This window comes from Pseudomonas sp. CGJS7, assembly GCF_036961695.1.
This window is the reverse complement of record NZ_JBAMDI010000029.1, coordinates 1-95074: the sequence shown is the minus strand read 5'-3', so window position 1 is coordinate 95074 and position 95074 is coordinate 1. Positions and strand designations below refer to the sequence as shown.

At 68.3% G+C, this 95074-nt stretch carries 78 protein-coding genes and 1 pseudogene; 27 read left to right on the top strand and 52 right to left on the bottom strand.

What is annotated here, in order from left to right; all coding sequences use genetic code 11:
• Positions 1-109 precede the first annotated feature (109 nt).
• From V7787_RS19000 to V7787_RS18990, 3 genes are read left to right on the top strand one after another with little or no spacing between them, the layout of a single operon-like run.
• A complete protein-coding gene (locus tag V7787_RS19000) occupies positions 110-886 on the top strand; it encodes a fimbrial biogenesis chaperone (RefSeq protein WP_336089077.1) in 777 nt (258 codons plus the stop codon).
• Between the two features lie 3 nt (positions 887-889).
• Positions 890-3412 carry a fimbria/pilus outer membrane usher protein gene (locus V7787_RS18995; RefSeq protein ID WP_336089076.1) on the top strand — a complete coding sequence of 841 codons (2523 nt, stop codon included), beginning with the start codon at positions 890-892 and terminating at the stop codon, positions 3410-3412.
• A complete protein-coding gene (locus tag V7787_RS18990; protein ID WP_336089075.1) occupies positions 3363-4355 on the top strand; it encodes a fimbrial protein in 993 nt (330 codons plus the stop codon). Before V7787_RS18995 ends, V7787_RS18990 begins: the two co-directional genes overlap by 50 nt.
• Positions 4356-4369: 14 nt before the next feature.
• Here the strand turns inward: V7787_RS18990 and V7787_RS18985 are convergent, their stop codons facing one another.
• Positions 4370-5305 carry a LysR family transcriptional regulator gene (locus V7787_RS18985; RefSeq protein ID WP_336089074.1) on the bottom strand — a complete coding sequence of 312 codons (936 nt, stop codon included), beginning with the start codon at positions 5303-5305 and terminating at the stop codon, positions 4370-4372.
• 112 nt (positions 5306-5417) lie between these two features.
• Between V7787_RS18985 and V7787_RS18980 the strand changes: the two genes are divergently transcribed.
• Positions 5418-6398 carry an alpha/beta fold hydrolase gene (locus tag V7787_RS18980; protein WP_336089073.1) on the top strand — a complete coding sequence of 327 codons (981 nt, stop codon included), beginning with the start codon at positions 5418-5420 and terminating at the stop codon, positions 6396-6398.
• Between the two features lie 68 nt (positions 6399-6466).
• Entirely contained in the window at positions 6467-6847 is a 381-nt protein-coding gene (locus V7787_RS18975) for a hypothetical protein (RefSeq protein WP_336089072.1), read from the top strand.
• Positions 6848-6984: 137 nt separating this feature from the next.
• Here the strand turns inward: V7787_RS18975 and V7787_RS18970 are convergent, their stop codons facing one another.
• Both V7787_RS18970 and V7787_RS18965 read right to left on the bottom strand, forming a co-directional pair.
• A complete protein-coding gene (locus V7787_RS18970; RefSeq protein ID WP_336089071.1) occupies positions 6985-8202 on the bottom strand; it encodes a S1 family peptidase in 1218 nt (405 codons plus the stop codon).
• A gap of 425 nt (positions 8203-8627) precedes the next feature.
• A complete protein-coding gene (locus V7787_RS18965) occupies positions 8628-9485 on the bottom strand; it encodes a PA4780 family RIO1-like protein kinase (protein ID WP_336089070.1) in 858 nt (285 codons plus the stop codon).
• Between the two features lie 91 nt (positions 9486-9576).
• Between V7787_RS18965 and V7787_RS18960 the strand changes: the two genes are divergently transcribed.
• The gene (locus V7787_RS18960; protein ID WP_336089069.1) at positions 9577-10287 is read left to right on the top strand and encodes an rRNA pseudouridine synthase; all 711 of its coding nucleotides are present in this window, start codon (positions 9577-9579) and stop codon (positions 10285-10287) included.
• A 27-nt stretch (positions 10288-10314) separates the two neighbouring features.
• Here the strand turns inward: V7787_RS18960 and V7787_RS18955 are convergent, their stop codons facing one another.
• Complete coding sequence (locus V7787_RS18955) at positions 10315-12306, bottom strand: TonB-dependent receptor domain-containing protein (protein WP_336089068.1); 1992 nt, start codon at positions 12304-12306, stop codon at positions 10315-10317.
• Between the two features lie 88 nt (positions 12307-12394).
• On the opposite strand from V7787_RS18955, the gene V7787_RS18950 reads away from it, so the two are divergent.
• A complete protein-coding gene (locus V7787_RS18950) occupies positions 12395-13291 on the top strand; it encodes a LysR substrate-binding domain-containing protein (RefSeq protein ID WP_336089067.1) in 897 nt (298 codons plus the stop codon).
• Positions 13292-13481: 190 nt separating this feature from the next.
• Here the strand turns inward: V7787_RS18950 and V7787_RS18945 are convergent, their stop codons facing one another.
• The 4 genes from V7787_RS18945 to V7787_RS18930 all read right to left on the bottom strand — a co-directional run bounded on the left by V7787_RS18945 (position 13482) and on the right by V7787_RS18930 (position 21343).
• Positions 13482-13862 carry a MerC domain-containing protein gene (locus V7787_RS18945; protein ID WP_336089066.1) on the bottom strand — a complete coding sequence of 127 codons (381 nt, stop codon included), beginning with the start codon at positions 13860-13862 and terminating at the stop codon, positions 13482-13484.
• A 94-nt stretch (positions 13863-13956) separates the two neighbouring features.
• Positions 13957-17055 (bottom strand): efflux RND transporter permease subunit, encoded by a 3099-nt coding sequence (locus V7787_RS18940; RefSeq protein WP_336089065.1) that lies wholly within the window; start codon positions 17053-17055, stop codon positions 13957-13959.
• The gene (locus tag V7787_RS18935) at positions 17052-20147 is read right to left on the bottom strand and encodes a multidrug efflux RND transporter permease subunit (RefSeq protein WP_336089064.1); all 3096 of its coding nucleotides are present in this window, start codon (positions 20145-20147) and stop codon (positions 17052-17054) included. The genes V7787_RS18940 and V7787_RS18935 overlap by 4 nt, the downstream gene beginning before the upstream one ends.
• A complete protein-coding gene (locus tag V7787_RS18930) occupies positions 20144-21343 on the bottom strand; it encodes an efflux RND transporter periplasmic adaptor subunit (protein WP_336089063.1) in 1200 nt (399 codons plus the stop codon). The genes V7787_RS18935 and V7787_RS18930 overlap by 4 nt, the downstream gene beginning before the upstream one ends.
• A 471-nt stretch (positions 21344-21814) precedes the next feature.
• Between V7787_RS18930 and V7787_RS18925 the strand changes: the two genes are divergently transcribed.
• Positions 21815-24031, top strand: a complete 2217-nt coding sequence (locus V7787_RS18925) for a TonB-dependent siderophore receptor (protein ID WP_336089062.1) — start codon at positions 21815-21817, stop codon at positions 24029-24031.
• A gap of 48 nt (positions 24032-24079) precedes the next feature.
• Here V7787_RS18925 and V7787_RS18920 read toward each other — a convergent pair whose 3' ends face one another.
• From V7787_RS18920 to V7787_RS18895, 6 genes are all read right to left on the bottom strand, one after another.
• Positions 24080-24937 (bottom strand): energy transducer TonB family protein, encoded by an 858-nt coding sequence (locus V7787_RS18920; protein ID WP_336089061.1) that lies wholly within the window; start codon positions 24935-24937, stop codon positions 24080-24082.
• Positions 24938-24989: 52 nt separating this feature from the next.
• Entirely contained in the window at positions 24990-26489 is a 1500-nt protein-coding gene (locus V7787_RS18915) for a surface lipoprotein assembly modifier (protein ID WP_336089060.1), read from the bottom strand.
• Positions 26490-26574: 85 nt separating this feature from the next.
• Positions 26575-27315, bottom strand: a complete 741-nt coding sequence (locus V7787_RS18910; protein WP_336089059.1) for a Slam-dependent surface lipoprotein — start codon at positions 27313-27315, stop codon at positions 26575-26577.
• Between the two features lie 132 nt (positions 27316-27447).
• Positions 27448-30501, bottom strand: a complete 3054-nt coding sequence (locus V7787_RS18905) for a TonB-dependent receptor (RefSeq protein WP_336089058.1) — start codon at positions 30499-30501, stop codon at positions 27448-27450.
• Positions 30502-30658: 157 nt separating this feature from the next.
• Positions 30659-31666: a FecR family protein gene (locus V7787_RS18900; protein WP_336089057.1), complete on the bottom strand. Its 1008-nt coding sequence runs from the start codon at positions 31664-31666 to the stop codon at positions 30659-30661.
• Positions 31667-31747: 81 nt separating this feature from the next.
• Positions 31748-32251: an RNA polymerase sigma factor gene (locus V7787_RS18895; protein ID WP_336089056.1), complete on the bottom strand. Its 504-nt coding sequence runs from the start codon at positions 32249-32251 to the stop codon at positions 31748-31750.
• Positions 32252-32444: 193 nt separating this feature from the next.
• Between V7787_RS18895 and V7787_RS18890 the strand changes: the two genes are divergently transcribed.
• Complete coding sequence (locus tag V7787_RS18890; protein ID WP_336089055.1) at positions 32445-33092, top strand: LysE family translocator; 648 nt, start codon at positions 32445-32447, stop codon at positions 33090-33092.
• Between the two features lie 9 nt (positions 33093-33101).
• Here the strand turns inward: V7787_RS18890 and V7787_RS18885 are convergent, their stop codons facing one another.
• Complete coding sequence (locus V7787_RS18885; RefSeq protein ID WP_336089054.1) at positions 33102-34022, bottom strand: alpha/beta fold hydrolase; 921 nt, start codon at positions 34020-34022, stop codon at positions 33102-33104.
• A 234-nt stretch (positions 34023-34256) separates the two neighbouring features.
• Positions 34257-35114: an AraC family transcriptional regulator gene (locus V7787_RS18880; protein WP_336089053.1), complete on the bottom strand. Its 858-nt coding sequence runs from the start codon at positions 35112-35114 to the stop codon at positions 34257-34259.
• Positions 35115-35225: 111 nt separating this feature from the next.
• Here V7787_RS18880 and V7787_RS18875 point away from each other — a divergent pair, with 111 nt between their 5' ends.
• Complete coding sequence (locus tag V7787_RS18875) at positions 35226-36191, top strand: alpha/beta fold hydrolase (RefSeq protein ID WP_336089052.1); 966 nt, start codon at positions 35226-35228, stop codon at positions 36189-36191.
• A 177-nt stretch (positions 36192-36368) separates the two neighbouring features.
• Here the strand turns inward: V7787_RS18875 and V7787_RS18870 are convergent, their stop codons facing one another.
• The 3 genes from V7787_RS18870 to V7787_RS18860 all read right to left on the bottom strand — a co-directional run bounded on the left by V7787_RS18870 (position 36369) and on the right by V7787_RS18860 (position 38553).
• Positions 36369-37463, bottom strand: coding sequence for a DUF6973 domain-containing protein (locus V7787_RS18870; RefSeq protein WP_336089051.1), 1095 nt, complete (start codon positions 37461-37463; stop codon positions 36369-36371).
• A 71-nt stretch (positions 37464-37534) separates the two neighbouring features.
• The gene (locus V7787_RS18865; RefSeq protein WP_336089050.1) at positions 37535-37822 is read right to left on the bottom strand and encodes a hypothetical protein; all 288 of its coding nucleotides are present in this window, start codon (positions 37820-37822) and stop codon (positions 37535-37537) included.
• 287 nt (positions 37823-38109) lie between these two features.
• Complete coding sequence (locus V7787_RS18860; protein WP_336089049.1) at positions 38110-38553, bottom strand: DUF6196 family protein; 444 nt, start codon at positions 38551-38553, stop codon at positions 38110-38112.
• 307 nt (positions 38554-38860) lie between these two features.
• Here V7787_RS18860 and V7787_RS18855 point away from each other — a divergent pair, with 307 nt between their 5' ends.
• Positions 38861-39640 (top strand): hypothetical protein, encoded by a 780-nt coding sequence (locus V7787_RS18855; protein WP_336089048.1) that lies wholly within the window; start codon positions 38861-38863, stop codon positions 39638-39640.
• On the opposite strand, the gene V7787_RS18850 is transcribed toward V7787_RS18855, so the two are convergent.
• On the bottom strand, positions 39637-42315 hold the full coding sequence (locus V7787_RS18850; protein ID WP_336089047.1) for a protein kinase domain-containing protein: 2679 nt from the start codon (positions 42313-42315) through the stop codon (positions 39637-39639). The genes V7787_RS18855 and V7787_RS18850 overlap by 4 nt on opposite strands.
• A gap of 30 nt (positions 42316-42345) precedes the next feature.
• Positions 42346-42924: an ECF-type sigma factor gene (locus V7787_RS18845; RefSeq protein WP_336089046.1), complete on the bottom strand. Its 579-nt coding sequence runs from the start codon at positions 42922-42924 to the stop codon at positions 42346-42348.
• A 379-nt stretch (positions 42925-43303) separates the two neighbouring features.
• Between V7787_RS18845 and glmS the strand changes: the two genes are divergently transcribed.
• Positions 43304-45136 (top strand): glutamine--fructose-6-phosphate transaminase (isomerizing), encoded by a 1833-nt coding sequence (glmS, locus tag V7787_RS18840; protein ID WP_336089045.1) that lies wholly within the window; start codon positions 43304-43306, stop codon positions 45134-45136.
• 233 nt (positions 45137-45369) lie between these two features.
• On the opposite strand, the gene V7787_RS18835 is transcribed toward glmS, so the two are convergent.
• From V7787_RS18835 to V7787_RS18770, 14 genes and pseudogenes are all read right to left on the bottom strand, one after another.
• Positions 45370-46131, bottom strand: coding sequence for a YdcF family protein (locus tag V7787_RS18835; protein ID WP_336089044.1), 762 nt, complete (start codon positions 46129-46131; stop codon positions 45370-45372).
• Positions 46132-46141: 10 nt separating this feature from the next.
• The gene (locus V7787_RS18830; RefSeq protein WP_336089043.1) at positions 46142-47395 is read right to left on the bottom strand and encodes a glycosyltransferase family 4 protein; all 1254 of its coding nucleotides are present in this window, start codon (positions 47393-47395) and stop codon (positions 46142-46144) included.
• 4 nt (positions 47396-47399) lie between these two features.
• Complete coding sequence (locus tag V7787_RS18825; RefSeq protein ID WP_336089042.1) at positions 47400-49046, bottom strand: heparinase II/III family protein; 1647 nt, start codon at positions 49044-49046, stop codon at positions 47400-47402.
• Positions 49047-49051: 5 nt separating this feature from the next.
• Positions 49052-51199: a bi-domain-containing oxidoreductase gene (locus V7787_RS18820; RefSeq protein WP_336089041.1), complete on the bottom strand. Its 2148-nt coding sequence runs from the start codon at positions 51197-51199 to the stop codon at positions 49052-49054.
• 82 nt (positions 51200-51281) lie between these two features.
• Positions 51282-52376 carry a hypothetical protein gene (locus tag V7787_RS18815; RefSeq protein ID WP_336089040.1) on the bottom strand — a complete coding sequence of 365 codons (1095 nt, stop codon included), beginning with the start codon at positions 52374-52376 and terminating at the stop codon, positions 51282-51284.
• A complete protein-coding gene (locus V7787_RS18810; RefSeq protein ID WP_336089039.1) occupies positions 52373-53701 on the bottom strand; it encodes an oligosaccharide repeat unit polymerase in 1329 nt (442 codons plus the stop codon). The genes V7787_RS18815 and V7787_RS18810 overlap by 4 nt, the downstream gene beginning before the upstream one ends.
• 14 nt (positions 53702-53715) lie before the next feature.
• Positions 53716-54249, bottom strand: a complete 534-nt coding sequence (locus tag V7787_RS18805) for an acyltransferase (RefSeq protein ID WP_336089038.1) — start codon at positions 54247-54249, stop codon at positions 53716-53718.
• A gap of 9 nt (positions 54250-54258) precedes the next feature.
• Positions 54259-54780: an acyltransferase gene (locus V7787_RS18800; RefSeq protein ID WP_336089037.1), complete on the bottom strand. Its 522-nt coding sequence runs from the start codon at positions 54778-54780 to the stop codon at positions 54259-54261.
• Complete coding sequence (locus V7787_RS18795; RefSeq protein WP_336089036.1) at positions 54777-56069, bottom strand: oligosaccharide flippase family protein; 1293 nt, start codon at positions 56067-56069, stop codon at positions 54777-54779. Before V7787_RS18795 ends, V7787_RS18800 begins: the two co-directional genes overlap by 4 nt.
• A gap of 31 nt (positions 56070-56100) precedes the next feature.
• Positions 56101-57357: a UDP-N-acetyl-D-mannosamine dehydrogenase gene (gene wecC / locus V7787_RS18790; protein WP_336089035.1), complete on the bottom strand. Its 1257-nt coding sequence runs from the start codon at positions 57355-57357 to the stop codon at positions 56101-56103.
• Positions 57358-57470: 113 nt separating this feature from the next.
• Positions 57471-58571 carry a non-hydrolyzing UDP-N-acetylglucosamine 2-epimerase gene (gene wecB, locus V7787_RS18785; RefSeq protein WP_442965320.1) on the bottom strand — a complete coding sequence of 367 codons (1101 nt, stop codon included), beginning with the start codon at positions 58569-58571 and terminating at the stop codon, positions 57471-57473.
• A 588-nt stretch (positions 58572-59159) separates the two neighbouring features.
• Positions 59160-59789, bottom strand: a pseudogene (locus V7787_RS18780) (MraY family glycosyltransferase); the annotation flags it as partial.
• Positions 59790-60389: 600 nt separating this feature from the next.
• Positions 60390-62612 (bottom strand): polysaccharide biosynthesis tyrosine autokinase, encoded by a 2223-nt coding sequence (locus V7787_RS18775; RefSeq protein WP_336089034.1) that lies wholly within the window; start codon positions 62610-62612, stop codon positions 60390-60392.
• 36 nt (positions 62613-62648) lie between these two features.
• Positions 62649-63083 carry a low molecular weight protein-tyrosine-phosphatase gene (locus tag V7787_RS18770; RefSeq protein WP_336089079.1) on the bottom strand — a complete coding sequence of 145 codons (435 nt, stop codon included), beginning with the start codon at positions 63081-63083 and terminating at the stop codon, positions 62649-62651.
• Positions 63084-63681: 598 nt separating this feature from the next.
• On the opposite strand from V7787_RS18770, the gene V7787_RS18765 reads away from it, so the two are divergent.
• Complete coding sequence (locus V7787_RS18765) at positions 63682-64779, top strand: polysaccharide biosynthesis/export family protein (protein ID WP_336089033.1); 1098 nt, start codon at positions 63682-63684, stop codon at positions 64777-64779.
• Between the two features lie 44 nt (positions 64780-64823).
• On the opposite strand, the gene V7787_RS18760 is transcribed toward V7787_RS18765, so the two are convergent.
• From V7787_RS18760 to V7787_RS18750, 3 genes are all read right to left on the bottom strand, one after another.
• On the bottom strand, positions 64824-65294 hold the full coding sequence (locus tag V7787_RS18760) for an SRPBCC family protein (protein WP_336089032.1): 471 nt from the start codon (positions 65292-65294) through the stop codon (positions 64824-64826).
• A 29-nt stretch (positions 65295-65323) separates the two neighbouring features.
• Entirely contained in the window at positions 65324-65806 is a 483-nt protein-coding gene (locus V7787_RS18755) for an anthrone oxygenase family protein (protein WP_336089031.1), read from the bottom strand.
• Positions 65807-65952: 146 nt separating this feature from the next.
• Positions 65953-66900, bottom strand: a complete 948-nt coding sequence (locus tag V7787_RS18750) for a LysR family transcriptional regulator (protein WP_336089030.1) — start codon at positions 66898-66900, stop codon at positions 65953-65955.
• A gap of 163 nt (positions 66901-67063) precedes the next feature.
• Between V7787_RS18750 and pcaD the strand changes: the two genes are divergently transcribed.
• The 4 genes from pcaD (at position 67064) to V7787_RS18730 (ending at position 70185) form a co-directional block, all read left to right on the top strand.
• Positions 67064-67861, top strand: coding sequence for a 3-oxoadipate enol-lactonase (gene pcaD, locus V7787_RS18745; protein WP_336089029.1), 798 nt, complete (start codon positions 67064-67066; stop codon positions 67859-67861).
• A 133-nt stretch (positions 67862-67994) separates the two neighbouring features.
• Complete coding sequence (locus tag V7787_RS18740) at positions 67995-68243, top strand: hypothetical protein (RefSeq protein ID WP_336089028.1); 249 nt, start codon at positions 67995-67997, stop codon at positions 68241-68243.
• A 154-nt stretch (positions 68244-68397) separates the two neighbouring features.
• Positions 68398-69654: a D-amino acid dehydrogenase gene (locus V7787_RS18735; RefSeq protein WP_336089078.1), complete on the top strand. Its 1257-nt coding sequence runs from the start codon at positions 68398-68400 to the stop codon at positions 69652-69654.
• Between the two features lie 117 nt (positions 69655-69771).
• Positions 69772-70185: a VOC family protein gene (locus V7787_RS18730; RefSeq protein ID WP_336089027.1), complete on the top strand. Its 414-nt coding sequence runs from the start codon at positions 69772-69774 to the stop codon at positions 70183-70185.
• An 84-nt stretch (positions 70186-70269) separates the two neighbouring features.
• Here the strand turns inward: V7787_RS18730 and V7787_RS18725 are convergent, their stop codons facing one another.
• Positions 70270-71142, bottom strand: a complete 873-nt coding sequence (locus V7787_RS18725; protein WP_336089026.1) for an endo alpha-1,4 polygalactosaminidase — start codon at positions 71140-71142, stop codon at positions 70270-70272.
• Between the two features lie 635 nt (positions 71143-71777).
• Here V7787_RS18725 and V7787_RS18720 point away from each other — a divergent pair.
• On the top strand, positions 71778-73454 hold the full coding sequence (locus V7787_RS18720; protein ID WP_336089025.1) for a sensor domain-containing diguanylate cyclase: 1677 nt from the start codon (positions 71778-71780) through the stop codon (positions 73452-73454).
• A gap of 63 nt (positions 73455-73517) precedes the next feature.
• Here V7787_RS18720 and pdxR read toward each other — a convergent pair whose 3' ends face one another.
• The 3 genes from pdxR to V7787_RS18705 all read right to left on the bottom strand — a co-directional run bounded on the left by pdxR (position 73518) and on the right by V7787_RS18705 (position 75993).
• The gene (gene pdxR / locus V7787_RS18715) at positions 73518-75032 is read right to left on the bottom strand and encodes a MocR-like pyridoxine biosynthesis transcription factor PdxR (RefSeq protein WP_336089024.1); all 1515 of its coding nucleotides are present in this window, start codon (positions 75030-75032) and stop codon (positions 73518-73520) included.
• 12 nt (positions 75033-75044) lie between these two features.
• Positions 75045-75650, bottom strand: a complete 606-nt coding sequence (locus tag V7787_RS18710) for a hypothetical protein (protein WP_336089023.1) — start codon at positions 75648-75650, stop codon at positions 75045-75047.
• Between the two features lie 103 nt (positions 75651-75753).
• Positions 75754-75993, bottom strand: coding sequence for a hypothetical protein (locus V7787_RS18705; protein ID WP_336089022.1), 240 nt, complete (start codon positions 75991-75993; stop codon positions 75754-75756).
• A 226-nt stretch (positions 75994-76219) separates the two neighbouring features.
• Here V7787_RS18705 and V7787_RS18700 point away from each other — a divergent pair, with 226 nt between their 5' ends.
• A complete protein-coding gene (locus V7787_RS18700) occupies positions 76220-76528 on the top strand; it encodes a hypothetical protein (protein WP_336089021.1) in 309 nt (102 codons plus the stop codon).
• Positions 76529-76787: 259 nt separating this feature from the next.
• Here V7787_RS18700 and V7787_RS18695 read toward each other — a convergent pair whose 3' ends face one another.
• The 8 genes from V7787_RS18695 to V7787_RS18660 form a co-directional block, all read right to left on the bottom strand.
• Entirely contained in the window at positions 76788-78677 is a 1890-nt protein-coding gene (locus V7787_RS18695) for a glycoside hydrolase family 35 protein (RefSeq protein ID WP_336089020.1), read from the bottom strand.
• A complete protein-coding gene (locus tag V7787_RS18690) occupies positions 78674-79315 on the bottom strand; it encodes a 2-dehydro-3-deoxy-6-phosphogalactonate aldolase (protein ID WP_336089019.1) in 642 nt (213 codons plus the stop codon). Before V7787_RS18690 ends, V7787_RS18695 begins: the two co-directional genes overlap by 4 nt.
• Complete coding sequence (locus tag V7787_RS18685; protein ID WP_336089018.1) at positions 79312-80241, bottom strand: 2-dehydro-3-deoxygalactonokinase; 930 nt, start codon at positions 80239-80241, stop codon at positions 79312-79314. The genes V7787_RS18690 and V7787_RS18685 overlap by 4 nt, the downstream gene beginning before the upstream one ends.
• On the bottom strand, positions 80231-81700 hold the full coding sequence (locus V7787_RS18680; protein WP_336089017.1) for an N-acyl-D-amino-acid deacylase family protein: 1470 nt from the start codon (positions 81698-81700) through the stop codon (positions 80231-80233). The genes V7787_RS18685 and V7787_RS18680 overlap by 11 nt, the downstream gene beginning before the upstream one ends.
• Positions 81697-82554 (bottom strand): MurR/RpiR family transcriptional regulator, encoded by an 858-nt coding sequence (locus V7787_RS18675; protein WP_336089016.1) that lies wholly within the window; start codon positions 82552-82554, stop codon positions 81697-81699. The genes V7787_RS18680 and V7787_RS18675 overlap by 4 nt, the downstream gene beginning before the upstream one ends.
• Before the next feature lie 13 nt (positions 82555-82567).
• Entirely contained in the window at positions 82568-83857 is a 1290-nt protein-coding gene (locus V7787_RS18670; protein ID WP_336089015.1) for an amino acid deaminase, read from the bottom strand.
• A complete protein-coding gene (locus V7787_RS18665) occupies positions 83857-84636 on the bottom strand; it encodes an SDR family oxidoreductase (RefSeq protein WP_336089014.1) in 780 nt (259 codons plus the stop codon). The genes V7787_RS18670 and V7787_RS18665 overlap by 1 nt, the downstream gene beginning before the upstream one ends.
• 127 nt (positions 84637-84763) lie before the next feature.
• Positions 84764-85957: a hypothetical protein gene (locus tag V7787_RS18660; protein ID WP_336089013.1), complete on the bottom strand. Its 1194-nt coding sequence runs from the start codon at positions 85955-85957 to the stop codon at positions 84764-84766.
• A 182-nt stretch (positions 85958-86139) separates the two neighbouring features.
• Between V7787_RS18660 and V7787_RS18655 the strand changes: the two genes are divergently transcribed.
• Together V7787_RS18655 and V7787_RS18650 are read left to right on the top strand one after the other, a co-directional pair.
• On the top strand, positions 86140-86547 hold the full coding sequence (locus V7787_RS18655; protein ID WP_336089012.1) for a RidA family protein: 408 nt from the start codon (positions 86140-86142) through the stop codon (positions 86545-86547).
• A 55-nt stretch (positions 86548-86602) separates the two neighbouring features.
• Complete coding sequence (locus V7787_RS18650; RefSeq protein ID WP_336089011.1) at positions 86603-87961, top strand: Gfo/Idh/MocA family protein; 1359 nt, start codon at positions 86603-86605, stop codon at positions 87959-87961.
• Positions 87962-87965: 4 nt separating this feature from the next.
• Here V7787_RS18650 and V7787_RS18645 read toward each other — a convergent pair whose 3' ends face one another.
• Positions 87966-89204, bottom strand: coding sequence for a M23 family metallopeptidase (locus V7787_RS18645; RefSeq protein WP_336089010.1), 1239 nt, complete (start codon positions 89202-89204; stop codon positions 87966-87968).
• A gap of 286 nt (positions 89205-89490) precedes the next feature.
• On the opposite strand from V7787_RS18645, the gene V7787_RS18640 reads away from it, so the two are divergent.
• Both V7787_RS18640 and V7787_RS18635 read left to right on the top strand, forming a co-directional pair.
• Positions 89491-90471, top strand: coding sequence for an arginase family protein (locus V7787_RS18640; RefSeq protein ID WP_336089009.1), 981 nt, complete (start codon positions 89491-89493; stop codon positions 90469-90471).
• Positions 90472-90478: 7 nt separating this feature from the next.
• A complete protein-coding gene (locus V7787_RS18635) occupies positions 90479-90931 on the top strand; it encodes a RidA family protein (RefSeq protein WP_336089008.1) in 453 nt (150 codons plus the stop codon).
• A gap of 105 nt (positions 90932-91036) precedes the next feature.
• Here V7787_RS18635 and V7787_RS18630 read toward each other — a convergent pair whose 3' ends face one another.
• Positions 91037-91786 carry an AraC family transcriptional regulator gene (locus V7787_RS18630; RefSeq protein WP_336089007.1) on the bottom strand — a complete coding sequence of 250 codons (750 nt, stop codon included), beginning with the start codon at positions 91784-91786 and terminating at the stop codon, positions 91037-91039.
• Between the two features lie 115 nt (positions 91787-91901).
• Here V7787_RS18630 and V7787_RS18625 point away from each other — a divergent pair, with 115 nt between their 5' ends.
• From V7787_RS18625 to V7787_RS18610, 4 genes are all read left to right on the top strand, one after another.
• Positions 91902-92840 carry a 4-hydroxyproline epimerase gene (locus tag V7787_RS18625; protein WP_336089006.1) on the top strand — a complete coding sequence of 313 codons (939 nt, stop codon included), beginning with the start codon at positions 91902-91904 and terminating at the stop codon, positions 92838-92840.
• Positions 92841-92855: 15 nt separating this feature from the next.
• The gene (locus V7787_RS18620; RefSeq protein ID WP_336089005.1) at positions 92856-93956 is read left to right on the top strand and encodes an NAD(P)/FAD-dependent oxidoreductase; all 1101 of its coding nucleotides are present in this window, start codon (positions 92856-92858) and stop codon (positions 93954-93956) included.
• Complete coding sequence (locus V7787_RS18615) at positions 93953-94201, top strand: 2Fe-2S iron-sulfur cluster-binding protein (RefSeq protein ID WP_336089004.1); 249 nt, start codon at positions 93953-93955, stop codon at positions 94199-94201. The genes V7787_RS18620 and V7787_RS18615 overlap by 4 nt, the downstream gene beginning before the upstream one ends.
• Positions 94194-95074, top strand: an 881-nt coding sequence (locus tag V7787_RS18610) for an NAD(P)/FAD-dependent oxidoreductase (protein ID WP_336089003.1), incomplete at its 3' end; no start/stop codon positions are given. The genes V7787_RS18615 and V7787_RS18610, both read left to right, overlap by 8 nt.

Below are 95074 nucleotides of genomic sequence, written 5' to 3'. Positions count from 1 at the left end.
ACAGTCGGGTTGCGTCGCCGGGGCAGGGCTTCGCCCGCCGGCGCCGGCCGCGTCGGCGTAGTTTTCAGTGTTATCGCGGCCAGGGGCCGCTTTGCGACGGGGCATGAGCATGGGGTTTACAAGCGTTGGTTTTCGCTGCGCCGCGCGCGCGTTGTTGTTGGCGGCCTTGGGCTGGGGCGCGATCGGCGCCGCCAGCGCCGAGGTGACCATCGCCGGCACCCGGGTGATTTATCCGGCCCAGCAGCGCGAGGTCGCGGTCAAGCTCAACAACGCCGGCGCGCGGCCGGCGCTGGTGCAGGTGTGGGTCGACGACGGCGATCCCAAACAATCGCCCGACACCAGCAAAGCGCCGTTCCTGGTGTCGCCGCCGGTGGTGCGGATCGAGCCGGGCAAGGGCCAGGCGCTGCGCCTGATCTATGGCGGCAAGGACGCGGCGGCCGCCGCGGCGCCGGTGCGCGAGTCGGTGTACTGGTTGAACGTGCTGGAAATCCCGCCGGGCGCGAATCCGGCCGAGACCGATCAGAATCATTTGCAGGTCGCCTTCCGCACCCGGATCAAGGTGTTCCTGCGCCCGCCGGGTTTGCCCGGCGATGCCGAAGCCGCGGCGCGCGATCTGCGCTGGCGGGTGGTGCGCGGCGACGGCGGCGGCTGGGCGCTGGAATGCGCCAATGCCAGCGCCTTCCATGTTTCGTTCAACCGGGTGAGCTTGAACGTCGGCGGCCGCGAGTTCCGTTTCGACAACGCCGGCATGCTGGCGCCGGGCGCGCAACTGCGCCTGGCCTTGGACGGTTTGAACGCGGCGCCGCCGGCCGGCACGCGGGTGGATTACGCGGTCATCAACGATTACGGCGGCCGCGCCGAACACAGCGGGCAAACCGCGGACTAAGCGGTGACAACGAACCGATCCGCGCCGGGCCGCTCGCGCGCCGCATCGCCGCCGTGGGCGTGGGTGCCGGCCGGCCTGTGTCTGTGCGCGGGTTCGGTGCGCGCCGCCGAAACGCCGCCGCCGGCGCAGAGCGCGGCGCCGGCCGCGCAAGAAGTTCAATTCGATCTGCGCTACTTGTCCGGCAGCGCGCGCGAAGCCGATCTGTCGCGTTACGCGCGCGCCGGCGAGGCGCCGCCCGGGCGCTACCGCATCGACGTGCGCGTCAACGGCGCGTTCGCGGTGCGCGAAGAAATCGAATTCCGTCGCATCGCCGAGGACGCGCCGACTCAGCCGTGCCTGAGTGCGACGTTGTTGCAGCGTCTGGGCGTGGCGCTGCCGGCGAGCGAAGACGCCAGCGAATGCGTGGATTTGCCGCGCCGGATCGATCAGGCCGCGGTCGAGGTCGACTTCGCCGAGTTGAGTCTGGACATCAGCGTGCCGCAGGCGGCGTTGCGCCGCAGCGCGCGCGGTGCGGTCGCGCCGGAACTGTGGCAGCGCGGCAACGACGCGCTGGTGTTGGGCTACAGCTACAGCCAGAACCGCATGCGCACCGACGCCGGCGATTTCGATTCGGCCTATCTGGGACTGGAGCTGGGCGCCAACCTCGGCGCCTGGCAATACCGCCAGCGCAGTTCGATGACCTGGGCCGACGGCGATTCGCGCCGTTGGAACACCCAGGCCGCGTATGTGCAGCGCGCATTGCCGCGCTGGTCGGGCAACCTGCAAGTGGGCCGGGCCACGGCCGGCGATCCGAGCCTGGGCGTGTACGGCTTTCTCGGCGCGCGTCTGGTCAAGGACGAACGCATGGTCCCCGATTCGCTGCGCGGTTACGCGCCGGTGGTGCGCGGCACCGCCTACAGCAACGCGGTGGTCGAGATCCATCAGCGCGGCAGTCTGCTCTATCGCAGCAACGTCGCGCCTGGGCCGTTCGAGATCGACGACTTGTACGCAGCCGGCAACGGCGGCGATCTGGACGTGTCGGTGATCGAGGCCGACGGCCGCGTCGCGCGGTTCCGCGTCGCCAATGCTTCCAATCCGCAACTGCGCCGCGCCGGCAGCCTGGGTTATGAGTTCGTGCTCGGGCGGGTCGAGGAAAGCTCGCTGCAGCGCAATCCCGGCGTCGCTCAAGCCAGCGCGCAATACGGTTTCTCCAATGTCTTCACCGGTTATGCCGGCACGCTGCTGAGCAGCGGCTACACCTCGGCGGTGCTCGGCGCGGCGTGGAATACGCCGTGGGGTGCGTTCTCGCTCGACGCCAATCCGGTGCGCGCCGATGGTTTCGGCTCGGCGGTGCGCTGGCGCGGCGGCTACAACCGGCGTTTCGACGCCAGCGGCGCGGTGTTGGCGGCGACGGTCTCGGCCTACGGCGAGGACCGCCACGTCGATCTGTACACCGCCTTGCGCGCGCGCGAAGCGCCGCCGGGCCCTGCGGCGCCGGGCGAAACGTCGGTGCGTACGCTGCGCGACAGCGGCCAGGTGTCGCTGAGCTGGCCGTTGAGCGAGCGCACGTCGGTGTATCTGAGCGGTTCGCGCCTGAACTACTCCGACGGCTCGAACAGCGGCAATTACCAGGCCGGGCTGCGCGGGCAATGGCGCAACCTGAGCATCGTGCTGACCGCCGCGCGGGTGGACGATCTGGCCGGGCGCCGCGACGATCAATACTTCCTCGGCCTGTCGCTGCCGCTCGGGCGCGTGGCCTCGCTGACCGCGTCGCTGGAACACACCCAGCGCGGCGGCGCGGAGCGTCTGGGCGTCAGCGGCAACCTCGGCGCCGAGGACGTGTTCGGTTACGGACTCAGTCTCGCCCACGGACCGGGCGGCGGCGACAGCGGTAGCGCCAATGCCCAGTACCGCGCGCCGGCGAGCACGCTCAACGCGTCCTACGGTTGGGGCCCGGGCTATCGCCAGAACGGCTGGGGCGCCGATGGCGTGGCGGTGCTGCACGGCAACGGCCTGACCTTCGGCCCGCAGTACGGCGAAACCCTGGCCCTGGTCCAAGCGCAGGGCGCGCACGGCGCGCGTCTGATCAATCAAGGCGGCGCGCGGGTCGACCGGCGCGGTTACGCGTTGGCGCCGTATCTGATCGCGTACTCGCGCAACATCGTCGAGATCGATCCGCTCAGCGCGCGCGGTTCGGTCGCCATCGAAGGCACCAGCCAGACCGTGGTGCCGTATGCGGGCGCGCTGGTCCGCCTGGATTTCCCCACCCAAAGCGGCCGCGGCGCGATCTTGAACGTGCGCGACGCCGACGGCGGCGCGTTGCCGTTCGCCGCCGAAGTGCTCGACGACAGCGGCCGGGTGGTCGGCGCGGTCGCCCAGGCCAGCCGCATTTACGCCACCGGTTTGAGCGAACGCGGGCGCTTGCGCGTGCGTTGGCGCGCCGATCGCGAATGCGCGATCGATTACGTTCTTCCTCCGCCTACCCAGGAGTCGGCCCATGCGTATGTCACCGTCGAAGCGGTCTGTCATGGCGATGCGCCGCGCTGACGCAGCGCGTTATCGCACGGCGCTGGCGTTGGCCGGCGCTTGCCTGGCGTTGTGCGCAGGCGCCGCGCAGGGGCAATGCGCCGCGCCGGTGGAGCGCTCGATCGCGCTGGACGCATCGATCGTGGTGCCGCGCGACCGCGCCGTCGGCAGCGTGCTTTACGCCGCCGACTACCCGCTGCCGATGCCCACGCCCGGCTGCATCGATCCCGCGCGCGGCGCCGGTTGGGGCTACGCGCAGACGCCGCACCCAAGTCAGGCGCAGGACATTTACCGCACCGGCGTGGACGCGCTCGGCCTGCGCATTTCCATCGACGGCCGGCCGTTGCCGGCGGCCGAGTACGCCGCGGTGACGCCGTCGGACGCGAGCGGGCGCGGCAGCCTGCGTCTGGAACTGATCAAGATCGACGAAGCCGGCAGCGGCGGCGCGGTGCGCGGCGCCGAATTGCCGACCCTGGTGTATCGCAACGACGGCGACACCGGCATCGCCGCGCGGGTGGTGTTCGCCGGCGCCATCGCGGTGCGCACGGCGACCTGCAACACGCCCAACCTGCGCATCGCCCTGGACCCGGTCTCGCCGGCGGCGCTGGCCGCGGTCGGCGCCAGCGCCGGCGCCAAGGATTTCGAATTGCGCTTGAATGCCTGTCCGCCCGGCATCGCCCGCATCAGCTATCGGCTCGATCCGCTGGGCGGCGTCGCCGACACCGCCGCGTCGGTGGTTGCGCTCGATGCCGATTCCAGTGCGCGCGGTTTGGGCGTGCAGATCCGCGACCGCGACCGGCGGCCGTTGGCGTTCGGCGTCAATCACCAGTTGCAGGCCGAAGGCATCGCCGACGGCGGCGACTTCCGCATCCCGTTGCAGGCCGCGTACTACCGCAACGGCGCGCAGACGCCGACGCCGGGGCGGGTGTCGGCGTCGTTGACGTTCACCATCAGCTACGAGTGAATGGCGGCGCGCGACTATAGCCGCCCGGTCGCCGCGGCGATCGCATCGAGCTGCCCACGCAAACGCGGCGTCGCGTAGTCGATGAACGCGCGCAGCAAACGGTTGCGGCGCGGGACGCGGTGGAACAACAGGCTCACCGGCACCGGTTCGGGTTCGAACGCGGACAACACCCGCACCAGCCGGCCGGCGGCGAGGTGTTCGATCACTTGATACGAACGCGCGCGGCACAGGCCGTGTCCGCGAATCGCCGAGTCGATAGCCGAAGCGGCGGCGTTGAGGGCGATGCGCGGTTGCACGCTCACCGACAGCGTGCGCGGCCGCGCGGCGCCGCGGTCGAGGAAGCGCCAGGTTTCGCGTTCGTGCGCTTCGTCTTCGCCCAGGCAGGTGTGCCGGGCGATGTCCGCGGGCGTGTGCGGTTCGCCGTGGCGGGCGAGGTAGGCCGGGGCGGCGCAGACCAGGCTGCGCACTTCGCCCAGTCCGATCGCGACCGCGCCCGAATCGGGCAGCGGCGCCAGGCGCACCGCCACGTCGATGCCTTCCTCGATCAGGTTCACCACCCGATTGAGCAGCAACACCCGCGCCCGCGCCAGCGGATGCTCGGCGAGAAAATCTTCCACCACCGGCAACACCTTGAGCCGTCCGAACAGTTCCGGCGCGGTGATGGCGAAGCTGCCGTCCAGGCCGGCGGCGTTGTCGTGCGTGACGGCGTCCTCGATGTCGGCCAGTTCGGCCAGCACCGAGCGGTACACCGCGACATGGCGTTCGCCGCCGTCGGTCAGGCGCATGCGCCGCGCGCTGCGATGCAGCAGCCGCTCGCCGCTGCGCTGTTCGAGCAGGCTCACCGCGCGGGTCACCGTGGCCGGTGAGCGGCCCAGGGCGCGGGCGGCGGCGGCCAGCGAGCCCTTGTCGACCACGCAGACGAAAATGGCCATGGCGTCGAGTCGGTCCATGATTTCAGATTCTGCAATTTGGTATTTCGACAATACCCGCTTATTGCCGATACGGTAACTGCCTAGACTCCCGTCCATCGCGTCCTGGACGCAATCACGACGGAGGCAGGCAATGAACGGGTTCGATGCGGATCGGCGCGCGGTGATGGCCGCGATCGGTGTGGGCGCGGTCGCGGTGGCGACGCAGGGCCATGCGGCGGAGAGCGCTTCGCCTGCGGGCGAGGCGGCCGCCGATACGGCGGTGCGCTACGCGACCCAGCAGGTGGGCGAGGTCGGCGTGTTCTATCGCGAAGCCGGGCCGCGCGATGCGCCGGTGTTGCTGCTGTTGCACGGGTTCCCCAGCGCCAGCCACATGTTCCGCGATCTGATTCCCGCGCTCGCCGATCGCTATCGGGTGATCGCGCCGGATCTGCCGGGCTTCGGCAAGACCGTGGCGCCCAAGCGCGGCGCGTTCGAATACAGCTTCGACGGCCTGGCCGAGGTGCTCGCCGGTTTCGTCGATGCGCTGGGGCTCAAGCGCTATGCGATGTACGTGTTCGATTACGGCGCGCCGACCGGTTTCCGCCTGGCGATGAAGTATCCCGAGCGGGTCAGCGCCATCGTCAGCCAGAACGGCAACGCCTATATCGAAGGGCTCAGCGACGCGTGGGAGCCGTGGCAGGCGTACTGGCGCGAGCCCACGCCGGCGCATCGCGAAGCGTGCAGGGCCTCGCTGACCGATGAGGCGATCGACTTCCAGTACCGGCACGGCGCGCCGGCGCAGCTGCTCTCGCCGGACGGCCCCGGCCTGGACGGTTTCTACATGCGCCGTCCCCAAGCGCAGGAAATCCAGCTCGACCTGATTCTGAGCTATCGCAGCAACGTCGAGCTGTACCCCGAGTTCCAGCGCTATTTCCGCGAACACCGCCCGCCGCTGCTGGCGGTGTGGGGCGAGCACGATGCGTTCTTCATACCGCCGGGCGCGCGCGCTTACCGGCGCGATCTGCCCGAGGCGGAGATCCATTTTCTCGACACCGGCCACTTCGCCCTGGAGACCCATCACGCCCAGATCGCCAGCCTGATGCGGCGGTTCCTGCGCAGGCACGGGATCTGACGGCGGCGCCGCGCGCGCTACCATCGTGGCCTTGCTCGTCCCTGGCCTTTGATGCGACCGCTGCCGCTATGTTGAGTTTCGCGCGAACGATCCTGCACTCGCTGTCGGCGATGATCGCGGCCGCGGTCGTAGTGGTACTGACCAATGAGGCCGGTGGCCGATTGGCTGCCGGCCTGGGCATGCCGCCCGGCGGCGACCTGCGTTTGGCGTGGGATTTGGCCTGGGCTGTGGCTGGCGGTTTGTTGGCGATCGCAGTGGCCACGCGTTGCGCACCGGTTGCGCCGCGTGCGCATGGCGCGGTGTGCGGCGGCTTGATCGCGGCGTTGGCGGTGTATGCGGTGGTCGAACTGGGCGGGGACTTCCCGCTCTGGTTCCGCGCCATGGCATTGCTGAGCTTGCCGTTGCAGGTGTGGCTGGGGCTGCGCATCGGCAAGCGCCGGAAAACGTAAACCGGCGCGATTCGACCGGCCGCGCGCGGCGGCGTTGCGATATCGAATGCGCCGCTTGCGCGTGGGCGCCCCGGAAAACCGGGGCGCCCTGACACGCATCAAAACCGCGGCGATGCCGCGTCAGAACCAAGCTGGGATCACGAACCGGTGCGCAGCGTCAGCGAATAGGTGCTGAGGATCGACTTGATCGGGGTGAAGTAGCTGTTGCCGCCGCCGTTGTTGCCCTGGCTGCCCTGGCAGCTGCCGCTGCCGCCCGACAACACGCCTTGCGCCTGGCCGGCGCCGGTGATGAACGAGCCGCCGGAATCGCCGCCTTCGGCGCAAGCGGTGGTGCGGGTCAGGCCGGTGACGGTGCCGTCGGGATTGCCGTCGTCGTCGACGTAGGACACGGTCATGTTCTTGCTGCGGATGGTGCCGCAGTGCCAGCCGGTGGTCCGGCCGGAACGGCACAGCGCCGCGCCGACCGCGCCTTCGGTGCTGCCGCGCACGGTGACATCGCCGTTGCCGTAGCCGTACACGCTGGCCGACAGGGTGTGGGTGCTGTCGACCTTGACCCAGCCGCGGTCGGGACCGCTGGCGGTGCCGTTGGGCATGGCCGAGGCGGCGAAGGTGCCGACCCGCACGCCCATCTCCCACTGGCGCAGTTCCTGATAGACGATGTCGCCGGCGTTGCCGCAGTGGCCCGCGGTCGCGTAGCCGGCGGTGCTGCCCTGGGTCACCGAGAAACCGATCGAGCAGGCCGACACGTAACCGCCGCCGACATCGCGCAACACGCCGCGGCCGCCCTGGATGGCGATGCGCCGCTGCGGCTTGTCCTGCATGGTTTCGAAACGCACCACGCTCGGGTCGAGCCCGCTGCGGGCGACGAAGTCCACGCCGGCTTCTTCCGCGCCCGGCGCGACGCCGACCACGACGCTGTTGCTGGGCAGATCCACCGACCAGCTGTACACGCCCTTGGGCACCGCCGCGCTCTTGCGGTTGAGCAAGCCGTCGAGCTGGCCCTTGGCCGCGTTGAGCGAAGCCAGGCTGTTGCGGGCGCTGCGCGTTTGCACGCCGGCCACGGTCTTGACGCTCTTGATCGCGGTGCTGGCCGCGACCAGTTCGAAGGAGCCATCGTCCTTGCGTTCCAGCCAAGTGCCGGCGTAGTTGCGGCCCAGCTGCGTCGCCAGGGCCTTCTCCTGCTGCGCGGCGAGGCGTTCGACCTTGAGGTATTGAGTGAGCTGGGTGCTGGACAATCCCAGATCGCGCTGCATGGCCGTCTTCAACGCGGGGGCGAGGTCGTCGGCGGCGAGGGCCGCGCCGGATACGGTCATGGCCGCGGCGACTGCGAGAACCGACATACTGAACTTGCGCATATCCAAAAGCTCCTAAGCGATAGTTAGAGAGGGATGCGAACGAAAGTCGCGGCACGTCCGGGGCAGGCGCTCGGTGGTTGGGGGCGTCCGCCAAGCGCTCGTCCGTGCCGCATTGACTGGAACGCGGGCTTCGCGCCGCCACCCCACTGCCGGAAAACGAAACTGCTACCGCGCGTCGTAATTAAACTGCGACGCGCGCGGAGATTCGGATCGTGCAGGGGCGATTGCGATGCGAGTCGACAGTTTCGATGCTGCGCTGCGGCGATCGCGCATGTCGTTCATCGGCCTGAATTTAAGCGGTTTTTTGCTTATCGAGCGATTTCGCCGATGCGGTGATGGCGATCACGCGAACGCCGCGCGCATTCGCGCATGCGCGACTCAGTTCCGTTGTGTTCGGCGCGAACCGGCGCGCGCGGATTGCCGGATCAGTCGTCCGCCGCCGCGGCTTCGCGCCCTTGCTGGCGGATCAACGCTTCCTCGCGCGCGTTGTTGATCGCGTGACGCACGCTGTCCAGATCGACCTTGGACTGATCGGGTACGAACACGCCGGTGAGTTCGCTGTCCGGCCGCAGATCGCCGGCCTCGTACAAGGCCCACATCTCCTCGGCGTACCAGGTGTCGAGCAACTCCGGCGCCCACGCGCCGAGACTGGCGGTGAGGTTGTTGACGTCGCGCAGCAGCATCGCGCGCGCGGCGTTGTTGCCGCCGGCGCTGACCACTTGCGGGAAATCGATGATGACCGGGCCGTCGGGCGCGACCAGCACGTTGTATTCGGACAAGTCGCCGTGGATCAGGCCCACGCACAGCATCTTCACCACTTGCCGGACCAGGAAGCGGTGAAAGCCGCGCGCCTGTTCCGGCGCCAGCTCCACCTCGCCCAGGCGCGGCGCCGAATGGCCGTCGGCGTCGGTGACCAGTTCCATCACCAACACGCCGTGGAAGTAACCGTAGGGTTCGGGCACGCGCACGCCGGCTTCGCGCAGCTGGTACAGCGCGTCGACCTCGGTGTTCTTCCAGGCCGCTTCCTGTTGCTTGCGCCCGTACTTGGTCGCCTTGCCGATCGCGCGCGCCTCGCGGCTGCCGCGCACCTTGCGCCCCTCCTGGTACTGCACGCGCTGCTGGAAGCTGCGCTGGGCCATGTCCTTGTAGACCTTGGCGCAACGCACCTCATCGCCGCAGCGGACCACGTACACCGAGGCTTCCTTGCCGCTCTTGAGCGGGCGCATCACTTCATCGATCACGCCGTCGTCGATCAGCGCCTGCAAACCGGGGGGAGTCTTCATCTAATCCTGGAAAAGTCGGGCCGGCGGTCGGGGGCTGCCGCCGGCGAGCGGCATATCTTTACACTTAGCGCCTTTCCCGCCGACTTTGCTCATGTCCGAACCTGTCCGTCTAGATAAACGCGTCGCAGAACTGGCCGGCTGTTCGCGCGCGCAAGCCCAGCAATACATCGAGGGCGGCTGGGTCCGGGTCGACGGCGCGGTGGTGGAAGAACCGCAGGCGCCGGTCGCGGCCGAGCGGGTCGAGCTGGACCCGGACGCGCGGCTGGAGCCGGCCGAACCGGCGACGATGGTGCTGAACAAGCCGGCCGGGGTCGACTTCAAGAATGCGGCCGCGCTGGTGCTGGCGGCTGCCCATGCCGAGGGCGACGCGTCCGGGGTGCGGATGCTCAAGCGCCATTTTCAGCGGCTGACCCCGCTGATGCCGATCGACGCGGAGGCCTCCGGGATCGTGGTGCTGAGCCAGGACGGCCGGGTCTGGCGCCGGCTGACCGAGGATTACGCGCTGATCGAGCAGGAGTTCGTGGTCGAAGTCAGCGGCGAGTTGGGGCCCTACGGCCTCAAGCGGCTGGAGCACGGCCTGGACTACCGCGGCCGCCCGCTGGCGCCGTGCAAGGTCAGCTGGCAGAACGAAACCCGGCTGCGTTTCGCGATCAAGAACCTGCAGGGCGGGCAACTGCGGCATATGTGCGAGCAGGTCGGGCTGAGCGTGGTGTCGATCAAGCGCCTGCGCATCGGCCGGATATCGCTGAGCAAGATGCCGGTGGGCGAGTGGCGTTATGTGCCGGCGAGCGAGCGGTTCTGAGCGCGGGCCCGGGCCGCGCCGGCGCGCTCAGCGGCCCAGACTCAGGCTCAGCATCACCCGTCGCTCGGGTTCGTAGGTCTGGATGCCGCTGCTGCCGGCCGACCAGCCGTAGCGGTTGCCGGCGTTGTACACGCGCAGCCGCAACGCCGCTGGCACTCCGGCGCGTTCGAAGCGGTAGCGCGCGCCGAGGTTGAGCAGGGCGTAGCCGGGCGTGTCGAAGCGATTCAGGGCGTCGGCCGGACGCGGGCCGTAGTAGTTGAGGTCCGCGTCGAGCGACAGCCCGGGCAAGCGCGCCACGCGATAGTCGACGCTCAGCAAGGCTTGCCGCGGCGAGCGTCCGAGCGGACGCGCGCCGATCGCGCCGCGCTCGACCAGTTCGCCGCGTTGCCGCAGCCGCAGTTGGGTGAGGCCGGCGACGATGCTCAAGCGTTCGCTCAACTGCCCGGCCAGCGACACTTCCACGCCGCGATGGGAGACTTCGGTGAGGTAGCGATACAGCGCGGCGTCGTCGAAACCGGGCGAGGGCTTTTCGATCTCGAACGCCATGGCCAGCAGCGCCAGATCTTTACGCGTCTGCCACTTGATCCCGAGTTCGTTCTGCCGCGCCAGCACCGGTTCCAGCACCTGATAGCGGTTGGACGCGTTCTCCGGCGCGGTCACGCCTTCTTCGATGCCGCGGGTGGTCGCGGCGAACGCGGTGGCGCGCTCGCTCAGCGGCACGACCAGCGAGGCGTTGTACAACCACGCCGTCGACGCGCGCGATTGCGCCGGGCCTTGCAGCGGCCGCGCGCTTTGATCGATGGCCGCGCGGCGCGCACCCAGATTCAGCGTGACGCCGTCGCGCCGCTGCCATTGCCAGCCCAGGCCGAGCTCGCGCTGATCGACCCGCGCGCTGGAGTGGGGCCCCGGCGTCGCCGCGCCGGGGTCGCCGAGTGGCGGCGCGCCCTTGAGGATCGAGGCCGGCCCTAGATCGAGATACTGCACGCGCGGATTGCGGTAGTCGGATCGGCGCAGCCGCGCCATCAAGGTCAGTTCGCTGCGTTGCCCGTCGCCGCTCCAATCGCGCCGGGCGATGGCCTCGTGGCCCCAGGCATCGATCTTGCGGCCGCGCGCGATCACGATGGCGGCGTGGGCTTGGCCGTCGGCGGCGACTTGTTCGAACAGATTCAGATCCGAGCGCGGCCGGTCGACGCCGGAGTACAGACTCGACCAGCGATAGTCCCAGGCGTTGTCGCGTTCCTCGCTGGCGAGGATCGCGCCGTAGGTGGTGTTGCGAGTGTCGTAACGCGACCACGGCTGGCCGAGGTAGCGCAGCCGGTCCGGCCGCGGCAGTGCGTGCATGCCGGACGGCGTGAAGCCGACATCAGCCTGGTAGTGATGATCGTAGCGAGTGAGCAAGCCGGTGAGTTGCCAGCGCTCGCCCACGCGCAAACGCGGCACCAGGCCAAGACCGTAGTACTCGGCCTGATTGCCGAAGATGTAGCGCGCGCTGTGGGTGCCGATGAAGCCGGCGGCGAGCGAGGCGCGGCCGTCCTGGCTGCGCTTGGCGGCGTAGGCGCGCAAGTACGGGCGCGGGTTGCCGTCGGTCAGATGCTGAAAGCCCAGTTCCAGCTTGGCCCGATCGCGGTCGCCGGGAATCAGGCGGTAATGCACCGAACCCGACGGTGCCGGGAAGCTGAGATTCAACGCGCTCGGCCCGACCCGCACCTGCACCGCTTCGATCACCGCATCGGAAGGATTGGCCGCGCGCACGAAGTAGGCGTCGTTGAGCCGGTAGTTGCCGGCTTCCTGCAGATTGAAGCCGCGCACCAGCGACTCGGAATACAGGCCGATGCTTTCCTGGCCGATGCGCTGGCCGAACGCGTCGCCGGCCGATTGGGTCGGATCTTCCTGCGCTTGCGCCGGCGCGCCGCAGGCCAGGCCGAGCGACATCAACAATTGCGCCGGCGCGCCCCAGGCCAGGCCCAACGAAGTGGGCGTGATCGCTGTCGCGGGCCGCGGCGAGGGAGTCGGATGCATGGGGCGATGCCTGAAGGGACCGGGCTTCATTGAAGCCGCGCCCGCGTCGTTGACATAGCGCGCCGTTCGGTGATGAGGTGTGCGGCGTATGCACAGCTCGAAATCGCTGCCGCCGCTGGAAGGGTTGAACGCGGTCATCGCCGCGCGCGATACCGGCTCGTTCACCGCCGCCGCCGAACGCCTGGGACTGACCCACGGCGCGATCAGCCGACGCGTCCACGCGGTCGAGCATTGGCTGGGCACGCAGGTGTTCGAACGCCACGGCCGCGGGGTCCGGGTCACCCCGGCCGGGCAGCGCTTCATCGCCCAGGTCGAGCAGGCGCTGGGCGCGATCAGCGATTCGGCCGATCGCTGGCGCCCGCGTCGCGAGGTGCCGGTGGTGCGGCTGAGCGTGGTGCCGTCGTTCGCGCGCTTGTGGCTGCTGCCGCGCATGCGCGAGTTGCAGGGCTATCCGGCCCAGCGCCGGGTCGAGTTGTCGATCGAGCATCGGCTGGCCGACTTCGCCGGCGGCGAGGTCGATCTGGCGGTGCGTTACGGCAAGGGCCAGTGGCGTGAGGTTTCCTCACGGCTGTTGTTCAAGGAACAACTGATTCCGATCGCCGCGCCGGAACTGGCCGCCGAGTTGGGCCGGCAGCCGAGCGCGACGCGTCTGGCCGAGGCGCCGCTGCTGCACGATTCCGACACCAGCCAATGGCGCGCCTGGCTCAAGGCGCAGGGCGCGGCGTATCGCGGCAAGGCCGCGGACCGGCGGTTCGAGGATTACGACTTGGTGATCGCCGCGGCCAAGGCTGGTCTGGGCGTGGCCTTGCTGCGTTCGCCGCTGGCCGACGAAGCGATGGCGGGCGGACAGTTGCTGCGGCTGAGCAAGGCCGCGCTGACCAATCCTTGGTCGCATCATCTGGTCATGCGTGCCGGCGAAGACCGGCCGATGGTGCTGGAAGCGGCGATGGCGCTGTTGAGTCTGTCGGCGCCGTTGCGGCGTTAGCCGCGACATCGCACATACGACGCAACTGCGATCCCGCGGTCGCGGCTCGCGCCGCTCCTACAGGTAGCCCTTGGCGTTACGACGCGATCTTCCGGCCCGCAGCCCCTGTAGGAGCTGCGCAAGCTGCGACCGCGTACCCGCAACGATTGCGCAACTCACGCCAGCGAGGCGACACCGCGCACGACCGCGCTCAATGCGCGGCGTGGCGCGAGCGCCAGTTGCCGACATGCGCGCTGGCCAGCAGCACGCTGCCGATCACGGTCAGCGGCAACTCGGCCGCGTCGCCGATGGCATGGGTCGCGCCGGCGATCAGGCAGGCCAGCCCGATCGCCGCCAACGCCACGATGCCCCTGCGCAGCGAACCCGAACGACGCGCGCTGTACAACGCCAGCGCGGTGACCGGCGCGGCGAACGCGACGAAGGCGATGTGCAGCCATTCGATCTGGGTCCAGGCGGTGAGGCTGGGCAGAAACGCCGCCAACAGCGGCAGCGCCAGGCAGTGCAGAAAGCACAGCCCCGACAGGCCGATGGCGGAAAGGTCGAGCAACGGAACCCGGAAGCTGCGGCGCATGCTGGCTCGTGCGTTTAACATTGATGTTATAAAGTAACAAAATACGAAGACCAGGTCTGTGCCGAGTCTTGCCGCAGCAGGCGTCTGACCGGTTTTACGACGCAGATCCGCTCGCCAGCGGGCGCCCGTCGGCGACGGCCGCGGCGCGGGTTCCGCGCCGGGCCAGCAGCAGGTAGATGCACGGGGTGGTGTAGAGCGTCAGCCACTGGCTCACGATCAGGCCGCCGACGATCGCCAGCCCCAGCGGCCGCCGCATCTCCCAGCCTTCGCCGGAGGACAGCAGCAGCGGCAAGGTGCCGAGCAGAGCGGCCACGCTGGTCATCAGGATCGGACGCAGGCGCAGCGTCGCCGCTTCGATCACCGCCTCGCGCGGGCGCAACCCGCGTTCGCGTTCGCCGGCCAGGGCGAAGTCGACCATCAGGATGGTGTTCTTCATCACCACCCCGATCAGCAGGAACAAACCCAGCAGCGACATCAGATTGAGTTCGCCGCCGAACGCGTACAGCGCCGCCAGCGCGCCCAGCCCGGCTGCGGGCAAGGTCGACAGGATGGTCAGCGGCTGGGTCCAGCTCTCGTACAACATCCCCAGCAGCAGATACACCGCGAGCATCGCGCCGAGAATCAACCAGGCGAAACGCTGCGCGCGTTGATCGAGATCGCCGGCTTGTCCGCCCAGCCGCCCGCGCACGTCGCTGGGCAACATCACCGCGGTGAGCGCGCGGTCGATCGCGCTGCTGGCGTCCTGCAGGCTCGCGCCCGGGGCCAGGGCGAACGACACCGTCGCCGCGGCGAACTGATCGGTGTGATTGATCCGGTCCGGCGCGATCCGGTAACGCATCGACGCGAACGCCGACAACGGCACCCGGCGGCCGTCGGCGGCGAGCGCATACACGCGCTGCAAGGTGTCCGGGCTGCGGGTCAGGCGCGGGTCGAGTTCCAGCACCACCCGGTACTGGTTCAGGCGCTCGTAGCGGGTGGCGATCTGGCGCTGGCTGAAGGAGTTGTCGAGCACGGTGGCGATCGTGCGCATGTCGATGCCCAGCCGCGCCGCGGCGGTGCGGTCGATGTCCAGCACCACTTGCCGCGCGCCTTCGTCGCCGCTGGATTCCACATCGGCCAGCTGCGGCAACTTGGCCAGCGCATCGCGCACCCGCGGCGTCCATTCGCGCAGGCGGGCGATGCTGTCGGACATCAGAATCAACTCGTGCCCGCCCTCATCGCCGTCGCCGGGCAGGTTGATGTCCTGGTCCACCCACAACCACAGCACCCCGCCGGGCACCTTGGGCATCTTCTCGCGCAGCCGCGCCATGATCTGCTCGCTGGAGACCTTGCGCTCGCTCAGCGGCTTGAGGTTGACCAGGATGAAGGCGTTGTTGATGCCGTTGTCGCCGCCGATGAATCCGCCGATGTGCGAGATCGCCGGATCTTCGGTCAGCAGCTTGCGGTACTCGGCGATCTTGGGTTGCATGACTTCGAACGACAGGCCGTCGTCGCCGCGGGCGAAACCGCGCAACTGGCCGGTGTCCTGGCTGGGCACCGTGCCCTTGGGCACCGCGTTGAACAACCACAGGTTGACCCCGAGCAGGAGCACGAACAACACCGCCAGCCACGGCCAATGCCGCAGCGCCGCCGTCAGCGAGCGCGCATACGCGCCGCGCAAGCGTTCGAACAGCGCCGCGCCGCCGCGCTGCATGCGCCCGCCCGGCGTGGACGCAGCGCGCCCGGACAGGCGCGCGCACAAGCTCGGGGTCAGGCTCAACGACACCGCCACCGACACCGCCATCGCCGCGACCAAGGTGATCGAGAACTCGCGGAACAGCAGTTGAGCGAAATCGTCGACGAACAGAATCGAAACGAACACCGCCGCCAGGGCCAGATTCATCGACAGCAAGGTCGAACCGACCTCGCCGGCGCCGCGCAGCGCGGCCTGCATCGGCGACGCCCCGGCTTCGCGATGGCGGGCGATGTTTTCCAGCACCACGATGGCGTCGTCCACCACCAGCACGCTGGCCACGATCAGCGCCATCAGCGACAAGGTGTTGAGCGAGAACCCGCACAGCCAGATCACCGCCAGCGCGCCGAACAAGGCCACCGGAATCGACAGCGTCGGCAGCAACGCCGCGCGCGCGTCGCCGAGAAACGCGAACACCACCAGCGCCACCAGCGCGATGGCGATGGCCAGGGTCACCCGCGCTTCGGCCAAGGTCGCGCGGATGCTCGGCGAGCGCTCGGCGGTGACGGTCATGCTGACGTCCGGCGGCAGCAGCGCCTGCAGTTGCGGCAGGCGCTCGCGGATCGCGTCGATGGTCTGGACGATGTTGGCGTCGGGTTGGCGGGTCACCACCATCAGCACCGCGTCGCGCTGGTTGTGGAAGCCGGCGGCGTAACGGTTCTCCACGCCTTCGCCGATGCGCGCGACATCGCCCAGTCGGACCGGACGGCCGTCGCGCCAGGCGACGATCATCGGCGCGAACTCATCGGCGCGGGCGAGCTGCTGGCGCGCTTCGATCTGCCAGCGCCTGTTGTCGTCGCCGACCTCGCCCAACGGCCGCAGTGCATTGGCCTCGCGGATCGCGGCAGCGACTTCGTCCAGGGCGATGCGGTGGTGATTGAGCGCGTCCGGGTCCAGCGCCACCCGCACCGCCGGCAGCGAACCGCCGCCGATATTGACCTCGGCCACCCCGGGAATCTGGGCGATGCGCTGGCTCAACAAACTCGCGGCCATGTCGTAGAGCTGGCCCGGCGTGTGCCGCGGCGAACTCAGCGCCAGCGCCATGATCGGCGCCTGCGACGGCGTCGACTTGCGATACTGGGGCATGCTCGGCATGCCCGCGGGCAATTGCGAGCGCGCGGCGTTGATCGCCGCCTGCACATCGCGCGCGGCGTCGTTGACGTCGCGGCCGAGGGCGAACTGCAGTTCGATTTCGGTCGCGCCCTGCGAACTGCTCGACTCCATTTCGACGATGCCGGGAATGCTGCCGAGCGCGCGTTCCAACGGCGTGGCCACGGTCGCGGCCATCGATTCGGGGCTGGCGCCCGGCATTTCCGCCGAGACCTCGATGCTGGGGTAATCGACCTGCGGCAACGGCGCCACCGGCAGGCGCGCATAGGCCAGCGCGCCGGCCAGCACCACCGCCACCGCCAGCAGCACGGTCGCGACCGGGCGCTGGATAAACAAGCGCGACGGGTTCACGTCGCCGGCGCCAGATCGGCGGAGGCGACCGCGCGCCGGCGCGCGATGCGGTCGAAGAACAGATAGATCACCGGCGTGGTGAACACCGTCAGCAACTGGCTCAGCAGCAAGCCGCCGACCATCACCAGCCCGAGCGGTTGCCGCAGCTCCGCGCCCGAGCCGCCGGCGAACATCAGCGGCACCGCGCCGAACAGCGCCGCCAGCGTGGTCATCAGGATCGGGCGGAAGCGCAGCAGCGCGGCCTGGTGGATCGCATCGCGCGGGCTCAGGCCCTGGTTGCGTTCGGCTTCCAGGGCGAAGTCGATCATCATGATCGCGTTCTTCTTGACCAGCCCGATCAGCAACACGATGCCGATGATCGCGATCAGGTCCAGACTGCGCCCGCTCACCAGCAACGCCAGCAGCGCGCCGACCGTGGCCGAGGGTAGGGTGGACAGGATCGTGATCGGGTGGATGTAGCTCTCATAGAGCACGCCCAGCACGATGTACATCACCAGCACCGCGGCCAGGATCAGCCACAAGGTGCTCGCCAGCGAATCGCGGAACGCGCCGGCCGCGCCCTGGAAATCCAGTTGCAGCCCGGCCGGCGGTTGCAGCGCGGCCCAGGCGTTCTCGATCTGGCCGACCGCACGGTCCAGCGAAGCGCCTTCGGCCAGATTGAACGAGACCGTGGTCGCCGGGAACTGGCCGATGTGCTGGATCAACAATGCCGCCGGCCGCTGCTCGATCCGCGCCAGCCCCGACAACGGCACCGGGGTGCCGTCGGCGGCGGCGACGTGGATGCGGCCGATGTCGTCGGGTGTGCGCTGGAAATGCGGACGGACTTCCAGCACCACCCGGTATTGATTGGCCTGAGTGAACAAGGTCGATACCTGGCGCTGGCCGAACGCGTCGTACAAGGCGTCGGTGATGTCCGACACGCTGATGCCCAGGCGCGCGGCGGCGGCGCGATCGATCTCGACATACGCTTGCAAGCCGTCTTGTTGCAGATCGCTGGTGACGTCGGCCAGCGCGCTGGCGCCTTGCAGCTTTTGCAGCAGACGCGGCGTCCATTGCGCCAATGCCTGCTGGCTCGGCGCGGTCACGGTGAGCTGGTATTGGGTGCGGCTGATCCGGTCTTCCAGGCTCAGCTCCTGGGTCGGCTGCAAGTACAAGGCCATGCCCGTCACTTGCGCCGCACGTTGGTTCAAGCGGCGCAGAATTTCGCTGGCGCGCGCGCCGCGCTCGCCGTGCGGCTTGAGGTAGATCAGCATGCGTCCGCTGTTGAGCGTGGCGTTCTGGCCGTCGATGCCGATGAACGAGGACAGCCCGGCGACGTCGGGATCTTCCAGCAAGCTCGCGGCGAGCGCTTGCTGGCGCTGCGCCATCGCCTCGAACGAGATCGATTGCGGCGCCTGGGTCACGCCCTGGATCAGGCCGGTGTCCTGCACCGGGAAGAACCCCTTGGGCACGACCAGATACAGCAGCGCGGTCAGCAGCAGGGTCGCCAGCGTCGCCAGCAAGGTCAGACCCTGATGGCGCAGCACCCAGCCCAGGCCGCGATCGTAATAGGCGATGCAGCGGTCGAACGGATCGGGTTTGGCGGCAGCGTCCGGATCGCGCCGGCCGGCGTGGCCGTGGCGCAGGAACAGCGCGCACATCATCGGCGTCAGGGTCAGCGAGACCACCAGCGAAATCGCGATCGCCACCGCCAGGGTGATGGCGAATTCGTGGAACAGCTTGCCGACCACATCGCCCATGAACAGCAGCGGGATCAACACCGCGATCAGCGAGAAGGTCAGCGAGATCAGGGTGAAGCCGATCTGGCGCGCGCCCTTGAGCGCGGCGTCGAGCGGTTTCTCGCCGCGCTCCAGATGGCGGGCGATGTTTTCCAGCATCACGATCGCATCGTCGACCACGAAGCCGGTGGCGATGGTCAAGGCCATCAGGCTGAGGTTGTTGAGCGAGAACCCGGCCAGATACATCGCACCGAAGCTGCCGACCAAGGAAAGAGGTACGGCCACGCTCGGAATCAAGGTGGCCGGCACGTTGCGCAAGAACAGCAGGGTGACCATCACCACCAGCGCGATCGCCAGCACCAGCTCCTTCTGCACCCCGCGGATCGAGGCGCGGATCGATTCGGTGCGGTCGCCGAGCACGCTGACTTCCGCGCCGGCGGGCAGACTGGCGCGCAGTTGCGGCAGCAGCGCGCGGATGCGGTCGACCACTTCGATCACGTTGGCGCCGGGCTGGCGCTGGATGTTGAGCAGGATCGCCGGCCGTTCGCCCGACCACGCCGCCAGCATCCGGTTCTCGGCGCCGTCCTCGACGCTGGCGACATCGCTCAGGCGCAGCGGCGCGCCGTCGCGCCAGCGCAGCACCAGATCGCGATACTCCTGCGGCGAGCGCAACTGGTCGTTGGCGTCGAGCATGATCGCGCGGGTCGGGCCGTCGAAGCTGCCCTTGGGCGCGTTGACGTTGGCCGCGCCGATGGCCTTGCGGATATCGGCCACGCTCAGGCCGTTGGCGGCGAGCGCGCTCGGATTGACCTGCACGCGCACCGCCGGCCGTTGTCCTCCGGCCAGCGAGACCATGCCCACGCCGGGCACCTGGGCGATGCGTTGGGCCACGCGGGTGTCGATCAGGTCGTACAGCTTGGGCAGGGCCAGGGTGTCCGAACTCACCGCCAGGGTCAGCACCGGCGCGTCGGCCGGATTGACCTTGCGGTACACCGGCGGCATCGGCAGGTCGTCGGGCAGCAGACTGCCGGCGGCGTTGATTGCGGCCTGCACTTCCTGTTCGGCCACGCCCAGGTCGACTTCCAGCGAGAACTGCAGGGTGATGGTGGACGCGCCGGCCGAACTGGTCGAGGACATCTGCGCCACGCCCGGGATCTGGCCGAGCCGGCGTTCCAGCGGCGAGGTCACCGCCGCGGTCATCACTGTCGGGCTGGCGCCGGGATAGAAGGTGGACACCTGGATGATCGGGTAATCCACTTGCGGCAGCGCCGCGGCGGGCAGCAGGCGATAGGCCAGCACGCCCGACAGCAACAGCGCGACCATCGCCAGCGTGGTCGCGACCGGCCGCAGGATGAAGATGCGCGACAGATTCATCGGCTGCCGGCGGCCTGCGCGGTGGCGGTGGCCTCGCTGGCGATCTTGTCGGCGATCACCTCGACCGCGCTGCCGTCGCGCAGGCGGTCCAGCCCTTCCAGCACCACGCGCTCGTTGGGCTTCAAGCCTTCCAGCACCGCGATGCGGCCGTCCTGGGCCGGGCCGAGTTTGAGCGGACGGATCGCGACCTTGCTGTCGGCGCCGACCACGAACACGTAATTGCCCTTGGCGCCGAACTGCACCGCCGCATCGGGAATCACCACCGTGTCGCTGCGGCCGACGCTCAGGCGCACGTTGACGAACTGCTGCGGAAACAGCGCGGCATCGGCGTTGTCGAACACCGCGCGGATGCGCAGGGTGCCGGTGGCGCTGTCGATGCGGTTGTCCAGGCTGGCCAGGCGGCCGTGGCCCAGCCGCTTGCGTTCTTCGCGGTCCCAGGCTTCCACGCCGAGCTCGGGTTGGCGTTGCACCGCGTCGAGCAAGCCCGGCAGTTCGTTTTCGGCGACGGTGAACAGCACGCTGATCGGCGAGGTCTGGGCGATGCTGGCGATCGCCGCGCCTTCGCCGTTGCCGGCGCTGACCAGGTTGCCGGCGTCGATGCCGCGCAGACCCATGCGCCCGGACACCGGCGCAACGATGCGGGTATGGCCGAGCAACACCCGCGCTTCGTCGACCGCGGCCTGATCGCTTTGGCGGCGGCCTTCGAGCTGGCGCACCTGCGCTTCGCGATTGCTCACGTCCTGCGCCGACACGTAGTGGCCGGCCTTGAGTTCGCGATAGCGCGCCAGCTCATGGCGGGCGTTGTCGAGCGCGGCCAGATTTTCCTGTTGCTGGCCCTGGGCCTTGGCCAATTGCACTTGATAGGTACGCGGATCGATCCGCGCCAGCAGTTGTCCGGCTTCGACCTGCTGGCCTTCCTTGAACGCGACTTCGACCAGTTCGCCCTCGACCCGGCTGCGCAGGGTGACGTGGCTGAGCGGGGTGACCGTGCCCAGCGCCTTGAGGGTCAAGGCGAAATCTTCGCGCTGCGCGGTGGCCACGCGCACCGGCACCGCCGGTTCGGCGTCGGCTTCGGCCGCGCCTTTGTCGGCGCCGGCGCCATGCCAGCGCCACCACAGCAGCACGCCGACGATGGCGCTGCAGGTGGCGGCGGCGATCAGGATTTCGCGCGTTCGGAAAGAGGGCTCGGCGGACATGCGGGGTTCCTGGCAGATCGATGGAAGAGCGGGGCAGGCCTTGCGGCAGCGCCGGCCGGGCCGATCCCGCGTCGCCGCGTATCCGATCGACGGCGGCGTCGGCGCGAAGCGCGCAACAGCGGGCGGTTCGGCGGCGCATGCGGCGCCATCCCTGCGAACGCAACGACAGACGCGACCGGCGATCCCCCGCCGATACGTGTTTGCGCCCACGAATTAAATGAGAACGAATCTCGTTATCGGTTAGTATGGCACGCGGCCCGGGGCGCTGGAAGTTCGCGCCCGCGCAAGCGCCCGTCGATGCAAAGCGGCCTGCGCCGCGACGGCGTCGCGTGCGCGCATCCACGGATGGACGCCGCTGTCTTCGCCAAGAGCCGATGGGCTCCGAGCCATCCGTCCGTAGCCAACAAACCCTCCCCGCAACACCCGTCCCGACTCAGCCGCACCGGCTGCATCACCCTGGAAGCGCTTGCCATGTCCGTTCGTCGTATCCCTGGATTCACCCGCTCCACCTCCGCGCCGCGATCGCCGCTGCGCGCCCGCGACGCATTGGCCTGCGCGTTGGCGATCGGCCTGGCCGGACTGAGCGGCGGCGCGTGGGCGCAATCGGCGCCGGGCGAGGATGCGGCGGCGAAACAGCCGGACGATGCGCATTCGCTGGAACGGGTGCAGGTCAGCTCCAACCAACTCGGCACCGTCACCGAGGGCAGCGGCTCCTACACGCCCGGCACCATCGCCACCGCCACCCGCATGGTGCTGACGCCGCGGCAAACCCCGCAGAGCATCAGCGTGATCACCCGTCAGCAGATGGACGATTTCGGCCTGGTCGGGATCGACGACATCATGCGGGTCACCCCGGGACTGAGCATCGTCACCTACGACAGCGAGCGCACCGAGTACTACGCGCGCGGTTTCCCGATCCAGAATTTCCAGTACGACGGCGTGCCGATGCAGCGCGACTCGGCGTATTCGGCCGGCAATACCCTCAGCAACATGGCCATCTACGACCGCGTGGAAGTGCTCAAGGGCGCGACCGGCCTGTTGACCGGCATCGGCGATCCCGGCGCGACCATCAACCTGATCCGCAAGAAGCCCTCGCGCAAGGGCTTCGCCGGCAGCGCCACGCTCGGGGTCGGCTCGCGCGACGAATACCGCGCCGAAGTCGATGTCGGCGGCCCGCTGACCGACAGCGGCCGGGTGCGCGGCCGCGCTGTGGCGGCGCGCGTGGACAAGCACGGCCAGGTCGATTACTACCAGCGCACGACCGAGGTGCTGTACGGCATCCTGGAAGCCGACGTCGGCGACAACACGCTGTTGACGGTCGGCGCGGATTACCTGGACAGCGATCCCAAGGGCTCCAGCTGGGGCGGCATTCCGCTGCTCGACAGCAACGGCAACTTCAACCGCATGCCGCGTTCGTTCAACAACGGCGCGCGCTGGAGCCGCTGGCGCCAATACAGCCGCACCGGCTTCGGCACCCTGGAGCATCGCTTCGGCAACGATTGGGTCGCCAAGCTGCAGCTCAATCACCAGGTCAACGGCTACGACGCCGCGCTCGGCGCGGCCGCATCGGGCAATCCGAATCCGCTCACCGGCACCGGCGTGGGCCTGTGGGCCGGCCAGTACATCGGCCGCACCGTCAGCAACGCGCTCGACGGCTATGTCAGCGGCCGCTTCGGCTGGCTCGGCCGCGAGCACGAGTTGGTGATCGGCGGCAGCGTGTCGCGCAAGCGCTGGACCAATACCGGCTACATGCCACAGCCCGGCTACTCGCTGGACGTGCCCGACTACCGGACCTGGAACGGCGACATCCCCGAGCCGAACTGGCAGCGTTCTTACGCCAACGATGAGGTGACCCGCGAGAACGGCTTGTACGTGGTCGGCCGTTTCGACGTCGCCGATGCGTTGAAGGCCATCGTCGGCACCCGCGTATCCAACTACAAGGCCAACGAAATCGACAAGAGCGGCATCCTCGCGCCCTATGCCGGCGTGGTGTACGACTTGAACGACAACTTCTCGGCGTTCGCCAGCTACACCAGCATCTTCAAGCCGCAAGGCTATCAGGACGAACGCGGGCGCACGCTGGATCCGCTGGACGGCCGCAATTACGAAGTCGGCCTGAAGGGCGAGTTCTTCAACGGCCGCCTCAACGCCAGCGCCGCGGTGTTCCAGCTCGATCAGGACAACTACGCTGAGGCCACCGGCGGGCGCACGCCGTCGGGCGGTCTGGCCTACCGCGCCTTGCAAGGCGTGCGCACCAAGGGCTACGAGCTGGAGCTGTCGGGCGAGCTGGCGCCGGGCTGGCAGATTCAGGGCGGTTACTCGCACAAGGTCGCGCGCCAAACCGGCGGCAAGGTCTCGACCCTGGAGCCGGAAGATCAGTTCAGCGTGCACACCAGCTACCGGCTGCGCGGCGGCTTGGAGGATTGGACGGTCGGCGGCGGCGCGCGTTGGCAGAGCCAGACCTGGGGCCCGGTGCCCAATCCCCTGGGCGGCCGGGTCGAACATCGCACCGAGCCGTATTGGCTGCTCGATCTGATGGCGCGCTATCAATTCAACGACAAGCTGTCGGCCACGCTCAACGTCGACAACCTGCTCGACAAGCGCTACTACACGATCTTCAGCTACTACAGCACCTACACCTGGGGCGAGCCGCGCAGCGTGCGGGTGGCGATGACGTACCGGTTCTGATCGCGAACGTCGGCACCGGCGCGGAGCGGCCGCGCCGGTGCCGACGCATCAGCGGCCGGAGATATGGAACTCGATGGGCACGCGCACCTGCAACGGCGGCGGCCCCAACTCGGCCGGAGGCGCCGGCACCGGGCTGGCGCGCAGCACCACCGCCAGCGCTTCTTCGTCCAGCGACGGGTAGCCGCTGGAGCGGGCGATCCGCGATTCCAGCACCCGGCCGTCGCCGTCGACGGTCAATCCGACTTCGGCCACGCCCTGTTGATGCAGGCGGCGCGCTTGGCGCGGATAGCGTTTGTAGCGCTGCAGATGGCCGAGCAAGCGTTGCTGCCATTGACTGGGCGCGGGGGTCAGTTCGCCGGCGATGTCTTGCGGTGCTGCATATCGCGCGGATTCGACCGCGGCGGCTTGCGCGGGCGCGGAGGCGTCGGAGGCGATGGACGCGTCGGTGGCGGGCACCGGTTCGGACGATGGCGGCAGTTCGATGCGGGTCTGTGGCGCGAACGGTTTTTCGCCGGTGGCTTGCGGTTTGCGGTCGACGACGGACGGCGGCCGCTCGGAGGTCTGGGCGGGCCGATCCACCGAAGCGACGCGGTCGGGCTTGAGCGCGCCCGGCGGCAGATCGCGTTGGATCGCGCGCGGCGCTTCGGCGATCAGGGTCAGTTCCACCACCACCGTTTCGGCGGTCGCCTGCGGAGGCGTTAGCGGCGTCAGCGTTTGCTGCTGCCACAGCACGAACGAGATCACCGCGACATGGAACGCCACCGTCGCCAGCGCGCCCAGCCATTGCATGTCGCTGCCGCGCGCGGGTTGCGTGCGTGCCGGGCCGGGCCCGCGCCGCGAGGGCGGGCGCGCGCAGGTCGGTTCGTCCGCATTGGCCGAGCCGATGGCGCTCGCGAATGCGTTCATCGCGGCCAGCCCGCCCTAAACGCCGCAACAGACCGACCGGCCACGAGGCGCTTCAAAACGAACGCTCCAACTTCAGACTGACCGAGTTGCGGTCGTAGGAATACAGCCAGTCGATGTTGCTGGCGATGGTGTTGTGCTTCAAGGTCAAGCTGGGGGTAAGTCCGGCGAAGGCGAACTTGGGCATGCGCAGGATCAGCGTGTAATTCTGCTCATCGTCGCGGCGCCGCGCCTCCAGCGGATCGCTCCAGGCGCGGTGCCCGCGATGGCGCAGCGAAGCGAACGCCAACAACCCGAATCCGGCGTCGAATTGTTTCGACAAGCCCAGGCGCAAACCGCGTTGCAGATAGGCCTCGCTGGCGCTGCGGCTGTCGCGCTGGCTCAGGTCGACGCCGCCGAACAACAGCCATTGCCGCGGCAGCGCGCGCCAGACGGTGGCGTAGAGCGAGGCGACGTCGCCGTCGAAGTTGCGCAGCGCGCTGCGCCGGTAGCGCATGCGCTTGTAGTCGCCTTCCAGCTTGAACATCCAGCGCGGCGAGAAGGTGTAGGACCAGTCCGCGCGCAAACCCCAGGCGCCGTACAGCGCCTGGTTTCCGTAAGCGCCGTACTCGAAACTCGGCGCCAGCGAATAGCCGTGGCGCGCGCTGGCATAGGAATAGCCGGCGCTGTTGTTCCAGGTGGTCTCGTTGTAACGGCTGTCGTCGCGGTAGGCGTAGCCGTACAGCAGCGAACGCAGAAACACGCCGTGGTGTCCGCGCAGCGCCACCCGCTTGCTCAGGCTGGCGTCGAAATCCAGGCCCGGCGCCTGCGCGGCTTTGGGCAGGCTGCGTTCGATCACGCACAGGCCGTCGGGCGCGGTCAACAAACAGCTGCGGCTTTCCGAACTCTGGTTGAGGTTGTCGTTCCAGGTGGGGCCAACCGCGACGCTGCCGTGCCAGCCGCGGCGGTTGGCGAGCGCGCGCAGGAAGGTCGCCACGGTGCGGCGTACGCCTTCGGCCTTGGGATCGTCGGGGTCGAGCGAGTCCTGGATTTCGCGGAAGCGCTGTTCGGCCTCGCGGTCGATCTGGTTCTCGAACAGCACCCGCGCCAGTTCCAAGCGGCCCGGCAGGAAATCCGCCTGGCGTTCGAGCAAGGCGCGGTAGTGGCGCTCGGCCTGGGCCAGATCGCCGTCGGCGCGCGACAGCGCGCCGCGCGCGTACAGCTCCAGCATCGGGTCGCGGCCCGGCAGCGCGGCGTAGCGCGCGAACAGGCGCTTGGCTTCAGGCCATTGCCGGCGTTCGACCGCCGCGTACAGCGCCGGCCCCAGCGAATTAGCGTCGGCGGCGTCGGATGGCGCGGAAGCCGTTTCGGCTCCGGCGTCGGCAGCGCGGTTCTGTTCTTCCAGCAATCGCTGTTCGCGCTCGTTCTGGCGTTGTTCCAGACCGTGATCCAGACGCAGGCGGGTATCGTCGCGATCCTGCGCCCAGGCGTTGGCCGCCAGCGACAACAGGCAGGCGCAGAGCGGCGCGGCGAGCGAACGCCGCCGGCGTCGGAGAAATTCTTGTTTGTCGTTCATCGCTGCGGAACCAAACTCCGCGCCGCGTCCTTGCGGCGACGGAGCGGATCGCGGCCGCGAACGGCCGCGATCCGATCGGCTCAGATCAAGGGTTCTTGGTGCCGCCGAAGGCGGTGTCGTACAGGCGATCGTCGAAACGGGTGATGCCGGCCAGGGCCGCGGCGTTGGCGCCGAAGAACTGGCCGCTGATGCCGCCGGTGGCGACGGTGGAGCCGGCCACCGAAGCGCTGGCGCCGTTGCCGGAGAAGCCGGTGCCGCTGATCGCGGCGGTGCCGATGTCCACGGTCAGGCTGCCGTTGGACAGGCTGCCGCTGAGCTGGGCGGCGCCGAAGTTGGCGGTCAGGGTGCCGTTGAGCTTGTTGCTGCCGTTGTACTGGCTCAGGCCGGCGACGGTGTAGGTGGCGGTGCCCGAACCCGGGACCGTGGTGCCGGCGTTGTCGCCGGCGTAGTACACGGTGCGCGAATCGGTGCCGGCCACGTCCTTCGACCACTCGCCGTAATAGACGTTGTGCCCGGCGATCTTGGCGAAGTGGAACACGCCCATGCCGCTGTGGCTCGGCGGGCTGATCGGCTGCACGAGGCTGGACACGCCGTTGGCGTCGGGCGCGGCGAACAATTGCAGGCCCTGGAAGTCGACCTTCTTGGTCGTGCCCATGGTGTAGACGCCGATGCCCGGACGGCCGGCCACGTGCGGGCCCGCGTTGACGGTCGACACGCCGGCTTCGACGTAGGTGTTGTCGCTCTGGTCGCCGACCACGGCGGCTTGAGCGGCGCCGGCCAGGGTCGCGGCGGCCAGGGCGGCGAGAGCGAGGTTGATGCGTTTCATGCGATGACTCCTGATAAGGGTTGGATAGATCCGATGGAATGAACTTTGGCTAGAGCGCGCTGCGCCCGGTCGCTCATCCATTGCGTCTGATGCAACAGATTTTTGGGGCCGCCGCGTGCCGGCGGCGCGGAATCAGAATCGCGCGGTGAAGCTGAGCTTGAAGGTGCGGCCGGGCGCGGCCATCGCCGAACGCGTCAGCGGATCGACGTAGTACAAGTCGCCCAGATTGGTGCCGACCAATTCCAGCGCCAGCGAATCGTTGAAGCGGTAATTGGCGTAGGCGTCGTAAGTGGTGATGCGGTCCCAGGCCAGCGGTACGTTGAAGTACGCGCCCAGGCGTTGCTCCTGGTAGAGGTCGTAGTCGGCGTTCTGGTAGCCGCTGTGATGGACCACGCGCGCGCCGAGTTCGAGCTTGCGGTCGAACCAGCGCCCGCCGACGGTCCAGTTGGCGCTGGTTTCGGGCACCGCCATGGTGATCAGATAGCCGCCGACGAAACCGGCCTGGACGCAGTCGGCGATGCCGATCTTTCCGGTGGGATCGTTGATCGTGGCCACGCTTTGATCGCAGACCTCGTTCTCCAGATTGCGCGCCACGCTCAGGTCGGTGAAGAAGCGGCCGTTGTCGTAGCGGCCTTGGAACTCGAGCCCGCGCAGGGTTTGCTTGTCGATGTTGGAGAACTGCAGCTGGCCGCTGCGTTCGATCACGTTCTCGGTCTTGTGGTGGTAGTAGGTCAGCTTGAGATCGGCGTACTCGGCGTCCAGCGCGCGACTGAAGTCGTGCACGTAGGCCAGCTCGTAGTTGTAGGCGTGCTCGGGCCTGAGTTCGGCCACCGGCAGGCTGGCGGAGAACCCCAGCGTGCTTTCGAACATGCTCGGATAGCGCCGCGCCTGGCTGTGGCGGAAGTACAGGCGCGCGTCGTCGTTGAAGTTGAAGGTGGTGGAAAAGGTCGGCGACCAGTCGCTGCCGCTGTGGTGCGCGGCCGGCAGTTGGGTGAACACCGGCCGCAGCGAGGCGTTGCCGCGGCCGTAGTCGACGCCGGCCAGACTGCCGTTGAGGAAGATGTTGTCGGCGCGGCGGAAACGGCCGCGCTCATCGGCCAACCAATCCGGGCCGGTCTGGCGCAGGGTGTAAGTGGCCTGCTCGATCTGGGTGTTGACCGTCTCCTGGCCCCAGCCGAAGCGCGCGGCATTGCGGTGAATCGTGGCGATGCGCGCGTCCAGCACCGACTGGCTCAGTCGCGGATCGCGGGTGTAGTAGGTCATGACGTAGCGTTCGGGCACCAGCACTTGCCCCAGCCGGGTGTCGCCCTGGCTCAAGCGGTCGGCGAGGAAATCGTCGAAGGCCCAATACGATTGGTAGCGCATGCCGGCGCTGAAGCTCAGCCGCTCGGTCGCGCGCCAATCCAGCTTGACGCTGTAGTCGCGCTCCTCGCGGCGGCCGGCGCGCGGAAACATCCGCCAGCCGTCGGCGACGCCGTTGTATTCGTCGTCCGAACGCAGCTTCTCGTGCTGGTAGTTGGCGCCGATGGTCAGATCCAGATTCGGCCGCAGCGCCATCTTGTTGCTCAAGGTCAGGCCGGTGCGGTCGTGATGAGCGTTGGCCAGCGCGGTGTTGCGCAGGATCGGGTCTTCCCAACTGGCCATGTTGGGAAAGCCGCCGGCGCTGTAGGTATCGCTGTCGGTGCGGGTGGTCCACAGGTTGGCGTAGACATCGAACCAGCGCCCGCCGGGCTGCCATTGGTATTCCAGGTTGTAGGCCTTGGCGTCGACCCGGCTCAGCGGCCATTGCGGCGCGCCCTGGCCGACGGTGTCGCGCCAGGAGATGCGGGTGGGCAGGATTTCGCCGTAAGCCGAGCGGGTGTCGCGCAGGCCGAGTTTGAAGGTTTGATTCGCGCTCGGCCGGAACGTCGCTTTGACCAACCACGATTCCATTTCGCTGGAGGTGTTGGGCACTTCATCGCCGGGCCGGTAGAAGCGCGCCAGGCTGGTGATGTAGTTCAGGCTCTTGGCCGGATCGTAGGGCTGGGTGTAGAAATCGGCGCCGTTCTTGCCGGAGAAATGGTTGCCCTTCTTGCGGTAGGCGTAGGCGGCGAGCAGTTCGAAGTTGTCCTCGCGCAGGCCCAGCGCCAATCGCCAGGCCTGATCGTCGCCGAGAATCAGATCCTTGCCGCCGCTGCTGCGCACCGGCTTGTACAGAGTGGGATCGTAGTAGGTGGCGAACGGGTTGGTGGGAAAGCCGGGCACGGTGCGGTAATCGCGGCCGGTCGACAGCGTCGGCAGATTCGGGTCGATCGCGTTGTCGCTGGTTTCCAGCTTGAACTCGCCGCCGAAACGCTCGCCCGGCTTGAGCACGTCGTCGACGCCGAGGGTGGTCACCACCACCGCGCCGCCGATGGAGCTGCTGACGTTGCGGGTGAGGTTGGGACCCTTGATGACCTGGATGCCGCCGATCAGGTTCGGATCGATGTAGTTGCGGTTGTTGGCGCCGTTGTAGCCGCGCCACACGGTCAGCGCCTGCTCGGTGCCGTCGATGGTCAGCGGCACCCGGCCTGGGCCCTGGATGCCGCGGATGTTGGGATCGAGCGCGCCGCTGTTGCGCGCGTCGCCGCTGTAGACGTTGAGCATGCCCTTGAACACGTCGGCGGGCGTGGCGCCTTTGTAGCGTTCGATCTGTTCCTTGCCGGCGTAGACGGTCGATAAATCGGCGTCGTAGACCTCGTCGTAGCCGCGTTCGTCGCGTTGGGCCTGGTTGTAGGCGCCGGCGCCGACCGAAAGTGTGTCGGTGACGATGGTGCCGGCCGCTGCGGCGTTTGCGGCATCGCGTTGCACGGTGACGGTGTCGGCGCCGCTGCGGCGTGCGCTCAGGCCGGTGCCGTCGAGCAGGCGGTTCAGCGCTTGCGCATCGTCGTACTCGCCGTGCAGCGGCGCCGAGCGCGCGCCTTCGCCGTCGGCGCTGTCGAACACCACCTGCACGCCGCTGATCCGGCTGTATTGACGCAAGGCGGCCGGCAACGGCTGCGCCTGGATGTCGTAGCGACGCAGGGTCGGCGCGGACTGGGTCGAGGGCGCCGGGGCGGTCTGCGCCATTGCGCAGGGAGCGGCCAGGCCGAACAGGATCCAGTGGATGCATCTGGCCAATCCGACGGGCGCGAACGCCCGCCGGCGGCGGGCCGGAACGGAAGACATGCAGCGAACTCCTCAAGTCGTCGTATGGCGCGGGCCCGAACCTTCGGACCCGCGCGGCGTTTGGCTTGAGATGCGATGCGCGTCTCGCGGCTACGAACTACAAGACGTCCCTGGTGGACGCCTACCCAACCCCCGCACTGCGATCGGTTCGGCGAAACTATTCCGCCGGCGGACGCACCAGCAAGACGCCGCTGGGCAGGCGTTGCACCCGCAGGCGCGCGCTGCGGGCGACCGCGTCGATGGCCTCATCCGGCCGGTCGGTGCGCAGCGTCGCGGAAATGCGCGGCGCGCCGGCGAACGAACCCACGGTCCACACCGGCGCGGCGCGGTAACGCGCGATCCGTTGCAAGGCGCGCTCGGCCGGGACGCCGTCCAGCAGCAACTCGCCGTGGCGCCAACCGGCGATGTCGGCCGAATCGATCGGATAAGGCCGCGACACCGCGCCGCCCGCCGCGTAGACCACCGCTTGCCCGGCGCGCACGCCGACCGCGTCGCCGCCGGCCGAGGCGACTTCGACCAGGCCTTCGCTGACCGCGGTGCGCACCTGCGCGTCTTGCAGGCTCACCTCGAACGCGGTGCCGATATCGCGGCTGACGCCGTTGAGCGCTTCCACCCGGAACGGGCGCGCATCGCCGTGCGCCACCCGGAACCACGCGGCGCCGCGCAGCAGTTCGATCCGCCGTTGGCCGTCGCGGTAATCGACGGTGATCGCCGATCCGGCATCGAGCACCGCTTCGGAGCCGTCGCTGAGCAGATAGCGTTGCGGCGCCGCGCCGCTGCGGTAGTCCGCGCGCCAGTGCAGCCAGATCGCCGGTGCGGCCGCGATGGCTGCGGTTAGGCAGGCGGCGGTGGCCAGGCTCCAGCCGACCGCGCGGGTTCGTCGCCCGCGTCGGCGCGGCGCGAGCGGCGCTGGCGTCGCGACTTCGGGCGCGGGCGCCGTTTCGAAGGCATCGCGCAGCGTCGCAAGCCCTTGCCACAGCGCGCGCTGCCGGGCGAACGCCGCCCGTTGCGGCGCCGACTCCATCCAGGTTTCGAACGCGGCCAATTCGGCCTCATCCATCTCGCCCGAGGCGAGCCGGGCGATCCAGCGACGCGCTTGTTCGCCCAGGTCGGCGTCGTCGGCGCGGGGACAGTCCGGTGAATCGGGAGGCGAGGTAGGGGTCATGCGGTGGCTGAGGCTGCCTGGACTTGAATAGTGACGAACGCGGCGGGCGCTTACCCAACCCCGGCGCCGCCGATGCGCGGGTCAGCGGCCTTCGCGGGCCTGATCGAGCAGGCGCAGCACGCGCTGGATGTGTTTTTCGACCGTGGTGGTGGAGACCTGCAGTTGCGCCGCGATCTCGCGCTGGGTCAGGCCTTCGAAGCGGTTGAGCGCGAAGATCTGCCGCGAACGCTCGGGCAGATCGCGCGCGGCCTTGGCGATGCTCGCCAGTTCGCTCTGCGCCAGCACCACCCGGGCGGTGTCGGGCAGGGCATCGTCTTCGGCCAACCATGCCGCCGCGGCTTCGCGCAGTTTGCGCCGGCGCGCTTCGGCGCGGCCTTGATCGACCGCATGGTGATGGGCGAGGCGATAGAGGTAATGGCGCGGATCGAGAATCGGCGGCTCGCCGGCCACCGCGATCACTTTGAAGTACATCGACTGCAATGCGTCTTCGGCTTCGGCGCGATCGAGATAGCGGCGCAGATAGCGCAACAACCGCTCGCGCTCGGTGACCAGCAGCGAGGTGAGAAGAGCGGCGTTGGAGGACATCGTCGTGGGAGCAGGCGGGCGGCGTTGCGTCGGCACCGGGCCGGTGGACGAAGACCTTAGCACTAAATGCGATTGATTGTCATTTGTCTTTGTGACGAAATGCCGTCGGGCAGCGGCGATCCGCGGCCTTGCCGCGTTATCGGCGGTCCGGTAGAAACGAGGTTCCCCACAGTTCCTGCGCAACGGAGTTCGTGTGATCGCCTCAGACGTCGCCGTGCAATTCATCGTGACCTCCGCCGTCCTCGCCGCGATTCCCGGCCCGGACAATCTGTTCGTGCTGATGCAGTCGGCGCTCAACGGCAGCCGCAAGGGCGTGGCGGTGACCTTGGGTTTGTGCACCGGCTTGCTGGCGCACACCACCGCGGTCGCGTTCGGCGTGGCCGCGGTGTTTCAGGCCTCGGCGACCGCGTTCACCGCGCTCAAGCTGGTGGGCGCGGCGTACTTGTTGTATCTGGCCTACGGTGCGTTCAAGGCCGGGCGCGGTACGGGCGATGCGGGCGCGCAGGACAGTGCGGTCGAGGCGGCGCCGGAAGCGTCGGCCTGGGCCTTGTTCGCGCGCGGCATCGTCATGAACATCACCAATCCCAAGGTGGCGATTTTCTTCCTGGCGTTCCTGCCGCAGTTCGTCAAGACCGATGCCGGCCCGGTGCCGCTGCAGGTGGCGCAGTTGGGCGCGTTGTTCATCGCCACCACGCTGGTGGTGTTCAGCGGCATCGCGATGGCTTCGGGCAAGCTCAGTGTGTGGTTGCGGCGTTCGCCGCGGGCGATCGCGCGCATGAACACCGTGGCCGGTTGCGTGTTCGTCGGTCTGGCCGCCAAGTTGGCCACTGCCCAGCGCTGATTGCGCCGCTTACGGTTTCGCGCCGTTGGCTCGCAAGAAATTTAGGATCGATTCGTTTACGCGCTCGGGTTGCGCCATCGCCGCGATGTGATCGGCCGCGGCGACGACGTCGCCTTGCAAGCCCGGCATCTTTCGCTGCGCCAGGCGCAGCATCGCGGCGGCGTCGTAAAGCCGCTCGCCGTCGCCGATCAGCAGCAGCGCCGGCGTGCGGATCGCGCGCAACTCGCGCCGGCTCAACACCGCCGGGTTGATGACGCCGACCGCGGAGAACGCCGACATCGTCGCCGCCATCAACGCGGCCCAGCGATCGTCGCGCGGGCGCATGCCCAGGTCGGCCATGCTCGGCGCGCGCGGGTTGCGGCGCAGGCGGCGCCACAGTTTGAGCAGCGGGCGTTTGATCCGCGCCGAGTAGGTCAGATTCCAATACTGCGATGCGAAGGTGCCGACCGGACTGATCATTACTGCCCGTTCGACTCGATCCGGCGTCAGCGAGGCCTGATTCAAGGCGAGGAAGCCGCCGAACGAGCAACCGATCAGCGATGCGTGCCGCACGCCCAGACCGTCGAGCACTTGCGCCAGCCAGCGCGCGTATTCGTGGCGGTCGCGCAGGCGTCGGTACGCCCAGCCCTTGCCCGGTTGCGCGATCACGTCGATCGCATAGGTGCGGTAGTGGCGGCTCAATGCGGCGACGTTGAGCCGCCACACCGTGGCGGTGCCGGAGAAACTGGGCAGCAACAACAACGCCGGTGCGTCGGTCGGGCCGCTGGCGATGACGTGGGTCGAGCCGAACTCGCTGGGGACGTCGAAGGTTTCGTACGCGACCGGCCATTGGCTCAATGCGGCGTCGTAGGCGGCCAGATAGCGGTCGCGGGCTTGGGTGTCTTTGAAGGTGGGCAGTGCGTCCGGGGGCTGCGTCGCGGTGTCGGTCATGGTCGTCCGGCTGGGGGCGTGGAGACGACGCAACTATATGAATTTACGGGAATTATGAAAGTCTTGAAGACATCCGCGGCGGCCCCATAACTGTAGTAGCAGGGGCTTCGGCGTGCGATCGGGCCGAGCAGAGCAAGAGCAAAATGGTTCCGGCTTTCGCCGGAATGACGGGTGTGGGGGCGTCGGGGGATTTTGTTGGTGGCGCTCGGTTGCGGGTGGGGCGATTGCGGTCGTTCAATCTGCCGTTGCGGCCGCGGGCAGGTGTTCGCGCAAGGCCTGAGTCTTCCAGGCGCGCGGCGATAGTCCGGTCGAGGCTTTGAACGCGCGCGACAAAGCCGCTTCGCTGCCGTAACCCACGTCCATCGCGATGGTCTTCAACGGCCGGCCGTCGAGCAGCGATTGTTGCGCCAGTCCCACGCGCCATTGCTGCAGGTAGATGCCCGGCGTGCAGCCGACGCTGTCGCGGAAGGCGTTGGCGAATACGCTGCGCGACATGCCGGCGCGCGCGGCCAGCGCATCCAGGGTCCAGTCGCGTTCGGCCGATTCGTGGATCGCGACCAGGGCATGGCGCAGTTGCGGATGCGACAAACCGGCCAGCATGCCGACGCGGGTGCGGCCGCTTTCCATCAGATGCCGCAGCACTTGGATCAACACCACTTCGAACAAGCGGTTGATCAAGGCATGCCGCCCGCAGCGGCGGTCGAAGGCTTCCTCGAACAACAACGCCAGGATCGGCTGCGCGCCGTCGATCTGGTCCAGGCCGACGCAGACGAACGCCGGCAAGGCGTTGGCGATGGGATTGGCCGCGCCGCCTTCGAAGTGCAGGTTCGCGCAGGCCAGATCCGCGCCGCGCTCGGCGTCGGTGATGAAGCGATGCGCCAGCGGCCGCGGATACAGCAGCAGGCTCGGCGTATCGATGTGCACCGCGGCCTCGCCGCCGTTGATCACCTCGACCGCGCCGCCGCGGACCAGATGCAACTGTCCGGCGCCGAGTTCGGGCGCCAGGTCGTTGATGCCGCACAAGGCGCCGGCATGGAACAGCCGGGCGGTGGCGGAGAAGCGTTCCAGCAGGGCTTCGAGGCGGTCGGTCATGGGGAAATACGATAGGTAAAGTTTTAAGGACTATACGTTACGTAGAGTCCCGGATGGGTGGGCAAAGTACGTCTCACGGGCCCGCTGCCCGCCACCCAACCGGAGACCGCCATGAACTTCCCGACCGTCCTGCACCGCTCCTTCGCCCTGTCCCTGCTGAGCCTGGGCCTGGCCACCGCCACGCAAGCCGCCACCCCGGCCGCCGCGCCCGCCGCCACCGAACAGGCCGCGCCGCTGCGCCAGTCCTCCAACATCGTCGTCACCGCCGACGGCGTGCAGCTCTACTACAAGGACTGGGGCCCCAAGGACGGCCCGGTGGTGGCTTTCAGCCACGGCTGGCCGCTGAGCTCGGACAGCTGGGAATCGCAGATGCTGTTTCTGGCCGACCACGGTTACCGGGTGATCGCCCACGACCGCCGCGGCCACGGCCGTTCCAGCCAGCCTTGGGACGGCAACGACATGGACCACTACGCCGCCGACCTCAAGGCGGTGCTGGACAGCTTGAACGTGCGCGATGCGGTGTTGGTCGGTTTCTCCACCGGCGGCGGCGAAGTCGCGCGCTACCTCGGCCGCTACGGCAGCGAGCGCGTGCGCAAGGCGGTGCTGGTGAGCGCGGTGCCGCCGTTGATGCTCAAGACCGCGGCCAATCCCGGCGGCTTGCCGATCGAAGTGTTCGACGGTTTGCGCAAGGCTTCGTTGGACAACCGTTCGCAGTTGTATCTGGATATCGCTTCGGGGCCGTTCTATGGCTACAACCGTCCGGGTGCGAAACCTTCGCCGGGTTTGATCGAATCGTTCCGTTCGCAGGGGATGCAGGCCGGGCACAAGAACGCTTACGACTCGATCGCCGCGTTCTCGGCCACCGATTTCACCGTCGACCTCAAGCGCATCGAAGTGCCGGTGCTGGTGATCCATGGCGACGACGATCAGATCGTGCCGATCGACGCGGCGGCGCGGGCTTCGGCCAAGTTGATCAAGCATTCGAAGTTGATCGTGTATCCGGGGGCGCCGCATGGGTTGCCGGATACGCATAAGGATCGGTTGAATCGGGATTTGCTGGAGTTCGTGAGCAAGTAATCGCGAACTGCTGGCTGCCCTCACCCCAACCCCTCTCCCGCGAAGCGGGAGAGGGGCTTTAGTGCGCTTGTTAGCCTCTCTCGCTGCGAGGGAGAAGGCTGGAGAGGGGCTCAGCTGCTTGTCTGCCTCTCCCGCGCAGCGGTAGAGGGTTGGGGTGAGGGCCGAGCGCCCGCACCCTCAAACGTTGTGCGTTACCGGTTTGCGCTGCGGCGCCTCGACCTCGGCGACGGTTTCGGCACGCGCCTGTTCGGCGTTGTTGGCCGCCACTTGCACGCTCACCCCGCGCGCCTGGTTCTCGCTGACCCGCGCATGGTTCGGACCCAGCGGCCCGGTGCTGCCGTCGAGCACGAAGAAGTTGCGGTCGGGATTGCCCTGCGCGTCCTGCACCGGCCGGCCGATTTCGATGCTGGCGACCTTGGGCAGACCCTCGCGCACCGTGGCCGCATAGATATTCGCGGCCAGGGTCTCATCGCGCAGTCCCTTGGCGTCCATCGCCGCGACCACCTGGCCGTAGATCGGATCCTGGCGCATGCGATCGACCGCCGGCGCGGCTTCGGCCAGGCGGACATCGCCCGCCGCCGGTGCGGTGTTGGCGCTGATCGAGTTGTCGGTGGAGACCACGCCGGGCGTGCGCAGGTTCGGCGCCAGCACCTCGTCCGGCGCCAGACCGTGCGCGCCTTTGCTCACCCGGTCGCTCCATTCGAGCTGGCCGTTGCGGTCGATCACCACCAGCTTGCCCTGGTTCAAGCTCTGCTCGACCAAGTCGGCGAGTTGCTCGGCCGACGCGTTGGGATTGGCCGCGCCGATGCTGCGGCCGATCTGGTTGTTGTACAGGTCCATCGCTTCGCGATTGGCGGTATTGCCGGGCACGCCTTCGTGCGCGGTGGCGAACGCGCCGGCCCATTGCGACCCGTACTTCTGCGCCATCAGCGCGTTCCAGTACGCATGCCGGAACGCGTCGCGGTGGCCGTCGTTGCCTTGCCATTCGCGTTGGCGGTCGGCGGGAATGTTGCCGGGCACCGGGTTGTCGGGAAAACGCTCGACGCCTTCGCTGAAAGCGCGTTTGCGGATGCCGTCGAAATCGCGCAGGCCGACCAGACCGCGATCCTGGGTCAGCTTGTCGAGCAAGGCGCCCTCGGTCTGGGTGATCTTGACCGAGTCGGTGAAGGGAATATCGATCGCGCCGAACGCGCGCGGCCGATAGTCGATCATCTTGTCGTCGGCGACCTGATAGGTGGTGCGCAAGGTAGCCAGATCGGGCCGGTCGGACATGACGATCTCCCTGATTCGGTCGTGCGGGTCGGCGTTCGAAGGAAGTTAGCGGGGGCGGCGGGACGCGCGGGTCAGCGGCGGCCCCAGCGGTGCGAGGCGACTTTGCCGTCCTGGTACTGGATCCGATAGAACTCTTCGTCCACGCCGAAGCGGGCCACGCCGAGCTCGTAAACATCGGTCGAGGACGCGGCGTCGGTGGAGTCCGGTTCGCCCAGCAAGGCGATCACTTCATCGCGCGGCATGCCGGTGCGGACGGTTTGCTCCAACGCGGCGACCATGCCGCCGCGGCGGTTGTCCTGGGCGTCGGCGCCGCGTTGGGATTTCCAGGCGGCCGAATCGAACGAAGTCGTGGTCTGCATGGTGCACGCCGATAAGGGAAGGGAAAGGATCAGGGCCAGACTCAAAGCGCGGACCGGCCGCGACCATCGCCAGGCGGAGTCGCGGCGAACGGGGCGGATGGGTAAAAGCAACGCAATGCTGGGCATGTTGCGGCCGTCTGTCGCCGGACCAAGTTCGGTTGAAAGCGAACTTAGCATGCGTCCGGCGTATTCATGTTTCAGCGGCGAGGGCCTGAAATGCGTCGGCTCAGCAGGACTTGCGACGCCGGACCCGATTTGCGCCCGCGTCGCGACCGGCGGTATCGGAGTCAGCCGCGGGACGGGGACTCGCCACGCAGTTGTTCGACCTCGGCCATGACCTGCGCGCGCATCGACTCCGGCACGCCCCAGTAATCGAAGATCCCGCCGCGCCGGCTGTTCTGCCCGCAGACCACCAGCACGCCGGTGCCGAGCCGGCGCTTGAGTTCGCTCGCCAGCCAGCCGACGAAGCCGCTGTTGTCTTCGCCGTCGCGGAAGTGAAACGAAAACAGGGCGAAGGTCTCCGCCGCCGGCGCGACGGCGGGCCGGAGCACGCTCCAGACCTCCTCATCGCAGACCGCGGCGAGCGATCCGTCCAGCGCATCGGCCGGCAGGGCGCGCTTGGGAAATTCGTAGAACGCATAGGCGCCCGGGTGCCAGACCAGATCGGCGGCGGCGATGACCCCGCGCAGGCGGGCGTCGGTTTGTTGCGGGGTTTCCTGGCTGATGTGCATGGGGGCGGGCTGGGGGCGCGGTCGGGATCGATGCGCAGGATCGCCGATTCCGTCGGGCCTGGGTCGCTCGGCCCGCCAACGATGAGCCGTTGCGGCCGCCGATTGCGAGTAATCGAATCAGCAAGCGTGCCGAAGGGCGGGCCCTTGGCCGAAACCGGCCGGGGCGGCCCTGCGGCGAGGACGCAACGGCGCGTCCTCGCCCGGTGCCGGCGGGCGCGGGCGCAGGTAGGCTTTGCGCGCCGGTCGCGGCCGCTTGCCGCCGGATACAACGCGAATGGTCGTATTGGATGTCCACAGGGAGGTTTTTGTGAAAAGCAAGCTGAAATACCTGGTCGTGCCCATGCTGCTGTGCGCCGGACAGGCGCTGGCCGGCGACTTCTGCGACGAACCCAGGCCGCCGGGAAGCGAACAATCGGGAGGCGGCTTCGAAGGCTCCGCCTGCGAGATCAACGTGATCCGAGCCAGCGTCGGCTTCGCGCCGCGCGATCTGAGCTTCGACGAAGCGCTGTACCAGCGCCTGCAGAACGTCCATCCCGAGCAGAACCCTTACGGCCTGAGCTTCGACCTGATCGTTTCCGCGCTGAAGCTCAACGCAGGCGCGGGCGTGGAGATGGGAATCTCCGAATGGCTGTTCGCGCCGCCCGACAAGAGCGCGTCGGAGCGCTTGTTGTCGTTCTCGTTGACGCGCGAGGGCGATCAGCTGACGCTGTTGCTCGATTGGTGGCAACCGCCGCACACCAACTGGTCGCAATTCGGCGGCGGCGGTGGCGAGCCGATTCTGTTGGGCCACGAAAGGATCGCGCTCGGTGCGATCGGCAAGGCTTCGTACCGGCTGACGCTAGTGCGCGAAGGCGACCAGATCCTGGTTTACCCCAGCGACTCCTCGACTCATTCCAAGCGGCCGGTCGGCTTCAAACTGCCGAGCGAGCGATGGACGCCGATGCGATTGCGCAGCGGTTTGTTGCGCGGAGTCAATCTCAAGCCGCAGGACGGTTTCCGCCTGTCGTGGCCGACCGAGTTCATCGAGCCCAAGGGCGACGGCGGTGGCGGCGACAGCATCGGTCTGCCCTGGCACCCGAGCTCCTAACGCTTGGCCAGCGCATCCAGGCGCGTATTGCAGCGCTCCACGCGCTGACGTTTGGGATGGTCCGCGGCCAGTTCGGCGCGGACCGTTTCCAGGTCGCGGTCCAACTCGCGTTGTCCGGCGCGGTCGATGGGGCCCGCGCTCATGCACAAGGTTTCCGACTGGGCCAAGGCCAGGTTCAACTCCTGCCCGGACACGCCTTCCAGACGCTCGCGCGCCGCCGCCAGCGCGGCGCGCGCATCGGCGACGCGGTCCAGATCGCGCAACGCCATCGCCCAGCCCAGCCGATACAGCGCCAGATTCGGGTGTTCCGCCGGCAGCACCTGCGCGCCGATTTCGACCGCCTTGCGCAGATGCGGTTCGGCCAACGCCGGCTTGCCCAGGTACAGGTGCTGCATCAGCCCGAGGTTGTACTCGCCGCCGGCGACGGAGGGATGCTTTTCGCCATTGACCGCGCGTTTGATCGTCAGCGATCGCTCGAAGTACGCCACCGCCGCGGGATAGTCGTTGCGCGCCTGGGCGATGGTGCCCAATGCGTTGAACGCCTTGGAGGTTTCGCTGTGGCGTTCGCCGTAGAGTTTCAGGTCGATGCGCAAGGCTTCCAGGGCCAGTTGTTCTGCCTGCGCGTACTGGCCGGCATCGCGCTGTTGCAAGGCCTGGGTATAGATCGACTTGGCGGTGGCCGGATTGTCGCCCTGGCCGTCCGCGGCGGGTTTGGGCAGTTGCGCCAGCAGCAGCGCCGCGCGCGAGTGCTGGTCCGATGCGCGCAAGGCGCTGGCCCAGGCGCGGCGCGCTTGCGCGGTGCGCGGGTCGGCCAAGCCGTAGCGGCGTTGGAACTGCGGGTCCAGCGATTCCCACAAGCGCAAGGATTCGTCCAGGCGTCCTTGCGCTTGGTACAGCTCGGCGCGCTGGCGCTGCAGCAGCAGCCGTTCGTCCACCGCATCGGCGGGCAGGCCGACGAACGCGCGATCCAGATAATTCTGCGCCGGTGCGTACTCGGCCCGCGCCAACGCCACCCGCGCGCGCAAGGCGTAGGCCGTGCGCAGCGCCGACGGGTCCGGTTCGGGCAGGCCCTGCAACAGGCGCAGGGCGTCGGCGGAATGGCGTTCGGCGCCGGCCAGATCGTCCAGCGCCAGATCGATGTCGGCGATGGCCGAGGCGAGCGCGGCGCGGATCTGCGCGTCGTCGACGCGCTGCAATCGTTGCGATCCGCGCGCCAGCAATTCGCGCGCGCTGGGGTCGCGGCCGCGCGCCTGTTCCGGGTCGGAGGCGCGGAACAGGTCGACCATGAACGCGGTCACCCGTTCGGCTTGCATCCGCCGCGCCTGGGCGCGATCGCGCGCCAGCTCCAGTTCGCGCGACTGCAGCACGATATGGCCGACGAAACCGATGCTGAGCGCGGCGGCCAGCGCGGCCAGACTCAGCGCCGCCGCATGCCGGCGCGCGAACTTGCCCAGCCGATACAGCGATTCGTCGCGGCGCGCGGCGATCGGCCGCGATTCGAGCACCGCGCGCAAATCCGCGGCCAGGCGTTCGACGCTGGGATAGCGTTGCTGCGGCTCTTTGCGCAGGCAGCGGGCGAGGATCGCATCCACGTCGCCTTGCAGTTGCCGGGCCAAGGCCTGCGCGCTGCCGGCCGAGCGCTGTTGGGCGACGGCCTGCGCGCGCTCGGGCGTTTGCTTGGCCAGACGCGCGAGCGCGCGGCTGGGCAGGGCCGGCACGGTGGTGGCGATGGCGTGGGCCAGCATCGCCGGGCTGGCGTCGGTGGTGGCCAACGGCAACTCGCCGACGAACAGTTCGTACATCAACGCGCCGAGCGCGTAGACGTCGGTGGCCACGCCGGTGGGCGCGCCCAGCACTTGCTCGGGCGCGGCGCTGGCGGGCGAGAAGAACGCGTGCGCATCGGCGGTGGCCGCGTCGGCATCGGGCTGACTGGCGACCAAGGTCTTGGCGATGCCGAAATCCAGCAGCTTGGGCCGGCCGTCGCGATCGACCAGGACATTGCCGGCCTTGAGGTCGCGGTGCAGCACCAGACGCTGGTGCGCGTACTCCACCGCCGACAACACCGGCAGCATCAGCGCGATGCGCGCGCGCAACGACAGCCGCAGGCGGTCGCAGTAGGCCAGGATCGGCTCGCCGTCGACGTACTCCATGGCGAAATACGGGCGGTCGCTGGCCAGTTCGCCGGCGTCGACCAGGCGGGCGATGTTGGGATGTTCCAAGCTCGCCAGCAGTTGCCGTTCGCGGCGCAGGCGCTGGCGCACTTGCGGTGCAAGGCGATGGAACGCGGCGACTTTGAGCGCGACCTGTTGCCGGCCGTCGTCGATCTCGCGATACGCCAGATACACCCGGCCCATCCCGCCCGCGCCGAGTTCGCGTTCGATGGTGAACGCGCCGGCGCGCTGGCCCGGGGCCAGGCGCTCGCCGTCGTGCTCGATCCAGTCGGCGACCGCCGCACCGGCCGCATCGTTCCACCGATCGGCCTGGGTCGATTCGGCCGCCGCGTCCAGCGACTGATGCGCGGCGAGCAAGCGGCGCACCGCCGCCAGCAAGCCGGGCGGGTCGGCCGAGTTCGCGCTGTGTTCGGCGAGGACGCGTTCGCGTTCGTCCGCGGGCAGATCCACGGTGCGCGCGAACAGCTCGGCGGCCTGCGACCACACAGACGTGGAGGTTTGCACGAGGGTTGTCTCCGAGTGGGACGGTGCGGTTTAGACGGCGGGCGGAGACAGTTGCTCGTGCAGCCAGGCGCGCGCGAACTGCCAGTCGCGTTTGGCGGTGGGCAGCGACACGCCGATGGTCTCGGCGGTTTCCTCGATGGTCAGACCGCCGAAGTAACGCAGCTCCACGCCCTTGGCGGCGCGCGCATGGATGCGTTCGAGCCGTTGCAGCAACCGGTCCAGGTCGAGCGCGTCGGCCAGATCCGGCGCGGTCGCGGCGACGTCGTGGCCGGCCTGCATGGTCACCCGCAACACATCGCCGCCGCGCTTGAGCGCCGAGCGTTCGCGCAGATGATCGACCAGCAGGCGGCGGATCACGTGCGCGGCGATCGCGTAGAAGTGGCTGCGGTTCTCGAACGAGCTGCTGCGTTGTTCGACCAGTTTGAAATAGGCCTCGTTGGCCAATTCGGTCGCCACCAAGGTCAGCTGCCCGCCGCGGTTGAGACGCTGCTGGGCCAAGCGCCGCAGCACCGGGTAGATCTGTTCCAGCAATTGCGGCTCAGCGTCGGGATCGCCGTTGCGCCAGCTTTGCAGCAGCTGGGTGATGTCTGGAGGGGCAGCGGCGGTCATCGGGCGGGGCGCCGGGGAGGTTGCCCGTCAGCATAGCGCTTCGTTTTCGGGCCGGCCATTTCGTTCGGACGTGCGGGAGGCGGCGTGGTTCGTCTGGCCGGATCGGGTGCCCGGACGCGTTGTCGGCATGCCTTGCGGGGCCGGCGTGCGCAATCGAGACGGAAAAATGCAGGTCCAGGGTTTGCGGCTCGGCAGCCGCGCATGGCGATGGCGCCGTCGTCGCAGGCAGCGGTGGAGCGTGCGGCGGCCCGACGTACGGTGCCGTAGCTGAATCCAAGGCAATGACGGATTCCTCGCCCGGCGTGGCCGAGACGCCTGTCGCGTCCGCCTGCGGGCGGGCTGGATAAACTATCGCCACTTCCCCCGGAGTACTTTCAGCATGTGCGGAATTGTTGGCGCGATCGCCGATCGCGATGTGGTATCGGTCCTGATCGATGGACTCAAGCGGCTGGAATACCGCGGCTACGACTCGGCGGGTATCGCCGTGTTCGACGGCGCGCAACTGCGCCGGGTGCGGCGCACCGGCCGGGTCAGCGAAATGGAGAACGCGGCGCAGGCCGAAGGCTTCCAGGCGCAGATCGGCATCGGCCACACCCGCTGGGCCACCCACGGCGGCGTCACCGAAGCCAATGCCCACCCGCACATCAGCTTCGGCGAGTTGGCGGTGGTGCATAACGGCATCATCGAAAACCACGAAGAGCAGCGCGAGCGCCTGCGCGCGGCCGGTTACGCGTTCGAGTCGCAGACCGATACCGAAGTGATCGCGCATCTGGTCCACTTCCATCAGAAGCAGGGCCTGGATCTGCTGGCGGCGGTGCAGGCGGCGGTGCGCGAGCTTACCGGCGCGTATGCGATCGCGGTGGTCAGCAAGCACGAGCCGGGCCGTTTGATCGCCGCGCGCATGGGCTGCCCGCTGCTGGTCGGTCTGGGCGAGGGCGAGAACTTCGTCGCCAGCGACGTGTCGGCGATTCTGCAGGCCACCCGCCGGGTGATCTTCCTGGAAGAAGGCGATACCGCCGAAATCACCCGCGCGCAAGTGAAGGTGTTCGACGCGCAGGGCGCGGCGATCGAGCGCGACGTGCACGTGTCGGACGTGTCGTTGGCGTCGCTGGAACTCGGCCCGTACCGCCACTTCATGCAGAAGGAAATCCACGAGCAGCCGCGTGCGATCGCCGACACCATCGAAGCGGTCATGGATGAAGGAAAGTTCGATGCGGCGCTGTTCGGCGACGCGGCGGCCGAGGTGTTCGCCGATGTCGAAGGCGTGCAGATCCTGGCTTGCGGCACCAGTTACTACGCCGGTCTGACCGCGCGTTACTGGATCGAAGCCATCGCCGGCCTGCCGTGCCAGGTCGAGATCGCCAGCGAATACCGCTACCGCGCCGCGGTGGCGAATCCGAAGCAACTGATCGTGACCATTTCGCAGTCCGGCGAAACCCTGGACACGATGGAAGCGCTGAAATACGCCAAGTCGCTGGGCCACGACAAGACCTTGTCGATCTGCAACGTGCCCGAGAGCGCGATCCCGCGCGCGAGCAAGCTGGCGTACTACACCCGCGCCGGCGCCGAGATCGGTGTGGCTTCGACCAAGGCCTTCACCACCCAGTTGGTGGCGCTGTTCACCCTGACCGCGACCCTGGCCAAGCTGCAGGGCAAGCTGTCGGCCGAGCAGGAAGCCGAATACATCGATGCGCTGCGGCATCTGCCGGGCAGCGTGCAGCACGCGCTGAACCTGGAGCCGCAGGTGACCGCGTGGGCCGAGCGTTTCGCGCCCAAGCACCACGCCTTGTTCCTGGGCCGCGGCGTGCATTACCCGATCGCGCTGGAAGGCGCGCTCAAGCTCAAGGAAATCTCTTACATCCACGCCGAAGCGTATCCGGCCGGCGAGCTCAAGCACGGTCCGCTGGCGCTGGTGGACGCGGACATGCCGGTGGTGGTGATCGCGCCGAACGACAAGCTGCTGGAGAAGGTCAAGTCGAACATCCAGGAAGTGCGCGCGCGCGGCGGCGAGATGTTCGTGTTCGCCGACCTGGACAGCCACTTCGGCGAATCCGAAGCGGTGCACGTGATCCGCACCCCGCGCCACGTCGGCGTGCTGTCGCCGGTGGTGCATGCGATTCCGGTGCAATTGCTGGCGTACCACGCTGCGCTGGCGCGCGGCACCGACGTCGACAAGCCGCGCAATCTGGCCAAGGCGGTGACGGTGGAGTAACCCGGCGACGCTCCGCCTCAGCGGGGCGCGGCGTTACGGATAGCGCGAAACAAGCGGGCTCCGGCGAAAGCCGGGGCCCGTTTTCTTTACTTGCCGTCATTCCGGCGAAAGCCGGAACCCATTTTGATCTGGCTCTTGCCAGCCGCGTCAAAACTCTCCCACCGTCATTCCGGCGAAAGCCGGAATCCATTTTGATTCGGCCCTTCCCGCACCAAAGACCACGCCCCAGCCAATCAAAACGCCACAACCGCCAACAACCCCACATACTCCCGCAACCCCCGCGCGCTATACCGCAACGCCCGCATCGACGGCTGCCACGGCGAAGCCCCGCTCAACAACGGCGGCGCCTCCGCCGGCGCCAGCGGCAACGCCGCCAGCCCTTGCCGTTTGAACCAGCCCAGCGCACGCGGCATATGCATCGCCGAGGTCACCAGAATCACCCGATGCCAACCGCGCTCGCTGGCCACGCGCACGCTGTGTTCGGCGTTCTGGCGGGTGTCGCCGCTGTGTTCGTCCAGCACCAGCGCCTCGCTCGGCACGCCGAGCTTGTTCAAGGCCTCGGCCATGATCCGCGCCTCGCTGATGCCGCGGGTGGTGCCGTTGGGTCCGCCGCTGAGCAGAATCGTCGGCGCGCGCCCGGCATGCCAGGCGCGCGCGGCGGTGGCGACGCGGTTGTCGGCCAGTTCCGGTGCGTTGGCGTCGCCGCTGTCGAAATGGTCGAGCCGGCCGATGTCGCCGCCGAGCACGACGATGGCGTCGGAAGCGGGCATGCCCTCGGCCGACTGTCCCAGGTACGCGCGCTGCAGCGAATCGCGCAGCGCGTCGGCCGCCGCCGGCATCGACCACAGCAGCGACCACAGCGCGCCGGCCATGAACAAGGTCACGCCGCTGCGGCGCCAACGCGCCAGCCAGACCACCGCGGCGATCACCGCCAGCACCAGCGACAGATTCAACGGCTCGACCAACCAACCCATGCCCATGGCGACGGCGTTCATCGTGGCGGACTCACTTGGAGGTGCGCAGCATGGCGCCGGTGTCGTCGTCGAGCAGGCGCAGCAGCGCATCGCTCATCAACCCGGCCTGACGGTCGCGCGAGTACGCCGGCGCGGCGGCGACGCTGGCCGCGCGCAGGCGCGCCAGACGTTCGGGATCGCCGGCCAGCGCGGCGATCGCATCGGCCATCGCTTGCGCATCTTCCGGCGCGACGCACACGCCGCAGCCGGTGGTCTCGACGATGCGGGTGGCTTCGCCGCGCGGCAACGACATCAGCGCGGGGATGCCCATGCCCATGCCTTCGAACAGCTTGGACGGAATCACCGAACTGAACACCGGATTGTCGCGCAGCGGAATCAGCGAGATGTCGCACAGGCCCCACAGCTTGGGCATCATTTCCTTGGGCTGGCGCGGAATCATGCGCACGTTGGCCAGGCCGCGTTCGGCGACCAATTGCTCGACCCGCGCGCGTTCGGCGCCGCTGCCGGCGAAGAAGAACACGATGCGTGGATCGTGCTGCAGCTTCTCGGCCGCATCGACCACTTTCTCCAGGCCGTGGGCCATGCCGTGGGTGCCGAGGTAGCCGACGACGAAACGTCCGTGCAGATCGTATTGCCGCGCCATCGCCTCATCGCGCGCGCACGGCACGTAGCGTTGCAAGTCCACGCCGTTGAGCACGACATGGATTTTGTTCGCATCGACGCCGCGCTGGATCAATTCCTCACGGAACGATTGGGTGACCGGCACGATCGCATCGGCGCTGCGGTACAAGAACATCTCCAACCGTTCCAGCACCCGGATCGCCAGACTGCGCTTCATCGCCCCGACCGCGGTGATCGACGCCGGCCACAGATCGCGCAGCTCGAACACGAACGGCCGCCGCCTCAGCCGCGCCAGCGCCCAGCCGCCCAGGGCGCAGAAGAACTGCGGCGAGGTCGCCACGACCACGTCGTGACGGCGTTCGAACAGGCCGGCCATGGTGGAGGCGGCCATGAAGCTCAGATAATCCAGGGTGCGTTTGACGAAGCCTTCGTTGGCGGTGATGTAGGTCTTGACCCGCACCACCCGAATGCCGTCGATGGTCTCCACGCTGCGCCAATGGTTGCCGTAGCCGTCGAACAAACGGCCTTCGGGGAAATTCGGCGCGCAGGTGATCACGGTGACTTCATGGCCGGCGCGGACCCAGCGCACCGCGTGCTCGTAGGTGCGCGTGGCCGGTGCGTTGCCCTCGGGCGGGAAATTGTCCGAAAGAAAAAGAATGCGCATGCGCTCAGCAATCCCACAGGAACAAGGTGACCGCCTGCGCGGCGGCGGGGTCGACGGCGGCTTCGATCACCGTGCACGGGCGGCTCAGGCCGAAACCGGGGTGATAGGTGCTGGCTACAGTGCGTTCGGTCGCCGGTTCGATCCGCCAGCGGAAGCCGGGCAGGCCGTCCAGGTGCACGGTGTGGTCTTCGATGCGCGCGTCGGGATGGATGCGGAAGCGGGCGACGGCGCTGTCGAAACCGCCGTCGATCCGGTCCTCGATCCGCAGCGCGCCCGGTTGCAGCACCCAGCGGCGGTGGTGCAGCGGCTTGCCCTTCAGGCGCCGGTAGCCGTCGTGGCCGGCGGCGATCCAGGCGCCGTCGCCGAAGCGGCCGTGTTCGACGTCCACCGGCCGCGCGCGCCGGGCGACGCGGAAGCTGCTCCACACCTCGGACGAATCGCGGCCGTCGATCTGGATGGTGTTGTGCGCGGCGGTGCCGCGTTGCCACAGGCGCTGCGCGCCGACGTCGTAGCGCGAGGTGCCGGCGTTGACCAGCACTCGTTTCCCGCACAGCGAGAGTTCGAAACTCAGCGTGTCGGCGTGGGCGTGGCCGGGCAGATAGTCCGGGCCGATGTCGCCGACGTCGACGATCAGCACCGCGTCGCCGCATTGCAGACGCGCATAGCCCGACTGCGGCAGCACTTGCAACGATTCCTCCGACGGCGCCGGAGGTTCGATGCCGAGCGCGCGCGCATACGCCGACAGTTCGGCCAGATTGGGCGCGATGCCCAGCGCGGCGTCGTTGAAGAAAGCGATGCCGCCGTCGGGATGGGTCATCACGCTCAGCCAGGCGAGCATGGCCTCGGCGCGCTCGCGCCACAGCGCCACGTCGGCGGGCGAGAACGATTCGGGGAACAGACGCGCCAGTTGCAGCATGTCCAGCAGATCCTCGAGCAGGATCGCGTGGTACATCGGGCTGCGTTCGAAATGGCCGCCGTCGGCGAGGATCTGTTCGCCGATTTCCTGGCGCAAGCCCGCCACGCCCGCATCGAGCCAGCGCTTGGCCTCGGCGCCCTGGAAGAACGCGCCGGCGAACGACAAGGCCTTGTAGTTGGCCCACAGATGGTTGCCGAGCAAATGCCGTTCCAGCCGGCCGCGCAGATAGCGCACCTGCGTGGCCAGACTGTTCAAGGCCGAGCGCTCGCGCGCGTCGTCGCCGAAACTCTGGCCGGCGCAGCGCCACTTGATCCAGTTGACGATCCGCAGCGACAGGCAATACGGCTCCCAGCCGTTGCCCGCGGCCGGCGGATTGTCGGCGATCCAGCGTGCGATCAGCTCGCGATGCCAATGCGTGCGCGTCACCGCGCCGTCGGCGTTGAGATCGTCGAAGTAGTGCAGGTTGTACAGCCACAGCTTGGGCAGCGCGGAGTTGTTCCAGTCGTTGCCGGACAGCTCGCGTTCGTCGTTCAAGAAACGGAAGCGCTGTGCGCCGAGCATCGAGGCCGGGCGCGCGCAGGCGGTCCAGCGCAGATCGGTCGTCGCCATCGGCGGCGCCGGCGCGTGCTGGATGCGCGGCCGGTGCAGCCGATGCCAGGCGCGTCCGTAGATCTGCACCGGGCGCAGGTAGCGCACGGTATGCCACATGCGCGGCAGTCGCGAGGCGATGTTCATGACGGTCAGACCGATGCGTCCAGTTCGATGGTCACCCGCGCCACTTCCAGGATCTCATCGGCCGGAATCGGCGGCGGCGCCTTGCCTTGCACGGCTTGCATGAAGGCCATCGCGCACGCGGTCTGGCCCTTGTCCTGGCTCCACAGATTCATCTTGTTGAAACCCGGCCAGCCGTAGCCGCGCAGCTTGCGGAAGTTGTCCAGCGCCAGCACTCGGCCGGCGGTGAACACTTCCAGGCGTTCCTTGGGGAAGCTCTTGTGGCCGTTGGCCAGGTAATGCACGGTGCCGAACGATCCGTCGGCGAAGCTCAAGGTGAAACTGACCCGGTCGCTGCGGATGCCGGAGGCAGCGCCGACCGCGGTGAGCTGGTGGCCGACGATCGGCGAGCCGGCAAGAAAGCGCAGCAGGTCGACGAAGTGGCAGGCCTCGCCGATCAAACGGCCACCGCCGAGTTGCGGGTCCTGGGTCCAGTGGTCGGCCGGAATCGCGCCGGCATTGACCGTCATCACGAACGACTTGGGTTCGCGCACGCCGGCCAGCAGTTGGTGCATCTTGCGCACCTGCGGGGCGAAGCGGCGGTTGAAGCCGACCATCAGCACCGGCGGGGCGCCGTACACCGATTGCTCGCTGTGCGCTTTTTCGATGCTGTCGAGTTCTTCCAGGGTCAGGCACAGCGGCTTCTCGACGAACACGTGCTTGCCGCGGCGCAGGGCCTTGAAGGTCAGGTCGGCGTGGCTGCCGTGCTGGGTCGCGATCACCACCGAGCCGACGCTGGCGTCGCGCAGCAACGCGTCGGTGTCGGTGCTGGCGTTGCGGAAACCGTACTTCTTGCCGAAGTGCACGCTGCCCACGCCATTGTTGGTCACCACCGTGTGCAGCTTGGCCCCGGATTTGACGAACGCCGGGATCAGCACGCGGCCGGCGTAGTTGCCGGCGCCGATGAAGGCCACGCCGGCGCCGTCGGCATCGGCCGGGACCTCGCGCACCGCCGGCTTGAGCGGCAGCGGCACCTTGCGCCGGATCAGTTCGTCGGGGATTTCCTCGCCGCGGCCGTAGTCGAGCATGATCCCCAGCGACGGCTCGCCGCCGCCGAGCACGGCATAGGCCTGTTCGGCCTGGGCGATGCCGTAGCGATGGCTGACCAGCTCGCGGGTGACCACCGCGCCGCTGTCCATCATGTCCAGCACCGCTTCGAAGTTGCGTTGCTCGGTCCAGCGCACGAATGCGACCGGATAGTCGTTGCCGCGCTCCTCATACGAGGCGTCGTAACGGCCCGGGCCGTACGAGCACGAGACCTGGAAGGACAGTTCCTTTTCGTAGAAATCCGCGCGCGACAGTTCCAGGCCGGTGACCCCGACCAGGACGATGCGGCCGCGCTTGCGGCACATGTGCGCGGCCTGCGAGACCGGTTCGTTGCTCTTGGTCGAGGCGGTGATCAGCACCGCGTCGACGCCGCGCCCGCGCGAGAAATTCTGCGCCGCCGCCAGCGGGTCTTCGCCCTTGGACAGGTCGACGGTCTCGGCGCCGAAGCTGCGCGCCAGCGCCAGCTTGGCCGGATCGAAATCGATCCCGAGCACGCGGCAACCGTGCGCGCGCAGCAACTGCACGGTGATCAGGCCGATCAGTCCCAGGCCGGTGACCACCACGGTCTCGCCCAGGGTCGGCTGGATCAGGCGGATGCCTTGCAGGGCGATCGCGCTGAGCACGGTGAAGGCGGCGGTTTCATCGTCCACCTGTTCGGGAATCTTCGCGCACAGGTTGACCGGCACCGCCACCACTTCGGCGTGCTTGCCGTTGGAGGCGACGCGGTCGCCGAGCTCGAAACCGGTCACGCCCGGGCCGATGCCGATCACCGTGCCGACGTTGCAATAGCCCAGCGCCAGCGGCTGATCGAGCTTGCTGCGCACCGCGTCCAGGGTGGGCGCCAGGCCGTCGGTGCGGATCTTCTCCAGCACCATGCGCACCTTGTCGGGTTGCTGGCGCGCCTTCTGCAGCATGTTGGCCTTGCCGAACTCGACCAGCATGCGTTCGGTGCCGGCCGAGACCAGGGTGACGTGGCTGCGGATCAGCAGATGGCCGCGACGCAGCGCGGGGGCGGGGACGTCGGCGATTTCAGTGCTGCCGTCGCGCAGGTTTTGCAGGACTTGTTGCATGGCGATTCCGATGCGTTGAATGCGAAGGGGGAGGCTCAGGCACGGAGCGCGGAGCGTGGATCGGTAAGCAGGGCGGCGCGGTTCATGGCAGCTGCGCGCATTCGGCGACCACCCGCGCCATCGCGGTGTCCCAGGCTTCGTAGCGCAGTTGCCGCAGGCCTTCGCGGCGACGGTCGAGCAGCGAGCGGTCGGCGTCGATGCGCAGCAGTTCGCGCGCCAGCGCCGCGCCGTCGCCGTACTCGACCATGAAGCAGGCCTGGGCCTGTTCGAACGGCGCCGAGGTGGACAGGCCGGGGTTGGTGAAGAACGGGATTTCCAGCGCGGCGCAGTCGAACCACTTGTTGGGCTCGGCCAGGCGGTTGATCTCCAGCGCGGGGTCGTAGAACGCCAGCACCACGTCGGCGCTGAGCAGCATCGCCAGCGCGTCTTCGTTGCTGACGATGCCGCGGTAGCTCTGGCCCATGCGTTCGGCCAGCTGCTTGGCGTCGTCGCCGAGCAGTCGGCCGGCGCCGACGAATTCGATCTGGCCGGCGCTGGCCTGCATCGCCTCGCGCATCATCCGCGCGCCGCGCTCGGGCGAGATCAAGCCGCTGATCAGCACCCGCAGCCGGTTGTCGCGGTACGGCCGCGCCGCGACCATCTGCCGGGCGCGCGCGATCACGTCGCTGTGCGGGGTGTTGCGCACGATCCGCACGTTGTCGCCGTCGTTGCCGTCGGCGCGCGATGCGCCCGGGACCACGTGCAGCGAGGCGCGCCGGCCGATGAAACGTTCGGCCGCTTCGATCGCGCGCTTGACCGGCGCCGGCCAGGCGTAGCTCTTGGACAGCTTGTCGCGATCCAGGAACACGAACCGGCAACGCCGCACCGAGGCGACCAGCGCGCACGGCAGCGCCGCGTCCAGGCGCGAGCAGAAGTACACCCCAGCGCGCGGCTGCAGGAACACCCGCACGGTCAGCCACGCCATCCACAGCGCGTAACCGATCACGTTGACCGCGCCGCCGCCCCACGAGCCGAAGCTCAGCAATACCTTGACCTTGGGCAGATCGGCGGCCTGCTTGTCGCGGCTCCAGATCCAGAATTCGTAGGGAATGCGCGCGCTGTCGAGCACCTTCGACAGTTTGCTCAGGTAGGGATTTTTCAGGTACGGGTTGCCCTGAGCCAGGATGATCGCGTTCATACCGTGGCTCCACGCATGCGGATCGGGCGGTTGCCCATCCAGGTGACGGCGTACAACAAGATCATGGTGATGAAATAACGGCTCCAGCCGCCGAGCAGTTCCATGTAGAGAAATCCGGAGGTGAACATGAAGATGGAGAAGCTGTAGATGACCACGCCGACCGGGGTGACCTGGCGCCGGCGCGCATAGAGCTTGCGGATGCCGGCCAGGCACGCGCCGTTGACCGCGCCGAACGCGATCAATCCCAACAGGCCGAAGTTCATGTAGCCCTCGGTGGGCAGGCCGGTGGTGTAGGAGGTGAGTTTTTCGCCGTCCAGGGTGTAGCTGCCGGGATAGATCATGTTGCGCAGCGCCGGGCCGCCGCCGAAGGGCTTGTCCGGCCACAGCGCGCGCGGAATCGGATTGACCGCGGCAGCGAACACGGTTTCGCCGTAGACGAAATCCCAGGAATCGTTCTGCGCCAGCCAGATCAGGTTTTCGGCGTTGCCGAAGGCGCCGTTGAGGCCGTACACCAACAGTTGCACCGGCCCTTCGCTGGTGACGCTGGAGGCGTCGGCGCTGTCCAGGGTGGTGCGGATCTTGGCCCAGGCCGACAAACCCAACGCGATCACCAACAGCAGCGGCAGCAGCATCAAGGCGCGGCCGATCTGGCCGCGGTAGATCGACAGCGAGGCCAGCAGCAGGATCGCGATCAGGATGAAGACGAAGTTGCGGTTGCCCATCGCCACGAACGCGACCGCGACCACCAGCACCACGCCGAGGATCGGCACCAACCGCCAACGGCCCAGCGGCGTGTTGCCGGGGCGGCGCGAGGCGAGGTAATTGGTGACCAGGATCGCGCAGTAGCAGATCGCCGCGAACGCCAACACCACCGCCGGGCCCATGCCGCGGCGGATCATGATCCGGTCCTTCATGTAGTCGGCCAGATCGTAGCTGGACACCGTGCGCGCCAAATACAGCACCGCGCACATCGCCGGAATGCCGACCAGCACCAGCACCCGGCGGCGTTCGCGCAAGGTCAGCGCGCGCACCGACGGCAGGCTCGGCCGGCTCAGGCCGCCGGCCATGGCGTAGCCGCCGATGCCCGACAGGCAGAACACCAGCGAGAACATCAGCGCCGCCACTTTGGCGTCGGTGGAGTAGTAGAACGGGTAGGTCTGGACTTGATGCAGCTCCTTCAGCAACGGGATGAAGCCGTAGATGAAGGCGACGGTGAGGACGAACACCAGAATCGGATTGACGAACATGCGATCGAGCCGGCCGCCGATGCGCGTGAACGCCAGCGCGACCAAGCCGATGAAGAACGCGAAGTAGAGGATCGCCATGCCGTCGCCGTCCCTTACGCCGGATCGTCGATGTCGCGGCGGAAGATCTCGCGCGCGGGGTTGCCGGCGTACACGGCGAAATCGGGCACGTCCTCGGCCAGCACCGCGCCGGCGCCGACGATGGCGCCGCGGCCGATCCGCCGCACCCGCGGCAACACGATCGCGCCCGCGCCGACCCAGGCGTAGTCCTCGATCACCAGCGGCGAGAATTCGATCGGATTGCGGTGCCAGTCGGCGTGGCCGCGGCGCACGACGTGGTTGTGGGTGAAGACCTTGGCGCCCTCGGAGATGGCGACGTGAGCGCCCACCCGCACGCCGCCGGAATAGTCGATATACGCATCGGCGCCGAGTTCCACGCCGCTGCCGAACGCGATTGCGGCGCTGTCGCTGCGGTGCGCGGCGACCACCATCACCCGGTCCGACACGCTCATGCGCGCGGCGCGGAAATGCCAGCGGTACACCCGCGTGCGCAGCGAGCGCAGCCCGGGCAGGCCGAACGCCGACAGGGTGCGGGCGAACACGTAGCAGGTCTTGGACAGGGCGGACATGCCGGCGGCTCAGCGCTTGCGCAAGCGGTCGGGGTAGAGCTTGCCGACGTAATCGGTGACCGAGCCGACCACCTGGCCGGGGCTGCCGACGACGATGCTCAGCGGCGGAATCGTCCCGCGCACCACGCTGCCCGCGCCGATGATGCAGCCCGGGCCGATATCGGCCCCGGGCATGATGATCGAACCGGTGCCGACGAAGCTGTAGCGGCCGATCGAGATCGGCTTGACCCGGATTTCCGGCGAGTCGAAGCGCAGCCCCAGTTCCTTGCCGACGGTGTTGATCGCCGCGTCGTGGGTGAGGATGCGCACGTTGCTGGAAATGGTGCAGCCCTCGCCGAGCCGGATCAGCGAGTAGTCGGTGCCGTCGAACCAGATCTTGGCCGACAGGTAATTGGGCATGCCGTCGATCTGCGCGCCCTCGGACTTGAGATACCAGACGTACAGACGCGTGACCAGGCCGGGCTTGATCAGCCAGCCGATGCGGATCGCACCGAGGACCACGGTTTTCTTCAGCAGACGGGCGACGCTCATGAATTGCTCCGGGCCAGCGCCTTGAAGCGCAGCTCGTTTCGGTTGAACAGGACGAAGGTCAGCAGTTGCAGCACCGACGCGACGAAGTAGGCGAAGGCCAGGCCGGTGGCGCCGCCGTGCAGATACAGCGCGACCGCGGCGGTGGCCAGCAGGCTCACGCAGAACACCGCGTTGCCGCCGAGCAGCACCGACGGCCGGCCGTCGGCGGTGGCCTTGCGCATCAGGATCGTGGTCGGCGCGGTCGCCACCACCGAGGCCAGCAGCCATTGCAGCGGCTGCACCGAGCCGGCATAGGCCGGCGCCAGCGCGTGGATCAGCGGCGAAGCGGCCAATGCCGCCAACACCGCGACGCCGCCGGTGACCACCAACAGCAGCGCCATCGAATGGCGCAGCACCGTCGAAGCGCCGTCGCGGTCGCCCTGGGCCAGCGCCGAGGACAGCATCGGCAGCGCGGCGTTGGCGACCACGCCGATGCCGAACAGCAGGATCGAACGGGCTTGATTGCCGAGCGCGAAATTGCCCAGATCGACCGCGCCGTTGGCGGTGTGCGAGAGCATCACCATCACCAGCCACATCGCCGGCACGGTCAGCAGACCGGCCAGCGAGGACGGCAGGCCGAGCCGCCACAGCACGGTCCAGTCGGCGCGGGTGGTGTTGCGCAGCGACAGGCGCAGGCCGTGCTCGCGCCGGTAGCGGCGCAGGCTGCGTTCCTGGCCGATCGCGATCACTGCCTGCGAGGCGATGTAGCCGTACATCGCCCAATGCAGATCGCGCTGGAACGCCGCCAGCACCATGATCGCGAACGCGAACGGCGCGCTGAGCAGATTGGCCCAGGCCTGTTCCTTGACCCGGCCCACCGCCAGGGCGACGCCGTTCTGGATCGCGGTCAAGAAACCGGCCAGCACCAACAGGCAGGAGCTGGCGTACACCGGCGTGAGCGCGGCCGAATGGCCGACCTGACGCGCCACCAGCGGCGAGGCCGCCACGATCAACACCGCGAACGCCAGCCCGATCAGCATCGCCGAGCCGTAGGACACCGACCACGCCACCGCCTGGCGTTCGCGCGAAGCCTGCATGGCCTCGGCGACGATCTTGGTCGCCATCTGGCCCAGGCTCAGCGCGCAGAAGGTGGTGAACAACAGCGCGGTGGTCTGGATCAGGGTGAACTGGCCGAACGCCTGCGGGCCGAGGAAATACGCGACCAACAGCACGCCGGCGAAGATCGCGCCGCGCGAGGCCATCGCGCTGATGGCCGACAGGCTGGCGGTGGTGATCAGTCGACGCATCATGGCGCAGGCGTTCCGTCCGGGCCGGGCGGGCTCAGACCCAGATGCCCTTGGTGTCGACCAGGCGCAGGTGAGTCGGCGCGGCCTGTTCGCGGAAGGGCTTGTGGTCGACCAGCAACAGACCGATGTCGGCCTGGGCGCTGGCGGTGGGGAAATCGACCAGGATCAGGTTCGGCGAATCCAGCTTCTCCGGCAGCGCGTCGATATGCGGCTCGACCGCGAGCACCTTGCCCGGATGGCGCGCGGCCAGTTCCATGGCGATGTCCAGTGCCGGGCTTTCGCGCAGGTCGTCGATGTCGGGCTTGAACGACAGGCCGAACACGGCGATGGTCAGGTCGCTGTCCTGCTTGCCCGCGGCCTTGGCGTCGGCGATGGCCGCGTCGACCTTGTCGAGCACCCAATGCGGCTTGCTGTTGTTGACCTCGCGCGCGGTGCGGATCAAACGCGCTTCTTCCGGCGCACTGTCGACGATGAACCACGGGTCGACCGCGATGCAGTGGCCGCCCACGCCCGGGCCGGGGTTGAGAATGTTGACGCGCGGATGGCGATTGGCCAGACGCACCAGATCCCAGACGTTGATCTTGAGCTTGTCGCAGATGATCGACAGCTCGTTGGCGAAGGCGATGTTGACGTCGCGGAACGCGTTCTCGGTCAGCTTGCACATCTCGGCGGTGCGGGCGTTGGTGACGATGCACTCGCCGCGCACGAAGCTCTTGTACAGCTCGCAGGCGCGCGCCGAGCAGCGCGGGGTCATGCCGCCGATCACCCGGTCGTTCTCGATCAGCTCGCGCATCACCTGGCCCGGCAGCACCCGCTCGGGGCAGTGGGCGACGTTGACGTCGGCGGCTTCGCCGGCGTCCTGCGGGAAGCTCAGATCCGAACGCGCTTGCGCCAACCACTGCGCCAGTTGCTCGGTCGCGCCGACCGGCGAGGTCGATTCCAGCACCACCAGATCGCCCTTGCGCAGCACCGGCGCGAGCGCCTTGGCCGCCGCTTCGATGTAGCGCAGGTCCGGTTGGTGATCGTTCTTGAACGGCGTCGGCACCGCGATCAGATACGCGTCGGCCGATTCGGGCTGGATCGAGGCGCGCAAGTAACCGCCGGACACCGCATTGCGCACCGCGACATCGAGGTCGGGTTCGACGATGTGGATCTCGCCGCGGTTGATGGTGTCGACGATATGCCGGTTCACGTCGATGCCGATGACCTGCTTGTGCGCGGCGGCGAAAGCGGCGGCGGTGGGAAGGCCGATGTAACCCAGGCCGATGACCGAGACGGTGTCGAAACTCATAAAGGCTCCAATGATCCTCCGTGGGGGAGGGTGTTGCGTTCAAGGGTGTCGGATGAACGGACTACGCCCGCGGCCCCGGAAAGGGCGCGCGGGCGCGGATCCGGCGCGCGGATTCAAGCGGCGAGCAAGGAATCTTCGCGATTGAAACTGGCCAGGGCTTCGACGATGCGCTGGCAGGCCAGACCGTCGCCGTAAGGGTTGTGGGCGAAACTCATCGCCTCGTAGGCCTTGCGGTCGTTGAGCAGCTCGCTGATGCCGTCGGCGATCAGCTGGCGGTCGGTGCCGACCAATTTGACTGTGCCGGCGGCGACGGCTTCCGGCCGCTCGGTGGTGTCGCGCATCACCAGCACCGGCTTGCCCAGCGACGGCGCTTCTTCCTGGATGCCGCCGGAGTCGGTGAGGATGATGTAGGCCTTGTTCATCAGGTACACGAACGGCAGATATTCCAGCGGTTCGATCAGATGCACGTTGGTGATGCCGGTGAGCAGGCGATTGACCGGTTCGCGCACCTGCGGGTTGAGGTGCATCGGGTAGACGATGTCGACGTCCGGATGGCGCAGCGCCGCGTCGCGCAAGGCGTGGCAGATCCGCTCGAAGCCGCCGCCGAAGCTTTCGCGGCGGTGGCCGGTGACCAGGACGATGCGGCGGTCGGCGCTGAGGAAATCGAACTTGGAGGCGACTTCGTTGCGCAGCGCCGGAGTGCGGTCGATCCGCACCAGCACGTCCTTGAGCGCGTCGATCACGGTGTTGCCGGTGATGGCGATGCGGTCGGTCGGAATGCCTTCGTCGAGCAGGTTGCGGCTGGACAGTTCGGTCGGGGCGAAGTGCATCGCCGCCAGCGCGCCGGTCAGCTTGCGATTGGCCTCCTCCGGCCACGGCGAGTACAGATTGCCGGTGCGCAGGCCCGCTTCGACGTGGGCGACCGGAATCTGCTGGTAGTACGCGGCCAGCGTGGTCGCCATGGTGGTCGAGGTGTCGCCGTGCACCAGCACCACGTCGGGCTTGAGCTCGGACAACACTTGCTTCATGCCGGTCAGGATCGCGGTGGTGACGTCGGTCAGATCCTGCTTGGGCTTCATGATGTTGAGATCGAAGTCCGGGTGGATGTCGAACAGGTTCAGCACCTGATCGAGCATCTGCCGGTGCTGGCCGGTCACGCACACGCGCGCGTCGAAGCGCGGGTCCTGATCCAGCATCTTCGCCAGCGGCGCCATCTTGATCGCTTCGGGGCGGGTGCCGAACACGCACAAGGTGCGGATCGTCCGCGCCGGTTGCGACAGCGCCACGCCGGGCGCGGCCGCCGGCGCCAACGGGGCGAAGCCGCCGCTGGTTTCGGTGCGCGCGTAAGCGGTGGCCGGCGCGGCGGCGGTTGCGGTCTTCAGTGCGGTCGAGCCTTCCGGCGCGAACGCCAGTTCGCCGCCGGACAGTGGGCGGGCGGGGCCGCGCGAACCGCCGGCCAGGCGCCCGAGCTTGTCGCTGTGGGCCAGCGCCAGCGAGTACGCGCCCATCGCCAGGAAGAACGCCAGCAGGCCGATCGCCACCGGCAGATCGCGCAAGGCGTAGCCGACCGCGGTCAGCGCGCAGGCGATGCCGACGATGGTCAGCAGCGCGGCCTTGGGCGAGCGCTGGTGGTCGAGCAGGATGTAGTGCAGGTGCTGCCGGTCGGGCTTGAACGGCGACAGGCCCTTGCTGACCCGGCGGTACATCACGGTCAAGGTTTCGAACACCGGCAGGGCGATGCACCACAGCGCCTCGGCCGCGTCGATGCGCGCCGCGCCGCCGCGCTGGCTCAGATAGATCAGGCTCCAGGCGACCAGATAGCCGATCAGCATGCTGCCGGCGTCGCCCATGAAAATCTTGCGCTCGTTCATCCCGCCCAGGTTGACGAACAGATACGGAATCAGCGCGACGAACAACAACAGCAGCAACGGCAGCGCGGCCTTGGACAGCACGCCGCTGCGGTCGAACAGGAAGATCGCGCCGATGCCGACCAGGGCCATGCTGCCGGCCAGACCGTCGATGCCGTCGAGCATGTTGAAGGCGTTGATCAGGCCGACCACCGCGATCACCGTGACCGGCACGCCGAGCCAGCCCAGGTGGATCGGGCCGGTGCCGAACAGATCGCCCAGATCGTCCAGGTACACGTTGCTGCCGGAAATCATCAGGCCGACCGCGACGGTCTGGATCAGCAGTCGCGCGCGCACGCTCAGGTCGCGCGCGTCGTCGATGGCGCCGGTGACCACGATCAGCGCCGAGGTGCCGAGCAGACACAGGGCGAAGCGATCGCTCAGGCCCAGATACAGCGCGCCGGCGAGCAGGCCGAGAAAGAAGCTGATGCCGCCGATGACCGGGATCAGGCCCTTATGTTGCTTGCGCGCGCTCGGACGGTCGATCAATCCGAGTTGGCCGGCGATGGGATACAGCGCCGACATCGCGATGCAAGTGACCGCGAACGCAAGAGCGCTCGCTATGACGAACTGTTCTTTCGACATGACCGTTGTGTCCAAGGAAAGTCTTCGGTAGACCCATCCGACGACCGCCCCCTCGGTCAATCCTGTTTTGGTGTTGCGTGCTGCCGATGCGATTTCCGCGGCCGCGCGGTGCGGCGTCGCGGCGATCGCATCGATGCGATAGATCCGCTTGCTTGTATCGACGCGATTCGTTGTGTCTCGCCGAATTCACGCCGCGATGACCTTAAGGCTCACAGCGGGCGGAATCGTGCCACTGTTCAGTTGCTGAATACTGTGCGCCAGTAGTGCGTTTTCCGGCACACATCTTCGAAACGTGCGTGACGTTCATGTGCGACACATATAAGAAATATTTACGCCGTCGCGAGCATGCCGTGCATCGCAAGCCGAGCGAGATGCTCGGCATGATTGCTTGCACCGCGCACGCGACGGCGATCACGCACGATCACGGAATTTCCCTGTTTTCGCGGGAAAATCGCACAAACAGAAACATGCTGCGGCGACGGAAAAGGTTGCGATTGAAATGTTTTCGTCGTTCGTCGCCGAATAGATACCGTTCGTGCATCAAGTGTTGGCGCGGTACTCGTAACCGTAAGCGTAGTTGGTGTCGTGACGGCGCTCGACCGCGTTGAACACCGCGCCCTTGAGGTCGATGCCGTTCTGTTCGAAGCGCTGCATCGCCATGCCCAGCTCCTTCGGCGGGTTCAACCCGAAGCGCACCACCATCAGCGTGGTGGCCGCATGCCGGCCGATGATCGCCGCGTCGGTCACCGCCAGAATCGGCGGCGTGTCGATGATGACCAGATCGTATTGCTGCGAGGCGACCTTGAGCAGCACGCCCAGATCCGGGCGCATCAGCAACTCGGACGGATTGGGCGGCGCTTCGCCGCGCGGGATGAAGTGCAGGCCGTCGATCGCGGTCGCGCGGATCGCGTTCTTGACGTCGACGCGGCCGCTGAGCAGATCCGACAAGCCGTTGTGCGGCTCCTGGCCCAGCACCTTGTGCAGGGTGCTGCGGCGCAGGTCGCCGTCGATCAACAGCACGCGTTGTCCGCCCTGGGCGATCACCGCGGCCAGATTGGTCGAGACGAAGGTCTTGCCCGCGCCGGGGCTGGCGCCGGAGATCATCAGGATGTTGTTGCGCGCGTCCATGCGGGCGAAATGCAGGGCGGTGCGCAAGCTGCGCATGGCCTCGATGGCCAGATCGTTGGGCGCGTCCAGCGCCAGCAGATGCGGCTTGTCCGCGCGCGCGCCGTTGCTCTGCAGCTTGCGCCCGAGCTTCTGGTGGCCGCGCTGGTAGTCGCTCATCGGGATCGAGGCGAAGATCGGCAGGCCGAGGTTCTCGATCTGCTTCACGTCCTCGATGCCGCGGCTGAGCATCTGGCGCAGGAACACCCACGCCACCGCCAGGAAGCCGGCGATGAAGGTGCCGATCATCACGATCAAGGTGCGCTTGGGCTTGACCGGCTGGCTGGTGTCGACCACCGACTTGTCGACCACGCGGGCGTTGCCGACCGTGCCGGCGCGGGCGATATCCAGCTGCTGCGCCTGATTGAGCAGGTTGGTGTAGGTGAGCGTGCTCACCTGCACCTCGCGGGTCAGGCCCAGCAATTCCTGCTGGGTCTGCGGCAGCACGCTGATGCGGTCGTTGATCTGGCTCTTGCGGCCTTCCAGCTCGCCCAGCTGCGCCATCAGCGCCTTGTAGGCCGGGTGTTGCGGGGTGAAGCGGCGGCCGACTTCGGCCTGCTGCATCTTCAATTGCGAGATGCTGGTGTCCAGCGCGACGACCTGATCGAGCAGCGACTGCGCGTCCAGGGTGATGTCGACGGTGTGCTTCTGCGATTGGTATTCGGCCAGCGCGTGCTCGGCCTTTTCCAGATCGCGGCGGGTCTTGGGCAATTGCGCATTGACGAACTTCAGGCTGTTGGCGGCCTCGGCGGAATTGCGTTCGACGTTTTGCTTGGTGTACTGGCGGGTGATCGCGTCCAGCGTGGCCGCGGCCAGCTCCGGATCGGCGAGCTGATAGCTGAGCTGCAGAATCCCCGAATCCTTGGCCTTTTCGGTCGCGATCAGGTTGTTCTGCAGTGCGGTGATGATGGCCAGGCGGGCGAGCTGGGTGATCTCAAAACGCATGCCGGGGTTGGCCGCCATGTCCTGGATTTTCAGGCTCACGCCGCCGCCGGTTGCGGTTTGCCCGACCTTGCCGCTGAGCAGCAAGGTGTCGTCTTCGTCGTAGAGCCGGTAGGCGCCGGCGTCGCCGGCGACCAGGGTCAGCGGCTTGGCGACCAGTTCGTCGGTGACGGTGAGCTGGTCGATGTGCAGGCTTTCGCCGCCCCAGCCGTAGCTGTTCAAGCCGAGCCAGGGCGAGGCGACATCGCCGGGGCGGGTGGGTTGGTAGCGGCGCGCCATCAGCCCGCCGAACAGCGGGAAGCGCAGCGGCTCGATCTGCACGTCGAGCTTGAGGTCCTGCACGGCCTTGCCGAGCACCGAGCGCGAGGTCAACAGCGCGATTTCGGTCACCGCCTGCGGCGCCGAGTCGGTCAGCGCCTGAGTCACCGCGGTCAGCCCGGGCAGGGTCGGCGCGTTGGACTCCACCTGCACCATGGCATTGGCCTGATACACCGGCGAGGCCAGCAGCGCGTATCCCACGGCCAGCACGAAGCCGATCGCGGTGACGACGACGATGAGCCATTTGTGGTCGAGCAAGGTGCCCAGCAGCGCGGCCAGGTCTATCTCATCGCTGTTGGCGTCCTGATGCGGACCGGTCGTCGTGGGGGCTGCCGACATGGAAAAAAGAGCCTGTAGAAATAGAGGCGAGCAGCGTCACAGATAGGTCTTCCAGCTGCTCACCCCCGAGCTGATCAGCTGATAGGCCTGTTCGAAGGCGCTGCGCGATTGCCGGTACGGATCCGGAATGCTGGTGTTGTCCAGCCACTTACCTAAGAGATAGGTTTTGCCTCGCGCGTGGGGGGAAATGCGGAGCACGGCATCGGTCTGCCATGGCTCCATCGTCAGTACCAGGTCGGCCGCGTCGATCATCGCGCGGTCGATCTGTCTAGCGACATGGGATTGCCCACTCAATCCATGTCCGTCCAGCACGGCCTGTGCTGTGGCGTCGATCGGATGGCCCGCCAAGGCGGCCAGACCCGCGGATTCGACGGTGATATCCGCGTCTTTCAACTCATGGCGCAGCAGCACTTCCGCGGTCGGACTGCGGCAAATATTGCCTACGCATACCATCAGAACTCGTTTGAACACACTCACCACGCCTCATGTTTGAGCGACCGCGCATCATGAGGCGCACGAAGCGTGGCTTCAACGCAACGGCCGCGAATGTAAGAGTTGCGCATGACACGGTCAACATGAATGACCGACGCGTCGGCCAAGCCGTGACGCGGATCACTACGGCGTCGTATCGATCATTGCGAAATCGCTTGAAGTATTTCGTTAAAGATATGTTTCTCAAGAAATTATCTTGCCGAACGCTGGCTGTACCCCAGCGATGCGGAATGAGCGAAACGTGATGCGTGTCCATGTGGGCGGGCGAAGAACGCGTGCCCGCTGGCTATACTTTTCGCACGGGGGCCGCACCAGTAACGTTTCGATCTACTGAGGATTCATGCGCCAACCGCATCTTGGTCGTCCGGCAACAGCGGTCGGCGCCTGCCCGCTTCCCATCACGCGATCCGCCCGGGCGCTGGCGTCCGCGCGCGCTCGCCGGCACTGCGCGCGGCCGCGGCCGACGCATGCCGTTCGCGATCCGTCGTTGGTTCCGATCGTCTCGCCGCCCAGGATTGCGGCGTCGATGCCCGGTTGTTCCGCCTCACCCGCGTTCGCGATTTAGAGACGATCCATCATGAGCAAGATTTCGCGCGCGCTGGCCGTCGCTGCCATCGTCGGACTCACCGGCTGCATGCTTGCGCCGGGCCAATACATCTCGCCGAGCCAATTCGTGCGCAGCGGCGTGGCCGACGACGGCCACATCCAGATGGTCTCGATCACCCCGCAATACCTCGCCGGCGAGCATCGCTCGGTGACCACGGTGCCGGCCGAGTTGATGGCGTACCAGCCCGAGGCTTATCGGATCGGCCGCGGCGACACCTTGTACATCACCATCTGGGATCATCCCGAACTGACTTCGCCGGCCGGCACTCAGCAGCAAGCCGCGGCCAACGGGCGCCTGGTGCGTCCGGACGGCACCCTGTTCTATCCCTATGTCGGTGTGGTCCGCGCCGAAGGCCTGACCATCGAAGAATTGCGCACGCTGCTGACCGACAAGATTTCGCGCTTTGTCGAAAGTCCGCAGGTCGATCTGAGCATCATCGAGTACGGCAGCCAGCGGGTGACCTTGCAAGGCGCGTTCGTGAAAACCGAGCGCCAGTCGATCACCGCCGTGCCGTTGACCCTGGCCCAGGCGATCGGCGCGGCGACGGTCGACCCGATCCGCGCCGACCTGGCCGGATTCGTGCTGACCCGCGGCGGCCGCCAATACCGCCTGGATCTGGACGGGCTCAATCGCGGCGAGTCGGTGGCCAACGATATTTACCTCAAGGCCGGCGACCATCTGTACATGCCGTACAACGACCGCAAGGAAGTCTATGTGGTCGGCGAGGTGGTGCGCCCGCAGGCGCTGACCTTCAAGACCACCGACATGTCGCTGACCCAGGCGCTGGGCCGCGCCGGCGGGCTCAATCCGCTCACCGCCAAGGGCGAGGCGGTGTACGTGATCCGCGGCGTGGAGGACATGAAGAAGCAACCGGCCACGGTGTTCCATCTCAACGCCAAGTCGCCGGCGTCTTACGCGCTGGCCAGCCAGTTCTCGGTGCAGGCGGGCGATGTGGTGTTCGTCGGCCCGGCCGGGGTGACCCGCTGGAACCGCTTCGTCAACCAGTTGCTGCCGTTCTCCAACATCATCAACAACGCGGCCAATACCGACAACTTGCTGGACAAGTGATCGCCGCGCGGCGCGCCGTCCGGCGGCGCGCCGGTGGACCGGATTCAGCGCGGCTGGGATTCGCAGCAGCGCTTGAGCGCGACCAGCGACAGTTCCCAGTAGTAGTTGATGTGGCCGTAGATGGCGTAGTTGCCCAGGTTGCTCAGGGTCAGGCGCACCTCGGTGGCTTGCGGGTCGGCGTGCAGATCCAGGCGGATGATCGCGTGGTTCTCCGGCAGGTCGGGCAGCACCCGCCGCGACAGCGAGTTCCAGTGGCTGTACTCGAGCGCGCGCTCGGGTTCGAACGCCAACACCCGGCCGCTGTTGGTGAAGCGCAGCCTGCCGTGCAAGGTGCCGCGGAAAACGATGGGGCCGCCGACGGTCCAGTCGGTGCTCATCTGGAACGGCTCATCGGACATCCAGTGCGGCACGCAGTGCGGATCGGTCAGCGCGCGCCACACCCGCGCGGGCGGCGCGTCGATGCGGATGCGCTTTTCGACTTGTTCGGGAAATTCGCCGTCTGGTTCGAAGTTCATGCGGTGTGTGTCGGCTGCGAGCAAGCTGGTCAGACCAGCAAGGCGGCGATGAAGCAGAGCGTGGCGAGCAGCGCGGCCCAACTGCGCACATGATTCCAGCGCGTCCAGTCGCGCAAGTAAGCGCTCCAGTGCGCGGCGATCGCCGGGTCTTGGGTCGAGGCGGCGGCCAGGGCGTCGTTCATCGGCACGTTGAATCGCAGGGTGACCGCGAACGTCCCCAGGCAATACGCGGCCGCGCCGGCGCCGATGCACAGCGACGCGGCGCTCAAGCCGTCGGCCAGCGCGACCGCGGCCAGGGCGATCGTCCACAGCGCGGTTCCCAGGAACACCGGCAGGAACCACGGGTTGAGGACCACGCGGTTGATCGATTGCATCGCCGCGGCCGCTTCGGCCGCGGGCCGCTGCGCCAGCGCGGGCATCACGCAGATCGAGAACGCGTAGAAGAATCCGGCCATCAGGCCGCTGGCCGCCGCGGCGACGGCGATGCCCAGGTCCAGCCATTGCTCTGTCATCGCCCTGCGCTCCCGAAAGGCCGCGCGGCGCCGTCATCGTGCGCCGCGCCGCGATTGCCGATGCTGTCTGCAGGCGGTTGCTCGCCACGATGTCCGGGCGAAGATCCGGCAGCCAGGCCGCATCATATCGCCGCCCGCACACGCCATCAGCGTGCTTTTGTAATTTTCCGCGAGCGGCCGACAGGCGCGACGGCAGCGCTTGGGAACGAACGCGACTGGGTCTGCAAGTACGCCCACAACCGGTCCGCGACCGGCCCGTGCGCGCGATCGCGCCGGCGCGCGGCGACCAGTTGTTCGGCGCGGCCGGGCAGGTAACGGCCGGCGATGGACTGCAAGCGGCCGTCGCCCAGTTCCTCTTCGATCAGGAACTGCGGCATGTGGCCCCAACCCATGCCGTGCAGGATCATGTCCTTTTTCATCAGCTGATCGGCGACGGTGCATTGCTGCGCGCCTGCCACGGTGAAGTGATCCTGCGGCGGCGAGTGGCGCGCGCTGTCGCGCATCACGCATTGGGTGAGGCCGCGCATCTGCTCGGGCCGGATCGCGCGGGTGATCGGAAACGGCAGGAATCCGGCGGCGACCACCGGGGTCATCCGCACCTCGCACAGATCGATCCACTCCAGGCGCGGATCGCTCTTGTCGATCCGGTGCAGGATCAGATCGGCCTCGCCGTCGAACAAACGCTCCCACGGCCCGGCCACCGCTTCGAAATGCAGATGCAGGCGGGTGCCGGGGCATTGGGCGAAGAACCGGCTCAGCACGCCCAGCGCCTGCGCGCGCGGGCACAGATCGCCGATCACCACCCGCAGCTCGCTCTCCTCGCCCATCGCCAACCGTTCGGCGTGGGTGCGCAGCGCCTCGAGTTCGCTCAGCAGCGATTGCGCGCGGCGATGAAACGAACGCCCGGCCTCGGTCGGCTGGACCCGATAACCGCTGCGGTCGAGCAGACTCAGGCCCAATTGGCGCTCCAGCTTGGCCACCGCGGCGAACACCGCCGGGTGCGAGCGATGCAAGGCGGCCGCGGCGGCCTGGAAGCCGCCGGCGCGCACCACCGCGTCGAAGCATTGCAAATCGTGCAGAGTGAAGGCGCTCATGGGATTGTCGACTGTGCCTACAAAGACTGTGCGATCTTTGTAATATCAAGCCGGACCCGCCGCAACTAGCCTTGTTTCACGGCCAGCGCCGTTGCAGGAACCCGCCAGGCATTGCGATCGGCGCAAGTCGCGGCTTCCGAAGCGACCCCGTGAGCAAGCCCCCATGACCGCTTTGTCCCATACCCTCGCCGGCGACGGCGTCCGCATCGCCTACCGTTTCGACGGCGACGCCGCCAAGCCGGTGTTGATGCTGTCCAATTCCATCGGCACCAGCCTGCACATGTGGGACGCACAGATTCCGGCGCTGACCCGGCATTTCCGGGTGCTGCGCTACGACCTGCGCGGCCACGGCGGCTCCGGCGTCGCCGACGGCGCCTATTCGCTCGACCGTCTGGGCCGCGACGCGCTCGAACTGCTCGACGCGCTGGGCATCGAGCGCGTGCACTTTCTCGGCCTGTCGCTCGGCGGCATGGTCGGGCAATGGCTCGGCGTGCATGCGCCCGAGCGGATCGAGCGGCTGATTCTCAGCAACACCTCGGCCTATCTCGGCCCGGCCGGCCAATGGGATGAGCGCATCGCCGCGGTGCTGCAGGCGCCGGACATGGGCGAGACCGCGGAGATGTTTCTGCGCAACTGGTTTCCCGAATCGATGCTGCACGGCGATTCGGCGGCGGTGCGCGAGTTCCGGGCGATGTTGCTGGCGACCCCGCAGCGCGGTCTGGCCGGCAACTACGCCGCGGTGCGCGACATGGACCTGCGCCGGGTCATCGCCCTGATTCCGCTGCCGACCCTGGTGATCGCCGGCGAGTTCGACACCGTCACCGCGGCCAGCCACAGCGAGGCCATCGCCGCGACGATTCCGGGCGCGAAGTTGCTGAGCTTGCCGGTGGTGCATTTGTCGAACGTGGAGTTCGGCGAGGCGTTCGAGCGCGCGGTGATCGAGTTCCTGCTGCCGGCTTGAGCTATCGCGTACCCGAAAATCGCGGCATCCATCGCACTTCTCCTGAAAGTTTGCGACTGCGCTCAGCCAAGTCGCGCTCAGCTGCGCTGCGTTATGGTGATCGCCGATTTCGACCTCTCAGCAGGCGCTTGCCATGACCGATCGCGAACGCCGCAAACCCGCCGAGTCGGTAAACCCGGCGGGCCTGCGCGCCGGGCTTACCCCGAAGCAACTCGAAGCGCTGACGACGCTGGAACTGTTCGGCTGGAACTTGCGCTTCGTGCGCCGGCCGATGTTCCTGGACCCGATCCCGGTGTTGTTCCGCGCCGACGGCCAGAAGTTCGTGGTGCTGTTGGCCGACGGGACCTTGGATGAGGATCCGCAGTTCGAGATTCGCGATTGAATCGCGCACGCCGGACGCGCTAGCGGCGGATGGCGAGACCGAGGGCGCATCCGCGCGGACCAGCGGACTTCGAACCCGCCGTCGGCGGTGATAGCCTGCGCCACTGCGGCGCCCGGCGCGCCTGACCTGGCCTGTGCGGCGGCGGGAGAGCGGCATCAAAGTCTTGATTCTCGGCAGCGGCGTGATCGGAACCACCGCTGCGTATTACCTGGCCAAGGCCGGCCACGAAGTCGAAGTGATCGACCGCCAGTCGGCGCCGGCGATGGAGACCAGCTACGCCAATGCCGGCGAGGTCTCGCCCGGCTATTCGGCGCCGTGGGCGGGACCGGGCGTGCCGCTGAAGGCGATCAAATGGCTGCTGATGCGGCACCGGCCGCTGGTGATCCGGCCGGAGTTGGACCCGGCGCTGTTGCGCTGGTGCCTGGCGATGCTGCGCAACTGCACCAGCGCGCGTTACCGCATCAACAAGGCGAGGATGGTGCGTCTGGCCGAGTACAGCCGCGATTGCCTGCGCGAATTGCGCGAAGACACCGGCATCGCCTACGACGCGCGCCAGCAGGGCACCCTGCAGTTGTTCCGCACCCAGCGTCAGCTCGACGACAGCGGCAAGGACATCGAGATCCTGCGCGAGTCCGGGGTGGCGTTCGAACTGCTCGACCGCGCCGGCTATGTGCGGCATGAGCCGGCGCTGGATCTGGTCAAGCACAAATTCGTCGGCGGCTTGCGCTTGCCGGGCGACGAAACCGGCGATTGCTTCAAGTTCACCCAGAACATCGCGGTGCTGGCGCAAGCCCTGGGCGCGAAGTTCCGCTTCGGTGTCGACATCCAGGGGCTGGAGCGCGACGGCGGCGAGCTGCGCAGCGTACGCACCGATGCCGGCGAGCTGCGCGCCGATGCGTACCTGCTCGCGCTGGGCAGCTATTCGCCGCTGTTGCTGGCGCCGCTGGGCATCCGCATCCCGGTGTATCCGGTCAAGGGTTACTCGTTGACCTTGCCGATCAGCGACGCGCGCTACGCGCCGGAGTCGACGATCATGGACGAGACCCACAAAGTCGCGGTGACCCGGCTGGGCGATCGCATCCGCGTCGGCGGCACCGCCGAACTCGCCGGTTACGACCGTCGCCTGCACGAATCGCGGCGGCGCACCTTGAATCATGTGGTCGCCGATCTGTTCCCGCGCGGCGGCGATCCGGCGCAGGCCGAATTCTGGACCGGCCTGCGGCCGATGACTCCCGACGGCACGCCGCTGCTCGGCGCCAGCGGTCTGGGCAAGCTGTTCCTGGCCACCGGCCACGGCACCTTGGGTTGGACCATGGCCGCCGGCACCGGACGGGTGATCGCCGATCTGATCGGCGGGCGCCAGGCCGAGATCAGCCTGGAAGGCTTGGGCCTGGAACGGTATCGGCGCTGAGCGCGTTCGCGCACCGCTAACGCGGCATCGGCGGAGGCTTAACGTCGGCGTCCGCATCCTGGGCGGGAAAACGGATCGCGCTGCCGCTGCAGCGCCCGCGCCCATCGGGAGACGCTCATGCAACTGCACCGAGGCCGATTGATCGATCACGTTCAACTGCGCACCTCCAATCTGGAGGCGAGCAAACGCTTCTACCGCGCGGTGACCGCGGCGCTGGGCCTGCAATCGGATCTGGTCGAAGGGCCCGACGATTTCTATATCGATGAGCTGTACGTCGACCGCGCCGACGGCGAACTCTCGCGCACCCATCTGGCCTTTCAGGCGCCCGACCGCGAGACCGTGCAGGCGTTCCACCGCGCCGCCCTGGCCGCGGGCGGGCGCGATCACGGCGCGCCGGGCGAGCGCAGCTACCACCCGGGCTATTACGCCGCGTTCGTGCTCGATCCGGACGGCAACAACATCGAAGCGGTGTATCACGGCCCGGCCGAGCGTTCGGCGGCGTCGGTGACGATGCAGATTCCCGATCCCTGAGCCGCGCGTCGCGGCGCGGATGCGAAGCCGGCCCCTCGCGGGGCCGGCCGGTGTCGCGTGGTTACGGCCGATGGCCGTGCAAACTCAGCCGTTGCGGCAGGCGTCGCGCGGCAGGGCGTGCAGCTCTTCGCTGGCGTCCTTGAGCAAGCCGTCGAAGTTGGCCTTGTTGTCCTGCGGGCAGAAGTCCTTCACCCGGGTGCCGTTGGAACGGTACTCGACCTGGAACACCGCCTTGTTGCGCTTGATGAACTCCTTGTAGCCGCCGCATTCGTCGTGCTCGTTGCACTCTTCGTTGAGCGCCCAGTCGGCGAAGGTGGCGGCGTAGACGGCCATTTCCGGCCCGTTCTTCAGCCCCATCGACATCCCGCGCGCGTGCGCGGCGTCGACCAGCAGGCCGAGGTAGTGCAGCGAGTCTTCGATGGTCAGCTCGAAACCGGTGTCCTCGGTGTAGGAATCGTCCAGGTCCGGCTCGACGCCGTCGCAGCCCTTGGCCTTGGCGATGTCCAGGCGTTTTTCCATGATCGGCATCAACGCGTCGGTGCGGCGCACGTCGAGCCACTTTTCGTCTTCGAACCCGTCCATCGGCTTGCCGATCAGGCCCGGCACCTTGCGGAACTCGGCTTCGTCGGCGCGGCGGCTGTTGTAGCTGCCCACTTCGGTGTAGCAGACCACGTAGATGCCCTTGGCCTTGAGCTGGGCGATGGTCGTGGCCGGGGTGGCGTCGAGGTCGATGTCGAGCATCTTCTTCGGGTTGGTGGAGCGGTCGAGCACGCTGGCGTTGACGGTGCGGCCGTCGAGCTGCCAGTTCCAGGTGGTGCCCGGGGTCAGCGGCTTCCAGGCGGCCTTGGCGGCGGCGGTGGCGGTCGGGGCGATGGTGGTGGCGGGCGACAGCGCGTGCGCGTTCGCGGCCAGCATCGCCAGGGCGAGCGCCAGGGCCGTTACCGTGAGCTTGTTCATTGCGTCTCCAGAAAAAAGTAGGCGTTGGATTGGGGGACCAGTCGGTGTGGGCCGAGTCGATCGAGAGCGACTCGATCGAGCGCGGCGCCGTTGCCGGCAGTGGAGGTGCGGACACGCCGGGGCGTTGCGCCGTTGCGTTCGCGCGGCCGTTGCGCCGCGCGCCAGCGGCGGATCGGATCGCGCGCGCTCCGCCGGTGTCGGCGGACCCGCGTCGAGCGAGGCAAGGCGGCACGCCATCGGCGTGGGCGGTGCGCGCAGCGGCTCCTGCCTTGCGTCCAGCGTCTGCGCGCGCGACCTGAGTGCGCGGCGCGCGCGCGATGCGGCGCCCGCGCCGGAACGCGCAAGCGCCGAGTCTGCTCGACGGGCCGCCGCGGCCCGGCCCACTGTGGCCGGACCGACCGCGGCAGCATCGCCGGCCGCGCTGCAACGAAAGCTGTCGGGTTTCGCAACTTGACCATTGCATACAATTCGGCCGCGCCGCCGGCCGGGTCCGGGTGCGGAGTTTTGTGACGGCGCGCGAACACCGGGGCCGGATTACCGATGTCGATCCGGCCCGGGAGCGCCCCCCGAACGGTAAGATCGGGCGCTCCGGCGCGGCGCCATGCGCGCGCCGGCTTCGTTCAACGGCTACGGAAATGGACCGGTCCTGGCGCCTCATTTGGCAGACCCTGCTGACCCTGCTGGGTTTGACCGCGGCGGGCTGGGTCGCCGCGCAGCCGTTCGCCCTGGCCCGACTGCACCCTTCCACCGATCCGGCGCCGGCGCAGGTGCTGGCCGGCGCGTTCGAACGCCGCTTCGCGCCGCTGGCCGGCAACCGCATTCTGGTGCTCGACCGCAGCGCGCACTGGTGGCGGCTGACCGCGACCGAGGACGTGCCGGCGGCCGGTTCGCCGCAGTTGGTGCTCGATCAGCCGTATCGCAAACTGGTCAGCGTCTGGCGTAACGGCGCCGACCGGCCGGTGCGGCGTTCGGTCCACGGCAAGGCCGCCGACTTCGGCCATTCCTCGCGCTTTCTGGTGTTCCCGCTGGACGGCGGATTGCGCCGCGGCGAAGTGATCTACCTGCGGGTGCTGGCGACCGATCTGACCGTCTCGGCGTTGAGCATCGAGCCGCTGGACAGCGTGCATCGCCAGGACATGAACCACGTCGCCCTGCGCAGCGTGGTACTGACCGCGCTCGGGGTGATCGCGTTGCTCGCGTTCGGTTTCTGGGTCGGTTTGCGCGAGCCCGGTTACGCCTTCCTGTGCGCGACCTTGCTGGTGCAGACGCTGAATCTGGCGGTGGAGGGCGGCGAAATCCGGATCATCCCGTGGTTCGCCGACATCCTGCCCGACCGGCGCAGCAACGTCGTGCTCAATACCGCGGCGGTGCTGGCCAGCGTGCGCTTTCTGATGTTCTTCCTGGACCTGCGCGCGACCCAGCCGCCGGTGGCCAAGCTGCTCAACGTGTGCAGCTGGTTGCTGGGCGGCTTGCTGGCGGTGTCGGTGTTCCGGACCTGGCGGATCAGCGCGAGCTTCGGCAACGCGGTGTTGCTGGTGGTGATCGGCGCGATCGTTTACGCCAGCGCGGTGGCGATCGCGCGGCGCCAGCGCGAAGCGTATTTCCTGATGCTGGCGTGGACGCCGCTGGCGGCGGTGCTGATCGTGTTGATCGGCGCGTATCAACGCTGGTGGCCGGCGTATGCCTGGCTCGAATACGCCTATCCGGTCGGGCTGGTGCTGGGCGGTCTGGGCTTGCTGCTGGGGCTGGCGGCGAAACTGCAGCAACTGCGCCGCGACCGCGACAACGCCAAGCAGCGCGCGACCTACGATCGCCTGACCAGCGTGATGACCCGCGCGGCGATCGAGGAGGGCTTGCGTCAAGCGATCCTGGAAGCGCACCGCGACCAACGGCCGCTGACCGTGGTGTTTTTCGATATCGACCATTTCAAGCGCATCAACGATGAGCACGGCCACAGCGCCGGCGACGAAGCGCTGCGCACGGTGGCCGAGCGCACCCGCGCCCGGTTGCGCGCGACCGATCTGTGCGGCCGTTACGGCGGCGACGAAATCCTGGTCGGCCTGCCCGGTGCGCGCCTGGACCAAGGGCTGGTGGTGGCCGAGCATTTGCGCCGCACCGTCAGCGCCAACCCGTTGACGGTGAACGGGCGGATGTTGCCGCTGAGCCTGAGCGTCGGTGTGGCCGAACTGCGTCCGGGCGAGAACTTCGAACAACTGCTGGAACGCGCCGATGCGGCGCTGTACGCCAGCAAGGCCGGCGGCCGCGACCGGGTCACGGTGCAGCAGGCGGCGGTGGGCGAGGTGACGATCTGAATCGGCCGGCGGCGATGCGGCGCCGGTCGCGACAGCGGTAACAAAACCGGCGGGCCGTCGCGATCAATTGGCCGCGTCGTGCGCCAGCGCCGCTTCGATCGCCCGGCGCACGATCGCCAGCCCCGCGCGCGTGTCGGCTCGGGTGGCGCCGGCGAAACCGAACACCAGCCCGCTGCGCTCGCTGGCGCCGTACTTGCTGAGCGGGTGGACCACGATGCCGGCGCGGGCGCAGGTTTCGGCGATGGCGCGGTCGTCCAGGCCCCGGCCGAGTTCGCGCTTGAACAAGCCGGCGACGTGCATGCCGGCGATGGCCGGGCCGAAGTCGAGCAGGTCGGCGAGCGCGGCGGCTTGCTCGACAAAGGCGATCCGGCGTTCGTCGTACAGCGCGCGGGTCTTGCGCAAATGCCGGCCCAGATGGCCTTCGTGGATGAAGGCGGCGAGCGCGCCCTGCATCAGCAGCGCGGTGTGGCCGTCGGCGGCGTGCTTGGCGTCGACGAAGCCGGCGATCAATGCTTCGGGCACGATCGCGTAGGCGATGCGCAAACCGGGAAACAGAATCTTGTTGAAGCTGCCGATGTAGATCACCCGGCCGTGTTCGTCCATGCCCTGCAACGAGGCGATCGGCCGGCCGAGGTAGCGGTAATCGCCGTCGTAGTCGTCTTCCAGCACGTAGCCGTCGTGGCTGTGGGCCCAGGCCAGCAGCGCCTTGCGCCGCTGGAGCGACATCTCCACGCCGAGCGGGTACTGATGCGCCGGAGTCACGTAGGCCAGGCGCGCGCTCGCATTCAGTGCGAGCGCGGCCTCGACGTTCAAGCCCGAGTCGTCCACCGGCACCGCCACCACCTCCATGCCGGCCGCGCGCAGACAGTGCTGCACCGGTTGATAGCCGGGCGTTTCGCACCACGCCGCGTCGCCGGGATCGGCCAACACCTTGGCCGCCAACTCCACCGCTTGCTGGGTGCTGGTGACCACCACCACCTGCTCGGGCGAGCAGCGCACCGCGCGCATCGCCGAGGCATGCGCGGCGATCGCGCTGCGCAAGGCCGGCAGGCCGTTGCTGGCGCCGTATTGCCAATACTCGTCGCCGGGCTTGCCGGCTTCGCGTTGCAGCAGGCGGTTCCAGACCGCGCGCGGGAACGCCGCGATCGGCGGCAGCGACGGCGTGAACGGAACCGCCGAAGCGGCGGTGTAATGCCCCGGATAAGCGCGCAGGGCTTGCGCGCGCCGCGACAGCCGCGGTGGCTCGGTCTCGGCGACCGGCCCGGCGGCGCGCGCGGGCGTCAGCGGCGGCGCGTCGCGTTCGGGCAAGCGCGCGGCGACGAAACTGCCGGCGCCGCGGCGACGGACGATGTAGCCGTCGGCGACCAGTTGGTCCAGCGCCCAATCCACGGTGTTGCGCGCCACGCCCAGGTCCTGGGCCAGGGTGCGGCCCGACGGCAGCCGCGCGTTCGGCGCCAGCGCGCCGCTGACGATGGCGGCGCGGATGCGTTCGCAAATGCGCGCGTACGCGGGCTGGCCGCTGTCCGGCTCCAGCCCGGTGACGTCGACGCAGAACACGGAACCGGCATGTTTGGCCATGCCGCCATGCTACTAGGCCCCGACCCGGGTGTGCTGCATATACCAATTGGTTTCCCAGGTCTTGCCGTCGAGCGAGAACGCCTGCTCCCAGCGCGCGTGGTCCTTGTCGATGCGGGTCCACAGGAAGCGCACTTTGATCGGCCGGCCCTCGTCGGTGTCGTCGCCGTAGAAGACGCCGCGGTTTCCGTCGAAGCCGCCGGCCACCGGCGGAAACAATTCGCCGGTGGTGCTGTTGATCCAGTACAGATACCAGCGCCGTTCCTTGAGGTTGAACACGCGCACGGTCATGCCCTGCCAGCCCTTGGTCGGGAACGCGCCTTCGTCGAGGTTGACCACGCCGCCCATGCGGCTTTCGCAACGCAGCGAGGCCGGGAATTCATCCCACTCGTCGCTGCCGACCCAGCGCTGCTTCAGGCGCTTGTTGACGAAGGTCCAGTCGCCGACGAAGAAATCGAAATCGCGCACATCGCCGGTCGGCAAGGCGATGTCGGTGCCTGCCAGTTGCTTGGCCGGCGCCGCGGTGGACGCGGCGGCCAGCGGCGACAGGCCGATCGCCGCGGCGCCGGCGACGGCATCGATCAGCAAACGGCGGCGGGCGGTGGAGACGGGTCGGGACATGCGGGCGGCTCGCGCTGGACTGGCGGGCACGATGCGCGCGCGGCGGCCGGGCGCGGAAGGGCCATTAAGCGCGGCGCGTGCAGGCCAGTGGCCGGCGCGCCGCTCAGCGCGGCGGGCGCCGGTGCCCATCACGCAGCATTTGCCGGTGGTGCGACTCGGCGCAGGCCGGGCCGCAGTACAGGCGTTCGGGTTCGCCGTCGAAGGGCTCGAAGCAGTTCAGATTGAGGCAGTAGCCTGCCGGTGTTGGCCGCACGCTGGCTTGCGCGCTTTGTTCGCGCGCCAGCAGCGATTGGGCGAGGTTGATTTGTTCGAAGTGTTGGGCTTGATCGATCAGGTCGCTCATGCGCGGGTTACCTCCTTGGTTCGTATCGGTGGAAGGTGACGGCGAGCGTTCGCGCCGCGTCGGCCGTCGGGCTGGGCGCAGCGTTCCACCCCGGCGTCGCACCGGACGAAACTGATCGGCAGCACAACGGACAATCGCGCCGCGCGTCCGGTTCATGCTCTGTCGCAGGCTTTGATCCGAGGCTGGAGCAGGCTGAGATGGCCGGCAAAACCGGCGGGAGGTTGCGATGGGCTCGAATGAGATTTCGGTGCGCGATCCGGCATACGACGCGCAAATCCAGCAGGCCATGCAGGCGCTGCGTTCGGCGACCTGGTTCGCCTTGAGCGAGGGCGACCGCTACAGCGCGCTAGGGCGCAAGGCGGTGGCGAACTCGTTCTACAACTTGCTGCCGATGTTGGCTGAAGTGCGCAAGGCGATGGTCGGGGAGCCTGGTGCTGAAGCATCGGCGCAGGCCGGCGATGCGGCGCCTACTTCTTCGGCTCCGCATCTGCGCTTGGTGACGCCGACTGAACCGGAGCCGGGCGAAATTCGTTGACGGCTCGCTCGGCGCTTGGCGCCGAGCGAGAAGTGGCTTGCCGCGAGTCGCTAAGAGCAAAGTCAAAATGGGTTCCGGATTTCGCCGGAATGACGGTAGGGAAGGTCGTGCGGTTTTGCGGGTTGCGTTGTCGGCGGTGTTGCGTGCGATATCGTCTGAGAGCAAAGTCAAAATGGGTTCCGGCTTTCGCCGGAATGACGGTGGGGTGTGTGACGCGGTTCTGCCGACTGTGTTGTCGGCGGTGTTGCGGGCGATGTTGTCAGCGGGGCTTGGCGGGCCGCGCCGGCTTCAACGCATCGGGTGCGGTGTCGTAGACCGGGTCGGTGAGTCCTTGCAGGCTGCGTTCGGCCGCGCCGCCTTCCACGTCCAGCACCACCACTTCGTTGCGTCCCTGGCGCAGCCACGGCGCCGGTACGAACAAAGTCTGCTGCGGGCCGATCTTCCAATGCCGGCCCAGATGGTGGCCGTTGACCCAGACGTGGCCCTTGCCCCAGCCGCGAGTGTCGAGGAAGGTGCTGCCGGCGCGATCGAGCCGGAACTCGCCGCGCCAGAACGCCGGGCCGGTCTGCGCGCGTTGCGAATAACGCAGGCCGCTGAGGTCCGATAACGGCAGCGAATAGTGGGTCCAGTCGAACACTTCCTCCGCGCCCACCCGCACCGAGCGGGTGATGCCCTTGCGTTCTTCGTCCAGGCGCGCGCCGAAGTTGATCCGGCCCATGTTCTCGACCAACAGATCCAGCCGCGTACCGGGTTTCAGATCCGCATCCAGCTCGCGCTCGCCGAAACGCCGGTCCAGCGTGCCCACCGGCTTGCCGTCGGCCAGAACGGTGGCGTAGTCGCGCACTTCATCGACGGTGAGTTTGCCGCGGGCCTTGGCCGGCACGCTGGCGCGGTACAACACGAAGCCGTAGTTCTGATCCAGCGCTTCCATGTTGCGCGGCAACTTGGCCGACACCGGTTTGCTCAGCATCGGCAACGCGTCCAGCAGCGCCACCGATTCGCGCAACGCGAAACGCGGCACCGCGATGGTCGGCGCGCCGGCTTCGGGCAGCGGCGGCAGGGTTTCGCCGGCTTGCAGATGGCGGCCGATGGTTTCGCGCAATGCGCGGTATTTGGCGGTGATGCGGCCGGCTTCATCGACCGGCGCGTCGTAGTCGTAACTGGTGGTGTCGGGCTGGTACGGCATCTCGCGGCTGTAGTTGGCGCCGGCCAGCCAGCCGAAGCTGGTGCCGCCGTGGAACATGTACAGATTGAACGAGATGCCGCGTTGCAGGAACCATTCCACGGTCGAGGCCGCGCGCTCCGGCGGGGTGGTGTGGTGGGTCTCGCCCCAATGGTCGAACCAGCCGGCCCAGTATTCGCCGACCATGCGCGGGCCGCGCGGGCGGAATTCGCGCAAGGCATCGAACGCGGCTTCGGCGTCGGCGACATCGCCGTCGAAATTGATCACCGCGGTCACGTCGGGCAGCGGGCCGCCTTCGAAGTAATGCGGGCCGGCGCCGTCGGAGGTGAACAGCGGCAGGTCGAAGCCGGCCTCGATCATTTGCCGCTGGGCGGTGCGCATGTAATCGCGGTCGCGGCCGTAAGAGCCGTATTCGTTCTCGATCTGCATCATCAGGATCGGCCCGCCGCGACTGCTCAGCAGCGGCGCCAGTTCCTGATGGACGCGGCGCAGGTAGCGCTCGCCCGCGGCCAGGAAACGCGGGTCCATGCTGCGCACGCGCAGGCCCGGCGTGCGCAGCAGCCAGGCCGGGAAGCCGCCGAAGTCCAGTTCGGTGCAGATGTACGGGCCCGGGCGCACGATGGTGTCGAGGCCTTCTTCCTTGGCGATGCGGATGAAGGCGGCGATGTCGAGGTTGCCGCTGAAATCGAACCGGCCGGGTTCGGGTTCGTGCAGGTTCCAGAACACGTAGGTGGTGACGGTGTTCAGTCCCATCGCCCGTGCTTGCCGCAGCCGCTCGCGCCAGAACTCGCGCGGGATGCGCGGGTAGTGCATTTCGCCGGAGCGGATCACATGCGGTTTGCCGTCGAGCACGAAGCGGTCGCCTTCGATGGCGAAGCGCGGCGTCGCCGCGGCCGCATTGAATACCGTCAGCGACAGCGCGACGGCCAGGGTGCAGGCGGCGAGGCCGCGGCGAAATCCACTCATGTTCGGTTCCAGGCGGTATTGAGGGCGCGCGCGGTCCGCGCGACGTGCTCCGGCGTGCAGCCGGGTTTGTACAAGGTGCTGCCGATCCCGAACCCGCTGGCGCCGGCGGCGCGCCAGGCTTCGAGTTTGTCGGCGACGATGCCGCCGACCGGCAGCACCGCGGTGTCGGCGGGCAGCACCGAACGCAGGCCGCCGAGCATCGCCGGGTTGATCGCGTCGGCCGGAAACAGCTTGAGCGCATCGGCGCCGGCGTCCAGCGCGGCCAGGCATTCGCTGGGCGTGGCCGCGCCGGGCAGGGTCAACAGCCCGGCGCTTTTGGCCTGCGCGATCAGCGCCGGATCGGTGTGCGGGCACACCATCAGCCGCGCGCCGAGGCCGCTGAGCGTGCGCACCTCATCGATCCGGCGCACGGTGCCGGCGCCGAGCAGGATCGCGTCGCCGAACCGCCGTTGCAGCCGGGCGATGCTCTCGAAGGCATCGGGCGAATTCAGCGGCACCTCGATGATGCGCCAGCCCGCGCTCCACAGCGCTTCGCCGACCGGCAACGCCTCGGCGGGGGTGATCCCGCGCAAGATCGCCACGAACGGAGATTGCGCCAGCCAACTGTGCAGAACCGCGGCAGTCAAAGGAATCGTCATACGTATCCGGCGGCCTGGGCGACGCGCCACAACCCGCGGCAGAACGCGGTGTCGCCTTCGATGATGTAGTGGGCGATGCCGAAACGGCGCAGCGCCAGCGCGTAAGTCGCGGCCAGCTGGGCGCCGCCGATGATCGCCACCTCGCCGTCCGCCGCGCCGGCGGCGGCCTTGGCGCCGATGCATTCGTAGCCGATCAGCAGGCCCGACAGGAACGACGGCAATTCTTCCGCCGGCGCCGCGTCGCGCACGTTGCGCGCGCGCACGCCGAACAACTGGTGCAACCAATCGGGATGTTCGCGTGCGGTGTCCAGGCCGTGCAGGAAACCGCGTTCGGACCAAACGTTCGCCGGCAGACCGCGTCCGAGCAGACTGCGTTCCAGCAGCAACGCGTAAATCTCGCCGGTCGGATAAGTGGAAAACCCGACCACCGCGCCGGCCTGCACCTGCAACCACTTGCTGTGGGTGCCCGGCGCGACCACCCGGGTGGTGCCCGGCGGAACGCCGAGCGCCTGGGTTTCCTCGCCGCGCATCACGTCGTCGAAACCGTCGCTGGGGCCGCTGACGCCGGGCACGATCGCCGCGCGCCGCTGCTTGAACCGCAGCGGCTGCAAGCCCGCCGCCAGGGTCGCCGCGTCGGCCGGCAACGGCGCATACGGCGCTTCCTGCCAGCCGCTGCGCGCGCCGACCATGCCGGCCAGCAGGATCGGCGCGGTGCCGTCGTCGAGGTCCACGCTGAGCAATTCGTCCAAGGCTGCGGCGAATTCCTCCGCGCCGGCCAACACGGCCATGCCGCGGTCGCTCTGACGGGTGGCGATGACGCCGCCGCGGGCGTCGAAGGCGTGCACGCGCAGATGGGTCGAGCCCCAGTCCACGCCGATCAGCACGGTGCCGCCGTCGCCGCGGCGCGCGCCGGTTTCAACCGCCATGACGTTCCTCCTCGCGGCGCAGCGCGCGGCCGCGGCGTTCGCCGGTGGCCCGGCCGTCGCGCAATGCGCAGACGCCGGCCACCCACACCGCGTGGATGCCGGCGGCGGCTTGTTTGGGTTCGGCGAAACTGGCGCGGTCGGCGACGGTGGCCGGGTCGAACAAGACCAGATCCGCGGCCAGCCCGACCGCGATGCGCCCGCGTCGTTTCAAACCGAAGCTGTCGGCCGACAGCGAGGTCATGCGCCGGATCGCTTCGGCCAGATGGAACAAGCCTTCGTCGCGGCAGTAATGGCCGAGCACGCGCGGGAACGCGCCCCACAGGCGCGGATGCGGATGCGCGTCGTGCGGCAGGCCATCGGAGCCGATCATGGTGCGGTCATGGGCGAGCACCCGGCGCACGTCGTCCTCGCGCATCTGGAAGTACACCGCGCCGGCCGGATGCAGGCGGCGCGCGGCGGATTTCTGGTCGAGGTTCCAATCGGCGGCGATCTGCGCCAGATCGCGTCCGGCCTGCTCGGGATGCGACGTCGACCAGCTCACCAGGATCCGGATCGCCTCATCGACGTAATCCGGATCCAGCACGGTCGAGCCGGCGGTGTAGGGATACGCGTCGAGCCCGACCCAATGCCTGCGCCGGCGCTGGTCGATCCGCGCCAGGGTCTCCACGCTGCGCCCCCAATTGGCCGGTCCGGCGCATTTGTGGTGCGACAGGATCACCGGCGTGCCCGCGGCCTCGCCGGCGTCGATGGCTTCGTCCAGCGCGTCGAGCACGCCGTCGTATTCGTCGCGGATGTGCGAGGCGTACACCCCGCCGTGCGCGCCGCTTTCGCTGGCCAAGGCGATCACTTCGCTGTTGGGCGCGGCGCGGCTGGGCCGGTAGAACAGGCCGCTGGAAAAACCGAACGCGCCGGCCTGCATCGCCGAGCGCAGGCGCTCACGCATGCGTTCGATCTCGGCCGAATCGGCGGGCCGGTCCAGGTCGGCGACTTCGGCGATGCGCAAAGTGGAATGCCCGACCAGCGCAGCGACGTTCACCGCCGGCTTGGCGGCGTCGACCGCGTCGAGATACTCGGCGAAATCCTGGAAACGGAAATCGGCTTGCGCGCCGATCAGCGACAGCGGCGCCGGCGGTTCGCGCCCGGCCCGCCACGGCGCCAGACTGATGCCGCAGTTGCCGGCGATCACCGTGGTCACGCCCTGGCTGAGTTTGTTGAACACGCCCGGATCGTCGAGCACGGCGCGGTCGTCGTGGGTGTGCACGTCGATGAAGCCCGGCGCCAGGGCCAGGCCGCGCGCGTCTTCGCGGCTGCGCCCGCGCAAGCCGCCCGGCGCGCCGATCGCGGCGATGCGTCCGCCGTGGATCGCGATGTCGGCGCGATACTCCGGCCCGCCGCCGCCGTCGAACACCCGCGCGTTGGCGATCACCAGATCGTACAGAGCCGCATCGTTCGCGCTCATGCGCGCCTCGGCGACTGCGTGCGTTCCAGCTCGGCCTTGGCCCGCCGCGCTTTTTCCAATACCTGCGGCTGTTGGCGCAGGGCCACCGCGATCGCCAGCATGTCGATCACCGCCAGTTGCATCAGCCGCGACACGCCCGGCGAGTACGGCGTGGCCGCGCTCGACGGCGGCAGCAGCAGCGGCACGTGCGCGTCCCAACCCAGCGGCGTGCCGACCTGGGTCAGCGCGATCACCCGCGCGCCGTGTTGCTTGGCGATGCGCACGCTGTCGTTGACCTCCGGGCTGCGGCCCGACAGCGAGATCGCCAGCAGCACGTCGTCGGCGTCGAGCATGCCCGCGGCCAGGCGTTGCAGGTGGCCGTCGCTGTGCGCGCTGGCGGCGATGTCCAGGCGCAGGAAACGCAGGAACGCGTCCTGCGCGACCACGCCGGAACCGGAGCCCACGCCGATGCAGCAAACCCGGCGCGCGCCGGCGATCAGACCCGCGGCGGCATCGAGTGCGGCCGGGTCGGTGCGTTCGCGCACGTCCTGCAAGGCCACCGAGATGCTGTCGCAGACCTTGTGGACCAAGGTCGCCGCATCGTCGTCCTTGTCGATGGTGACCGCCTGATACGGCACGCCCGCGGCCAGGCCGTGGGCCAGCTGCACCTTGAACTGGCGCAGGCTTTCGCAACCGACCGCGCGGCAGAAACGGGTGACGCTGGGCTCGGACACGCCCGCGCGCTGGGCCAGTTCGCTGATGCTGGCGTGGATGGCGAAGTCCAGATCGGCCAGGACCACGTCGCCGACCTTGCGTTCGGCCGGGCGGAGGGTGTCGAGCGCGGCGCGGATCGCCGGAATGAGGTTGTCGGACACGTCGGACGATTCCTCAGAAGAAAGTGTTGATCGCGCCGGTGACGCGGTAGTGGTCGTCGCTGAGCAGCATCAACGGCCATTTGTCGAAGGTGGTGCACGGATGCGAGATGCCGGTGGCGACCAGATCGCCGACCCGCAGCGGATGCTCGTGCGGCAGTTCCAGGTAAGCGTGTTGGTCGTTCATCTTGACGATGCGCGCGTCGCGCATCGGCCGCGGCGCGGGCTCGCCGGGGCGATGCCAGCACAGCGGGCGCGGCAGCTCGATGTCGTAGGAGGCGTCGCGTTTGCCCAAGGTCAACAAGGCCAGGCCCGGTTCCGGCCGCGACTGCACCATCGCCCAGACTTCCAGCGCCGGTTGCAGGCCATGGCGGAAATCGGCGTCGTGGCGGCCGCGCATCTCTTGTTGCAGGCCGCGGTAGAAGCCGTGGTCGGAGGTCAGATAGCAGCCCGAACGCAGCACCCGCCGCAGCGGCCGCGACAATCCGCTCAGTTCGGCGAAGGCACGGGCGACGAAATCGAAATAGGCCGATCCGCCGGCGCTGATCAGGATTTCCTCGCCGTCGAACAAGCCCTGCGCATCGCAGTCGCGGGTCAGCGCGACCATCCGGCTCAGCAGCGATTGAACCCGTTGCAGATCGTCGGCGCGGTCGGCGCCGACCCACAAACCTTCGTAACCTTCGATGCCGGCCAGGCTCAGCTGCGCGGCGGCGTTGACCTGGCGCGCCAGTTCCAGCGCCTGCTGCGCATCGCGCACGCCGCTGCGGCCGCCTTCGGCGCCCAGCTCGATCAACACCGGCAGGCGCCGCTGCGGCGCGATCGCCTGCATGACCCGGTTCAAGCGCTGCACGCCGGCGCTGGAATCGACCAGCACCCAGGCCTGGAAATCCGGCTCATCGCGCAGCAACGCGGCCAGGCTTTCGATATCCGCCGGCGCCACCGGCTGATTGGCCAGCAGCACCCGTTTGACCCCGAAACGATGGGCCACGCGCAATTGCGGAATCGTCGCCAGGGTGATCGCCCAGGCGCCGGCATCGATTTGCGCTTGAAACAACTGCGGGCTCATCGTGGTCTTGCCGTGCGGCGCCAGCAGCGCGTCGGCGCGTTCGACGAACTCGCGCATCCAGGCGATGTTGTGATCCAGGGTGGACTGGCGCAGCACCGCGACCGGATACGACAGCGCGCCGTCGAGCACGTTGAGATCGAGCCCGGCGATGGCGTCCTGGCGCAGCGGCCGCTGCAGCGGCAGGCCTTTGACGCCGGGATGCAGCAACTGTTGTTGCAAGGCTTGCAGCGCATCGTTCATCAGAACAACTCCAGGGTCAGCTCCGAGGCCATCGCCCGATTGCCGGCCATCAGCCCGCCGTCCACCGGCAGCACCGCGCCGCTGATCATCCGCGCCAGCGGCGAGGCCAGGAACCACGCCGCTTCGGCGACGTCCTCGGGCGCGGCGAAATCGCCGAGCGGATACCACTTCTTCAATTCTTCGAACACTTGCGGATTCTTGTCCGCGCGCGCTTGCCAGGCCGGGGTCTTGACCGTGCCGGGGCAGACCACGTTGGCGCGCAGGCCCAGGCGGCCGTATTCGATCGCGATGGATTTGGCGTAGCTGATCAGTCCGGCCTTGGCCGCGCTGTAAGCCGGATGGCCGAGCGCGACCAGGCCGTTGACCGAACCGATGAACACGATGTTGCCGGCGGTGGCCTTGAGCCCGTCGAGCGCGGCTTCGAAGGTGCAGTAGCTGGCGTGCAGGTTGAGCTCGATGTCGCGCCGCCAGACCTCGGCGCGGGTGGCGGCCAGGCTCAGGCCTTCGGCGCTGCCGGCGTTGGCGATCACCGCGCCGATCGGGCCGTGCGCGGCGGTCAGCGGCGCCAATGCCGCGCGCAACGCGTCCAGATCCGACAACTCGCTCGCCACGGTCAGCACCTGGCCGTCGCCGTAGCCGGCGCTCAGCGCGCGCAGTCCCTCGGCGTCGCGATCGTGGGCGAGCACGCGGTCGCCGCCGGCGACAAAGCGCTCCACCAATCCTCGCCCGATTCCACCCGCAGCCCCGGTAATCAGCGTCAATCGGCTATTGCTGGTCATGGGACATCCCCTCCCAGCCCGATGCCGCCGGCGGCTCCGGTAATCAAGATCAATCGGCTATTGCTGCTCATAGGTCGTTCCCTGCCGGCCCGATCCCCGGATGCGATTCATGGCGGCGCTCGTTCTGTCATGGTTGCGGCCGCAGCGCTTGGCCGAGCGCGCGCAGGCGGTCGGGGCGCAGCAGTCCGTAGTTGTAGAACGAAATATCGCCGATGCCGGCGGCTTTGACAGCCGCTATCGCCGCAGCCGACTCGGCGCCGTCGCCCAGGTCCGGCGGGCCGGGGCGCAGGATCGCGCGCACCCGCGCCGGATCGCCGACCCGCTGCACGGTATCGAACGCGTCGGCGGCCACGCGCGCGGCGCTGGCCTCGTAGAACGGCACCTCGATACCGTCGCAGGCGCGCGCCAGCGCGGCCAGCTGGCTGCCTTCCAGCCAGGTGTTGGCGGTCGGCCGCTGCACGGTCGGGATCACCCACACTTCGCGCTCGCGCGGCACCGCGGCGCGGATCGCGGCGACCAACTCAGTCACGCGCTTCTGCCGCAACTTCACATAAGCCGCCAATTGCGGGGTTTCCAGCAAATCCGCCATCAACCAGGCCGCGGCTTGATCCGGCGCGGCGTCCACCGGCGCGACCAGATACGCGTCGACCCGCGCGCGCAACCACGCGGCCAAGGCGTCGGCGTCCAGATCGGCCTGGCCGGCCAACTGTCGGCAATGCGCGCAAAAACACAGGCCGAGCAACGTTTCCAGCCACAGGTTGCCGCGCACCTGGGCGAACTCGTGGTGATAGCCGTGCGCATACGGCAGCCAGTTCGGGGTTTCCAGCACCAGGCCGCGCACCGGTTGCCGGGCGATGTCGGCGCACAGCGCCAGCGCGTAGTCGAACACCGCCGGCGAGGACGGGCACAGGTTGTAGACGTAGGCATCGCCCCAGGCGTTGCGGGCGACGTGCAGCGGATGGCGTTCGCCCAGGCGGCTGTTGTGCAGCAGCACGGTCCATGCGCGCACCTGCAGGCGGCCGTCGTCGGCCAGATCGGCGGCGACATGGCGCAGCGCCGGGTCGGAGTGCGCGCTCGGCGCGATCTCGCCGTAGCGATGGCGATCGGGTTCGAAGTAGGCCGCGCCGTCTTCGGGGAAGGCCACGCGTTGGCCGCGGTGGTGCGGGCTGAGGAATTTTCCGGCGTGGTAGACCAGCGCCAGGGTGACCGAGTTCAAGCCCAGCTCGACGGCCTGCGCGGAGAATTCGCGCGCACCGCGCGAGGCCACGTCCCAGGGGTAGGCATACAGCGAGCGGACTGGGGCGGAGCGGCCGACGGCCATGACGGGTCCTTGTAATTTTAAAACACGAAGCCTTTGCCTTTGCTGGCTAAATTATCAGGCGTCCTGATATTTAGGCATTGTGCAGTGCAAAATGCATCGTTAAGGCTTGTAAGATAATTTCATGGAGCGGCCGGGCTGTCACCTGTGCGGGCGCCCCCCACGACGATCGGCGAGAGACCCGCATGAGCGAACACGACAACGGCATCGTCCGTTACGGCCTGGAACCCAGCGGCGCCGGCGGCCAATCGCTGCCGTTCTCGCCGGCGGTGCGCGCCGGCGACTTCGTCTACATCTCCGGACAAGTGGCGATGAACGAGCGCGGCGAAATCGAGCCGGGCGGGATCGAGGCGCAGACCCGGCGGACCATGGCGAACGTGCAGAAGGTGCTGGCCCTGGCCGGCTGCGGCCTGAGCGACGTGGTCAAGGTCACCGTCTGGCTCGACGACACCCGCGACTTCTGGAGCTTCAACCGCGTCTACCGCGAATACTTCGGCGAACAACCGCCGGCGCGCTCGTGCGTGCGTTCGCAGATGATGGTCGATTGCAAGATCGAGATCGAAGCCATCGCCTATAAACCGTTGCCGCGCTGAGCGCGGTCGTTCCCATCCAGCGTATTCCACCGACGCATTCCACCGAGGCGCCTGCATGAACCGACGCGATTTTCTCGCCACTTCCGCCACCGCCGGCACGCTGCTGGCCAGCAGCGCGTTCACCCCGGCGTTCGCGCGCAAGCGCGGCGCCAAGCTGCGCATCGGCCTGATCGGCGTGGGCATGCGCGGGCAGGTGCATCTGACCGAACTGCTGCGCCGCGAGGATGTGGAAGTGACCGCGTTGTGCGATGTCGAGCCGATCATGCTCGACCGCTCGCTGGCGATGATCGCCAAGGCCGGCAAGGCCAAGCCGGCGGTGTACGGCCGCGACGGCGACAACGAGGCGTATCGCAAGATGCTGGCCAAGGGCGGCCTGGACGGGGTGATCATCGCCACGCCGTGGGAATTCCACGCCGCCCAGGCGATCGCGGCGATGCAGGCGCGGATCGCGGTGGGTTGCGAAGTGGTCGCCGGCATCACCCTGGACGACCATTGGGAAGTCCTGCGCGTCCAGCAAAGCACCGGCACGCCGTACATGCTGCTGGAAAACGTCTGCTACCGCCGCGACGTGCTGGCGGCGCTCAACATGGTCCGACAGGGCCTGTTCGGCGAGATCGTGCACCTGCAGGGCGGTTATCAGCACGACCTGCGCGCGGTCAAATTCAACAGCGGCAACCCCGAACACCCTTACGGCGGCGGCGTGGAATTCGGCCCGAAGGCGTGGTCGGAAGCGCGCTGGCGCACCGAGCATTCGGTCAAGCGCGACGGCGATCTGTACCCCAGCCACGGCATCGGCCCGTGCGCGATGGCCATCGACATCCACCGCGGCAACCGCTTCACCCACCTGAGCGCGTTCTCCAGCAAGCCGCGCGGCCTGCACGACTACATCGTCAAGCAGGCCGGGCCCGAGCATCCCAACGCCAAGGTCAAGTTCAAGCTCGGCGATCTGGTCACCACCCAGATTCTCTGCCACAACGGCGAGACCATCGTGCTCCAGCACGACACCTCGCTGCCGCGTCCGTACTCGCTGGGCTTCCGCATCCAGGGCACCGACGGCCTGTGGATGGACCTCAACGATGCGATCCACATCGAAGGCAAGAGCAAGCCGCACCAGTGGGACAAGGCCGACGACTGGTTCGCCAAGTACGACCACCCGCTGTGGCAGCGCTTCGGTAAAGCCGCGGCCGACGCCGGCCACGGCGGCATGGACTTCTTCGTCATCCATGCCTTCGTCGAGGCGCTCAAGGCCGACGCGCCGATGCCGATCGATATCTATGACGCCATCGCCTGGAGCGCGATCACGCCCTTGTCCGAGCAGTCCATCGCCGAGCACAAGACCCTGGAGTTCCCGGACTTCACCGGCGGCAAGTGGCAGGACCGCAAGCCGATCTTCGCCTTGAACGATCGCTACTGAGGCCTCAGCGCGACGGTGGCGGTTCGGCATCGAACCCCACCACGTCGTTGTCCAGCGGCATTTGCAGTCGATGCGCCTGGCCGGCGGCGGGCAGCGCCGAGTCCGCCGCCAAGGCCTGCTGCACCGACCAGGCGCCGGCGTAATCGAAGCGTTCGAACACGAACGGCAGGCCCTCGGAGCCTTCGAAGGCCGCCGAGTCGGACAGGTGCAGATGCAAGTGCGGGCCGCCGGAACTGCCCGATTGTCCCAGCGTGCCCAGCGTTTGGCCGCGCCGCACCCGTTGCCCGGCCTTTACCGCGACGCTGCCGCGGCGCAGGTGCGTGTAGTGCACGAACACCGACGGCGCGATTTCCAGAATGACGTAGTTGCCGTACAGCCCGTCGGCGGTCAGCGCCGCGGGCTCGGATTGCGGCGACAGTGGCGCGTGTTCGCCCTCGCCGTCGCGCGCGGAGTGGACCACGCCGTCGGCCACCGCCAACACCGGCGCGGCGTAACCGATCCAGTCGGCATGCCGGCTCTTGCGCAGATCGGCGACGCCGGCGCGGACCGCGTGGCCGCGCGCATCCAGCCCCACCAAGTCCAGCGCATAGCGTTGCGGAATGCAGACCCGGCCGTTGCTGGCGACCAGGCTGCCCCAGTGATGCGATTGCGGATTGGACGGGCCTTCGTTGACCAGCCAGCGGCCGCCGCGCACCGGCGCGCCCAACACCGGTGGCGCGCTCTGGGCGACCGCGACACGGGCGCCGTCGACGAATTCGTCCGCGCCGCCCTCGCGTGAGAATTCGATGCGATGGCGCAGCGAATGCGGCGCCGGCGTCCCAGCCGGCAGGTCCAGCCAGACGAAGACCACGGCGCGCTGGCCGCCGGCGATCGCCAGCGCTCTATCGGCGTCCTCGACCGGGCCGAGCATGCGTTGCAACGCTTCGCCCTCGAAGCGGGCCAGCGGCGCGGAAGCGTCGTCGGCGTACACCTGCAGTCGCCGCAGGCGCAGCGTCGCGCCGGAGCGGTAGAAGTTGCTGATGTGCAGCTCATAAGCCAGATGCGCGAGCCCGTCGCGGCCGGCGACCGCGCTCGGCGCCTGCGGCGTGCGGACTTCCACCGCGGCCGGCGTTGGCTGCTGCGCTGGCGTGGACGGTGCGGCGCGTTCGGCCGCGACCGCGGCGAGCGACAAACCGGCGAGCAGGGCGGCTGAGCAAACGGCGCGGGTGCGGAGCAACTTACGGAGACGCTGAGCCTGGGGCATCGATGGATCCGCTGATGGGCGTTGCCGGCCACGGGCGCCGTGAGTGCGGGGCCGCGCGCGGTATCGGGCGATGCTACTGAAGTTCGGGGCGGTGGGCAGCCATGCCGTTTGTCGGTAACCGATAAAACGCCATTGACAGGTTTTGACGAAGCCTAATAACCTTTAAATCATATTTTAATGGTTAAGGCCGATGCGCGCTCGATCCAGAGGCTGGTTGCTGTGCGGTTTGTTGCTACCGGCCCTGAGCGCCTGCGCGCAACCGCCGTCCGCGGACCCGGGAGTTGCCGTGACTCGATCCCCTTCGACGCAAAACCGCGCCGCGATCGCGGTAATCGACGCCCCCAGCAATCTGGGTCTGCGCCCGCCCAGGCCCGGCGTCGAACCCGGTGTGCGCCGCATGCCCGAGGCCTTGCGCGCGACCGGATTGGTCGAACGCCTGCGCGCGCACGACGCCGGCCGGGTCGAAGCGCCGACGTATTCGCCCGAACCCGATCTGCGCATCGGCTTCCGCAACGGTGCGGCCTTGCACGACTACAGCCAGACCCTTGCCGACCGACTCTCGCCGTTGCTGGAAGGCGGCGATTTCGTGTTGGTGATCGGCGGCGACTGCAGCGTGCTGCTCGGCAGCGGTCTGGCGCTGAAGCAGCGCGGCCGTTATGGCCTGGCCTTCATCGATGCGCACGACGATTTCTCTTTCGTCCGCGACCGCAAGCGCTATGAGGGATACCTCACCGCGGCCGGGCTCGATCTGGGTTTGGCGACCGGACACGGTCCGCGTGCGCTGTCGGATCTGCGCGGGCAGTCGCCGTATTTCCAGCCGCGCGACGTAGTGCACCTGGGACTGGTGCTGGCCGAAGAAGACAAGCGCGACTACGAGTTCGAAGCCTTCGAGCAATCCGGCATCCACAGCATCGACGCCGAAGCGATCCGCCGCGACGGCGCCGCGGTGGCGGGCCGCGCGGCGCGGCAACGGCTTGAGGCGATGCCGACCCGCGGTTTCTGGATTCACCTGGATGCCGACGTGCTGGCCGAACGGGTGATGCCGGCGGTGGATTCGCCCAATCCCGACGGCCTGGAGTTCGAACAACTGTGCGCGCTGCTGGCGCAACTGCTGGAGAGCCCGAATGCGGTCGGTCTGGAGCTGACGATCTTCGATCCCGATCTCGACCCCGATGGGCGCCTGGCCCAGCGCTTGTCCGACGCGGTGGCCGGTGCGTTCGAAGACAGCGGGCGGTGGCCGTCGGCGGCCGGCGCTGCGGCGCGCTGAGGCCGGCATGCAGCGGCGCGATATTCTGGCGGGCGGTGCGGCGGCGGTGCTGCTGGTGGCGGGGCGTGCGGCCGGCGCGGATGCTTCGGCCGCGACGGCGATGGATGCGGACGATTCGCCCGCGCCGCCGGTCGCGCATCGGATCGAGCGCGGCTCGCGTCTGTTGTTCATCAGCGGACAGGTGCCGACCGACGCCGATGGCGACACGCCCGAGCGTTTCAGCGCGCAATGCCGGCTGGCCTGGCGCAATCTGGAAGCGCAGTTGGCGGCCGCCGATATGCAGCTCAGGCATTTGGTCAAGGTGACGGTGTTTCTGGCCCGTCGGCAGGATCTGCGGCGCGAACGCGAGCTGCGGCGCGAGCGGTTGCTCGGGGTGGCGCGGCCTTCGGTCAGCGTGGTGATCGTGGGGATTTACGATGAGGGTTGGCGGATCGAGATCGAGGCGATTGCGTTGGCTTGAATGCGGTTGGCGGGGCGGGCTCGGGTGAGGTGAGCAAGATCAAAATGGGTTCCGGCTTTCGCCGGAATGACGGGGTGGGGGGAGTCGGGGTGAGGGGCGGAGCGGTCAATCGGCGCTGCCGAAATCCCGATGCAGGACCCGATACTCGCGCGGCGACATGCCGACGGTGGCCTTGAACTGGCGCGCGAACGCGCTCTGATCGGAAAACCCGCAGGCCAATCCGACCTGGGCGATGCTGGCCTCGCCGCGCAGTTCGCGCATCGCCGCTTCGATCCGGATCTTGGTGATGCTCTGCTGCGGGGTGAGTTGGAACACCCGTTGGAAATGCCGCTCGAGCTGGGCGACCGACAGATTGGCCACTAACGCCAGTTCGGTCACCCGCAGCGGCCCCGCGTAGTGCTGCTGCATGTGTTCGGTGACCTGGCGCAAACGTTCGTAAGTGGGATCGCGGCCGTCGGGCGAGCCCAGATCGCGCGACAGGCCGACCAGTCCGCGACGGCCGTCGGGCAGCGGCAGCGGACGTTTTCCGGTCAGGCACCAACCCGGTTGCCGGTTCGGGTACAGATGCACTTCGAGTTGGTTCTCGATGGTTTCGCCGGCCAGCGCGCGCCGGTCCTGGATCGCGTAACGCCCGCCCAGCCGCGCCGGAAATACATCGGTGACGCTGCGGCCGATCACGTCTTCGCGTCGCTTCAGTCCCAGCCGCCGCACCAGCGTCAGATTGGCGTGGGTGTAGCGCGCGGCGTCGTCCTTGACGAAGAACACCACGTCCGGCAACGCATCGCACAGCGTCTGCATGAGTTCGGCGTCGATCGGCGTCGGCCGGGCGACCGGATGGGAATGCGGCGAGGACATCGTGGCGGGTAGCTCCGGGGCCGGGTCGTGACGTCGCCGCGATTATGCCGAATTCCGCATCCGATGCCGGTAATGGCCGCTAGACCCGCAGCGGCCCCGGGCCGAGCATGGCGGGATGCACAGCCTCGACATCATCGACTCGCACACCGGCGGCGAACCCACCCGCGTGGTGGTCTCCGGATTCCCCGAACTCGGCGCCGGCACCCTGGCCGAACAGCGCGAGCGGTTCCGTGCCGAATTCGACCATTGGCGCAGCGCCATCGCCTGCGAGCCGCGCGGCTCGGACACGGTGGTCGGCGCGCTGCTGTTGCCGGCGCAATCGGCCGATGCCTGCGCGGGGGTGATCTTCTTCAACAACGTCGGCTACCTGGGCATGTGCGGGCACGGCACCATCGGTCTGGTGCGTACCTTGCAGCACTTGGGGCGGATCGGACCGGGCTCGCATCGGATCGAAACCCCGGTCGGCACGGTCGGCGCTCATTTGCACGAAGACGGACGCGTGTCGGTCGACAACGTCGAGAGCTGGCGCCACGCCGCCGCGGTGCGGGTGGACGTGCCCGGTTACGGCGAGGTGGTCGGCGACGTCGCCTGGGGCGGCAACTGGTTCTTCATCGCCAAGACCGAGCGCGAGATCGCGCTGGCGCATCAGCGCGAGTTGACCGCCTACGCCGAAGCGATCCGGCATGCGTTGGAAGCGGCGGGCATCGCCGGCGCCGACGGTGCGCAGATCGATCACATCGAGTTGGAAACCGCCGCCAGCGCCGCCGACAACCACGGCCGCAACTTCGTGCTGTGTCCGGGGCTGGCCTACGACCGCTCGCCCTGCGGCACCGGCACCAGCGCCAAGCTGGCGTGTCTGGCCGCCGACGGCAAGCTCGCGCCCGGCGCGCTGTGGCGGCAGGAGAGCGTGCTCGGCAGCGTGTTCGAAGGTTCCTACCGCCGCGGCGAGCGCGGCGTTCTGCCCACCATCACCGGCAGCGCGCACATCACCGCGTGTTCGCTGTTGCTGATCGACGAACACGATCCCTTCGCCTGGGGCATCGCCGCGCGTTGAGCGACGGCCATCGGCATGAACCGCTACGACCTCATCGTGATCGGCGCCGGCATCGTCGGCGCGGCCTGCGCCGAATGCGCGGCGCGCGAAGGCATGCGCGTGGCGGTGGTCGATCCCGGCCCGGTCGGCGGCGGCGCCACCGCCGCGGCGATGGGGCATCTGGTGGCGATGGACGACGACCCGCACGAACTGGCGCTGTCGCGCTATTCGCTGCGGCTGTGGGAGCGTTTCGCCGATCTGCCGCAGGCCGAATTCAGCCGCTGCGGCACTTTGTGGGTGGCGCGCGAGCCGCGCGAACTCGATGGCGTCGCCGCCAAGATCGAGCGCTTGGCCGCGGCCGGCGTGCGCGCGCGCCGGATCGACGGCGATGAGCTGTATCGGCTCGAACCCGAACTCGCGCCGGGCCTGTGCGGCGGCATGTTGGTGCCGGACGAGGCGGTGGTGTATCCGCCGCGGGTCGCGCTGCATTTGCTGCAGCTCGCGCGCGGCCTCGGCGCGGACGCGTTCATCGGCCGGCGCGCGGTGGCGCTGACCGCCGCCGGCGCGCGCCTGGACGACGGCCGCGAACTGATCGGCCCGGTGTTGCTGGCGACCGGCTGCGCGCTGCCCGAACTGCTGCCGCAGTTGCCGATGCGCGCGCGCAAGGGCCAGTTGGTCATTACCGAACGTTACCCCGGCCGGGTGCGCCATCAGTTGCTGGAACTGGGCTACGCCGACAGCGCCCACGGCGACGCCGACAGCAGCGTCGCCTTCAATGTGCAGCCGCGCCCGACCGGGCAGATTCTGATCGGCTCCTCGCGCGAGTTCGGCGCCAGCGGCCGCGAGGTGTCGATGCCGATGCTGCAACGCATGCTAGAACGCGCGTTCGCGTTCTTGCCGATGCTGCGCGAACTGCAGGCGTTGCGGGTATGGACCGGGTTTCGTCCGACCACCGCCGACGGCCGGCCGTATATCGGCGCGGCCGGCGTGCGCGCGGACACCTGGGTCGCCGCCGGCCACGAGGGCCTGGGCGTGACCACCGCGCTGGGCACTGCGCAGTTGCTGATCGATCAATTGCTGCAACGCGCGCCGGCGATCGACCCGGCGCCGTTCGCGCCGACCCGGGCGCTGCGATGAAGCCGGCGTCGGTGCATTTGCGCGTGGACGGCGTGGCGGTGGAAGTTCCGGCCGGCGCCAACGTCGCCGCCGCGGTGGCGCTGGCCTCGTCGCGGTTCCGCCGCTCGCGCGACGGCGAAGCGCGCGCGCCGTTGTGCGGGATGGGCGTGTGCTTCGAATGCCGGGTCAGCATCGACGGCGTCGCCCATCAGCGCGCGTGCCTGACGCCGGCGCGCGAAGGCATGCAGGTGCGCTGCGATGATTGAATCCTGCGATGTGCTGGTGATCGGCGCCGGCCCGGCCGGCTTGGCCGCGGCGCGCGCGGCCGCTTCGCATGGCGTGCAGGTGACGCTGGTCGAGATGCAGGCGCGCGCGGGCGGGCAGGTCTGGCGCGAGGACGTGCGCGCGCCCGGGCGCTCACCGGCGCGGCACGAGTTCGTTCGTTTGCGCGCGTTGCCGAATCTGCGCTGGTTGGGACAAGCGCAAGTGATCGGCGCCTGGCCGGGCGAAATACTGTTGGAACAGGCCGGTCTGGCGCGGCGCCTGCGCTTCGGCTCGCTGGTGCTGGCCACCGGCGCGCGCGAACTGTTGTTGCCGTTCCCCGGCTGGACCTTGCCCGGCGTCACCGGCGCGGGCGGCCTGCAGGCGCTGGTCAAGCAAGGCTGGCCGATCGCCGGCAAGCGCGTGGTGATCGCCGGCAGCGGGCCATTGCTGTTGGCCGCTGCGGCCACCGCGCGGATGCACGGCGCCAAGGTGCTCGGCATCTACGAACAAACCCCGACCGCGCAACTGGCGCGGTTCGCCACGCAGCTGTGGCGCTGGCCGTCGAAACTGGCGCAAGCCGCCGGTCTGCGTGCGCGGCTGGCGGCGGTGCCGTACCGCGGCGGCAGTTGGGTGCGCGCCGCGCACGGCGATGAGCGCGTGCGCGAAGTCGAACTGGAAACCCCGCGCGGCCGCCGCCGGGTCGAGGTCGATCAACTCGCGGTCGGCTACGGCCTGGTGCCGAACACCGAACTGGCCGCGCAACTGGGTTGCGCGCTGGACCTGAGCGCGACGCATCCGCGCGTGCGGGTCGACGACTACTTGGCCACCGACGTCGCCGGCATTTACGCCGCCGGCGAAGCCTGCGGCATCGGCGG

Excerpts from the sequence above, each read along its gene's own strand:
- V7787_RS18680 (WP_336089017.1), bottom strand. The coding sequence starts at position 81,700 with ATGAGCGCGAACGATGCGGCTCTGTACGATCTGGTGATCGCCAACGCG.
- V7787_RS18740 (WP_336089028.1), top strand. The coding sequence starts at position 67,995 with ATGACCGATCGCGAACGCCGCAAACCCGCCGAGTCGGTAAACCCGGCG.
- V7787_RS18775 (WP_336089034.1), bottom strand. The coding sequence starts at position 62,612 with ATGTCGGCAGCCCCCACGACGACCGGTCCGCATCAGGACGCCAACAGC.
- V7787_RS18760 (WP_336089032.1), bottom strand. The coding sequence starts at position 65,294 with ATGAACTTCGAACCAGACGGCGAATTTCCCGAACAAGTCGAAAAGCGC.
- V7787_RS18765 (WP_336089033.1), top strand. The coding sequence starts at position 63,682 with ATGAGCAAGATTTCGCGCGCGCTGGCCGTCGCTGCCATCGTCGGACTC.
- V7787_RS18635 (WP_336089008.1), top strand. The coding sequence starts at position 90,479 with ATGCAGCGGCGCGATATTCTGGCGGGCGGTGCGGCGGCGGTGCTGCTG.
- V7787_RS18925 (WP_336089062.1), top strand. The coding sequence starts at position 21,815 with ATGTCCGTTCGTCGTATCCCTGGATTCACCCGCTCCACCTCCGCGCCG.
- V7787_RS18750 (WP_336089030.1), bottom strand. The coding sequence starts at position 66,900 with ATGAGCGCCTTCACTCTGCACGATTTGCAATGCTTCGACGCGGTGGTG.
- V7787_RS18795 (WP_336089036.1), bottom strand. The coding sequence starts at position 56,069 with ATGATGCGTCGACTGATCACCACCGCCAGCCTGTCGGCCATCAGCGCG.
- V7787_RS18870 (WP_336089051.1), bottom strand. The coding sequence starts at position 37,463 with ATGTCCGACCGGCCCGATCTGGCTACCTTGCGCACCACCTATCAGGTC.
- V7787_RS18885 (WP_336089054.1), bottom strand. The coding sequence starts at position 34,022 with ATGACCGACACCGCGACGCAGCCCCCGGACGCACTGCCCACCTTCAAA.
- V7787_RS18970 (WP_336089071.1), bottom strand. The coding sequence starts at position 8,202 with ATGCGCAAGTTCAGTATGTCGGTTCTCGCAGTCGCCGCGGCCATGACC.
- V7787_RS18860 (WP_336089049.1), bottom strand. The coding sequence starts at position 38,553 with ATGCACATCAGCCAGGAAACCCCGCAACAAACCGACGCCCGCCTGCGC.
- V7787_RS18985 (WP_336089074.1), bottom strand. The coding sequence starts at position 5,305 with ATGGACCGACTCGACGCCATGGCCATTTTCGTCTGCGTGGTCGACAAG.
- V7787_RS18620 (WP_336089005.1), top strand. The coding sequence starts at position 92,856 with ATGAACCGCTACGACCTCATCGTGATCGGCGCCGGCATCGTCGGCGCG.
- V7787_RS18820 (WP_336089041.1), bottom strand. The coding sequence starts at position 51,199 with ATGCAACAAGTCCTGCAAAACCTGCGCGACGGCAGCACTGAAATCGCC.
- V7787_RS18630 (WP_336089007.1), bottom strand. The coding sequence starts at position 91,786 with ATGTCCTCGCCGCATTCCCATCCGGTCGCCCGGCCGACGCCGATCGAC.
- V7787_RS18975 (WP_336089072.1), top strand. The coding sequence starts at position 6,467 with ATGTTGAGTTTCGCGCGAACGATCCTGCACTCGCTGTCGGCGATGATC.
- V7787_RS18615 (WP_336089004.1), top strand. The coding sequence starts at position 93,953 with ATGAAGCCGGCGTCGGTGCATTTGCGCGTGGACGGCGTGGCGGTGGAA.
- wecC (WP_336089035.1), bottom strand. The coding sequence starts at position 57,357 with ATGAGTTTCGACACCGTCTCGGTCATCGGCCTGGGTTACATCGGCCTT.
- pcaD (WP_336089029.1), top strand. The coding sequence starts at position 67,064 with ATGACCGCTTTGTCCCATACCCTCGCCGGCGACGGCGTCCGCATCGCC.
- V7787_RS18955 (WP_336089068.1), bottom strand. The coding sequence starts at position 12,306 with ATGCATCCGACTCCCTCGCCGCGGCCCGCGACAGCGATCACGCCCACT.
- V7787_RS18800 (WP_336089037.1), bottom strand. The coding sequence starts at position 54,780 with ATGAGCGTCGCCCGTCTGCTGAAGAAAACCGTGGTCCTCGGTGCGATC.
- V7787_RS18950 (WP_336089067.1), top strand. The coding sequence starts at position 12,395 with ATGCACAGCTCGAAATCGCTGCCGCCGCTGGAAGGGTTGAACGCGGTC.
- V7787_RS18705 (WP_336089022.1), bottom strand. The coding sequence starts at position 75,993 with ATGAGCGACCTGATCGATCAAGCCCAACACTTCGAACAAATCAACCTC.
- V7787_RS18650 (WP_336089011.1), top strand. The coding sequence starts at position 86,603 with ATGAACCGACGCGATTTTCTCGCCACTTCCGCCACCGCCGGCACGCTG.
- V7787_RS18660 (WP_336089013.1), bottom strand. The coding sequence starts at position 85,957 with ATGGCCGTCGGCCGCTCCGCCCCAGTCCGCTCGCTGTATGCCTACCCC.
- V7787_RS18965 (WP_336089070.1), bottom strand. The coding sequence starts at position 9,485 with ATGAAGACTCCCCCCGGTTTGCAGGCGCTGATCGACGACGGCGTGATC.
- V7787_RS18875 (WP_336089052.1), top strand. The coding sequence starts at position 35,226 with ATGAACTTCCCGACCGTCCTGCACCGCTCCTTCGCCCTGTCCCTGCTG.
- V7787_RS18685 (WP_336089018.1), bottom strand. The coding sequence starts at position 80,241 with ATGGCGGTTGAAACCGGCGCGCGCCGCGGCGACGGCGGCACCGTGCTG.
- V7787_RS18900 (WP_336089057.1), bottom strand. The coding sequence starts at position 31,666 with ATGACCCCTACCTCGCCTCCCGATTCACCGGACTGTCCCCGCGCCGAC.
- V7787_RS18865 (WP_336089050.1), bottom strand. The coding sequence starts at position 37,822 with ATGCAGACCACGACTTCGTTCGATTCGGCCGCCTGGAAATCCCAACGC.
- V7787_RS18815 (WP_336089040.1), bottom strand. The coding sequence starts at position 52,376 with ATGAACGCGATCATCCTGGCTCAGGGCAACCCGTACCTGAAAAATCCC.
- V7787_RS18805 (WP_336089038.1), bottom strand. The coding sequence starts at position 54,249 with ATGTCCGCCCTGTCCAAGACCTGCTACGTGTTCGCCCGCACCCTGTCG.
- V7787_RS18690 (WP_336089019.1), bottom strand. The coding sequence starts at position 79,315 with ATGACGATTCCTTTGACTGCCGCGGTTCTGCACAGTTGGCTGGCGCAA.
- V7787_RS18720 (WP_336089025.1), top strand. The coding sequence starts at position 71,778 with ATGGACCGGTCCTGGCGCCTCATTTGGCAGACCCTGCTGACCCTGCTG.
- V7787_RS18980 (WP_336089073.1), top strand. The coding sequence starts at position 5,418 with ATGAACGGGTTCGATGCGGATCGGCGCGCGGTGATGGCCGCGATCGGT.
- V7787_RS18920 (WP_336089061.1), bottom strand. The coding sequence starts at position 24,937 with ATGAACGCATTCGCGAGCGCCATCGGCTCGGCCAATGCGGACGAACCG.
- V7787_RS18835 (WP_336089044.1), bottom strand. The coding sequence starts at position 46,131 with ATGAACGCCGTCGCCATGGGCATGGGTTGGTTGGTCGAGCCGTTGAAT.
- V7787_RS18845 (WP_336089046.1), bottom strand. The coding sequence starts at position 42,924 with ATGACCGCCGCTGCCCCTCCAGACATCACCCAGCTGCTGCAAAGCTGG.
- V7787_RS18670 (WP_336089015.1), bottom strand. The coding sequence starts at position 83,857 with ATGAACGATGCGCTGCAAGCCTTGCAACAACAGTTGCTGCATCCCGGC.
- V7787_RS18725 (WP_336089026.1), bottom strand. The coding sequence starts at position 71,142 with ATGAACAAGCTCACGGTAACGGCCCTGGCGCTCGCCCTGGCGATGCTG.
- V7787_RS18700 (WP_336089021.1), top strand. The coding sequence starts at position 76,220 with ATGGGCTCGAATGAGATTTCGGTGCGCGATCCGGCATACGACGCGCAA.
- V7787_RS18755 (WP_336089031.1), bottom strand. The coding sequence starts at position 65,806 with ATGACAGAGCAATGGCTGGACCTGGGCATCGCCGTCGCCGCGGCGGCC.
- V7787_RS18910 (WP_336089059.1), bottom strand. The coding sequence starts at position 27,315 with ATGAAACGCATCAACCTCGCTCTCGCCGCCCTGGCCGCCGCGACCCTG.
- V7787_RS18915 (WP_336089060.1), bottom strand. The coding sequence starts at position 26,489 with ATGAACGACAAACAAGAATTTCTCCGACGCCGGCGGCGTTCGCTCGCC.
- V7787_RS18695 (WP_336089020.1), bottom strand. The coding sequence starts at position 78,677 with ATGAGTGGATTTCGCCGCGGCCTCGCCGCCTGCACCCTGGCCGTCGCG.
- V7787_RS18645 (WP_336089010.1), bottom strand. The coding sequence starts at position 89,204 with ATGCCCCAGGCTCAGCGTCTCCGTAAGTTGCTCCGCACCCGCGCCGTT.
- V7787_RS18665 (WP_336089014.1), bottom strand. The coding sequence starts at position 84,636 with ATGACCAGCAATAGCCGATTGACGCTGATTACCGGGGCTGCGGGTGGA.
- wecB (WP_442965320.1), bottom strand. The coding sequence starts at position 58,571 with ATGGCGCCGCTGGCGAAGATGCTGGATCAGGACCCGCGCTTCGACGCG.
- V7787_RS18960 (WP_336089069.1), top strand. The coding sequence starts at position 9,577 with ATGTCCGAACCTGTCCGTCTAGATAAACGCGTCGCAGAACTGGCCGGC.
- V7787_RS18880 (WP_336089053.1), bottom strand. The coding sequence starts at position 35,114 with ATGACCGACCGCCTCGAAGCCCTGCTGGAACGCTTCTCCGCCACCGCC.
- V7787_RS18945 (WP_336089066.1), bottom strand. The coding sequence starts at position 13,862 with ATGCGCCGCAGCTTCCGGGTTCCGTTGCTCGACCTTTCCGCCATCGGC.
- V7787_RS19000 (WP_336089077.1), top strand. The coding sequence starts at position 110 with ATGGGGTTTACAAGCGTTGGTTTTCGCTGCGCCGCGCGCGCGTTGTTG.
- V7787_RS18625 (WP_336089006.1), top strand. The coding sequence starts at position 91,902 with ATGCACAGCCTCGACATCATCGACTCGCACACCGGCGGCGAACCCACC.
- V7787_RS18730 (WP_336089027.1), top strand. The coding sequence starts at position 69,772 with ATGCAACTGCACCGAGGCCGATTGATCGATCACGTTCAACTGCGCACC.
- V7787_RS18930 (WP_336089063.1), bottom strand. The coding sequence starts at position 21,343 with ATGTCCGCCGAGCCCTCTTTCCGAACGCGCGAAATCCTGATCGCCGCC.
- V7787_RS18905 (WP_336089058.1), bottom strand. The coding sequence starts at position 30,501 with ATGTCTTCCGTTCCGGCCCGCCGCCGGCGGGCGTTCGCGCCCGTCGGA.
- glmS (WP_336089045.1), top strand. The coding sequence starts at position 43,304 with ATGTGCGGAATTGTTGGCGCGATCGCCGATCGCGATGTGGTATCGGTC.
- V7787_RS18710 (WP_336089023.1), bottom strand. The coding sequence starts at position 75,650 with ATGTCCCGACCCGTCTCCACCGCCCGCCGCCGTTTGCTGATCGATGCC.
- V7787_RS18895 (WP_336089056.1), bottom strand. The coding sequence starts at position 32,251 with ATGTCCTCCAACGCCGCTCTTCTCACCTCGCTGCTGGTCACCGAGCGC.
- V7787_RS18990 (WP_336089075.1), top strand. The coding sequence starts at position 3,363 with ATGCGTATGTCACCGTCGAAGCGGTCTGTCATGGCGATGCGCCGCGCT.
- V7787_RS18810 (WP_336089039.1), bottom strand. The coding sequence starts at position 53,701 with ATGGCGATCCTCTACTTCGCGTTCTTCATCGGCTTGGTCGCGCTGGCG.
- V7787_RS18935 (WP_336089064.1), bottom strand. The coding sequence starts at position 20,147 with ATGAATCTGTCGCGCATCTTCATCCTGCGGCCGGTCGCGACCACGCTG.
- pdxR (WP_336089024.1), bottom strand. The coding sequence starts at position 75,032 with ATGGCCAAACATGCCGGTTCCGTGTTCTGCGTCGACGTCACCGGGCTG.
- V7787_RS18655 (WP_336089012.1), top strand. The coding sequence starts at position 86,140 with ATGAGCGAACACGACAACGGCATCGTCCGTTACGGCCTGGAACCCAGC.
- V7787_RS18825 (WP_336089042.1), bottom strand. The coding sequence starts at position 49,046 with ATGAACATCGCCTCGCGACTGCCGCGCATGTGGCATACCGTGCGCTAC.
- V7787_RS18830 (WP_336089043.1), bottom strand. The coding sequence starts at position 47,395 with ATGCGCATTCTTTTTCTTTCGGACAATTTCCCGCCCGAGGGCAACGCA.